This window comes from Pseudomonas sp. WJP1 (assembly GCF_028471945.1).
Classification (GTDB): Bacteria; Pseudomonadota; Gammaproteobacteria; order Pseudomonadales; family Pseudomonadaceae; genus Aquipseudomonas.
The window spans coordinates 5,806,705-5,922,047 of sequence record NZ_CP110128.1 but is presented as its reverse complement, the minus strand read 5'-3'; the positions used below and the strand labels follow the sequence as shown (position 1 = coordinate 5,922,047).

General features: G+C 60.3%; 94 protein-coding genes and 1 pseudogene (1 of these 95 running past the window's edge). 40 read left to right on the top strand and 55 right to left on the bottom strand.

Annotated elements, in window-relative coordinates:
• Window positions 1-149, bottom strand: the start of a protein-coding gene (gene pyrC, locus OH720_RS26560) for a dihydroorotase (protein ID WP_272603487.1). The gene continues 898 nt to the left of window position 1, outside the view; 149 of the gene's 1,047 nt are visible here — the first part of the coding sequence; the start codon lies at window positions 147-149; its stop codon lies off the left edge, out of view.
• Between the two features lie 159 nt (window positions 150-308).
• On the opposite strand from pyrC, the gene OH720_RS26555 reads away from it, so the two are divergent.
• Both OH720_RS26555 and OH720_RS26550 read left to right on the top strand, forming a co-directional pair.
• A complete protein-coding gene (locus OH720_RS26555) occupies window positions 309-1,214 on the top strand; it encodes a flagellar protein MotY (protein ID WP_272603486.1) in 906 nt (301 codons plus the stop codon).
• 129 nt (window positions 1,215-1,343) lie between these two features.
• Window positions 1,344-2,561, top strand: coding sequence for an argininosuccinate synthase (locus OH720_RS26550; RefSeq protein WP_007938916.1), 1,218 nt, complete (start codon window positions 1,344-1,346; stop codon window positions 2,559-2,561).
• 75 nt (window positions 2,562-2,636) lie between these two features.
• Here OH720_RS26550 and OH720_RS26545 read toward each other — a convergent pair whose 3' ends face one another.
• Window positions 2,637-3,398: a hypothetical protein gene (locus OH720_RS26545; RefSeq protein ID WP_272603485.1), complete on the bottom strand. Its 762-nt coding sequence runs from the start codon at window positions 3,396-3,398 to the stop codon at window positions 2,637-2,639.
• A gap of 518 nt (window positions 3,399-3,916) precedes the next feature.
• Between OH720_RS26545 and OH720_RS26540 the strand changes: the two genes are divergently transcribed.
• Window positions 3,917-4,543, top strand: coding sequence for a response regulator transcription factor (locus OH720_RS26540; protein WP_008057539.1), 627 nt, complete (start codon window positions 3,917-3,919; stop codon window positions 4,541-4,543).
• 90 nt (window positions 4,544-4,633) lie between these two features.
• On the opposite strand, the gene OH720_RS26535 is transcribed toward OH720_RS26540, so the two are convergent.
• The 8 genes from OH720_RS26535 to metG form a co-directional block, all read right to left on the bottom strand.
• Window positions 4,634-4,813: a PA3496 family putative envelope integrity protein gene (locus OH720_RS26535; RefSeq protein ID WP_180205311.1), complete on the bottom strand. Its 180-nt coding sequence runs from the start codon at window positions 4,811-4,813 to the stop codon at window positions 4,634-4,636.
• Between the two features lie 106 nt (window positions 4,814-4,919).
• The gene (gene nth / locus OH720_RS26530) at window positions 4,920-5,558 is read right to left on the bottom strand and encodes an endonuclease III (RefSeq protein ID WP_180205310.1); all 639 of its coding nucleotides are present in this window, start codon (window positions 5,556-5,558) and stop codon (window positions 4,920-4,922) included.
• A 25-nt stretch (window positions 5,559-5,583) separates the two neighbouring features.
• Window positions 5,584-6,171: an Rnf-Nqr domain containing protein gene (locus OH720_RS26525; protein ID WP_272603484.1), complete on the bottom strand. Its 588-nt coding sequence runs from the start codon at window positions 6,169-6,171 to the stop codon at window positions 5,584-5,586.
• On the bottom strand, window positions 6,164-6,775 hold the full coding sequence (locus tag OH720_RS26520; RefSeq protein ID WP_272603483.1) for an RnfABCDGE type electron transport complex subunit G: 612 nt from the start codon (window positions 6,773-6,775) through the stop codon (window positions 6,164-6,166). The genes OH720_RS26525 and OH720_RS26520 overlap by 8 nt, the downstream gene beginning before the upstream one ends.
• Window positions 6,772-7,758, bottom strand: a complete 987-nt coding sequence (locus tag OH720_RS26515) for an RnfABCDGE type electron transport complex subunit D (RefSeq protein WP_272603482.1) — start codon at window positions 7,756-7,758, stop codon at window positions 6,772-6,774. The genes OH720_RS26520 and OH720_RS26515 overlap by 4 nt, the downstream gene beginning before the upstream one ends.
• The gene (rsxB, locus tag OH720_RS26510) at window positions 7,745-8,767 is read right to left on the bottom strand and encodes an electron transport complex subunit RsxB (protein WP_272603481.1); all 1,023 of its coding nucleotides are present in this window, start codon (window positions 8,765-8,767) and stop codon (window positions 7,745-7,747) included. The genes OH720_RS26515 and rsxB overlap by 14 nt, the downstream gene beginning before the upstream one ends.
• Window positions 8,764-9,333: an Rnf-Nqr domain containing protein gene (locus OH720_RS26505; protein ID WP_272603480.1), complete on the bottom strand. Its 570-nt coding sequence runs from the start codon at window positions 9,331-9,333 to the stop codon at window positions 8,764-8,766. Before OH720_RS26505 ends, rsxB begins: the two co-directional genes overlap by 4 nt.
• Before the next feature lie 142 nt (window positions 9,334-9,475).
• A complete protein-coding gene (metG, locus tag OH720_RS26500) occupies window positions 9,476-11,527 on the bottom strand; it encodes a methionine--tRNA ligase (protein WP_272603479.1) in 2,052 nt (683 codons plus the stop codon).
• Window positions 11,528-11,679: 152 nt separating this feature from the next.
• Between metG and apbC the strand changes: the two genes are divergently transcribed.
• Entirely contained in the window at window positions 11,680-12,774 is a 1,095-nt protein-coding gene (gene apbC / locus OH720_RS26495; protein ID WP_272603478.1) for an iron-sulfur cluster carrier protein ApbC, read from the top strand.
• Window positions 12,775-12,892: 118 nt separating this feature from the next.
• On the opposite strand, the gene OH720_RS26490 is transcribed toward apbC, so the two are convergent.
• Entirely contained in the window at window positions 12,893-13,651 is a 759-nt protein-coding gene (locus tag OH720_RS26490) for an SDR family oxidoreductase (RefSeq protein WP_272603477.1), read from the bottom strand.
• Between the two features lie 163 nt (window positions 13,652-13,814).
• On the opposite strand from OH720_RS26490, the gene OH720_RS26485 reads away from it, so the two are divergent.
• From OH720_RS26485 to groL, 4 genes are all read left to right on the top strand, one after another.
• Entirely contained in the window at window positions 13,815-14,546 is a 732-nt protein-coding gene (locus OH720_RS26485) for a HugZ family pyridoxamine 5'-phosphate oxidase (RefSeq protein ID WP_272606526.1), read from the top strand.
• A 66-nt stretch (window positions 14,547-14,612) separates the two neighbouring features.
• Window positions 14,613-15,089, top strand: a complete 477-nt coding sequence (locus OH720_RS26480) for an FxsA family protein (protein ID WP_272603476.1) — start codon at window positions 14,613-14,615, stop codon at window positions 15,087-15,089.
• A 248-nt stretch (window positions 15,090-15,337) separates the two neighbouring features.
• Window positions 15,338-15,631: a co-chaperone GroES gene (locus OH720_RS26475; RefSeq protein WP_007985847.1), complete on the top strand. Its 294-nt coding sequence runs from the start codon at window positions 15,338-15,340 to the stop codon at window positions 15,629-15,631.
• A 49-nt stretch (window positions 15,632-15,680) separates the two neighbouring features.
• A complete protein-coding gene (gene groL / locus OH720_RS26470) occupies window positions 15,681-17,327 on the top strand; it encodes a chaperonin GroEL (RefSeq protein WP_008057554.1) in 1,647 nt (548 codons plus the stop codon).
• Window positions 17,328-17,449: 122 nt separating this feature from the next.
• On the opposite strand, the gene OH720_RS26465 is transcribed toward groL, so the two are convergent.
• Complete coding sequence (locus OH720_RS26465; RefSeq protein WP_272603475.1) at window positions 17,450-18,193, bottom strand: phosphatase PAP2 family protein; 744 nt, start codon at window positions 18,191-18,193, stop codon at window positions 17,450-17,452.
• Between the two features lie 219 nt (window positions 18,194-18,412).
• Here OH720_RS26465 and colR point away from each other — a divergent pair, with 219 nt between their 5' ends.
• The 5 genes from colR to OH720_RS26440 all read left to right on the top strand — a co-directional run bounded on the left by colR (window position 18,413) and on the right by OH720_RS26440 (window position 22,135).
• Entirely contained in the window at window positions 18,413-19,096 is a 684-nt protein-coding gene (gene colR / locus OH720_RS26460) for a two-component system response regulator ColR (protein ID WP_272603474.1), read from the top strand.
• On the top strand, window positions 19,086-20,369 hold the full coding sequence (locus OH720_RS26455; RefSeq protein WP_008057557.1) for a sensor histidine kinase: 1,284 nt from the start codon (window positions 19,086-19,088) through the stop codon (window positions 20,367-20,369). The genes colR and OH720_RS26455 overlap by 11 nt, the downstream gene beginning before the upstream one ends.
• Before the next feature lie 150 nt (window positions 20,370-20,519).
• On the top strand, window positions 20,520-21,188 hold the full coding sequence (locus OH720_RS26450; protein WP_272606525.1) for a class I SAM-dependent methyltransferase: 669 nt from the start codon (window positions 20,520-20,522) through the stop codon (window positions 21,186-21,188).
• Window positions 21,189-21,191: 3 nt separating this feature from the next.
• Complete coding sequence (locus tag OH720_RS26445; protein ID WP_272603473.1) at window positions 21,192-21,905, top strand: lipopolysaccharide kinase InaA family protein; 714 nt, start codon at window positions 21,192-21,194, stop codon at window positions 21,903-21,905.
• Between the two features lie 2 nt (window positions 21,906-21,907).
• A complete protein-coding gene (locus tag OH720_RS26440; protein ID WP_081504798.1) occupies window positions 21,908-22,135 on the top strand; it encodes a hypothetical protein in 228 nt (75 codons plus the stop codon).
• A gap of 49 nt (window positions 22,136-22,184) precedes the next feature.
• On the opposite strand, the gene OH720_RS26435 is transcribed toward OH720_RS26440, so the two are convergent.
• From OH720_RS26435 to OH720_RS26395, 9 genes are all read right to left on the bottom strand, one after another.
• Window positions 22,185-25,238, bottom strand: coding sequence for a multidrug efflux RND transporter permease subunit (locus OH720_RS26435; protein ID WP_272603472.1), 3,054 nt, complete (start codon window positions 25,236-25,238; stop codon window positions 22,185-22,187).
• Between the two features lie 14 nt (window positions 25,239-25,252).
• Window positions 25,253-26,401: an efflux RND transporter periplasmic adaptor subunit gene (locus OH720_RS26430; RefSeq protein WP_272603471.1), complete on the bottom strand. Its 1,149-nt coding sequence runs from the start codon at window positions 26,399-26,401 to the stop codon at window positions 25,253-25,255.
• Between the two features lie 205 nt (window positions 26,402-26,606).
• Complete coding sequence (locus OH720_RS26425) at window positions 26,607-27,704, bottom strand: DUF1513 domain-containing protein (protein ID WP_272603470.1); 1,098 nt, start codon at window positions 27,702-27,704, stop codon at window positions 26,607-26,609.
• A 14-nt stretch (window positions 27,705-27,718) separates the two neighbouring features.
• Complete coding sequence (locus OH720_RS26420; protein ID WP_272603469.1) at window positions 27,719-28,783, bottom strand: imelysin family protein; 1,065 nt, start codon at window positions 28,781-28,783, stop codon at window positions 27,719-27,721.
• A 26-nt stretch (window positions 28,784-28,809) separates the two neighbouring features.
• Window positions 28,810-30,237: a di-heme oxidoreductase family protein gene (locus tag OH720_RS26415; RefSeq protein WP_272603468.1), complete on the bottom strand. Its 1,428-nt coding sequence runs from the start codon at window positions 30,235-30,237 to the stop codon at window positions 28,810-28,812.
• Between the two features lie 303 nt (window positions 30,238-30,540).
• Window positions 30,541-31,896 (bottom strand): imelysin family protein, encoded by a 1,356-nt coding sequence (locus OH720_RS26410; RefSeq protein WP_272603467.1) that lies wholly within the window; start codon window positions 31,894-31,896, stop codon window positions 30,541-30,543.
• A 235-nt stretch (window positions 31,897-32,131) separates the two neighbouring features.
• Window positions 32,132-34,183 (bottom strand): putative bifunctional diguanylate cyclase/phosphodiesterase, encoded by a 2,052-nt coding sequence (locus OH720_RS26405; RefSeq protein ID WP_008057566.1) that lies wholly within the window; start codon window positions 34,181-34,183, stop codon window positions 32,132-32,134.
• A 327-nt stretch (window positions 34,184-34,510) separates the two neighbouring features.
• Window positions 34,511-36,919 (bottom strand): glucose/quinate/shikimate family membrane-bound PQQ-dependent dehydrogenase, encoded by a 2,409-nt coding sequence (locus tag OH720_RS26400; protein WP_008057567.1) that lies wholly within the window; start codon window positions 36,917-36,919, stop codon window positions 34,511-34,513.
• 212 nt (window positions 36,920-37,131) lie between these two features.
• Window positions 37,132-38,514, bottom strand: coding sequence for a carbohydrate porin (locus tag OH720_RS26395; RefSeq protein WP_272603466.1), 1,383 nt, complete (start codon window positions 38,512-38,514; stop codon window positions 37,132-37,134).
• 271 nt (window positions 38,515-38,785) lie between these two features.
• Here OH720_RS26395 and OH720_RS26390 point away from each other — a divergent pair, with 271 nt between their 5' ends.
• Window positions 38,786-39,016, top strand: coding sequence for a VF530 family DNA-binding protein (locus tag OH720_RS26390; protein WP_180205287.1), 231 nt, complete (start codon window positions 38,786-38,788; stop codon window positions 39,014-39,016).
• Between the two features lie 2 nt (window positions 39,017-39,018).
• The gene (locus OH720_RS26385; RefSeq protein WP_272603465.1) at window positions 39,019-39,681 is read left to right on the top strand and encodes a Pr6Pr family membrane protein; all 663 of its coding nucleotides are present in this window, start codon (window positions 39,019-39,021) and stop codon (window positions 39,679-39,681) included.
• Here OH720_RS26385 and OH720_RS26380 read toward each other — a convergent pair.
• Together OH720_RS26380 and OH720_RS26375 are read right to left on the bottom strand one after the other, a co-directional pair.
• A complete protein-coding gene (locus OH720_RS26380) occupies window positions 39,648-40,439 on the bottom strand; it encodes a siderophore-interacting protein (protein ID WP_272603464.1) in 792 nt (263 codons plus the stop codon). The genes OH720_RS26385 and OH720_RS26380 overlap by 34 nt on opposite strands.
• On the bottom strand, window positions 40,436-41,011 hold the full coding sequence (locus tag OH720_RS26375) for a PadR family transcriptional regulator (RefSeq protein ID WP_008057572.1): 576 nt from the start codon (window positions 41,009-41,011) through the stop codon (window positions 40,436-40,438). Before OH720_RS26375 ends, OH720_RS26380 begins: the two co-directional genes overlap by 4 nt.
• Before the next feature lie 470 nt (window positions 41,012-41,481).
• Here OH720_RS26375 and OH720_RS26370 point away from each other — a divergent pair, with 470 nt between their 5' ends.
• The 4 genes and pseudogenes from OH720_RS26370 to OH720_RS26355 form a co-directional block, all read left to right on the top strand.
• Window positions 41,482-41,970 carry a CS1 type fimbrial major subunit gene (locus OH720_RS26370; protein WP_272603463.1) on the top strand — a complete coding sequence of 163 codons (489 nt, stop codon included), beginning with the start codon at window positions 41,482-41,484 and terminating at the stop codon, window positions 41,968-41,970.
• 108 nt (window positions 41,971-42,078) lie between these two features.
• The gene (locus tag OH720_RS26365) at window positions 42,079-44,601 is read left to right on the top strand and encodes a TcfC E-set like domain-containing protein (protein ID WP_272603462.1); all 2,523 of its coding nucleotides are present in this window, start codon (window positions 42,079-42,081) and stop codon (window positions 44,599-44,601) included.
• 26 nt (window positions 44,602-44,627) lie between these two features.
• On the top strand, window positions 44,628-45,896 hold the full coding sequence (locus tag OH720_RS26360; RefSeq protein WP_272603461.1) for a hypothetical protein: 1,269 nt from the start codon (window positions 44,628-44,630) through the stop codon (window positions 45,894-45,896).
• Window positions 45,897-45,939: 43 nt separating this feature from the next.
• Window positions 45,940-46,677: pseudogene (locus OH720_RS26355) on the top strand (molecular chaperone); the annotation flags it as partial.
• Here OH720_RS26355 and OH720_RS26350 read toward each other — a convergent pair.
• Window positions 46,631-51,016 (bottom strand): dermonecrotic toxin domain-containing protein, encoded by a 4,386-nt coding sequence (locus OH720_RS26350; RefSeq protein ID WP_336299057.1) that lies wholly within the window; start codon window positions 51,014-51,016, stop codon window positions 46,631-46,633. The pseudogene OH720_RS26355 and the gene OH720_RS26350 sit on opposite strands and share 47 nt — an antisense overlap.
• Window positions 51,017-51,169: 153 nt before the next feature.
• Window positions 51,170-54,295 (bottom strand): transglycosylase domain-containing protein, encoded by a 3,126-nt coding sequence (locus tag OH720_RS26345; protein ID WP_272603459.1) that lies wholly within the window; start codon window positions 54,293-54,295, stop codon window positions 51,170-51,172.
• A 471-nt stretch (window positions 54,296-54,766) separates the two neighbouring features.
• Between OH720_RS26345 and OH720_RS26340 the strand changes: the two genes are divergently transcribed.
• Window positions 54,767-56,188: an amino acid permease gene (locus tag OH720_RS26340; protein WP_272603458.1), complete on the top strand. Its 1,422-nt coding sequence runs from the start codon at window positions 54,767-54,769 to the stop codon at window positions 56,186-56,188.
• Between the two features lie 809 nt (window positions 56,189-56,997).
• On the opposite strand, the gene OH720_RS26335 is transcribed toward OH720_RS26340, so the two are convergent.
• Window positions 56,998-58,125, bottom strand: a complete 1,128-nt coding sequence (locus OH720_RS26335) for an OpgC family protein (protein ID WP_272603457.1) — start codon at window positions 58,123-58,125, stop codon at window positions 56,998-57,000.
• A gap of 248 nt (window positions 58,126-58,373) precedes the next feature.
• Here OH720_RS26335 and OH720_RS26330 point away from each other — a divergent pair, with 248 nt between their 5' ends.
• Genes OH720_RS26330 through OH720_RS26320 form a run of 3 tightly spaced genes read left to right on the top strand, consistent with a single transcriptional unit; the run spans window position 58,374 to window position 61,196 of the window.
• Complete coding sequence (locus OH720_RS26330; protein ID WP_272603456.1) at window positions 58,374-58,748, top strand: GtrA family protein; 375 nt, start codon at window positions 58,374-58,376, stop codon at window positions 58,746-58,748.
• Entirely contained in the window at window positions 58,745-59,686 is a 942-nt protein-coding gene (locus tag OH720_RS26325) for a glycosyltransferase family 2 protein (protein ID WP_272603455.1), read from the top strand. Before OH720_RS26330 ends, OH720_RS26325 begins: the two co-directional genes overlap by 4 nt.
• A gap of 1 nt (window position 59,687) precedes the next feature.
• Entirely contained in the window at window positions 59,688-61,196 is a 1,509-nt protein-coding gene (locus OH720_RS26320; protein WP_272603454.1) for a glucosyltransferase domain-containing protein, read from the top strand.
• 24 nt (window positions 61,197-61,220) lie between these two features.
• Here the strand turns inward: OH720_RS26320 and OH720_RS26315 are convergent, their stop codons facing one another.
• Window positions 61,221-62,840 carry an FMN-binding glutamate synthase family protein gene (locus OH720_RS26315; RefSeq protein ID WP_272603453.1) on the bottom strand — a complete coding sequence of 540 codons (1,620 nt, stop codon included), beginning with the start codon at window positions 62,838-62,840 and terminating at the stop codon, window positions 61,221-61,223.
• A 160-nt stretch (window positions 62,841-63,000) separates the two neighbouring features.
• Window positions 63,001-63,801 carry a helix-turn-helix transcriptional regulator gene (locus OH720_RS26310; protein ID WP_272603452.1) on the bottom strand — a complete coding sequence of 267 codons (801 nt, stop codon included), beginning with the start codon at window positions 63,799-63,801 and terminating at the stop codon, window positions 63,001-63,003.
• A gap of 118 nt (window positions 63,802-63,919) precedes the next feature.
• Here OH720_RS26310 and OH720_RS26305 point away from each other — a divergent pair, with 118 nt between their 5' ends.
• From OH720_RS26305 to OH720_RS26290, 4 genes are all read left to right on the top strand, one after another.
• Window positions 63,920-64,741: a carbon-nitrogen hydrolase family protein gene (locus tag OH720_RS26305; RefSeq protein WP_272603451.1), complete on the top strand. Its 822-nt coding sequence runs from the start codon at window positions 63,920-63,922 to the stop codon at window positions 64,739-64,741.
• 185 nt (window positions 64,742-64,926) lie between these two features.
• Window positions 64,927-65,361, top strand: a complete 435-nt coding sequence (locus tag OH720_RS26300; RefSeq protein ID WP_272603450.1) for an NUDIX hydrolase — start codon at window positions 64,927-64,929, stop codon at window positions 65,359-65,361.
• A gap of 24 nt (window positions 65,362-65,385) precedes the next feature.
• Window positions 65,386-66,024, top strand: coding sequence for a LysE family translocator (locus OH720_RS26295; RefSeq protein WP_272603449.1), 639 nt, complete (start codon window positions 65,386-65,388; stop codon window positions 66,022-66,024).
• Window positions 66,025-66,026: 2 nt separating this feature from the next.
• A complete protein-coding gene (locus tag OH720_RS26290; RefSeq protein WP_272603448.1) occupies window positions 66,027-66,524 on the top strand; it encodes a GNAT family N-acetyltransferase in 498 nt (165 codons plus the stop codon).
• Between the two features lie 119 nt (window positions 66,525-66,643).
• Here OH720_RS26290 and metR read toward each other — a convergent pair whose 3' ends face one another.
• Window positions 66,644-67,561, bottom strand: a complete 918-nt coding sequence (metR, locus tag OH720_RS26285; protein WP_180205265.1) for a transcriptional regulator MetR — start codon at window positions 67,559-67,561, stop codon at window positions 66,644-66,646.
• 109 nt (window positions 67,562-67,670) lie between these two features.
• On the opposite strand from metR, the gene metE reads away from it, so the two are divergent.
• Window positions 67,671-69,983, top strand: a complete 2,313-nt coding sequence (gene metE, locus OH720_RS26280; RefSeq protein ID WP_272603447.1) for a 5-methyltetrahydropteroyltriglutamate--homocysteine S-methyltransferase — start codon at window positions 67,671-67,673, stop codon at window positions 69,981-69,983.
• A gap of 41 nt (window positions 69,984-70,024) precedes the next feature.
• Here metE and OH720_RS26275 read toward each other — a convergent pair whose 3' ends face one another.
• Complete coding sequence (locus tag OH720_RS26275) at window positions 70,025-75,232, bottom strand: dermonecrotic toxin domain-containing protein (RefSeq protein ID WP_272603446.1); 5,208 nt, start codon at window positions 75,230-75,232, stop codon at window positions 70,025-70,027.
• A 206-nt stretch (window positions 75,233-75,438) separates the two neighbouring features.
• Between OH720_RS26275 and OH720_RS26270 the strand changes: the two genes are divergently transcribed.
• Window positions 75,439-76,473, top strand: a complete 1,035-nt coding sequence (locus OH720_RS26270) for an alpha/beta fold hydrolase (RefSeq protein WP_272603445.1) — start codon at window positions 75,439-75,441, stop codon at window positions 76,471-76,473.
• A gap of 25 nt (window positions 76,474-76,498) precedes the next feature.
• On the opposite strand, the gene OH720_RS26265 is transcribed toward OH720_RS26270, so the two are convergent.
• The 11 genes from OH720_RS26265 to OH720_RS26215 all read right to left on the bottom strand — a co-directional run bounded on the left by OH720_RS26265 (window position 76,499) and on the right by OH720_RS26215 (window position 88,978).
• Entirely contained in the window at window positions 76,499-76,828 is a 330-nt protein-coding gene (locus OH720_RS26265) for a GlpM family protein (RefSeq protein ID WP_272606524.1), read from the bottom strand.
• Window positions 76,829-76,836: 8 nt separating this feature from the next.
• On the bottom strand, window positions 76,837-78,117 hold the full coding sequence (locus OH720_RS26260) for a sigma-54-dependent transcriptional regulator (protein ID WP_272606523.1): 1,281 nt from the start codon (window positions 78,115-78,117) through the stop codon (window positions 76,837-76,839).
• 44 nt (window positions 78,118-78,161) lie between these two features.
• Window positions 78,162-80,063, bottom strand: a complete 1,902-nt coding sequence (locus OH720_RS26255; protein WP_272603444.1) for a sensor histidine kinase — start codon at window positions 80,061-80,063, stop codon at window positions 78,162-78,164.
• Between the two features lie 158 nt (window positions 80,064-80,221).
• Window positions 80,222-80,956 (bottom strand): amino acid ABC transporter ATP-binding protein, encoded by a 735-nt coding sequence (locus tag OH720_RS26250; RefSeq protein ID WP_008056645.1) that lies wholly within the window; start codon window positions 80,954-80,956, stop codon window positions 80,222-80,224.
• Window positions 80,953-81,624, bottom strand: coding sequence for an amino acid ABC transporter permease (locus OH720_RS26245; protein WP_272606522.1), 672 nt, complete (start codon window positions 81,622-81,624; stop codon window positions 80,953-80,955). The genes OH720_RS26250 and OH720_RS26245 overlap by 4 nt, the downstream gene beginning before the upstream one ends.
• Window positions 81,624-82,370, bottom strand: a complete 747-nt coding sequence (locus tag OH720_RS26240; RefSeq protein WP_272603443.1) for an amino acid ABC transporter permease — start codon at window positions 82,368-82,370, stop codon at window positions 81,624-81,626. Before OH720_RS26240 ends, OH720_RS26245 begins: the two co-directional genes overlap by 1 nt.
• A 193-nt stretch (window positions 82,371-82,563) precedes the next feature.
• Window positions 82,564-83,478 carry a glutamate/aspartate ABC transporter substrate-binding protein gene (locus OH720_RS26235; RefSeq protein ID WP_008056636.1) on the bottom strand — a complete coding sequence of 305 codons (915 nt, stop codon included), beginning with the start codon at window positions 83,476-83,478 and terminating at the stop codon, window positions 82,564-82,566.
• 382 nt (window positions 83,479-83,860) lie between these two features.
• Window positions 83,861-85,399: a glycerol-3-phosphate dehydrogenase gene (gene glpD / locus OH720_RS26230; RefSeq protein WP_272603442.1), complete on the bottom strand. Its 1,539-nt coding sequence runs from the start codon at window positions 85,397-85,399 to the stop codon at window positions 83,861-83,863.
• A 295-nt stretch (window positions 85,400-85,694) separates the two neighbouring features.
• Entirely contained in the window at window positions 85,695-86,450 is a 756-nt protein-coding gene (locus OH720_RS26225) for a DeoR/GlpR family transcriptional regulator (RefSeq protein WP_008056633.1), read from the bottom strand.
• Window positions 86,451-86,545: 95 nt separating this feature from the next.
• Window positions 86,546-88,051, bottom strand: coding sequence for a glycerol kinase GlpK (glpK, locus tag OH720_RS26220; protein ID WP_272603441.1), 1,506 nt, complete (start codon window positions 88,049-88,051; stop codon window positions 86,546-86,548).
• A 75-nt stretch (window positions 88,052-88,126) separates the two neighbouring features.
• Window positions 88,127-88,978, bottom strand: coding sequence for an MIP/aquaporin family protein (locus OH720_RS26215; RefSeq protein WP_272603440.1), 852 nt, complete (start codon window positions 88,976-88,978; stop codon window positions 88,127-88,129).
• 349 nt (window positions 88,979-89,327) lie between these two features.
• On the opposite strand from OH720_RS26215, the gene ybaK reads away from it, so the two are divergent.
• Complete coding sequence (gene ybaK / locus OH720_RS26210; protein WP_008056627.1) at window positions 89,328-89,798, top strand: Cys-tRNA(Pro) deacylase; 471 nt, start codon at window positions 89,328-89,330, stop codon at window positions 89,796-89,798.
• Window positions 89,799-89,805: 7 nt separating this feature from the next.
• Here the strand turns inward: ybaK and OH720_RS26205 are convergent, their stop codons facing one another.
• On the bottom strand, window positions 89,806-90,915 hold the full coding sequence (locus tag OH720_RS26205; RefSeq protein WP_008056626.1) for an ABC transporter ATP-binding protein: 1,110 nt from the start codon (window positions 90,913-90,915) through the stop codon (window positions 89,806-89,808).
• On the bottom strand, window positions 90,912-91,832 hold the full coding sequence (gene argF, locus OH720_RS26200; RefSeq protein WP_180205252.1) for an ornithine carbamoyltransferase: 921 nt from the start codon (window positions 91,830-91,832) through the stop codon (window positions 90,912-90,914). The genes OH720_RS26205 and argF overlap by 4 nt, the downstream gene beginning before the upstream one ends.
• A 407-nt stretch (window positions 91,833-92,239) precedes the next feature.
• Between argF and OH720_RS26195 the strand changes: the two genes are divergently transcribed.
• From OH720_RS26195 to OH720_RS26175, 5 genes are all read left to right on the top strand, one after another.
• A complete protein-coding gene (locus OH720_RS26195) occupies window positions 92,240-92,530 on the top strand; it encodes a hypothetical protein (protein WP_272603439.1) in 291 nt (96 codons plus the stop codon).
• A 134-nt stretch (window positions 92,531-92,664) separates the two neighbouring features.
• Complete coding sequence (locus OH720_RS26190) at window positions 92,665-94,770, top strand: molybdopterin oxidoreductase family protein (protein ID WP_272603438.1); 2,106 nt, start codon at window positions 92,665-92,667, stop codon at window positions 94,768-94,770.
• Window positions 94,771-94,867: 97 nt separating this feature from the next.
• The gene (gene grxD / locus OH720_RS26185; protein ID WP_007938922.1) at window positions 94,868-95,209 is read left to right on the top strand and encodes a Grx4 family monothiol glutaredoxin; all 342 of its coding nucleotides are present in this window, start codon (window positions 94,868-94,870) and stop codon (window positions 95,207-95,209) included.
• A 248-nt stretch (window positions 95,210-95,457) separates the two neighbouring features.
• Entirely contained in the window at window positions 95,458-96,117 is a 660-nt protein-coding gene (locus OH720_RS26180) for a FadR/GntR family transcriptional regulator (RefSeq protein ID WP_272603437.1), read from the top strand.
• Window positions 96,107-97,414, top strand: a complete 1,308-nt coding sequence (locus OH720_RS26175) for a CynX/NimT family MFS transporter (protein WP_272603436.1) — start codon at window positions 96,107-96,109, stop codon at window positions 97,412-97,414. Before OH720_RS26180 ends, OH720_RS26175 begins: the two co-directional genes overlap by 11 nt.
• 1 nt (window position 97,415) lies before the next feature.
• Here OH720_RS26175 and OH720_RS26170 read toward each other — a convergent pair whose 3' ends face one another.
• The 5 genes from OH720_RS26170 to OH720_RS26150 all read right to left on the bottom strand — a co-directional run bounded on the left by OH720_RS26170 (window position 97,416) and on the right by OH720_RS26150 (window position 103,382).
• The gene (locus tag OH720_RS26170; RefSeq protein ID WP_272603435.1) at window positions 97,416-98,066 is read right to left on the bottom strand and encodes a DUF1120 domain-containing protein; all 651 of its coding nucleotides are present in this window, start codon (window positions 98,064-98,066) and stop codon (window positions 97,416-97,418) included.
• 148 nt (window positions 98,067-98,214) lie between these two features.
• Window positions 98,215-98,838: a DUF1120 domain-containing protein gene (locus OH720_RS26165; RefSeq protein ID WP_272603434.1), complete on the bottom strand. Its 624-nt coding sequence runs from the start codon at window positions 98,836-98,838 to the stop codon at window positions 98,215-98,217.
• 83 nt (window positions 98,839-98,921) lie between these two features.
• Window positions 98,922-100,064: a DUF1120 domain-containing protein gene (locus OH720_RS26160; RefSeq protein ID WP_272603433.1), complete on the bottom strand. Its 1,143-nt coding sequence runs from the start codon at window positions 100,062-100,064 to the stop codon at window positions 98,922-98,924.
• An 11-nt stretch (window positions 100,065-100,075) separates the two neighbouring features.
• Window positions 100,076-102,544, bottom strand: coding sequence for a fimbria/pilus outer membrane usher protein (locus tag OH720_RS26155; RefSeq protein ID WP_272603432.1), 2,469 nt, complete (start codon window positions 102,542-102,544; stop codon window positions 100,076-100,078).
• 133 nt (window positions 102,545-102,677) lie between these two features.
• On the bottom strand, window positions 102,678-103,382 hold the full coding sequence (locus OH720_RS26150; RefSeq protein ID WP_272603431.1) for a fimbria/pilus chaperone family protein: 705 nt from the start codon (window positions 103,380-103,382) through the stop codon (window positions 102,678-102,680).
• 351 nt (window positions 103,383-103,733) lie between these two features.
• On the opposite strand from OH720_RS26150, the gene OH720_RS26145 reads away from it, so the two are divergent.
• The 4 genes from OH720_RS26145 to OH720_RS26130 all read left to right on the top strand — a co-directional run bounded on the left by OH720_RS26145 (window position 103,734) and on the right by OH720_RS26130 (window position 106,300).
• On the top strand, window positions 103,734-104,366 hold the full coding sequence (locus OH720_RS26145) for a response regulator transcription factor (RefSeq protein ID WP_272603430.1): 633 nt from the start codon (window positions 103,734-103,736) through the stop codon (window positions 104,364-104,366).
• Window positions 104,367-104,455: 89 nt separating this feature from the next.
• Window positions 104,456-104,926 (top strand): nuclear transport factor 2 family protein, encoded by a 471-nt coding sequence (locus OH720_RS26140; protein WP_272603429.1) that lies wholly within the window; start codon window positions 104,456-104,458, stop codon window positions 104,924-104,926.
• A gap of 40 nt (window positions 104,927-104,966) precedes the next feature.
• On the top strand, window positions 104,967-105,278 hold the full coding sequence (locus OH720_RS26135; protein ID WP_272603428.1) for a GIY-YIG nuclease family protein: 312 nt from the start codon (window positions 104,967-104,969) through the stop codon (window positions 105,276-105,278).
• 86 nt (window positions 105,279-105,364) lie between these two features.
• Window positions 105,365-106,300, top strand: coding sequence for a glutathione S-transferase family protein (locus OH720_RS26130; protein WP_272603427.1), 936 nt, complete (start codon window positions 105,365-105,367; stop codon window positions 106,298-106,300).
• Between the two features lie 8 nt (window positions 106,301-106,308).
• Here OH720_RS26130 and OH720_RS26125 read toward each other — a convergent pair whose 3' ends face one another.
• Entirely contained in the window at window positions 106,309-106,659 is a 351-nt protein-coding gene (locus OH720_RS26125) for a glutaredoxin family protein (RefSeq protein ID WP_272603426.1), read from the bottom strand.
• Window positions 106,659-107,663 carry a nucleoid-associated protein YejK gene (yejK, locus tag OH720_RS26120; RefSeq protein WP_272603425.1) on the bottom strand — a complete coding sequence of 335 codons (1,005 nt, stop codon included), beginning with the start codon at window positions 107,661-107,663 and terminating at the stop codon, window positions 106,659-106,661. Before yejK ends, OH720_RS26125 begins: the two co-directional genes overlap by 1 nt.
• Before the next feature lie 395 nt (window positions 107,664-108,058).
• Here yejK and OH720_RS26115 point away from each other — a divergent pair, with 395 nt between their 5' ends.
• Window positions 108,059-108,340 (top strand): HU family DNA-binding protein, encoded by a 282-nt coding sequence (locus OH720_RS26115; RefSeq protein ID WP_007905514.1) that lies wholly within the window; start codon window positions 108,059-108,061, stop codon window positions 108,338-108,340.
• A gap of 65 nt (window positions 108,341-108,405) precedes the next feature.
• On the opposite strand, the gene rlmF is transcribed toward OH720_RS26115, so the two are convergent.
• The 5 genes from rlmF to OH720_RS26090 all read right to left on the bottom strand — a co-directional run bounded on the left by rlmF (window position 108,406) and on the right by OH720_RS26090 (window position 115,112).
• On the bottom strand, window positions 108,406-109,434 hold the full coding sequence (gene rlmF, locus OH720_RS26110; RefSeq protein WP_272603424.1) for a 23S rRNA (adenine(1618)-N(6))-methyltransferase RlmF: 1,029 nt from the start codon (window positions 109,432-109,434) through the stop codon (window positions 108,406-108,408).
• Window positions 109,435-109,665: 231 nt separating this feature from the next.
• Complete coding sequence (locus tag OH720_RS26105; RefSeq protein ID WP_272603423.1) at window positions 109,666-112,512, bottom strand: valine--tRNA ligase; 2,847 nt, start codon at window positions 112,510-112,512, stop codon at window positions 109,666-109,668.
• 222 nt (window positions 112,513-112,734) lie between these two features.
• Window positions 112,735-113,124, bottom strand: a complete 390-nt coding sequence (locus OH720_RS26100) for a DNA polymerase III subunit chi (RefSeq protein WP_272603422.1) — start codon at window positions 113,122-113,124, stop codon at window positions 112,735-112,737.
• Between the two features lie 8 nt (window positions 113,125-113,132).
• Entirely contained in the window at window positions 113,133-113,561 is a 429-nt protein-coding gene (locus OH720_RS26095; protein WP_272603421.1) for a DNA polymerase III subunit chi, read from the bottom strand.
• A 60-nt stretch (window positions 113,562-113,621) separates the two neighbouring features.
• Window positions 113,622-115,112 (bottom strand): leucyl aminopeptidase, encoded by a 1,491-nt coding sequence (locus tag OH720_RS26090; RefSeq protein WP_272603420.1) that lies wholly within the window; start codon window positions 115,110-115,112, stop codon window positions 113,622-113,624.
• Window positions 115,113-115,343: the final 231 nt, after the last annotated feature.

Sequence of the window (115,343 nt, the reverse complement as noted above, 5' to 3'; positions counted from 1 at the left end):
GCGTTGCGCACCGGTGGTACCAGGTTGGGCATGATGATGGCGCGGCCAAAGGTGCGCGCAACATCCGCGACGGTATTGGTCAACACGGCACCATCGCGAAGATGAATATGCCAGTCGTCGGGACGCAGCAGGGTCAGGCGGTCGGACATGAGGGGATTCCAGGCGGGTCAAACTCAAGGGAATGCTACCGGAAAAGACTCTTGCAGGCACCCGCTATCAAGTTTTACGGGAAGCTTCCGATATCCAACAGGTATGCCGTAAACATCTGTGTGTCGGTCTTTTTGTTGTAGAAGCCAGTGGAGCCTCCCGTGCGCCAGCGTTATTTAGCCTTGCTCAGTGTGTTTGCCAGCCTTCCCGCCATGGCGCTCACTTTCCAGACTCGCCTGGAGAGCATCGAGTGGACGGTCGAAGGCGACAAATTCGAGTGCCGGCTGATTCAACCGATCACCGATTTCGGCTCGGGTGAATTCGTGCGGCGCGCAGGCGAACAGGCGACGTTTCGTTTGAATGCCTACAACGCAATGCTGGGCGGCGGTTCTGCCACCTTGCTGGCGGCCGCTGCACCCTGGCAGCCGGGGCGCGGTGATATCAACCTGGGCACGGTACGGATCGGTAGCGGCAATGTCCTGTTCAACAGCTCGCAGGCCCAGGCCGGACGCTTGATCAGCGGCCTGATGGACGGACGCAGTCCGGTAGTCCGGCACTCCTCGGGCGATGGCCGGGTGTCGGAGGTGCGCTTGCTGCCGGTCAAGTTCAACAAGGCATTTGCCGACTATCAGGGCTGTGTGGCCAAATTGCTGCCGCAGAACTTCGATCAGGTGAAGCAATCCCAGGTCGGCTTCCCCGGAGGCGGCATCGATCTGGACGGGGCCGCCAAGGCCAGGTTGCAAGTGATGCTGGAATACATGAAGGCCGATCCGACGGTCAATCGCATCGAACTGGACGGCCACTCCGATAACAGCGGCAACCGCCTGACCAACCGTGACCTGTCACGGCGAAGGGCGCTGGCGGTGATGGAGTTCTTCAAGGCCAACGGCATCCAGGAATCGCAGATCACCCTGCGTTTCCATGGCGAACGCTATCCGCTGGCACCCAATACCAGCAACGTTAACCGAGCGAAAAACCGCCGGGTAGCGATACGCCTGGAGCGCGGAGCCCCCGCAGAGCAGGTGGCCCCTCAAGCGACGAAGCCCGCCGCTTCGGCAACCTCCTGACCCTTAGGTCATCGTCGCGCTCTCGACATAATCTGTCGCTTCGTCGTCATAAGCTGTCGCGCCACTGTAAATTATTCTGTATGGGCGGTAGACTTGACGGCTTTCCGTAGAACCCCGTGGAGTGATGGCATGGCGGACGTAAACAAGGTCGTTCTGGCGTATTCCGGCGGCCTGGACACTTCGGTGATCCTCAAGTGGCTGCAGGATACTTATAACTGTGAAGTGGTGACCTTCACCGCTGACCTGGGTCAGGGCGAAGAGGTCGAACCTGCACGTGCCAAGGCTCAAGCCATGGGCGTGAAAGAGATCTACATCGACGACTTGCGCGAAGAGTTCGTGCGCGATTTCGTTTTCCCGATGTTCCGCGCCAACACCGTTTACGAAGGCGAGTACCTGCTGGGTACTTCCATCGCTCGTCCGTTGATCGCCAAACGCCTGATCGAAATCGCCAACGAAACCGGTGCTGACGCCATTTCCCACGGCGCCACCGGCAAGGGTAACGACCAGGTTCGTTTCGAACTGGGCGCCTACGCCTTGAAACCAGGTGTGAAAGTGATCGCTCCGTGGCGTGAATGGGACCTGCTGTCCCGTGAGAAGCTGATGGATTACGCTGAAAAGCACGCCATCCCGATCGAGCGTCACGGCAAGAAAAAATCCCCGTACTCGATGGATGCCAACCTGCTGCACATCTCCTATGAAGGCGGCGTGCTGGAAGACACCTGGACCGAGCACGAAGAAGACATGTGGCGCTGGACCGTCTCCCCGGAGAACGCTCCCGACAAACCGCAGTACCTGGAACTGACCTACCGCAACGGCGACATCGTGGCACTGGACGGCGTCGAAATGACCCCGGCCACCGTGCTGGCGACCCTGAACCGCATCGGTGGCGAACACGGTATCGGCCGCCTGGACATCGTCGAGAACCGTTACGTGGGCATGAAGTCCCGTGGCTGCTACGAAACCCCTGGCGGCACCATCATGCTGCGCGCCCACCGTGCGATCGAATCGATCACCCTGGACCGCGAAGTGGCTCACCTCAAAGACGAGCTGATGCCCAAGTACGCCAGCCTGATCTACACCGGCTACTGGTGGAGCCCTGAGCGTCTGATGCTGCAACAGATGATCGACGCCTCCCAGGCCCATGTGAACGGTGTGGTTCGCCTGAAGCTGTACAAAGGCAACGTGATCGTCACCGGTCGCAAGTCCGACGAGTCTCTGTTCGACGCCAACATTGCCACTTTCGAAGAAGATGGCGGCGCGTACAACCAGGCTGACGCAGCGGGCTTCATCAAGCTCAACGCCTTGCGCATGCGCATCGCGGCGAATAAAGGTCGCAAGCTGTTCTGAGACCTTTGATGTAATGGAATGTGTGGCCCGGTCATCGACGCGGCCACACATTTGAAAAGGGGGATCTTGCCTGTTTCAGCATTCTTCCTGGTTTTTGCCATCACCTCTCTCATCCTTCCCTTCTGATTGATCGTCAAACGCTACGGGCTGCCGTAAGTCGATTGGCAAGTGTTGATCAATGACCGTCAAACCCTGTGAGCTCAAGTTGTAAGCAGCACAGAACGTTGTGCGGCAGCGTTTCCTCGCGTGTTTTGAAGGGGTGGCCGCGCTTTCCTTCAGCTTTGAATCTGACTCGGTACAGGTGAGGAAAACAACTGCACGTGCAGCTTTTCCCGGTTCGTTGTGAAGGCTTTCCATCAAGTGGCTGAACTCGACGTTTCTTGTCATCGCGCGTGCATCAACGACATACAGGTCTCTGAGCCGTTCAGGCAGGCGTACGCGGTGTAGCGCCGAAAGAGCGACGCCATGGAACGATTCTGAAGGTGGGTCTTGTGCTTTGGAGGGACGGTGAATGGATCTGCCACCACTGTCCGATGTCCTGCCGGCGGACTTTCTGCTCTTCCTGTTCTCGGGTTGCTCGACACCGTCCATGACTTTAATGAAGTGTTTCCCCTTTTCGAAGTCGGAGGGGGCGTAAAGCGATCGATAGTTGAAGTTGAGCGTGGCGAAGAACAGTAACAGCAGATAAAAGGGAAAGCTGATCAGGAACCAGATGTAGACGTCTCTATCGTCGTCATCGAGGAAGGGCAGTGAAACCGCCGCTGATGTTTCAGACAGGGTTGCGAATATGGCAATCACTGTCATGGGGTTGCTTATTCTTTTTTTGAGCTTATCCATGTTCAACCTCTTCGTTAGGTAATTCCTGTTTTTTGAATTTAAAGCATCTATCGTATGTTTGGCATCCAGGGGGTTTCTATTTTTCAATTGATTTAATGTCAGGCGGGCGCCCTTTCCGTTTGTGGTTTTTTATGATCAGTGGTGTGTTGGTTTTTACTGTAAGAGTGAGTGGATAAGTTGTGTGTGATATTTCTGGAGTCAGAGGTGATATTGGATAACCTTAGTTACTTTTTGGTTTGTGAATAGGGATGGTATATGTCGGGTCGCTGTCTAAAAATCAAATTCCCCTGGTTTTTTTGTTGCAGATCGATACAAAAAAATAATCTCAATTAGAAAGTCAAGTGCTCAATAAAAGTTTTCTGCCCTGCAATTTCTTGGATTTTTTGTAAGAAAAGTCTCTGTTTTTTGTAGGGAATGTCTCTCGGTGCGAGTGGCCGGGGGGGGCGACATGCCAGGGGGGAAACGACTAGGCTATTGTGCGGGCTCTAAAAATTCGAATAGCGAAATTGGACTTGCCCATGAATAAAGTGCTGATTGTGGATGATCACCCCGTCATTCGTCTTGCGGTACGAATGCTGATGGAGCGTCATGGCTATGAAGTCATTGCAGAAACAGATAATGGTGTGGATGCATTACAACTAGCCCGAGAATACATGCCGGACATTGTCATCCTGGATATTGGAATACCGAAACTGGATGGGCTGGAAGTTATTGCGCGACTGACATCGGCTGCGATGCCGATGAAAGTGCTGATATTGACCTCCCAGTCCCCTGGACATTTTTCCATGCGCTGCATGCAGTCGGGAGCCGCCGGATATGTGTGCAAACAACAGGATCTTACGGAGTTACTCAGTGCAATAAAGGCTGTCTTGTCTGGCTACAGTTACTTTCCCAATCAGGCTTTGCATACAGTGCGTGCCAGTCTTGGCAACGCCAGTGAAGCCGATATGGTGGATCGTCTGTCAGGGCGGGAGATGATGGTGTTGCAACAGTTGGCCCGGGGCAAGACCAATAAAGAGATTGCCGATGGGATGTTTCTCAGCAACAAGACCGTCAGTACCTACAAGACCCGACTGCTGTTGAAACTCAATGCTCGCTCGCTGGTCGATCTGATCGAGCTGGCCCAGCGTAACGGCCTGGCATGATGAGTCCTGGGTTGACGAAGTGCGACAGGGGGGCATTTATCGCGACTCGACACTTGGTAAAAAGCCTCCGTTTCGGGAGGCTTTTAGGTTTTACAAGTCAAAATCGTAATCGGCCAATTGCTTTTGCAGTCGGCGCTCCTCCAGCAGGTTGTCGATGGTCCGGCGCTTGCTCAGGTTGGTTTTCGCCACTTCTGCCACCGGCTCGGCATCATCAGCCTCTGTGGTGGTGAAGTCTTCATCTACGTCCAATTGCTCTTTGCCAGTGCTCATTTAGTTACTCCAGGCGAAGAAGGCCTTTGGGGCTCCTTATATCGACAATCGTGCGACGGGTAAAAAAGATTTTTTCAATCGATAAATCGAAAAACCCAATAGCGGCTCAATCGTCCGAGGTCTTGTGCTTGTATTCGCACAAGTCTTCGATCCGGCAACTGCCGCAGCGAGGCTTGCGGGCCAGGCAAACGTAACGTCCGTGAAGGATCAGCCAGTGATGGGAGTCGAGCAGGTACTCCTTGGGCACGAACTTCATCAATTTATTCTCGACCTCGACCACATTCTTGCCGGGCGCGATGCCGGTGCGGTTGCTGACCCGAAAAATGTGGGTGTCCACGGCCATCGTCAATTGGCGAAATGCAGTGTTGAGCACCACGTTGGCGGTCTTGCGGCCTACGCCGGGCAAGGCTTCCAGTTCCTCGCGGGTCTGCGGCACTTCACCGGCATGACGCTCAACCAGCAGGCGGCAGGTCTCGATCACGTTTTTTGCCTTGCTGTTGTACAGGCCGATGGTCTTGATGTATTCCGACAATCCTTCGACACCCAAGGCATGAATCGCCGCCGGGGTGTTGGCAATCGGAAACAGTTTGGCCGTGGCCTTGTTGACGCCGACATCGGTCGATTGCGCCGATAGAATCACCGCAATCAGCAATTCAAAGGGTGAGGAGTAAGCCAGTTCGGTCTTCGGTTCCGGATTGTCTTCATGCAGCCTGCGGAAAATTTCCAGACGTTTTGCGGCGTTCATGTGCGGTGAGTTTCCTCGAAGGCGTTCAGTGTGAGGGGGGCGGGCGGTGCCAGGCTTGCCAGGCGGCGATCAGCAATCCCAGCAGTATGAAACCGCCAGGGGCCAGCGTGGCCAGGCGCAAGCCACCGTCAGCAGTCAGCACCCAGCCCTGCCAATCGGCGTGCGTCGCAGCAGCCAGCCACGGCAGATGATTACCGAGTGTCCCGTAGCCGATGAGTTCGCGCAGCAGGCCCAGGCCCACCATCGATGCGCCGAACAGGCCGCAGAGGCGCCAGCGTTCGCGCCAGGGGCCCTGGAAGAAATCATTGCGCTCCAGCACGACGCATTGCAAGGCGATCAAGCCGGCATAGATCCCGGCATGCTGATGCCATTGCAGCGACCAGACCTGCGCGCCGAGTTCTGCGCAACTGGTCAGTGTTGCGGCAAGCAGTACGCTGGCCGGCAATTGGGTCGCCGGGAGCAGCCGCGAGCGCAAGGCGTTCATGCAGAGGCCAAAGGCACTGGTCACCACAATGAACATCACCCACAGGCCCAGGGCATTCACCAGTGAGCCGGTGGCGCCAATCAGCGGCACGAGCATCAAGGTGTTCTGTAACTGCAACGATTTATTCATCTGCAGGGCTCCCAAGCAGTGAGGCCCGGTGTTCATCGAAATAGCGCAAGGCGTCATGGGTGGCCTGGATCACGGCTCTTGAGGTGATGGTCGCTCCCGCAATCTGGTCGAACTGCCCCTGGTCCTTTTTCAAGGCCCAACCGTTGTCACCCGGATTAGTTCGTGACTTGCCGAAAAAAGCCTCAAGCCAGGCATTGGGCCAGTCGGAGATGCGTGCGCCGAGCCCCGGGGTTTCCGTTTGCTTGAGGGTTTTGACCCCCAACACTCTGCCGTCGGTATCGATGGCGATCAGCAAATCGATGGTGCCCGCGTAGCCCAGGGTCTGGCTGCGCAGCAGCACGGCACAGGCTCGACCGGCCTTGGTCGCGCGGTAACCCGCCAACAGCGTGCTGTTGCCCAGGGCGGTGCCTTCGAGGCTGAGGGGTTGTTCCAGCGGTTGATTGTCGTAGCTGCCGGGCGATAGCAGGTCCAGCAGGTTGCGACTGTCGATCAGGCGCTGTTCAGCCGCAATTCGTGGCGCGCTGCCCTGCTGCGCGAGATAGGTCAGGCCAGTCCCGAGGGTGGCCAGCAATGCAAGGATGACGGCGCTCGACGCTCGGCTCATGGTGCGTTCTGCTCCTGCCTGGCCGCCACAAGCCGCTCCAGCGCCGGTACACAGAGGTTCATCAACAGCACGGCAAAGGCCACGCCGTCCGGGTAGCCACCCCATGTGCGAATAAGGTAGGTCAGCAACCCCACGCCGGCACCAAACAGCAATCGCGCACCGGGGCTTTTTGCACCGGACACCGGTTCCGTGACGATGAAGAAAGCGCCTAGCATGCTGGCGCCGGTGAGCAGGTGAAACAGCGGCGATCCGTGGGAGTCTGAGCCCGAACCGTTCCAGCACAACAGGCTGATGACGAACAGGCTGGCGAGCATACCGACCGGCGCATGCCAGCTGAACACGCGGCGTTGCAGCAAAAACGCGCCGCCGGCGAGAAAGGCCAGGTTGACCCATTCCACGCCGCGGCCACCGAATTGACCAAAGGCCGGATTCGCCGAGAACAGCTCATCCATGGTCAGGCTTTTGTTGATCCGCAGGCTGTCCAGTGCCGTCGCCCGCACCCAGGCGTCCGGGCCTTGGCCTACGCCGAACACTTGTTGCACACCTCCCCACAGGTCCATGCCATGGGAGGCGGGCCAATGGGTCATCTGCTGTGGAAAGGTCACCATCACCAGGGCGAAACCGAGCATCGCCGGGTTGAACGGGTTGCTGCCGACCCCGCCATACAGGTGCTTGCCGAACACCATGGCAAGCGCGGCAGCACTGACCGTCAGCCACCAGGGGCAGTAGGGCGGCAAGGCCAGGGCCAATAGCGTGGCACTGACCAAGGCGCTGCCGTCGCTCAAGGTCGGCTTGAGCGCGCGCTTGCGCAATCGCAGCACCGCCGCTTCAGCGGCCAACGCACTGGCGCCTGCCAGGATCAGGTTGATCAACACTCCCCAGCCGTAGAACCAGAACAACGCCAATAACCCTGGCAGCGTCGCCAGTAGAACCAGTTTCATCGCCTGCTGCAGGCGTTCGTCGACCGATTCAAGGGGTGGCATGGGCATCCACCAGGCGTTCGGCTTCGTCCAAGGCGCGCTCCAGGACTTCGATCTGCTCGGCGGATGCGGCACTGGCTTGGGCTTTCTTCAGTTCGGCGCGGCGCATGGCCAGCTGGATTTTCGCCCGTTTCAGCTCGGCGTCCTTCGCCGGGCCCGCCACGGGGGCAGGGGTCGGCGGTGCAGCGCGTTCCAGTTGGGCCAAGGCTTGCTCGGCGGCTTCGAACTGCTGTTGCAGGACAATCAACTGCGATTGCTGTTCGAAGGTCGGCGGATGACCGAAGGCTTTGAGCGACTTGTTCAATTGCGCCCGGCTCATCGCCAGATCGACCTTGGCTTTTTTCAAGGCTGCATCGGCATTCGCGGCCTTCTGCGCGCGAACGCGTTCCAGGGCTGCCTGTACCGGGTCGAGCGGCGTCTGTGTGTGTGCCGCGCTGGGTTGGGCGGCACGTTGCGCGCGGGCTTCGCGCTCGGCAGTTTTTTGTTGTTCTTCACGCTGCAAGCGGGCGTTGCGCTGCTCGAAACGGCGCCGAGCATGGTTGCGTTTGGCGGCACGGGCCCGTTGCTCTTCCAGGCTGAAGGCCAGGCCACCGACTATCGGTAGCACGCCGCTCAAGGGCAGTGGATGCATTTCGATGCAGTCTACCGGGCAGGGCGCCACGCACAGGTCACAACCGGTGCACTCGTCGATGATGACCGTGTGCATCAACTTGGCCGCGCCGACGATGGCGTCCACCGGGCAGGCCTGAATGCATTTGGTACAACCAATGCACTCCGCTTCGCGAATATAGGCTATCTGCGCCGGGGCCGAGCCGCGGCTGACGTCCAGTTCCAGCACCGGTAGGTTCAACAGTTCGGCCAGGGCGTTGATGGTTTCACTGCCGCCAGGCGGGCATTTGTTGATCGGCTCACCGCTGGCGATGCCAGCAGCGTACGGCTTGCATCCGGGATGGCCACACTTGCCGCATTGGGTTTGCGGCAAGAGGGCGTCGATGCGTTGAATCAGACTCATGTTTTGATCAGCCCGCTGAATCCGAGAAAGGCCACTGCAATCAGGCCGGCACCAATCAGGTCGATCGGCAGGCCGCGAAAGGGCAGGGGCACATCGTTGTCGAGTGTGCGCTGGCGCAGGTCATGGAACAGACTCAGTACCAGCCAGAACCCCAACCCGGCACCGATGCTCAAGGCTGTGGCGTGAAAAAGTCCTTTGTCCTCGCGAGCGTTGAGCAATGCCACGCCAAGCACCCCGGCATTGCACAGCAGCAACGGCCAGAGGCCTTCGAAAGACAGCGTCGAAAACACCCGTGCAAGCAGCGTCAACAACGGGCGGATCAGCAGCGCACTCAACGGCAGGAACACGAACAGGTGCAGCGCCGTCAACCCCAGCGGTACCAGCAGCCATTGATAGAACGCATAGCCGAGCACCCCGGTGACCAGCATCAGGCAGGTCGTCGCGATGCCCAGGGCATGGACCTGGCGACGTTCGCTGCCCAACAGCGGATCGACACCCAGCGGCCAGTGCAACACGAGGTTGTTGAGCAGGGCGGTGCTGATGAGCGTAAGCAGGGTTTCGGTCATGATCGTGCCGGCAAGAACGGGGCTTTTCAACGCAGCGGTCTAAAAAGCTTAGGCATTATCCGGCAAGGACGGAGGGTGGGCCAGACATGAAAATCCCACAGTCGCGCCAGGCACGACTGTGGGATCGATTTACTGCATTGCCTTACTTGATCCGCTGACCAGGCTTGGCGCCGCTGTCAGGGCTCAGCAGGTAGATTTCTTCACCGCCGGGGCCTGCCGCCATCACCATGCCTTCGGAAATCCCGAACTTCATTTTGCGCGGCTTGAGGTTGGCGATCATCATGGTCAGGCGACCATCGAGCTTGGACGGGTCCGGATAAGCGCTCTTGATCCCGGAGAATACGTTGCGCTGCTCGTCACCGATGTCCAGGGTCAGGCGCAACAGCTTGTCGGCGCCTTCCACGTGCTCGGCCTTGACGATCAGTGCGACGCGCAAATCGACTGCCGCGAAGGTGTCGAACTCGATTTCCGGCGACAACGGATCCTTGGTCAGTTCGCCGTTGCCGGCAGGTGCAACTTCGCCGGTGTCAGTTTGGCTGGCGGTCAGGTCTTCTTTCGAAGCGTCGGTCATGGCCTGCACTTTTACCGGGTCGATACGGGTCATCAGCGGCTTGAACTCGTTCAACTGATGGTTGGCGAGCAAGGTCGCGTGGTCGTTCCAGGTCAGCGGCGCGACGTTGAGGAACGCCTCGGCATCGGCGGCCAGCAGCGGCAGCACCGGCTTGAGGAAGATCACCAGTTGACGGAACAGGTTGACGCCGGTGGCGCAGATGGCCTGGACTTCTTCCTGTTTGCCTTCCTGCTTGTTCAGCGACCATGGCGCCTTGTCGGCGATCCAGGCGTTGGCACGGTCGGCCAGGCCCATGATCTCGCGCATGGCGCGGGCAAAGTCGCGGGCTTCATAGGCGTCGGCGATGCTTGGCGCGGCGGCCAGGAACGCTTCGGTCAGCTCCGGCGCGGCGTTGGTCTCGACCATCACCCCGGCATTGCCCTTGTTGATGAAGCCGGCGCAACGGCTGGCGATGTTGACGACTTTGCCGACCAGGTCGGAGTTGACCTTCTGCACGAAGTCTTCGAGGTTCAGGTCGAGGTCGTCGACGCCACGGCTCAGCTTGGCTGCGTAGTAGTAACGCAGGTATTCCGGCGACAGGTGGTCCAGGTAGGTACGGGCCTTGATGAAGGTGCCGCGGGACTTGGACATTTTCTGGCCGTTGACGGTCAGGTAGCCGTGCACGTTGATGCCGGTCGGCTTGCGGTAGCCCGCGCCTTCGAGCATGGCTGGCCAGAACAGGGCGTGGAAGTTGACGATGTCCTTGCCGATGAAGTGGTACAGCTCGGCGGTGGAATCCTTGCCCCAGAACGCGTCGAAATCCAGCTCCGGCGTGCGATCGCAGAGGTTCTTGAAGCTCGCCATGTAGCCGATCGGTGCGTCCAGCCACACGTAGAAATACTTGCCCGGCTCGTCGGGGATTTCAAAACCGAAGTACGGCGCATCGCGGGAGATATCCCACTGTTGCAGGCCGGCATCCAGCCATTCGGCGATCTTGTTGGCCACGGCGTCCTGCAGGGTGCCGCTGCGGGTCCAGGATTGCAGCATTTCCTGGAAGTCCGGCAACTTGAAGAAGAAGTGCTGGGAATCCTTGAGCACCGGGGTGGCGCCGGAAATAGCCGACTTCGGATCCTTCAGGTCAGTCGGTGCGTAGGTCGCGCCGCATTTTTCGCAGTTGTCGCCGTACTGGTCTTCGGTGCCGCATTTCGGGCAGGTGCCCTTGATGAAGCGGTCGGCCAGGAACATTTTCTTTTCCGGGTCGAAGTACTGGGTGATCGAACGCGTGGCGATGTGCCCAGCGTCGCGCAGCTTCAGGTAGATCTGGCTCGACAGCTCACGGTTTTCTTCGGCGTGAGTGGAGTGGAAATTGTCGAAGTCCACCAGGAACTCGGCAAAGTCGGCGCTGTGTTCAGCCTGGACGTTGGCGATCAGTTGTTCCGGGGTGATGCCTTCCTTTTCCGCGCGCAGCATGATCGCCGAGCCGTGGGCGTCGTCGGCGCAGACATAAATGCATTGGTTGCCGCGGTGCTTCTGGAAGCGCACCCACATATCGGTCTGGATGTATTCCAGCATGTGGCCAAGATGGATCGAACCATTGGCATAGGGCAGGGCGCTGGTGACGAGGATCTTGCGTGGCTCGGACATGGGGCTCGGCTACTTGATGAAACGGAGGTCGGCCACTATAAAGCGCTGGCAAAGATATTTCACCCCTGCAAATCGTTGCCGGGCATGCCGTCCGGAAGACAGAAGGGGTAGGATACCCGCCATCTTTTCCCAGTCTTGTTTCGGAGTTGCCCATGAGCGCCGTCAATCGCGCAGCGGTGGAAGCCGTCCTTCGCCAATACACCGACCCTTATCTGAACCAGGATCCGGTCAGCGCCGGGTGCGTGCGCAACATCGAGATCCAGGGCGAGCGCGTCAGCGTGCAGCTGGAGCTGGGTTATGCCGCCGGTCTGTTCAAGAGCGGTTGGGCGCAGATGCTGCAGATGGCCATTGAAGGCCTTGACGGTGTCAGCATTGCCCGCGTCGACATCACCAGTGTGATCGCCGCGCACAAGGCCCAGGCACAGATCCCGGGCCTGGCCAACGTCAAGAACGTCGTGGCCGTGGCTTCCGGCAAGGGCGGCGTGGGCAAGTCCACCACCGCCGCCAACCTTGCGCTGGCCCTGGCCCGCGAAGGCGCCAAGGTGGGGATTCTCGATGCGGACATCTACGGTCCGAGCCAGGGCATCATGTTCGGCATCGCCGAAGGCACCCGGCCGCAGATCAAGGACCAGAAATGGTTCGTGCCGATCCAGTCCCATGGTGTCGAAGTGATGTCCATGGCGTTCCTCACCGATGACAACACGCCGATGGTCTGGCGCGGGCCGATGGTCTCCGGCGCATTGTTGCAACTGGTGACACAAACCGCGTGGGGCGACCTGGATTACCTGGTCATCGACATGCCGCCAGGCACCGGTGACATCCAGCTGACCCTGGCGCAGAAAGTCCCGGTGGCCGGCGCGGTGATCGTGACCACGCCACAGGACCTGGCGTTGCTGGACGCGCGCAAGGGCGTGGAGATGTTCCGCAAGGTCAACATCCCGGTGCTGGGCGTGGTGGAAAACATGGCCGTGCACATCTGCTCGAACTGCGGGCATGCCGAGCATCTGTTCGGTGAGGGCGGCGGTGTGAAACTGGCCAATCAGTATGGCGTTGAGCTGCTGGCGTCGTTGCCGCTGGCGATGGCAATCCGCGAACAGGCCGATGGCGGCAAGCCAACGGTGATCGCCGAGCCGGACAGCCCGATTGCCCTGGTTTACCAGGAACTGGCCCGCCACGTCGGCGCGCGGATCGTGCTGCAGGAAGCCGCTACGCCGGCGATGCCGAACATCACCATCAGCGACGATTGATGATCTGAAACACAATCCCCTGTAGGAGCGAGCCTGCTCGCGATGGTGTGTCAGTCGACACAGTGGTGCCTGACCCACCATCGCGAGCAGGCTCGCTCCTACAGTTGTTGCGTTATTTTTAGATGCGCAACCCGCCATCCAACTCCAGAATCCGACCGGTGTAGTAGTCGTTTTCGAAGATGTAAACCGCCGATTGGGCGATTTCCTCAGGCTTACCCATGCGCTTGAGCGGAATCCCCGACGTTATCTTCTCCAGCGCCTCAGGTTTCATGCTCAGGGTCATTTCGGTTTCGATGAAGCCCGGCGCAATGCCGGCCACACGAATGCCGTAGCGCGCCAGTTCCTTGGCCCAGGTCACGGTGGCTGCAGCGACACCGGCCTTGGCGGCGGAGTAGTTGGTCTGGCCAACGTTGCCGGCGCGGGAAATCGACGAGATATTGATGATCGCGCCGCTGTTGTCGAGCTCGACCATTTTCGCCGCGACCTCACGGGTGCACAAGAAGACGCCGGTCAGGTTGACGTCGATGACCGACTGCCACTGGGCCAGGCTCATCTTGGTCATTTCACCATCCTTGACCTTGAGCAGCAGGCCGTCACGCAGGATCCCGGCGTTGTTGATCAGGCCATGGATCGCGCCGAAGTCGTCGGCGACCTGGGCGACCATGTGGCTCACCTGTTCTTCATTGGCCACGTTACACAGGTAGGCGCGGGCTTCGACCCCCAAGGCCGTGCAGGCAGCGACGGTGTCGTCGAGCTTTTCCTGATTGAGGTCCACGAGCGCCAGCTTCGCGCCCCTGGCGGCGAAATACTCGGCCATCGAGCGGCCTAAACCCTGGCAACCGCCTGTGATAATGATTACTTTGTCAGTGAGTTTCATTCGTATGCCCCCGGTAGCGGATCTGGTGGATTCCTTTTAGAGAGTCTCTCGATCTGCGCCTGAAATGGCCTGGCTGCACATGAGAACTGCCCCGATCGCGTACCGGGACTTTCCCGGGTCGCCCGTCCGTTTTTTAGACGGAATCTCTATAAGGAGTCATAAATTGAGCGTTGAAGCGGCCAAGAATGCCCGAGAATTGCTTCTCAAGGAATACCGTGGAGTGCTCTCGACGCATTCCAAGTCTATGCCAGGTTTTCCGTTTGGTTCTGTGGTGCCTTATTGCCTGGATGACGAGGGTCGACCGCTGATTTTGATCAGCCGCATCGCCCAACACACCCATAATCTGCAAAAAGACCCGAAATGCTCACTTTTTGTAGGGGAGCGTGGGGCCGAAGACGTGCAAGCCGTTGGTCGGCTGACCTACCTGGCCGAGGCAGAACAGCTTCAGGATGGGGCGGCCATCGAAGCGGCTGCTGAGCGTTATTACCGGTACTTCCCTGATTCGCAAAACTATCACCAGGCCCACGATTTCGATTTTTGGGTGCTCAAGCCTGTACGCCATCGGTACATCGGCGGTTTTGGTGCGATTCACTGGGTCAATGACCTGATCCTGGCCAACCCCTTTGCGGGCAAGGCCGAGGCGAGCATGGTCGAACACATGAACGCCGATCACGCCAAGGCCATTGCCCATTACGTCGACCTGGCCGGCCTGCCGAAAACCTCGCCGGCGCAGCTGGTCGGTATCGACAGCGAAGGTATGCACCTGCGCATCGGTCAAAGTCTCTACTGGCTGCGATTCCAGGCGCCATGTAATACGCCGACACAAGTTCGCGAAGCCTTGGTTTTCCTGGCTCACGCCGAACATTGGCCGAAAAATGCAGTGGCCGACGCTTGAATTCACGCAATGGCGACGTCATCTAGGGAAGACTGGCAAGGCATTCTTGCGTTGAGGAACCATTTGATGCGCCCTTTTTTGTTGCTCTTTCTGCTGTTCCCGGTGTTGGAGCTGTTCGTATTCGTCAAGGTGGCAGGGGCGATCGGGTTTTTCCCGGCCCTGCTGCTGATCATTCTCGGCTCGATGTTCGGTGTATTCGTGTTGCGCGTCGCCGGGCTGGCCACGGCGCTGCGTGCCCGTGAAAGCCTGAACCGTGGCGAGCTGCCGGCCCAGACCATGCTCGAGGGCCTGATGCTGGCGTTGGCCGGCGGCCTGTTGATCCTACCGGGCTTCATCAGCGATGTGCTCGGCCTGATCCTGCTACTGCCGATCAGCCGCCGCCTGCTGGCCAATAAAATGCGCCAGCGTGCCGAGGAGCAAGCGATCCGCCAGCGTGCGTTCGCCGATGACCTCCAGCCCCGTGGCGGTCCTGTGCCACGCGAGCCACTGAGCCGCGAGCCCGATGTGATCGAAGGCGAGTTCGAACACCGCGACACCAAGTAACACCCCTATCGACACGGCACCTTCGGGTGCCGTGTTCGTTTTCGGCAGATCGTCTTAAAAATTTTTCGATCTCCGCCCTTGTAATAAGCTTATGCGCCCTTATGTATCGGTCACCGCAAGGTTTCTGGTGATCACGCCAGACAGACTTCCGCGGTTCGCTCGACGAACCGCACCCGGCACCGCCGGACTTTGTTAAACCCGCCGGGACTACACCGGCCGATGAAAACCACAATTAGGAGAGATCGACAATGAAGCTTCGTCCTCTGCATGACCGCGTCGTCATCCGTCGCAGCGAAGAAGAAAAGAAAACCGCTGGCGGTATCGTCCTGCCAGGTTCGGCTGCTGAAAAAGCCAACAGCGGCGAAATCCTCGCTGTCGGCACCGGCCGCGTATTGGAAAACGGTGAAGTGCGTGCACTGTCCGTGAAAGTGGGCGACAAGGTTGTGTTCGGTCCTTACTCCGGCAGCAACACTGTGAAAGTCGACGGCGAAGACCTGCTGGTAATGAGCGAGAACGAAATCCTCGCTGTTATCGAAGGCTGATTCCCCGCTCATTTTCCCGTTACTACAAAGTATTTAAGGAATATCGATCATGGCTGCTAAAGAAGTTCTGTTTGGCGATTCCGCCCGCAAGAAAATGCTCAAAGGCGTCAACGTCCTGGCTGACGCGGTAAAAGCGACCCTGGGCCCGAAAGGCCGTAACGTGATCATCGAGAAGAGCTTCGGCGCTCCGACCATCACCAAGGACGGCGTTTCCGTAGCCAAGGAAATCGAACTCGAAGACCGTTTCGAAAACATGGGCGCGCAGCTGGTCAAAGACGTTGCCTCCCGTGCCAACGATGACGCAGGCGACGGCACCACCACCGCTACCGTTCTGGCTCAGTCTATCGTCAACGAAGGCCTGAAAGCCGTCGCTGCCGGCATGAACCCGATGGACCTGAAGCGCGGCATCGACAAGGCGACCATCGCCATCGTCAAAGAGCTGAAAAACCTGTCCAAGCCATGCGCTGACACCAAGGCAATCGCTCAGGTTGGCACCATCTCGGCCAACTCCGACAACTCCATCGGTGACATCATTGCCGAAGCCATGGAAAAAGTCGGTAAAGAAGGCGTGATCACCGTTGAAGAAGGCACTGGCCTGGAAAACGAACTGTCGGTTGTAGAAGGCATGCAGTTCGACCGTGGCTACCTGTCCCCGTACTTCGTCAACAAGCCGGAAACCATGGTTGCCGAGCTGGACAACCCGCTGGTTCTGCTGGTCGACAAAAAGATCTCGAACATCCGCGAAATGCTGCCAGTGCTGGAAGCCGTTGCCAAAGCCGGCCGTCCACTGCTGATCGTTTCCGAAGACGTTGAAGGCGAAGCCCTGGCGACTCTGGTCGTGAACAACATGCGTGGCATCGTTAAAGTCGCAGCCGTCAAGGCGCCAGGCTTCGGCGACCGCCGCAAGGCCATGCTGCAGGACATCGCCGTTCTGACCGGCGGTACCGTTATCTCCGAAGAGATCGGCCTGAGCCTGGAAGCAGCCACCCTGGATAACCTGGGCAGCGCCAAGCGTGTGACCATCTCCAAGGAAAACACCATCATCGTTGACGGTGCTGGCGTAGCAGGCGACATCGAGTCCCGCATTGCTCAGATCCGTGCTCAGGTTGCCGAAACTTCCTCGGACTACGACCGTGAGAAACTGCAAGAGCGTCTGGCCAAGCTGTCCGGCGGCGTTGCAGTGATCAAGGTTGGTGCTGGTTCCGAAGTAGAAATGAAAGAGAAGAAAGCCCGCGTTGAAGACGCCCTGCACGCTACCCGTGCAGCCGTTGAAGAAGGCGTGGTACCTGGCGGTGGCGTTGCGCTGATCCGCGCTCTGCAAACCCTGAACGATCTGAAAGGCGACAACGCTGATCAGGACGTAGGTATCGCCGTTCTGCGCCGTGCCGTTGAAGCACCGCTGCGTCAGATCGCTGCCAACAGCGGTGACGAGCCAAGCGTTGTGGTCAACGAAGTCAAGAACGGCAAAGGTAACTTCGGTTACAACGCTGCGACTGGCGAATACGGCGACATGATCGAAATGGGCATCCTGGACCCAACCAAGGTCACCCGTTCCGCGCTGCAAGCTGCATCGTCGATCGGCGGTCTGATCCTGACCACCGAAGCTGCTGTTGCTGAAGCGCCGAAGAAAGAAGGCGCAGCTGGCGGCGGCATGCCAGACATGGGCGGTATGGGCGGCATGGGCGGCATGATGTAAGCCAGCCTTACCCCTGTACTAAAAACCCCGTCTGCGAAAGCAGGCGGGGTTTTTTATTGCCTCCATTTTGAGAATCACACCAATCCCTTGTAGGAGCGAGGCTTGCCCGCGAAGGCGTCAGTTCAGGCGCCGACCGGCTCCGTTTTGCCTACGTGCTCAACCTTCACCGCTGGCTGGTACAAAATCCAATAATAAGACCCCAGGCAAATCAGCCAGCAGAACACCGCCGTCCACACGTTATGCGAGAAAAAATGCGCCCCCTGCAGCATGCGGCCAATGGAAAACACCGAGCCCAGGGCGAAAGCGAAAACCAGCGCCGCACGCGCCATGCGTGGGCGACGATCACGCAACACGAAGAACAGCGCAAACAGGGTGAAACCGGTCGCGGCATGACCGCCAGGCCAGCAACGCCCCGGTTTTTCCGTGGCCGGACGCGGGCTCAACAATTCGCTGTAGGTCTCGTGACCGCCGAATTGCTCAAGGCTCCACGGGCATTGCACCGCCGTCACCGCCTTCATCGGCGTGACGAAAGAAGTCGCCAGCCCCAAAGACAGCACCAGGCAGCCCAGTTCCCGCTTGAACGGTTTGAGCCGGGTCATGAAGAACGAACCGGCAAAACCGAGGATCGCCAGCACCGAGAAGGCGATGACCACTTGCTTGGCCCGATCGTGCAGGATGGTTTCCAGGAAGTAACTGTGCCGCCCGATGAAATTCCCGGCGACCGGGTCGTAGAACAGCCTGGCCAGGTCCATGTCCAGGGTCGTCAGTTCGAGCAATACCAAAATGATTGCTGTAAAGGCAGGAACACCCAGGCACACCCAGAAGTTGAGCGGTCGGGAAGCGGGGCGTGCAGAGATCGAAACCATGGCGAATCCTTGGTCAGTAAAATGTTCTTGAATACGCAGCCGCGCGGAGTCTGAGCTCTATCCTGTCGTCAGGCTGTGAACCGATAGTGAAAAAAACGTTGAGGCCTGGGCCGGACATTTCGCTTAACAGACGACTGCACACAACCCTGGCCCTGAGCCACACTTGGCCTTAAGCTGCGCGGGCCAAGACGGCCGTTACTGTGTACGGAGAAGGTGCCCATGCGAATTTTATTGGTTGAAGACAACCGCGATATCCTGGCCAATCTGGCTGATTACCTGGGACTCAAAGGCTATACCGTGGATTGTGCACAGGACGGTTTGTCGGGCCTGCATCTGGCGGCCACCGAGCATTACGACTTGATCGTGCTCGATATCATGCTGCCCGGCATCGACGGTTATACCCTGTGCAAGCGCCTGCGCGAAGACGCCCGGCGCGACACGCCGGTGATCATGCTCACCGCGCGCGATCAACTGGACGACCGCCTGCAGGGCTTCAAATCCGGTGCCGACGATTACCTGATCAAACCCTTCGCCTTGTCTGAACTGGCGGCGCGGGTCGAAGCCGTGATGCGGCGCACCCAGGGCGGCGGTCGCCGGACCTTGCAGGTCGGCGACCTGAGTTATGACCTCGACACGCTGGAAGTCTCCCGCGAAGGCCGATTGCTCAAGCTCAATCCGGTAGGCCTGAAGTTGCTGGCGGTGCTGATGCAAAAAAGCCCGCATGTACTGCGCCGCGAAATTCTCGAAGAGGCCCTGTGGGGCGATGACTGCCCGGACAGCGACAGCCTGCGCAGCCACGTCCATCAATTGCGCCAGGTGATCGACAAGCCGTTCGCAAAACCGCTGCTGCACACCGTTCATGGTGTGGGTTACCGCCTGGCCGAGGGGCGTGATGGAGTTTAGACAGAGCCTTGCTCAACGGATCATCATTGCCTTTGCGCTGATGAGCGCACTGGTGGCGGGTGCCTTTGCCATGGGCATCGTCGCCACTGTTCACCTGGTGGAAGAAAAACTGATCTCGGCGGGCCTGGGCGGCGATTTGCAGCGCCTGTTGCTGATGGACAACGTCTCGGACTGGAGCCATCGCCCGGAACCGGACCAGTTGTTCTATTTCAGCGGCGGGCCGGGTGATTTCGAGTTGCCCAAGGACTTGCGGCACCTGGACTCGGGGTTTCACGAAGTCTTTCGCGAGCAGCTGTCGTACCACGCGATGGTCGAGATCGTCGATGGCCGGCGGTATGTGCTGTTGCAGGACCAGAGTGACTTCGAAGAACGCGAGCGGGTGCTGTTTGCCGTAGTGCTGGTGGGCTTCGTGCTGAGTCTGGCGCTGGCGGTGTTCCTCGGCTGGGTGCTGGCCCGCAAGGTAATGGCGCCGGTGGTAAGGCTGGCGCGCCAGGTACGTCATCGCGATCAGTTGCTGGGGCTGGCACCGCCACTGGCGCCGGATTATGCGGCCGATGAAGTGGGCGAGCTGGCCGTGGCCTTCGACGCTACCCTTGGCCGTTTGCGCCAGGCGTTGACCCGCGAACGCATGTTCACCAGTGACGTCAGCCATGAACTGCGTACGCCCTTGATGGTGCTAGCCAGTTCCTGCGAGTTGTTGTTGGAAAACCCCGGTATCGATCAGCGCGGCCGTGCCCAGGTAGAGCGAATTGCCCGCGCCAGTGAGGAAATGCGCGAGTTGGTACAAACCTTCCTGATGCTCGCCCGCACCCAGCGCGAAGACGCCGGCATGTCTGCGCAGCAGACGCTGGGCGAAGTGGCCGATGGCTTGATCAACCTGTGGCGCGAACCGATCGAGGCCAAAGGTCTCAAGTTGATCGTGGACCAGGGAACCCCCAACAAAACTCGTTACAACGCAACGCTCCTGCATGCGGTCATGGGCAACCTGCTGCGTAACGCTCTGCATTACACCGACCGGGGGTTTATCCGCCTGAGCCTGATGCCCATGGGGTTCATGGTCGAGGACAGTGGCGTAGGCATTCCCGAGGAAAAACGCGAAGCGATGTTCGAGCCTTTCGTGCGAGGCAGCGAGAAACGCGGAGAGGGTCTCGGGCTTGGGCTATCGTTAGTACAACGGATTTGTGAAAACCAGGGCTGGAGTGTCAGCCTGACGACCATGGAACCCAATGGCTGTCGTTTTCAGGTCCAGTTCAATGCATCGACCGTGAGTTGATGGCCGCTGAAAGGTTGATTGAAATCGCTGCCTTGTAATACCTCGAAATGATTCGAGGTACTCATGACAAATTTTTCACAATCGCATGACCTGAACCTCACACATCGCTACCTAAGGTGGTCGGTATCAGAGCTCAGGAGATTGATGATGGTGGATGGCCCGATCAAACTGGATTTTTCCAACAAATACGACGATCAACACGCCCAACGTTACTTGCGCAAGCACAAGGATGGCGTGGGTCGCCGCTTGTCTCACTGGCGCGATGAGCAGATGGCGCGCAAGGCGTTGACGTTGGTCGGCGAACCGGGCCTGGTCCTGGATCTGCCCTGTGGCGCGGGGCGCTTCTGGCCGTTGCTGGCGGAAAAACCCAACCGCGTGATCATCGGTGCCGACAATTCCGAGTCCATGATCAAGATCGCTACACAGTCGCAACCGGCTGAAGTGGTGAAACGGGTACAACCCTTGCAGACGTCTGCGTTCGACATCGCCTTGCCGGATAACGCCGTCGACAGTATTTTCTGCATGCGTTTGCTCCACCACATCGGTGAAGCCGAGCATCGACTGGCGATTTTGCGCGAATTCGAGCGCGTCAGCCGTGACAGCGTCATCCTCTCGCTGTGGGTCGACGGCAACTTCAAAGCCTGGAAACGCAAGCGCGCGGAGAAAACCCGTGGGCAGGAAGGTTACCAGAATCGATTTGTGTTACCGGTGGCTACCGTAGAAAAAGAGTTTGAGCAGGCAGGTTTCCGTATTCAGGAACGTATCGACTTTTTGCCGCTCTATGCCATGTGGCGAGTTTATGTATTGCGCAAGAGGTAACAGATGGCAGAGCAGTGTGCAGCAGGATCGGACGTCGCTTCCCAGGACCCATTCGATTACTACTGGAATCAGCGCGGTGAATGGGTGGAAGAACCCAATGTTCGGCGCGGTGGTGAGAGTGGCGTGCAGCGCCTCATGGGCAGTGACGGACAACTGCTTTACGTAAAACGCCAGACCGGCCATATCCATCGCGGTCTTTTGCACCCTTTCGGACGGCCGACGGTGTTGCGCGAGCGTGATGCACTCACCGGCCTGCGTCTGCTCGATGTGCGGGTTCCGGAAATCGTTTTCTGTGGTGCGCAACGCGATCCCGTGCACAAATGGCGCGCATTGCTGGTGACCAAGTCCCTGGACGGCTTCGAGGAAATCGAGCATTGGTATGCCGGTGGTGGACGCGAGCGCCATGGCGAGGCTGTGCACGATCGTGTGCTCAAGGACCTGGCCGAGAACCTGGCGCGGATGCACAAGGGGCGTTGGCAGCACAGCTGCATCTATATCAAGCACGTATTCGTTCGCGTCACCGGTGAGGGCGAGGCTGCTAAAGTCGAGGTTGCCTTGATCGATCTGGAGAAGTGCCGGCAGCGATTGAGCGCTCGGCAGGCGGCCGCGCATGACATGAAACAGCTGCGCCGCCACTCGTCATTCAGCGCGACGGACTGGAAGAAACTCGTCTATTTTTATGAGACGGCGTTTGGCAGCGCTATCAAAGGTTTATAGAAATGAAACTTGAAGTTGCGCGAGGTTTGTTTCTGGTAGGAGCCTTGGCAGTTGCTTCACTCGCGGTGGCCGCATGGGAGCAGCCCCGCACGCAAGTCCTCAGTTCAGTACACAGTGACGCGCACTGTCCGTTGCCACGGGTTGCCAAGGCATCCGTCGCGACTCAACCCGATCATGATTTGTTGCTGTTCATGTTCGGGCTTTCTCAAGGACTGAGGCCGCAAAGTTGAACAGATTGAAGCCCAAATAAAAGGCCTCGCTGATGCGAGGCCTTTTTTGTTACAGAGCGTGGGAACGATCTTGGCGTGAGGGTTTATCGGGTTTTGCCAGTAGGGTATACACACACGGCAGCACAAACAGGGTAAACAACGTCCCAATCGACATCCCCGTGGCGATAACCGTACCTATATCGAACCGGCTCACCGCCCCCGCCCCCGTGGCGATGATCAAGGGCACCATGCCGAACACCATTGCCGCCGTAGTCATCAACACCGGACGCAGACGAATGGCCGCGGCTTCCTCCACCGCCTCGCGGGGCGTCAGGCCCTTGTCCTTGCGCAGCTGGTTGGCGAATTCGACGATCAGGATCCCGTGCTTGCTGATCAGGCCGATCAACGTCACCAACCCGACCTGGGTATAGATGTTCATGCTCGACCAGCCGAGGAACAGCGGCAGCAAGGCGCCGCAGATCGACAGCGGGACGGTCACCAGGATCACCAACGGGTCGCGGAAGCTTTCGAACTGGGCAGCCAGTACCAGGAAAATGATCGCCAGTGCCAGGCCGAAGGTCACCCATAGCGCACTGCCTTCCTGAACGTACTGCCGCGATGCACCGGCATAGTCGAAGGCAAAGCCCGCCGGCGCTTCTTCCCGGGCGATCTGCCGCACCGCGTCGATGGCTTCACCCATGCTGACCAGCGGCACCCCGGAAAGGATCGCCGAGTTGAGTTGCTGGAACTGGTTCAGTTGCCGAGGGCGCGCCCGGTCGGTCACGGTGATCAGGGTCGAGAGGGCGAGCAGTTCGCCCTGGGTGTTCTTGACGTAGTAGTTGTTCAGCCAGTCAGGGTTGTCCCGGAAGGGCCGCTCGACCTGGGCGATGACTTTGTAACTGCGGCCATCAACGGTGAAACGGTTGATTTCCGCCTCCCCCAGCAAGGTCGCGAGTGTCCCGCCCAGATCCTGCATCGACACGCCCATCTGGGCAGCCTTGGCACGGTCGATATCCACCACCACTTCGGGCTTGTCGAAGGCCAGGTCGACGTCGACGAAGGCGAATTTGCCCGACTCCATCGCGCGCTTTTTCACCCGATCAACCACTTGCAGCAGCAACTCGTAGTCGTTGGCGGTGTTGATCACGAACTGGAACGGCAGACCCTCGCCCGTGCCCGGCAGGGAAGGCAGGTTGAAGCCGAAAACCTGCAAGCCTGAAATGCTCTCCAGCTTGGCCTGAACCTCGGGCAGGATCTCCATCTGAGTTCGGCTGCGCTCGTTCCAGGGCTTGAGCAGGAAACCGCCGATCCCCGATTGCACACCGTTGAAGCCGTTGATCTGGAACGACGAGTAGTACTCGGGAAACGCCTTGAAGATCGCGATGAATTCGTCGGTGTAGGTGTTCAAGTAGTCGAGATTGGTCGGTTGCGGGGCGTTGGCCAGCATGAAAATGATGCCCTGGTCCTCCTCCGGCGCCAGTTCCGACTTGGTGAACTTGAGCAGCACGGGAATCAGGCACAGCACGATCACCGCGAACACCAGCACCACCGGCCGGGTGTTGAGGGTGCCGTGCAGCATTGTCTGGTAACGGCGCTTCAGGCCTTCGAAAATCAGGTCCAGGCGATGGGCCAGGCCCGTGGGGTTTTCATCGTGACGCAACAGCAGGGCGCACATCATCGGCGACAGGGTCAGGGCGACGATGCCGGAGATCACCACCGCACCGGCCAGGGTCAGGGCGAACTCCTTGAACAACGCCCCGGTAAGGCCCGTCAGGAAGCCGATGGGCGCATACACCGCCGCCAGGGTGATGGTCATCGAGACAACCGGCATGGCGATTTCCCGGGCGCCTTCTATGGCGGCGTCCAGCGGTGTCTTGCCTTCCTCGATGTGGCGGTGGATGTTTTCCACCACCACGATGGCGTCGTCCACCACCAGGCCGATGGCCAGCACCATCGCCAGCAGGGTCAGCAGGTTCAGGGAGTAACCCATCATCTGCATGAAGAACATCACGCCGATCATGGACAGCGGAATGGTGACTACCGGGATCACCACCGAGCGCAACGCACCGAGGAACAGGAACACCACCACAATCACGATCAGCACCGCTTCGAACAGGGTCTTCACCACCTCATCGATCGATGCCTGGATGAACAGCGTCGCGTCGTAGGCGATTTCCCCCTTGAGATTCGGCGGCAACTGGGCCTCCAGCTCCGGCATGATCTTGCGCACTTCCTTGATCACGTCCAGCGGGTTGGCCGCTGGCGTGGCCTTGATGCCGATGTACACCGAGGGCGTACCGCCGAACGAGCTGATGGAGTCGTAGTTTTCCGCCCCCATCTCGACCCGCGCGACATCGCGCAGCAGCACGCGACTGTCACCCTCAACCTTGAGCGGGATCGCGGCGAAGGCTTCGGCTGATTTGAGTTCAGTGTTGGCGTTGATGCTGGTGACCACGTACTCGCCCTTCAATTCACCAGCGGCGGAAAGGAAGTTGTACTGGCGCACCGCGTTGGTCACGTCGCTGGCGCTCAGGCCGAAGCCGGCCAGCTTCGCCGGGTCCAGCCACAGGCGCATGGCGAATACCTGGTTGCCGAGAATCTCGGCTTCGGCCATGCCCGGCAGGGTCGCCAGTTTCGGCTGGATGACCCGCGACAGGTAGTCGGTAATCTGCGGGTTGCTCAGTTCCTTGCTGAAGAAACTGATGTACATCAGCGCCGAGGCATCGGCGGCTTCCTTGCTCAGCACCGGGTCTTCGGCATCCTGGGGCAGCTGGTTCTTGACCTCGTTGGCCTTGGCCAGCAGCTCGGTGAACAAACGGTCGGTGTTGGAGCCAATGCGCGCATAGATCGAGATCACCGAGAAATTCTGGCGACTGACCGAGGTCATGTAGTCGATACCCTCGGCGCTGGCGAGGCTCTGCTGCAACGGTTGCGTGATGTAGCCCTGGATGGTTTCGGCGTTGGCCCCGGGGTACGCGGTGGTGACCGTGATCAGGGCATTTTCCATTTGCGGGTATTGACGCAGAGGCAACTTGCTCCAGGCCTGGAAACCCAGTAGCACAATCAACAGGCTGACCACGGTGGCGAGCACCGGGCGACGGATGAACGGGTCGGTAAAAGCCATTGGGGGTTCCTTGATCAGTCCGCGCGTGGCTGACTGTTCTTATCGGCCAGGGTCTTGTCGTCGCTGATGGCGATGTGCGCTCCGTTGTCCAGTTTGATCTGGCCGGCCGTGACCACTTTTTCGCCGTTGCGCACGCCTTTGCTGATCACCACCTGACCGTCGCGGCGTTCACCGGTTTCAATGAACCGCCGTTCGGCGATCAGTACCGGTTGGCCCTTGTCGTCTTTTTCCAGGCTGCCGTCTTCGGCCTTTTTCTCTGCAACGACATACAGGGAGTTGCCGTAGAGCGTGTAGGTGATCGCGCTTTCCGGCACGACGATGCTCGGTCGTGGGTTGGGCAACATCACCTGCAGGCTGGCGAACATGCCGGGAAGCAATTTGCCATCGGGGTTGGCCAGGGTCGCGCGGACCTGCATGTTGCGCGTGCTGTTTTCCAGTTTCGGATTGATTGCACTGATGGTGCCCGGGAAGGTCTGGGACGGGTAGGCCGCGACGATGATTTCAACCGGCTGGCCGAGGGCGATCTTCGGCACCGATTGCTCGGGCACGAAAAAGTCGACGTAGAGGCTGCTGAGGTCTTGCAGGGTGGCGATCATGGTGCCACTGGCCAGGTAGTCGCCAACGTCCACCTGACGAATGCCGATGGTCCCGCTGAAGGGGGCGGCGATGCTTTTTTTGCCGAGCGCTGCCTTGAGTTGATTGACCGTGGCCTTGCTCTTCTTCAGTACCGCCGACAGTCGATCGAACTCGCCTTTGGAAATGGCCTGGCTGCCCACCAGCTGGCTACCGCGACCGTAATCGAGTTGGGCCAGCCCGAGGTCAGCCAGGGCGGTTTCGAGCAAGGCGCTTTCCACGGCGCTGTCCAGGCGCAGCAGTGGTTGGCCGGCCTTGACCTTCTGCCCGGACTCGAACTGCAAATCGACGACCGTGCCGTCGGTCTCCAGGCTCAGGTCTACGCCTTGCAGTGCCTTGAGGGTGCCTACGGTAGGCAGGCGCGCTTGCCATGGCTGTTCGGTGGCGGTGGCCACGGCGACGCTGATCGGCGGTTTGGGCGCAGAGAAGCCTTGGATCATCGTGTAGATGGAGAAGGCTTTATACCCGGCCAGCACCAGCACGATCAGCAGAACAACCCCCAACATGATCAGCATGCGGCGACGCAGCATATTTCCAGTTCCTTGGAGAAAATCAGGTGAGACAGTAGGGCACATTACCGCGAGTGGAAGCGTGAATCCAACTGGCACTTGTTACAGGCAGGCGCAAACCCTGTAGGAGCGAAGCTTGCTCGCGAAGGCAGTATGTCAGTCAACACGATGTTGAATGTGCGGCCGTCTTCGCGAGCAAGCTTCGCTCCTACAGGGAGTGAGGTGTTCAGATCAGGTGCAGGTGGTTGTCCCAGAGCCCTGCCGGCAGCTCCAGCGGTTTTGCAACCAGGTTTGTCTGACGGCAATCGTAGTACCGGCAACGCCCCTGGCCGGAGGTCACGACGAATCCATCGGCTACCGCGCCCACCCCGGCGCAATCGGGCAATGGCGCGTCCAGGCGCACTTCGCCGCTGTCCAGGTCCCAGATGAAAAAGCGGTTGCCCCGAGGCGCGGTCAACGCGACCAGGCGCAGGTCGCTGTGCACCGCAACGCTGGCGGTATAGTGCCCCATGGCCTGCAATTGATGCTCGGGCACCGGGAACGCCACGAACGGCTGGCCGGGACGCTTGATCGCCAGCAGCTCCGAATGCTCGTGAGCCGCCCCCATGAATTGCTGGCCGGCGACGATGGTGCCATCGCTGGCAATGCCCAGGTGCCGCACGCTGTTCATCTGCTGGCCGAGGGTTTCCTTGCTCAGCAGGGTGCCGTCGCGCTGCATCAGGACCAGGCTTGGCTCCATGGCGTTGAGGTTCATCTCGACCCGGCTTTCGGCTTCGGTGCGGATGCCGCCGTTGGCCACCACCAGGGTTTCGCCGTCGGGCATCCACGACACTTGATGCGGGCCGATGCCGTGGGTGGAAATCTCGCCGCTATGGACCAGGCGTTCGCCTTCGAACTTGTACACACCGAGCAGGCCGCGACCCGGATCGGTGGTGTCGTTTTCGGTGGCGTACAGCCAGTCGCCGCTGTGGTGGATCACCGCGTGACCGTAGAAGTGCCGGTTGGGCCGCGAGGTCACCGTTTGCAGCAACGTGCCGTCACGCAGGTCGATCAGGTAGCTCTCGGTGCCCGGACGCCGGGCAACGAACAGCGCGATCGGCAATGCCGGGTGGTTGATGATGTCATGGCAGCGCTGGCCGACCTGGGTGGCAAACACGCGGGTGCCGTCCAGCCGGTAACCGACGGCGTAGTGCTTGCCGTCGGTATCGTCCCGCGCCGAGAGCAGCAGCGGGCTTTGATCCTTGCGCTTGAACAGCGTCCAGCCGCCCAGTGTCACTGCTCCTAGCAGCAAACTCCCTAATGTCAGAGCCTGGCGTCGCAGCATGTCACTTGCCCTCATCAGTCACCGTCGTTGGCATTGAAGCCCAGTTGGATGCCCAGCGCCTTGGCCAGCTCGCCTTCGTGCAGGCGGTGAACGACGTTGAGGCTGTCGTAGAGATCGTTGAGTTGCTGGCGACCGGCGTCGTCGTTGAGCATTTCGGTCAACGAGCGCTGGTTGCTGGCGAACAATTTCAACGAGGCGGCATAGGCCGCGTCGATCTTGTCGGCCAATGGCTTCTGCTCGCTCGGCAACAGGCCGCGCAGGCCTTTGTTGTCGACACCTTCCCACACGGTTTTGGCGGCGGCCAGGCTGGCCTCCAGGGCGGTCAGGGACGACTGGCTGCGCCAGGCATCGGCCTGGAACGGTTGCGGCACGCCTTTGCTCTGGCGGCCCATCGGCGTACCGAGCTTCTTCTTCAAGGTATCGAGGGCGGTGACCTGCACGCGCAGCAGATCGGCGATCGCTTCGTGGGAGTCGGCGTAACGCTGGTTCGGGAACTTGCTCATCTGCGCGAGCATGCCGTCGGTGTTGTTCCAGCTTTTGAGAATTTCTTCAGCCAGTTCTTTCTGGCGCTCGCCAATGGCGATCAGCAGTGGGCAGTACTTGGTTTTTTGCTCGGCATTGGCCACATCAGGCTTGCTGTCGAACAGGATGTATTCGTAGGCCGACAGGCCTTGAACCACCACGCTGGACTTGGCCAGGGCGGCGGCATCGATCTGCGGTTGAGCGCTGACCAGTTGCTCGACCTGGCGGCCGACCAGGTTCTTCTTGTCCGGCCAGAATTGCACCTGCCAGGCACGGTTACCCTCGGCCAGTGGACCGATCAGCAGCGGTTGCAGCTCGGCCCAGGCTTTTTGCGCGTGCAGGAAGTCGGCGCGGGCGGTTTCCAGGTTGGCCTTGCCTTCGCAGTAGGCGAGGGCGCTGACGGCCAACTGGCGGTCTGCTTCAACCCAGCGGGTGTAGGTCGGCAGAATCACTGACTTGGCGATCGCCGCCGAGGTGACGGCTTGTGGGTCCTGCGGCGAGCAGGCGCCCAGGGCTAGCGCGGCAAGGCTGGTGAACAACAATTTGGGACGGAACATGTCGGGCTCCCGCGGGAAGATGCGTATTAAAGGGAATTCAAGAAGGCCAGCAACGCAGCGCGCTGCTCGGCATTGAAAGACAAAACCTGTTGCTGCGCCGCTTTTGCCTCGCCGCCATGCCAGAGCACGGCTTCGAGCAGATTGCGGGCGCGGCCGTCATGCAGGAACTGGGTGTGGCCACTGACGGCTTCAGTCAAACCGATGCCCCATAACGGCGGGGTACGCCAGTCGCGGCCACCGGCCTGGAATTCAGTGCGGTTGTCGGCCAGGCCGTCGCCCATGTCATGCAGCAGCAGATCGCTGTACGGGCGAATCACTTGATTGGCCAGTTCAGGTTCGGCGGCGTTGGCGGCGGTGGTGTACTTGGGTGTGTGACAGGATTGGCAGCCGGCCCGGTAGAACAGGTTCTTGCCGGCCAGCACTTGAGGCGTGCCGACATCGCGGCGCGCCGGTACGGCGAGGTTGCGGGTGTAGAACAGCACCAGGCGCAGGATGTTGTCGCTGACTTCCGGCTCGCCATCGGGGCCGTTGCCACTTGGTGCCTGCTTGCAGGCCGCTTGCGCCTCGGTGCAGTCGTCAAAGGGTCTCAGGCCGGTGGTGAGGCCCATATCACCGGAAAACGCGTGCACATTTTGTTGATTTAGGTTCGGCTGCCCGGCTTTCCAGCCAAATCGCCCGAGCACGGTTTTCTGCTGCACGTCATCCCAGACCCGGTTCGGGCGTCCGGCGATGCCGTTTTTCGCTTTAGCCTGCGCGTGCGCATTCGCCAGGATGGCCTCTTCAGGAATGGCCTCCAGCAAGCCCAGGCCAATCATCGGCGGTGCCACACGTGCCGAGAATCGCGTGTCGGGGTGCATCGGGCCGTAGTTCAGCTGGGTGATGTTCAGGCTTGGTTTGCGCAGTTCGACCTCGGTGCCGTCCTTGAAGCGAACCATTACCGGTGTGTAATCGACCCGCACTTTGCCTTCCGGCGTGACGCCGGGCACGGCCATGTCCTGGAACTGCCCGCCATAGACGGGTTCCGGTACGACACCCTGTTGCTCGATGACCTTGGCGTAGGCCGGGGTGTCGGGAATCGACAGGCGTACCAGCATCGACACGGCATTTTGCGCATCGGGCGCCGGCGGGTGACCGCGGCCGTCCTTGATATGGCAGCCCTGGCAGGCATTGGTGTTGAACAGCGGGCCGAGGCCGTCGCGGGCGGTGGTGGTCGAGGGAGCGATCACCCAGGGGTTGCGAAAGAAACTGTTGCCGACGCTGAAGTCCACGCGCCGCGACGGCGGCAGGTTGGCGGAGGGCAGCGAAAAGGCGTTCTGATCGGTCTTGCGCACGGTCGTGCCACCGCCGGAGCGGGCTTCACCGGGTTCGGCCTGGGTGAACTTCGGGGCGTCATCGCAGGCACTCAGGCCCAGGGCCAGCAACAGTGCGGACAAGCGAAGAGGCAGCGAGGGCATCAGACATCCTGCAAGACGAGCAAAACAAGGGCGCAAAGTCTAACAGGGGATGGGAATTTGAATAAGAGGAATTATCGTTTGCTTGATTTGGAGCAGGGTTAACCTGCAATCCTCGATCCCCTGTAGGAGCGAGCCTGTCGAATCGTCGCACCGTCGCAATGGTCGTTAACGATGACGCTGGAAGCCTGACACCCTGAGTCGCTCTCAGGTTCATCGCGAGCAGGCTCGCTCCTACAGGGGGGCGGTGTTGGGCAGGCATGAAAAAGGCGACCCGAAGGTCGCCTTTTTCTTAGCCAGCGTTGATCAGAACTCGTGATCAGCGTTGTCCGGGTTCAGGTCGCTGATACCCAGTTTGCCAGCGGCGGCTTCGATCGAACCGGTCTGCTTGACCAGGGATGCGATGGCGTCACGGACGATCTGGTTACCGGCGGTGTTGCCGGCAGCGATCAGCTGGTCGTAGTGCTCACCCTTGTTGGCGTGGTCGACGATGACCTGCATCTTGGCTTCGGTCGCAGCCAGATCGGCTTTCAGGGCGGTGTCTGCCGCCGGATCGACCTTGGCCACCAGGGACGACAGGCTGGCGCCGGTCATTTTGGTGCCGTCGACACGGGTGTATTCGCCCAGGTACACGTTACGCACGCCTTTGGCATCGTAGAACTGCGAGTTGTGGGTGTTGTCGCTGAAGCAGTCGTGTTCGTCTTCCGGGGAGTTGGCTTCCAGGGAAACCTTCATGCGCTCGCCCGCCAGTTCGCCCAGGGACAGGCTGCCCATGCCGAACAGCATTTTGCGCAGGCCGCTTTCAGCCGGTTCCGCTTCCAGGGTGGCGCGGTAGTTGTCGGCCACGTTCGGCTTCCAGTTACCGACCATTTCTTCCAGGTCGCTGACCAGCAATTGAGTCACGGACTTCAGGTAGGCACGGCGGCGATCGTTGTGACCGCCGGTGGCGCCTTTGCCTTCCAGGTAGTCGGAAGCTGGACGGTTGCCGGCGCCAGGGCCGGTGCCGTTCAGGTCCTGGCCCCAGAGCAGGAATTCGATGGCGTGGTAGCCGGTGGCGACGTTGGCCTCGGAACCGCCCAGCTCGTTCAGGCTGGCGAGTTTTTCCGGGGTGATGTCCTTCACGTCGACCTTGTCTTCGCCGACCTGGATTTGAGTATTGGCGATGATGTTGGCCGTGGCGCCAGGGTTACCCAGTGCGTGCTCGTAGGATTTGTCGACGTAGTCGATCAGGCCTTCGTCCAGTGGCCAGGCGTTCACCTGACCTTCCCAGTCGTCGATGATGGTGTTGCCGAAGCGGAACACTTCGCTCTGCAGGTAAGGAACGCGAGCAGCGATCCAGGCGGCCTTGGCGGCTTTCAAGGTGTCGGCGTTCGGCTTGGCGAGGAAGGCGTCGACGGCGCTTTGCAGGGTTTTCGCGGTGGATTCGGCATCGCTGTAAACAGCGAAAACCATGTCGGCATAATGCGCGACAACGGCTTTGGCAGCCGCTTCGTCGACCTTGCTGGCAGCGGCAGGTGCAGCGGCTGGAGCGGCCGGGGCTGCGGCAGTGCTGGCCGCTGGCGCAGGAGCGGCCGCTTTTTCTTTGTCTTTGCCTTCACCGCAACCGGCGAGGGAAATTGCGATGGCCAACAGACTGGCGGTAGCCAGAGGCATACGAATCATGGCGAACATCCTGCTTCGAGAGGGGGTGGTATAACGCGTCCGGCGCGCAAAACTGCCACATAATGCAAATCTTTCGCATTATGTGTAAAGGGTTGTGGTTGGAAATATTTCTTATTCACGGAACGATCGCGGCATCGTTGCATTCTTTGTAGGAGCCAGGCTTGCCGGCGAACCAGGCGATGCGGTGTGTCAGTCAGGCCGCCTTCGCCGGCAAGCCTGGCTCCTACAAGGGGGTTTACAAGATAGCGGCGTTACTGCGCTGGGCCTGCTTCAGGTAAGCCACCAGCTCCCGGGCCGGCAGGGGCTTGCTGTAGAAGTAGCCCTGACCCTCGTGGCAGCCTTCGGAGATGATGTAGGCCTCCTGCTCCAGGGTTTCCACGCCTTCGGCGATCACCTGCATGCCCAGGCTCTTGCCCAATTGGATGATGGCGCGAACGATGGTTGCGTCGTCATCGTCATCGAGCAGGTCCTGGACGAAACTCTTGTCGATCTTGATCTTGTCCAGCGGCAGGCTTTTCAGATAGCTCAGTGACGAATAACCCGTACCGAAGTCGTCGATCGCGATCAGCGCACCGGAGCGGCGCAGGCTGAGCAAATGCTGGGCGGCGGTGCTGATGTCTTCCATCAGGCCGGTTTCGGTGACTTCCAGCTCCAGGCTGCGCGGAGGCAAGCGATACATCTGCATCAGGTTGTTGATCACCCGTGGCAGCTCGGCGTGGTGCAGCTGCACGGTGGAAAGATTCACGGCCATGCGCATGTCGCTGAAGCCCTGGTCGTGCCAGTCGCGCAACTGCTTGCAGGCCTGGTCCAGCACCCATTCACCGATGGCGATGATGGTGCCGTTCTGCTCGGCCAGCGGGATGAACAGGTCTGGTGGTACCAGCCCATGGTCGGGATGCTGCCAGCGGATCAACGCTTCGACGCCGACCACCCGGTGATCGCGATAGCTGATCTGCGGTTGGTAGACCAGGTAGAACTGGTCGCGGGCCAGTGCATCGCGCAAGTCTTTTTCCAACTCGCGGCGGCGGCGCATTTCGGTGTCGACGCTGGCGATATAGAACTGATAGCGGTTGCGCGAGCGTGTCTTGGCCAGGGTCATGGTCTGCTCGGCTTTTTGCAGCAACTTCTCGGTACTGTCGCCATCCTCGGGGAACAAGGTAATGCCGATGGTGGCGCGCAGGCGGATCTGTTGATGATCGAGGGCAAACGCCGCTTCCAGGTCATCGAGAATGCTCTGGGCCAGTTCGGCGGCTTCGTAGGGTTGCTCGATATCGGCCTGCACCAGGGCGAACTGGTCGCCTCCCAGGCGGGCGAGGGCGCCAAGGCGTCCGCTGTGCGCGCGCAGGCGATCGGCCAGGGCCAGCAGCAACTGGTCGCCGGTCTGGTAGCTGAACTGTTCGTTGATGCCCTTGAAGTCATCGAGCCCGACACACAACACCGCGACCCGGCGTTGCAGCTTGCCGGCATCGACGAGGATCCTGTCCAGCTGTGTTTGCAATTGCTGGCGGTTCGGCAGGCCGGTAAGGAAATCGTACTGGGCCATGCGCAACAGGCTGTTTTCCGCTTCGTGGCGCAGGTGGGTGTTGCGCTCGATGGATTCGAGCAACTGGTTGGCGGTGTTGATCCACAGCCCCAGTTCGTTCTTCTCATGGCCCTTGAGCAATGGAATCTTATGCTCGCTGGGGCGGTCGGGGTTGATTTCGGTCAGGTGTTCGATGATCCGCGACAGGGGTTTGGTCAATAGCCAGTGATAGACCAGGTACAGCACCAGGCCCATTGCCATGGCACGCAGTACCCCGGAAATGAAGATGATCACCGAACTGACGATGAAGCCCTTGCCGTAGGTGGCGGTGTCGAGGGTGATGCTCAGGTCGCCGTAATACTCGCTGTAAGGCCCGCGTCCCACCAACTGGGTGGTGAAGGTGCGTTCCTTGCCGAGGATCAGGTCGGTCAGCCAGCGACTGCTGGAGTGCTGCAGCTCACGGGATTTCTGCGCCAGCATGGCCTCGTTGGGATGGCCAATGGACGCCTGACGAACCGCATCATCCTGAAACAGGCCTTCGATCACCTGCATGCCCATTTCCCGGTCCAGGCTGTAGACGGCCTGGGTCGAGGGGTCGCGGAACATGTCGAGGATGCGTTCGGCATCACCGGCGACGGCCTGGCGGGTTTTATAGGCATCGAACACGATCTGTGCGCAGCTCAAGACCACGCCGACGATCAATGCCGACAGGAGCACGACCCGGAGCAACTTCACCGACAAGCTGTTCTTGAGTTCCAGCTTCAAAGGGTAATTCCTTGTTCCGTGCGGGTAGCATCAAGTTGCCATGAGTATTGGCAATCCCGTGATGGCAGTCAAAGGGACAATCCATCCTGCGGAATTTTGCCTGCAGCTTGGCCGATTTGCTGTGTCTGGGGCAATTGCCCGATCAGTAATGTGTCGGTAGTCGAGTCCTTCAACTTGAGGGGAATTGGGACAAAATTTCCTTTCGTTAGATGTTAGACGGCTGTGGCGTTGAGGCAAGGTGCCGGGCGCTGCTTTTGGACTGGTCGCTCGCCCACAAAAAAGGCGACCCCCTGCGGGAGTCGCCTTGGCTTCAACTACGGTTGTCGCCTATTCCGACAGTTTGTAGGCAATCACATAGTCACCCTGTTTGGTGCCCAGCGAACCGTGACCGCCAGCCACGACCAGCACGTATTGCTTGCCGTCCTTGCCGGTGTAGGTCATCGGCGTGGTTTGCGCGCCTGCCGGCAGGCGACCTTCCCACAGTTGCTTGCCGTTTTTCACGTCGTAGGCACGCAGGTACTGGTCGAGGGTGCCGCTGAGGAAACCGACGCCGCCAGCGGTGGTGAAGGTGCCGCCCAGGCTCGGGACGCCCATGCTCAGAGGGATCGGAACCGGCGAGCTGTCACGCACGGTACCGTTCTTGTGCATCCAGATTTTTTCATGGGTGGTCAGGTCGATCGCGGCCACGTAGCCCCACGCTGGCGCCTGGCACGGCAGGCCCATTGGCGACAGCAAGGCTTCGAGCACCACGCCGTACGGCGCGCCCTTGTTTGGTTGCACGCCTTCGGTTTCGCTCTTGCGCGGTCCTTGGGCGGCGATTTCGGCGGCCGGGATCATTTTCGATTTGAACGCCATGTAGCTCGGGTTCACGAATGCGATCTGACGCACCGGGTCAACGGAGATACCGCCCCAGTCGAACACACCGAAGTTGCCTGGATACACGATCGAACCCTGCAGCGACGGCGGGGTGAACGGGCCGTCGTAGCGCATGGATTTGAAGTCGATCCGGCAGATCAGTTGGTCGAACGGCGTGACGCCCCACATGTCGCGCTCTTGCAGCGGCGGCGGCATCAGGTTCAGGTCGGATTTCGGCTGCGTCGGCGAGGTGTGGTCGCCTTCCACCGCGCCTTGCGGCACTGGCACTTCGTTGATCGGCACGATGGCCTGGCCGGTGCTGCGGTCCAGCACGTAGATGCTGCCTTGCTTGGTCGACGCCAGGACGGCCTGTTTCACGCCATCAGCGGTTTTCAGGTCCATCAGGGTCGGCTGGCCGCCGACGTCCATGTCCCACAGGTCATGGTGGGTGAACTGGAAGTGCCAGCGCACTTTACCGGTGGCGATGTCCAGGGCGGTCAGGCCGGCCGCGTGCAGTTCCGATTCAGGGGTACGCGCGCCACCGAACTGGTCCGGGGTCTGGTTGCCCATCGGCAGGTACAGCATGCCGAGTTTTTCATCGACCGCGAACATGGACCACATGTTCGGCGAGTTGCGGGTGTAGGTCTTGCCCTCGGCAATCGGCGTCGTATCGTCCGGGTTGCCGCTGTCCCAGTTCCACACCAGCTTGCCGGTGTGCACGTCGAACGCGCGGATCACGCCGCTTGGCTCGTCGGTGGAGACGTTGTCGGTGACATGGCCGCCAATCACCACCAGGTCCTTGGTGACCGCGGGTGGCGAGGTGGAGTAGTAACCGCCGGCCGTGAAGCCGCCGATGTTGGCGCGCAGGTCGACCTGGCCCTTGTCGCCGAAGTCTTCGCACATCTTGCCGGTGTCGGCATTCAGCGCGATCAGGCGGGTGTCGGCGGTCGGCAGGAAGATCTTGCGCGGGCAAGCGCTGGCCGGGGCCGGGCTGGCCGAACCGGTCGGGCTCTGTTCGGAGGCATACACCGCGTCATCGTGATAGGTCACGCCACGGCAGGTCATGTGCGCCCAACCCTTGAAGTTCGCCGCATTCTGCGTCGAGAGCTTCGGATCGAAACGCCAGATTTCCTTGCCGGTGTCCGGGTCCAGCGCGATCACCTGGCTGTGCGGCGTGCACACGTAGAGCATGCCGTTGACTTTCAGCGGGGTGTTTTCGGCGGTGGTTTCGCCCGGGTCGTTCGGCCCTGGCAGGTCACCGGTGCGGTAGGTCCAGGCCGGTACCAGCTTGTTGACGTTTTGCGGGGTGATCTGCGCCAGCGGCGAGTAACGGTCACCGTGGGCGCTGCGGCCGTAGGAGTTCCAGTCACCGTCGGGCATGGCCGGGGCGGTGTTGGTCATGCCCGGCACGCTGTCGCGGTCCAGTTGACCCTTGATTTCACCCGGGTTGGTGAACTGGCTGGCCAGGGCCGTTGCGCCCGCGATCACCACGGCCACGCTCAGGGCGCCGGTGCCCAGGGGGGCGGCGCCATCACGCAGCAGTGGACGACGAAACCACGGCAGCAACATGACCAGGCCCAGCGCGAACAGCATCGCCAGGCGCGGCACCAGCTGCCACCAGTCGAGGCCGACTTCCCACAGTGCCCAGACGGTGCTGGCGAACAGCACCAGTGCGTACAGGCCCAGCGCGGCACGGCGCGCGGCGATCAGCAGGAGGCCGGTCAGCGCCAGGCCGATACCGGCCAGCAGGTAGTACAGCGAGCCGCCGAGCATGCTCAGCTTGATCCCGCCGGCCAGCATGGCCAGGCCCATTAGCAGAAGCAGAATGCCGAGCAGGGTCGGCAATAGACGGCTTCGACTCAAAGCACCGTCAGTGCTCATAGTGTGGTTCTCCGTGACGTTTCAAGTGGTCCCGCGCAGGTTCACTGTAGATGACGATCCTGCGGGGGCGTGGTTCATATAAAACTGGTTGGGGCGCCGCATTCCCTTGTGGGAGCGGGCTTGCTCGCGAAAGCGGTGTGTCAGCCGACTGTAATGTTGGGTCTGATGGCCTCTTCGCGAGCAAGCCCGCTCCCACAGGTTTTGCGTAATTCTCAGAAGGACGACTGGATCTTGATCCCGCCAATCAGCGCGTCATCGACCTCGTTCACGCCACCGGGGTGGCGGATGTATTGCAGGTTCGGGCGCACTGTCAGCCAGTTCGTGACGTGCACGCCGTAATAGAGTTCGGCGCTGTATTCGGTGTCCTGAGGTGGCAGGAAGGCCGGGTTGTCGTAGTCAAAGACTGCCTTGGCTTGATTGCTCGCCTGGGCATTCTTGCGATACGCCGGGTTGACGTGCACGCGGGCCATGGCAAAGCCGATGTCATCCCTGGCACGGGCGTCGAACAGGCCTTTGTAGACGAGGCCAGCCTGGACATAGTTGTCGATGGCGTTGGTCTTCTTGTCGTGCATCGTGCCGTTGGCGAACAGGCTCAGGCCACGGGAATGGTCGCTGGCGATGCTGGTGACTTGCTGCTGCAGGCCGAGCCACACACCGTGCTTGCTCGATGCGCTGCGGTAAGCCTCGCCACTCAGGGCGGCAGGCTGGCCGTTGCTGTCCTTGTAGACATCCTTGGCGTCGGCGTTGCTGTAGTAATAGCCGGCACGGTATTCACCCGGCAGACCGTTGAGCTTTGGCGTCCACACCAGTTCCACCGGCAGGATTGCCCCTTGGGTGCCGCTGCCGCTGAGCTTGAAGCCGTTGTCGCGGTCGAGGTTCGACGGGTTTTGCTCATAGGCGCCGACCTGCGCGTACAGCTCCGGAGTCAGGTGATACTTGACCCGCAGCGCCCACTGGCTGACGGGCCAGTTGTACCAGATGTCGCCCACCCAGTTGCCGACCTGGGAGCCGCAGAACGCCAGGTTCTGGAAGTCACAGGGAAAGCTGTTGAAGTCTTCGCCTTCGCCGAAGCGGCCGACCTTGATGTCGAGTGTCTGGTCGAAGAATTTCTGCTGGTACCACATCTGCGTCAGGCGCGTGGTCTGGCCACGGCCCCAGACTTCCTGCGCCGAGGTGAATCCGCCGACCCGCGGGTCGTTGATCCGGTCGTTGCTGATGTTGTTGCCGCTGCGTTTGGTGATGGTCAGCTGGAACTCGGCGTCGTCCCAGCCGAGGATTTTCTGCAGGTCCAGGTGAGTGCCAAGCGCGAACTGATCGCTGTAGCGAGCGGTGCGATCGTGGTCGTAGCCGCCATGCAGATTGCTGCCCATTTCGCCGGTGTAGTCGATCTTGAAGTCGTAGCCCTTTGCCAACAGCTCGCTGCGGGTGCCGTTCCAGTCACCGAGCATCCACGGTGAGTCGCTGTCGAAGGCGGGCGCCGCCTGGCTAGCAATGGCGAGGCTCAAAACGCTAAGCCCGGCGAACAGGCTCAAAGCTTTTTGGCGAGTGAAAGACGTAAAGACAGCGCTGTCTTTCGAAAACTGTAAATCAGGCATAGGGAAGAAATTCTTGATCTTTTTCTGGGGAATGAACTGAAAGCAGCAGGGTGACGCGGGCAGCGGAAGCGTTTCAGCTGGGACGGGCGTAAGGATAATGTTCTGTTACAAATAGAGAAAGGGCTTTTACTGACAAGCTGCCTTTCGAAATCGGTAACAGTAGGCGCAGATCACCTACATTAAACACACAGCACACAGAGCGCTTCCCCCGAGCGAAGCCCTCGGCTAAGGTGCGCGCCTTCTGCATTTCCACTTCGCCCAAAGGCCTGGCATGAACGAACACAACCCCGATCCGCTGCACGGCGTGACCCTGGAACAGATCCTCAATGCACTGGTGACCCATTACCAATGGTCGGGGTTGGCCGAGCGCATCGATATCCGTTGCTTCAAGAGCGATCCGAGCATCAAGTCGAGCCTGGCATTCCTGCGCAAGACGCCGTGGGCGCGGGAGAAGGTCGAGCGCCTGTACGTGAAACTGATGCGCACCAAGCGCCCGGTCTGAGCATGGGGCAGCCGACTGCCGCACGGCGGCGTTTTGTGGCGGGTGCCGCGATCCTCGGTTGGGCGGGATTGAGTATTCAGCTGTACCTGATCCTCTATTCACGCTGGAGCATCGACGCCAGCCTGATGGGCGGGTTGCTGAGTTTTTTCAGCTTTTTCACGGTGTTGAGCAACACCCTGGTGGCGACCGTCCTGACCTGCGAATGGACCTCCCGGGAATCGTCGTTGCGGCGCTGGTTTCTACAGCCATGGGTGAGCAGCGCGGTGGCGGTGAGCATCGCCGTGGTCGGCCTTGGCTACAGCGTATTGCTGCGCCATTTGTGGCACCCCGAAGGCTGGCAGTGGCTGGCCGATGAGCTATTGCATGACGTCATGCCACTGCTCTTCCTGGGCTATTGGTGGTGGTGCGTCCCCAAAGGCACGTTGCGCGTCTGGCACATCGGCCTCTGGGTGATTTACCCGCTGCTGTACTTCGCCTACTCGTTACTGCGCGGGCATGTACTGGCGGTGTATCCGTATCCATTCATCGATGTGGACAAACTGGGTTATCCACAGGTGTTCGCTAACGCCGGCGGGCTGCTGGCGGGTTTTGTGCTGATTGCGCTGATCGTGATCGGGCTGGATCGCCGCGCTCACTCGTCGTCGCTGTCGTCCAGGCGCCAGTAGCCGACCGCCTTGACGAACTGTTCGTCCAGCCCATGCTGGTCCAGCAGCACCCGGCGAATCTGCCGTGACATTTTGCTCTCGGTCGCCACCCACGCATACAGGCTGCCACCGGGCACCGTCAGTTGTTTCACGGTGCTCAACAAGTGGTCCTTGCCACCTTCGCGCAGCACCCAGATCACATCGACCTGCGCCGCACTTTCCAGCTTTTGCTGCTCGGCGCCGTTTTCCACTTCAATGACCACCAGTGCCCGCCGATTCGCCGCCAGGCCTTCGAGGCGTCGGGCGATGGCGGGCAGGGCGGTCTCGTCGCCGATCAGCAGGTAGCTGTCGAAGATATCCGGCACGATCATCGAGCCCCGGGGCCCGCCGATGTGCAGGAACTGCCCGGGTTGAGCCTGTTCAGCCCAGGTCGAGGCAGGGCCGTCGCCGTGCAGCACGAAATCGATATCCAGCTCCAGGGTTTCCAGGTCGTACCGGCGCGGGGTGTAGTCGCGCATGGCCGGCATCGGGCCGTTGTCTTTGCCGGCGCCGAGCACCAGGGTCTGCAGCGCCGCCTGTTGCTCCGCGTTTTGCGGGAACAGCAGTTTGACGTGGTCGTCGGTGCCGAGGCTGACGAAGCCGGCGAGCTCAGGGCCACCCAGGGTAATGCGGCGCATGCGCGGGGTCAGGTCGACGACGCGCAGCACCTCCAGACGACGGCGTTTTATTTCATGCATGACGCGGTGAATGGTTTGGGAAGGCACGATTACTTCAGTCATACGGCGGGCTCCTGGGCAGATTGAACGGCGGGGCCGTCGACAATGGCTTTGGCGGTGTTGTTGAGCAGGGTGGCGACGCGCTGGATTTCTTCGGCGCTCCAGCGGCCGTGGTGCAGTTGCAAGGCATGGCGCAGGTTATGCACAGCCTCGTGGATTTGTGGCGGGCGATCATGGCCGCGCAATGAACGCTTGCTGACGTCGATGCGTGTGCGCACGCCTTCCAGGGCAATCGCTTGCTCGCTTAAAGACAGACGTCCGGCGTCGGTCACGCTATAGCGTTTTTTTCCGCCTTCGGCATCGCCCTGGATCATTTCACTTTCTTCCAGAAAGGTCAGGGTGGGGTAGATCACCCCGGGGCTGGGGCTGTAGGCGCCGTCGAACATGCCTTCGATCTGGCGGATCAGGTCATAGCCGTGGCAAGGCTGCTCGGCAATCAGCGCCAGTAGCAGCAATTTCAGGTCACCAGGGGCGAACACCCGTGGGCCGCGGCCGCCGCGTTCGCGGCCGGGACGTTTTTCGAAGCCGTCACGGCCGTCGCCGTGTTCGCGGTGGGGGGAATGATGGTCTCTCATCTGCGTCCTCTCTCGTCGTGTTTAGATACAACGTAAGATATATCTTAAGAGAAAGCAAACACGATGGATCGGTGGTCAAGGGGGTGGTTTGTAGGAAAGCCCGGGCACGTTGCGGAAATCCGCTCAAGGAGATTTAGAGCTATTAATCTAATCGGGCATTTGGTATTTATATATAAGTGTCGACACGCCCGGAAATAAAGGACTTTATTCCTGTATGTTTTTTTAGTTAAAACTGTATGTAGTATGGTTCTTACGGTCAAATAGTTTAAAACTAATATTGTGAGGTTTTTTCTTTCTGGTTGTAGTTCACTTTTACTACGTGTCGTGTGGAATTTACGTACTTACTTTCTTAGGAAATTGGTTGATTATTCCCTTCGTCGAAAGTTGAGCCAAATCGCCACTATTTGAGGCGATAAAAATAAAATGCCGACTTTCACATACCAATTACTCGAAAAAACAGGTACTCCACAATGTTCAAGAAGTTCGCAATCGCCGTCCCGATGACCCTCCTGGCCCTGAACGCTTCAATGGCCTTCGCTGCGGAAGAATCGCGCACCTCCATCAACATCAGCGCCACCATTCCTACCCAGGTCTTCCATGCTCAACCTGTCAACCCTGACTTCGGTAAAGATGAAACAATGGCCTACCGCCTGGCCGATGGCACCTTGGAGCCGCTGCGTGCGACTTACGATGTTCGACACACCAACGGTTCGGTCGGTGCTTATGTGGAAGGCGGCCCGCAACCGCTGTTCAACGGTAGCAGCAACATCGCGCTGACCTATAGCTTCAACGGCGTCACCTTGACCGGCGCTTCTCAGGAAGTGGTTGGCGATACCGAGTCCAACGGCGGCATGCGGGCGGATCTGGTGATCGCCGCAGCCAAACCCACTGCCGCACAAACGGGCCTGTTCACGGCCACTCCAGTCGTGATCTTCGATGCTATTCCGCGCATCAACTAAGACTGCATGACTTAAGGCTCGGCCTTATTCGTTAACACTTGCCGGTCGATGGGCAGTTACTGCCTGTCGATCGGGTTTTAACGCACTTATCCTCAGAGTATTTCGTTCATGTTCCCGATGACTTCCATCGCGACGGCGCTTGCCCTTTTTTTCTGTGCAACGGCCTTGGCCGAACCAGCGGATAACGCTAATACGCCTCGAAGTTTGCTGGCGCAGGCCAAGGGTCTGCCCAGTGAGTTCGAAGAGCATTTTTTTGATGTGCCCCTGGCTGTGCGCGTGGAGCTCGACCAACAATTTCTCGGTGAGGCGATGGTGGTGTTAACACGCGACGATCGCATCACCCTCGTTGACTTCGCGGATGTCAGCGACAGCAGGCTCAAATCCAGTGAGCGCGACACCTGGTCAAATTATTTGAAGCAAGGTGTGGCGCTGGGTGGCTGCCAGGCCAACTGCCCGGAGCAACTGATGGCGGTGCACTACAGCCTGGAAAATTCACTGGTCTCGATCCTCACGGAAAACGCCGAGCGCGATGACCAGCCACCGCTTTATTACAGTCAACCTGAAGGCGGCAGTACCGGACTGATCGTGCGCAACCAGCTCAACCTCAACGGCGGCCAGAATCAGGACCTGGGTGGGCGTTATGGCCTTGAAGCCAGCAGCAGCCTGGGCAACTGGACTCAAGCGGTCAACATCCAACTGTCACGACTGGGTGGCCTGGATGATCAGACATATCACTCGGTAAACGAGCTCTACACCCAGCGCGAACTGGCGGGCAGTTTTCTACGCTTGGGTTTGTTCACACCCTCGTCCGAAGGGCTGACCCGGCAACCGCGTACGTTCGGCACCAGCCCCGACACGGCGCTGGGCGTGATGTATGGCAGCTCCGACAGCCTGGCCATCAATAACCCGAAGCCGGCGGTCTATCCGATTTATGTCACCGCCAACCGCCAGGGTTCGGTGGAAATCTACCGCGACGGTTTGCTGATCAATACCCAGGCGATGCCCGCCGGGTTGCAGACCCTCGATACCCGCCCGCTACCGGGTGGCATCTATGAAGTGGAAGTACGCCTGATCGAGGACGGTCAGATCACCTCCAGCACCCAGGAACTGGTCTACAAACCGAACAACTGGCGCAATCACGAAGAACGCTGGCGCTACAACCTGTTTGCCGGTCGTGAGTCCAAAGTACTCAGCAACTGGGATGAGCAGGACGATGGCGACATGACCGCGGGCGCGGCGTTCAACTTCCTGCTGCACCCACGGGTGATCCTGGGGTTGAGCGGGCGACAGGTGCGCGACGCGTTGCAGTACGGCACTTCGGTGGATTGGGCGATCGTCAACAATGCCAGTGTCTATGCCAACGTCTACCAGACCGAAGACTACGGCACCGGCCTGGATGTGCAGGGGCTGTATTCCTACGGCAGCGGCAGCATCGTCGCCAGCCACAACCGCAGCTGGCTCGACACCACTCGCCTCTACGACACCCTGCCCGACGGCACGCGGGTGCGCCAACGCAATGTGTTTGTCGGTCAGACCAGTAACTCGTCGCTTTCGGTGAATCACCGAATAACCGGCAAAAGCTCGGTCAATGCCAGGGTCTCCCACAGCGAAGGCAACACCGAAGGCACCGGCGTGGATCTGGGCTGGACCCAGCGCACCCGGCTGTTCGGCAGCGACGCCAACTGGCGGCTGTCATTGTTCGACCGGCCGGGCAGCTTCAGTTCGGGTGACGATCGCAACCGTGGCATCGACCTGAGCATCAACATTGCCTTGGGCGGCCCGGGTGAGCAGATCTCCGGCAGCATTGGCACTCGCACAGCCCGAGAGGGCGGGCGGGATAACAACGCCTCGGTCACCTACCGCAAAGACCTGCAGGATCACCTGCTGCAAAGCGTTTCGGCCACGGCCATCACCGACACCTATGGCGTCGGCATGAATGCGATGGCGACGATGCAAACGGACGTCCTCAACGCTGACGGTTTCATCCAGCGTTCGTCCTACAACAATGATTTCACCGGCGGCCTGAACCTGGACAGCACCGTGGCGGTGGGTGGCCAGAAGATGGTCATGACCAGCCAGTACAGCCGCAACGGCGCCGGCATGATCATCGATGTGGAATCCGACATCGACGGCATCGCCCTGCGCGCCGACGACTTGAGCGGTGGCAGCGCGCTGCTCAAGCCCGGGCGCAATTTCGTGCCGGTCACCGCGTACAAGAGCAGTTCGGTCAGCTTCGACTTCGAAGGCAATCACGTGCCGGCCGCGACCATCCAGCCGGCACGCTCCAGCTATCACCTGAACAAGGGCGGCGTCGAATATCGCCAGGTTCGCGTGATGAAAACCCTCACCGTGCTCGGTCGTCTGGTCGACCCCCAGGGCAACCCGCTCAAGGGCCACCACATCATCAACCATGCCAGTCGCGGGGTCAGTGAAGTGGACGGCTTCTTCTCCATGGAAATGAATGCCGGCTCGCCGACCCTGGAGGTTCGCCACGGCAGCCAGTTGCTGTGCCAGTTCCGCCTGGACCCGAGCCAAGGCCGCACGGAAAACAATGTGCTGATGATCGGCGACCTGCGGTGCACGCCGGATACGTTGGCGGATGTGGCCGATGCCATGCAGAGGGCGGGTTGATGGACTCAATGCCTGGATTTTTCAGAATGCTGAACCTTCTTGCGGCCCTCCAATGGACTGCTGCAAGAGGGTTGCTCATTGGCGCCTGCCTGGTGGTGTCGAGTCAACAGATCGAGGCGAAAGTGCTGCCGATCACGGCCACCTTCAACCCGGACCCGAATAACCCGCAGAAAAACGAGTTCAAGAACACGACGCCCAGTATGGGCTTCTGTCGGGACAATCCGGTCATCTGCCAGTATTACGGCATCTTCAGCCTCCGGTCTCATGTGACGAGCGAGCTCTTTGGTCCCATCGAGGCCAACCATTCGGATGTGCGCAAGGGGGCGATGATCAAGGCTCCGGCAAACTGGCGGCACTTGACGGTAAGAGAGCGCACCACTGGCGAAGAGGCCACGGTGGAGGTTCGTATCGCCGGGGTAGGGGGGACTTATCACCTGAGCGATGACGTGCGTCTGATCACCGGTGTTCCCGACATATTTAACGCCCATAGTGCTTTATGGCAAGGAGGAAACTGGGCCCGCCCGCCGGGCTCCTGTATTGGCATCGGCAACAATAGCGTCAGTATTACCAGTTTCAATTTCTTCTGGTTGACCCCCAATGAAGGGATTTGCAGCAAGCAGGCCAATTTCCTGATTCCCGGTTTTGGCTTCCAGTATCTGGATTTCACCTACCAGCTACGCACCCCTGATCCATTGAAAATGTCCACGGGCGTCTACGAAGGGACGCAGGTATATACGATTGGCCCTGGCGGCGACTTCGATCTGGGCGACACCGTGTTGCTCGCGGACAACATCATCCAGCTCGACTTCACCCTGACGGTTGAACACGCCCTCAAGGTCGAGATCCCGCCGGGCGGCACTCGCGTTGAGCTGGTGCCCCAGGGCGGCTGGCAGGCCTGGCTGCAGCAGGGCCGTAAACCCACGCGCCTGTTCCGCGACCAGACGTTCAATATCTCGGCCAGTTCGCGCTTCAAGATGAATCTGGAATGTGAATACACACAGGACGGCAAAACCTGCTCGTTACGCGAGCCGGTGTCCGGCAACTTCGTGCCTCTGAACGTCAGCGTCAGCCTTCCTCGAGGCTTGAGCGATGCAAGCGGAAAATCCGTCGAGCGACGGCCCTTGCTTCGCGATGGCAGCGGCACCGAACTGTTCCAGCCGGCGTTTTATGTAGAGCGCAGACCCGGCACCCTGCATTTCGAGATCCCTCCCCACGAAGTGGCGTCAATGCTGCGCCCGGGGCATCAACGCCAGTATTCCGGGAATGTCACGGTGATCTGGGATTCGGAAATCTAGCGGTTCGCCCTTTGCTCTCATTCAATTAACGAGGTTCGCAACGATGAAACCCCTGTTGGCTCTGTTCGGCTTTTGCCTGTTCGCGCAAACGGCCCATGCCGGCCCCAATATCAATATCGGCACGGTGTACGACTACATGGACGGTGATAAAAGCACCTACCTGAAACGCGTTTTCAACGGCGGCGACAGCACCGCCTTCGTCAAGGTCAACATCCTGGAAATCCTCTACGACGCCGACGGCAAGTCCCGGGAAGTGCCGCTCCAGGCCAGTCCTGACGGCGCCGCCCGGGATGGCCTGATGGCCAGCCCGGCGCGCTTGATCGTGCCCGCCAACGGCATGCAGGGCACGCGCCTGTTGTACATGGGCGAGCGTGAACACGAGCGATATTTCCGTGTGCGCTTTGTGCCGGTGGTGCCCGAGAAGGAAGACGAGTTCGCGGTGTCCGTGGAGGAGCGTGAGGCGTACCGCGAGGCCCTGTCCGCCGGAGTCACGGTACTGGCCGGTTACGGCGCGGTGTTCTTCGTGCGGCCCAAGGACGCGCGTTTCGCCAGCGTGATCGAAAACGACAAGGCCAACTACCGTATCCGCAACAACGGCAACACCGTGGTGGTGATCGATGAGTTCAAGGATTGTTCGGTCAGCGACGAGCAGGACTGTATGCCGACCACCAAGCATCACATTCTGGCGGGCCGCAGTTTTCAATTCGAGAAACAGGCCGGTCGCGAGTACCGCTTTACGCTGATTGAAGGCGAGAGCAGCAAGAAACTCGATGTGAAGGGCTGGCCATTTCGAACAGGTCCTTGCGCAGGTCTTTGTCCAGGTCCATGGCTTCGATCATGCGCCACACCCGATCGCTGAGCTGCTGGCGCAACTGGCCGCCGGCGCGGTAGTCGGCCGAGTGGGTCTGCTTGTCGATCAGGGTAAAAAAGCCCCGGGAGTTCGGCTCGGTCATCAGGTCGTCCCAGGCCTCTTCGCGGAAGGTCCCCAGGCCCGGCGCCCGGTTACTCCACCAGGTCGAGTCGTTGCTCATCGGCCACTGCTCCATGGCGCGGGGGGCATAGAGTGCGTACACCTGCTCGGCGGCGAGGCCGACCGAGCGACGATATTCCTGGTAGAGCAGCCGGTTGCGTTCCGACAGGGGGGCTTGATGTACCAGGGTGCGCGCCACGATAAAGGCATCGTCGGAACCTGGCACAACGTTCGGCAGTTCGCTGATCGGGTTGTTCAGCATGTCCAGGAAGAACCCCCGCGGACGGCGCTTGCTGAACGGCCCGAACAGGCCCTCGGGCCATTTTGTGGCACCGGTGGTGCTCAAGCCGAGGATCCTCAGTTTGGGCATGCGCGAGACATCCGGAAGAAGCCTGAGTCGTGGGTTGTCATCAAGCCTGAGGGTTTCCAGGTGGGTCAGGTTGCGCAGTTGCTCGACGGCCGGCGGCGTCAGGGTGATGTCGTTGTTCATCAGACGCAAGGTGCGCAGGAAATGCATCTTGCCGATACCTTCCGGCAGCTGCGTCAAGCCGCAACTCCTGGCGCTCAGTTGGCGCAGGTGCGGGAAGCTTTCGAGCAGGCCGGAGGAGGTGGTGGTAAAGGTCGTGCGGTCCAGGTTCAGGGTGTCGATCTGCTCCAGGTAGGGCTTGATCTCCGGCATCTTCTGCCACCAGAGCTCGAGATCGATCACATCCATCTCGGTGGACAAGTCCAGCACGTAGCGGCCATTGGCAGTGCTGTTGCGTTCGCCCAGCACCGTGGGCTTTCTCTCGAAGCACTCGATGAGCCGTTCAGAAATGTGCAGCCCGCCACCGTTCACGAATCCTTCTCGATTCGGCCCCCAGGCCTCACCTTGTTCGTAGCGCCAGCGATTCAACAGCACCTTCAGGTCATCGAGCTCCCGGTCCAGTCTGTTGAGCATTTGATGCCCCTGCTCTTGCGAGCCCAGGGACTGCACAAAATGACTGACCTCCCGTTCGTTGAAATGGGGATACAGGTCTTCGACCCGCTCGGTCAGTGTGGTGGCGGAGCGCGAGAGCGTGGGGCCGCGCAACAGCGTCATGTCCTGATGGTTGGCCGTGGACAGAATCGGCGGTTCGGCGAGGGCGGTGCGGCGTTCGGCAGGGGTGTCGGTCTTGGCCATGACCCATTGCCTGAAGTGCTCGCCCTGGCCTGGTTGATAGCCAAGCTGTGCGCGTTTTTCGCTTGGCATGGCATTGAGGACGGCTTCGTAGAAATCAGTGGCGTCATGCAGTTTGCCGTTGGCGTCGTCCCATACTCCGAACTGGTTCGGCTCGTTTCGGACCAGCAGCCGAACGGTCGATGCGTCCGGGTTCCCTACGCTCGTGCGCACGGTGCCATCAGTGGCGCCTTCGCGAACCTCGATGCGCAGCTGCGCGAAGGTGTCGGTATGAATCCTCAAGGCGTTCAGCGCCAGGCTTTCGGTTTGCACCGACCACTGCGCGCCGTCGTGGAAACCCTCGTAGGCATGGTTCGTCCGGGCTTCGAACGCGGCTTCACGGGCGCGGGTCTTGAGGCTCAGGGGTAGCCGTTGCTCCTGGGTCAGGCGAGTGCGCTCGCCCGGCTCGGCAGTGTCCAGCAGGATACTGGCTGCACTGGATGGCAGCTCGGGGTAAGTCTGCCGGATCAGGCTCACCTGCGCATCGTCGCAGGCTTGCGCACCCTGATACAGCTGATTGACGATGTCGGTGTTCAGCCGGGTGGCTTCATCCGCGAGGCGATCGCGCATCGTCTGCACTTGCGCACTTTTGTCCTCCGGGCTGCCTAACACGGCCCGCAGTTCTTCTTCGCTGAGAAACTCGACCAGGTCAGGGGCGAACTCGGCGCTTGTGAGCTGTGCCAGGCTAGTGGATAGCGTCTGCTCGTTCGTTGCCTCGGCATTGCCATACTGACGGAACGGGCCGGTCCTATCGGTTTTTTCATAGACCTTCAGGGCTTTGTCCTCCGGCCAGCCGTCCAGGTAAGTCGCCAGCGGCTCAAACCAGTACGCGTCAGCATCGAGTGCCTGGCCCGTGCGAATGTTCTCCACGTTTTGCCGGGCCTGGCGCTGGATGCGCAAGCGAGTGAGGCTGTCTTCAAGCAAGGGCGGCGGGGCAGTGTTGTCGGCATACAGGCGGCGCAACGCACCTTCGTCGGTGCCGCTGGCGATGCGTACCTGTTCGAGGTCGGCGTCGGTAAAGGCCTCTACCGAGTGGCCGAGGCGGCGCATCAGGGTCGGGCGTTCCCAGGTGCGCGGGTTTTCCGCTTCATGGGTCCAGGCGCCACGACCGTTGTGTTTCACTTCCGGTTGATAGGCATTGTCGCGTTCGGGGTGCTTGACTCGCCAGGTGCCGGTTTGCGCATCCTGTTGCAGGGCGTAGTGCTGATTCTCCAGCGGCAGGATTTTTTCGCCCTCGTGGGTATGCAGCCCCAGCGCGTCAGGACGCGAGTCCGTCGGCAGCTGCACATCGGGCCGTTGATAGGGGGTGAGGTCGGGGTTCCAAAGGCGGGGTTCGCCATTGGGCAGGGTCACCGGTTTCATGCCTTCGATCAGCGGCGACAGTTTCAGGCGCGCCACCTCACCGATCTGGCCGCCGGCGGCAAACGCCACCAGTGACAGGAAGTCGGTGACCGCAGCGGTAATATGCTCGCCCGCTTCGATCCGCAAGCCCATGGTGAGGTCGAGGATGCCTTCGACGACGTCGCTGGTCATCTGGTACGCGGAGTAAACCAACATCATCTCACCCAGCCCGGGAACGAAAGGCGTGACGACCATCAGGGCGATGTTGAAGAGGTCCGAGACTATTTTCCTGAAGTTCTCCCACCAGGCCCAGCGAGCGTTGGAGTCGGCCTCGGCGGTGGACACGGCGATGTACCTGGCGTCGTTGAGGACTTTGCTGAGTTTTAGTTCGAAGCGGTACTGCCAGAGTTCGCCGGTGAACGGGGTCGTCCCGAAGTGCAGGTTGGGGGTGGTGACGGGCACTTCGCGCCAGCTCGGCCCCGGGTCCAGCGGTGCTTTTTCATGCCATTTCACTTCGAACAGACGCTGTTGCAGCCCGCCGAAAAAATGCCCACGGTCCGCCTGATCGACGAACCGGCTGAAGTATTGCTGGTAGGTCATGCCGGTGGATGACACGACAAGGTTGGCGCGCAGTTGGCGGGTCAGTTCATCCAGCAAGGCGACGCCCGATGCGTATTCCTTGAGCGGGTGCTCTGGGTCTTGCGGGACATAGGCAATCACCGGCGTGACGGCGCGCGGGTCTTGCTCCGCCCGGGCGGTGAGCAACACGATGCCGGTCAGCCGGCTGTCGAGAATGGACAACTCGCTGAACTCCATCACCCAGCCTTTGCGGGTGAGGTTGCGCTGGCCATCGAGCATGCTCAGGATCAGGTCTCGGGCTTGCGCGTCGATGTCCCCGGTCAGGACCGCCAGTTGCGCGGCGGCCTTGAACGCGGCCTTGTCGCTCTCGATGAGCTTGCGTTTCAAGACGCCTTGGGCGAGACCGTCCTTGGGCTTTAGCTGTTCTTCCAGGTACTTGTTGTAGCGTGCGCCGATGTCCAGCTCACGGCACAGGCCCTGGAACTGGGCGATGCTCATCTTGCGTTTGATCGGCAAGATATCGAAGTGCCCGCGCGCATCGGGCTGGCTGATGAAGTCCGAGTCCGCTTCGCAGGTTTCCTTGCTCGAAAAGTTGTGCAGGGCCGCGTCCAGCAACGAGACGGTGCGGGTGACCACGCCACCCAGGTCGCTGGCGTACCAGGGCAGGGTTTTCGGTAGGTAGAGGTACAGGCAGGTTTGGGTTACATCGACATCAACCCTGTACTGTTTCAGCAGGGCATCGGTGAGTAACGGTTCGGCGAACTCGTAGACGCCCTGGACTTTCTCCAGAGTGCGGTCGACGCTGTTTTGGGCTGACCAGAGTTCGAGGTTGGCCTGTTGCAACGGCGTGTGGTCGAAAACCCTGGAGATCGTTGTCCACTGCTCAGACGTGCTTTTGGTTTGGCTCAGTTCGCGAATGCGTTGGCGCGAGGCGCCCTTGAACGTGGGGTGGATCCGGCTCTGGATGAAGTCGTAGTGGCGACCTTTTTCTTCGCCGGTGTCAGCAGATATACGTCCATGTATGTGCGGCATGTTTTGCATAAACCTCAAGCGTTAAGTGGCGTTCCAGCCTAACGCTCGGGGCTTAAAGTAAAAGTCGGTTTTATCGTTGCCGAATCGGTGTCTGTCCGCTTAAACCATTTGAATTATCCATGCCGAAAATAACTATGTACCACCCGGCGTTCTTCAGCGCCGTGCCACCTCGACCGGCAGGCACTGACTGTTGCTCCCCGGTTGCAGATACGGCGTGAGAATCGGTGCCATGCCCTTGAGTACTTGTACCGGCAAGGCCGAGGTGAACTTGAAGGCTTCGGCCGTGCGCCCCGGCACGAACGCGGTCAGGGTGCCGAAATGGGTGTCGCCGATGTAAAACACGAAGGTCGCAGTGCGGTTGATCGACTTCGAGCTGAGGATGCGACCGCCTGAACCGATGGCCTCGATGCGGTTGTCACCGGTACCGGTCTTGCCACCCATGGCCAGGGCTTTGCCATCCGGGGTGGTGAAGCTGCCGGCAACGCGTTTGGCCGTACCGGCGTCCACCACCTGCGACAAGGCTTCGCGCATGGCCGTGGCAACCTCGGACGGCATCACCCGCTTGCCGACATCCGGGTCATTGATCAGCTTGGTTTCATAGGGTGTGTTCGCCGCGAAGTGCAGGCTGTCGATGCGCAGCGTCGGCATGCGTACGCCGTCGTTGAGGATGGTACCGATCAGCTCGGCCAAAGCAGCCGGACGGTCGCCGGAACTGCCGATGGCGGTGGCCAGCGATGGCACCAGATGATCGAACGGGTAGCCGACTTGCTGCCAGCGCTGGTGAATGTCGAGGAAGGCTTCGATCTCCAGGATGGTGCGGATCCGGTTGTCCCGCGCGCCCTTGTGACGGCTCTTGAACAGCCAGCTGTAGACTTCCTGGCGCTCGAATTGGCTGGCTTTGACGATGTCCTTGAATGTGGCGTCCGGGTGGCTCAGCAAGTAGCCCATCATCCACAGGTCCAGTGGGTGGACCTTGGCGATGAAACCCTGGTCGGGCAAGTCGTAGGTGCCGGGTCCATAGGCGAGGTACAGGCGTTCGAGGCGCTCGTCGGTGAGTTTCTCCTTGTCGATGCTGGCCTTTTCGCCGGTGAGGTGCGAACGCACAAAGGTGTTGAAGCTTTGCTGGCTGGCCTGCGGCAACAGGTAACGGTGCACGGCGGCCAGGCGAATCGGTGTCGGGCGCATGCTGTCGAGGAAGGTCTCGAGGCGCGCCTGGGTGTCCTTGTTGCGGTATTTTTTCCAGAACTTGAGCAGGAACGACGTGCCTTCGCGGTCGGCAAAGGAAGCCAGGTACTCCTGGCGCCGGGGGTCGCGGTCGTCCTTGAGCAATTCGGCCCTGTTGTTAGGGCCCGAATACGTGGTGTAGCGCACGATGTCGCGCATCAGGCGAATGAACGGCAGGTTGATCGATTCCCGCAGGGCATCGCGCAGGGTCGGGTTGCGGCCGTTGTCTTCCTTGCGGAAGTTATTGAACGTGTGCAAGCCGCCACCAGTGAAAAACGCTTCGCCGGGGCTGGCGGAGTACTTGCGATCCAGCGCGGCGCCGAGCATGGGTTGCAGGCTGTGGTCCTTGTTCTGGATCAGGTAGTCGACCACCCAGCGGCTCAGGCGATCCTGTTCCGGCACCTCAAGTTTCTTCAGATCCGGGACGGACATTTCGCCATATTTGTCGTGCAACTCGGCAATGATCTGCAGGTAAGTGGTCAGCACGCGCATTTTGGCGGTGGAGCCCAGTTCCAGTTTGCTGCCTTCATTGATATCGAAGGGTTGATCGGTGCTGTCGGTTTGTACCCGCACTCGTGAGCCATCCGGTGTCAGCTCGAACAGCGTGAAGCTGTAGCGCACCTGGGTGGTGCTGGTGGGGGTCAGCAAGCGTTCGCCCATCAGGCCGATTTCGGCGGCATAGGCCGGGTCGGCCAGGCGCTTGAGGTAGGCGGTGGCCTGGGTTTGCAGCTCGCCTTGCAGGGTGCTGGTGGCCGAGAGGTCGAGCCGGTCCAGATCGTACAGCGGACGATTGAGCAACCCGGCCAGGCGGCTGCGCGCCACGCTGATGCCCTTGTTGGTTTCGATCGGTTGAATGGTCGGTTGGGTCGCCCAGTCGCGGTACGTGACTTTGCTGGCCAATGCCGCCGCGGCAAAAGGTGCATCGATTACGCCGTTTTGAGCCAGCAGGCGAATGTGGCTGTTGGTAAGGTCGGCCAGTTCATCGTGGCCCTTGGTCAGGTAATGGGAGGGGCGGCGCTGGGCAATCATCAACGACAGCATCTCGCGCAGGGCCAGGCCTTTTTCCGCCATGCTTTGCGGATCGGTGGCATTACTCGCCAGGGTTTCGTTGGCCTTGTTGAAGTCGGCGCCGTACCACACGCGCAAACCCTCGGCCATGCCATGCACTTCACCGTGGCCCGGCACCGCCGACAGCGGCACGCTATTGAGGTAATCGCGCACCACGTTTTGCCGCGCCTTGAGCGTTTGCGGCCCATCCTGATAGGCGCGCACGGTGGCGGAAATCATCTGGCGTATTTTTTCCCCGCCCGACACGGTCAAGCCATCGGGTGAGTGCCGATACTTCTCCAGTTGCGTAGCCAGGGTACTGCCACCCGCCGATTGACCGGGCAGGTGCAACATCTTGGCGACCTGGGTATACGCCGCCATGCCGAAGCGCGGCCAGTCCACCGCGGGGTTGGCGAGGGGTTGGCGCGGGTCGAGCAAAAAGCGGTTTTCGATAAACAGCAGGCTATTGACCACCACCGGCGGGATCGCCTCGAAGCTGTCGTAGAGCTGTTGCGGATACTTGTACTGATACAAGGGGTTTGCGCGGCAATCGGTGATGGACAATCCCGCCTGGATTTTCTCCGCATAAGGCACGAACAGGCCCTTGTCCGTGTAGTCCATCAAGGCCTGGGAAAACCGGGTCTGGGCGGAAATGACGTAATCACGCTTGAGCAGGCGCGGCAGGAATTCATCCAGCGAGCTGTAACCCAGGCGCAGGTCGAATGGCCCGGCGCCAGGGTAATGAATCGCGTCGCTGGGACCGGGTTTGAGTTCATAGCTCAGGGTTTTGGCAAACTTGCTGACTTCCCTGGCTTGAAACCTCGAGGTGCGCATCTCCTTGGACGCCGCCAGGCCTACGACAATCGCAATGATTACCAACAACAACCAAAACGCTTTCCAGCCGTGCTTGACGCGGCTGCGAGGAGGTTTTTCAGGTATCGGCGCTTCATCCACAGGTTCAGTCTGGACCACGGTTGTACTCGAATCGTTTTGCTGTAAAGCGCCCATAGTCGATTGATCCATTCACGCAGATTGATCTGACTTGTCTGAAGCTTAGTAGGCGCTGCCGAAGGCTGCGATCTTTTGATCTTGTCTTTTAAAAGCAAATCAAAAGATCGCAGCCTGCGGCAGCTCCTACAGGTCTGATCTAGAGCCCTCGAGAGGATTGCCGGGACATGACGACGCACCAATACCGTGCAATACTCGCCGCCGTTTCAAAAAGCGAAAATTCCTACAAGACCCAGATAATCCATCTCCGTGGATAGCGCTTTCACCGAGATTTACACCTGATTTTTGTGGTTTATAGAGTGAAAATCTCTGTCGCGAGCTTTTTATACTGCACCCCCGCTGATCTCGCAGGTTTCGGCCTGCAAGACGGTTCTGCCCACGAAGCAGGGTCGGTCAAGGGAGGCGATGGCTTATCGGTCAACGCTTCGCCACTCGGTGGATATATCCAATAACAATACGAGGTTGTACCCCATGCCCGTAGGCAATCACCTGCCCCACGGCGAGACCGCCCAGGGCGGCCCGCTCAAACGTGAACTCGGCGAACGGCATATCCGCTTGATGGCACTCGGTGCCTGTATCGGCGTCGGTCTGTTTCTCGGTTCGGCCAAGGCCATTGAAATGGCTGGCCCGGCCATCATGCTGTCCTACATCATCGGCGGCCTGGCCATCCTGGTGATCATGCGCGCGCTCGGCGAAATGGCCGTGCACAACCCGGTCGCCGGCTCGTTCAGCCGTTACGCCCAAGACTACCTCGGCCCGCTGGCGGGCTTCCTGACCGGTTGGAACTACTGGTTCCTGTGGCTGGTGACCTGTGTTGCGGAAATCACCGCCGTGGCGGTGTACATGGGCGTCTGGTTCCCCGATGTGCCGCGCTGGATCTGGGCGCTGGCGGCATTGGTCAGCATGGGTTCGATCAACCTGATCGCGGTGAAGGCCTTCGGTGAATTCGAATTCTGGTTCGCCCTGATCAAGATCGTCACCATCATTGCGATGGTGCTCGGTGGTATCGGCATCATCGCATTCGGTTTCGGCAACGACGGTGTGGCCTTGGGGATTTCCAACCTCTGGACCCATGGCGGTTTCATGCCAAACGGCGTGCAGGGCGTGTTGATGTCCCTGCAAATGGTCATGTTCGCCTACCTCGGCGTGGAGATGATCGGCCTGACCGCTGGTGAAGCGAAAAACCCGCAAAAGACCATTCCCAGCGCAATCGGCTCGGTGTTCTGGCGGATCCTGCTGTTCTACGTCGGTGCGCTGTTCGTGATCCTGTCGATCTACCCGTGGAACGAAATCGGTACCCAGGGCAGCCCGTTCGTGATGACCTTCGAGCGCCTGGGCATCAAGACCGCCGCCGGCATCATCAATTTCGTGGTGATCACGGCCGCGCTGTCGTCCTGCAACGGCGGCATCTTCAGCACCGGGCGCATGCTCTACAGCCTGGCGCAGAACGGCCAGGCCCCGGCCGGTTTCGCCAAGACCTCCAGCAACGGCGTGCCGCGTCGCGCCTTGCTGCTGTCGATTGGCGCCCTGCTGCTGGGCGTACTGCTCAACTACCTGGTGCCTGAGAAGGTGTTTGTCTGGGTGACGGCGATTGCCACCTTCGGCGCAATCTGGACCTGGGTGATGATCCTGCTGGCCCAGCTCAAGTTCCGCAAAGGCCTGAGCGCCAGCGAGCGTGCCGGCCTCAAATACCGCATGTGGTTGTACCCGATCAGCTCTTACCTGGCGCTGGCATTCCTGGTGCTGGTGGTCGGCCTGATGGCGTACTTCCCGGACACGCGCGTGGCGCTGTATGTAGGGCCTGCGTTCCTGGTGCTGCTGACGGTGTTGTTCTATATGTTCAAGCTGCAACCGACCAATGTGGCGCAGGGTGCGGTGCGTTCGGCTTCGTAACGTTTAGCGCACGCGGGGGGAGGTGCATATTTGGATTGGGTGTATATCCATTTCTGCGGTAACGGCCACTTATGGTTTCGCCCTTACGGCGAGTCACTTGGAAGAGCCCCAAGTAACCAAGGGCTCTTGCCCCTGACGTTCGGTGGCTCGCTAAGGCTCGCCATGCCCTCGCTCCGGTCCTGCTCCGTGGGTCGCCGCGATGGGCCATCCTTGGCCCAGCGCGGCTAAACCGGCATCCATGCCGTTTTACCCACTGCGCAGAACCTCCACTCGGCCTCTCGATGGGGCAAGAAAATCAAAAGCCAAAGCAAAAGCGAGGCGGCCTGACAGCCGACCTGATCGGGAGCCGTACGCATTCCCCTTGTAGGAGCCAGGCTTGCCGGCGAAGAACGATAACGCGGTACAACAGACACACCGCAGCGCCTGGTTCGCCGGCAAGCCTGGCTCCTACAGGGAGTCAAGTGCAGCCGTAAAAGTCAGGTCGGCTGTCAGGCCGCCTCGCTTTTGTTTTTGATCTGGGTGCCCCGTTAACCACGATGGCCGAACGCAGGCATTGCGCAGTGGGTAAACCGGCAGGACGCCGGTTTAGCCGCGCTGGGCCAGGGATGGCCCATCGCGGCGACCCACGGAGCAATGCCGGAGAGAGGGCATGCCGAGCCTAGGCGAGGCACCGAGTGGTGGGGCAAGAGCCTTTTGGTTACTTTTGGGCTCTTTTTTCAAAAGTGACCCGCCGTAAGGGCGGAACCAATAGCGGCCGTTACCGCAGCAACGGATATCCCCCCAATCCAGTTCTTAAACACGGCTTTTTTTTACAAGGCGGTGACCGCCGGAACGGGTCGGTTCAAACGCTTGTTGAACTCAAGCCACGCCCCCAGCAACGCCATCAACCCAGCCCCAACCAATGCCGTGAAGATCTGCATGGCGAACGCATCGTCGGTCAGCGCGTTGAGCATGTCCGCCAGGGGGGCCAGCAGTACGCCCAGGCAAAAAATCTCCAGGGAAAAACGCCCCATGCGACAGCTTTGCTGTGCCAGCCAGTTTTGTGTCCAGCCGGTATCGGGCAGCAGTTTCGCGGTGACGTAGGCCAGCGCCAGGAAGTGCAGCAGGCGCACCGGCGACAGGTTGGTCTTGCTGATCGGATACAGCAGGTTGCCCAGGCTGGCAGGCATCAGGGCGTCGTGGATCTGTGGCCAGCGCCAGGCGATGGTCAGCACTGCGGCGAGTACGGAATACACCGCCGCGGTCATGAACAACGGCTGGCGCACCAGCGGCCGGGTGTCGGGCAAACGTGGGCGTTGAGCCTGTATCGCCGCCGCGCCGCCAAGGACAAACAACAGTTGCCAGGCGACGGGGTTGAAGTACCAGACGCCATCCTTGATCGCGGCCAGGTTCCAGCCGAACAACGGCACGGTCAGGTATAGCGCAAAGGACACCGCTACCACCGGCCAGACCTTGCGCACCAGTATCGGCAGCACCAGCGGCAAGCCCGCCAGCAGCACGATGTACAGCGGCAGCGGGTCCATCAGGTTCGGTTTGAAACGCAGCAACAGCTCATCGATCAAGGCCTGCTGAGGGTCGCTGATGAAATGGCGCATGCCCATTTCTTCCACCAGGTCGCGGGTTTCCACATGGCTGTTGGCGAAGAACACGATGCCCATCAGCATCGCCAGCAGGAAGATGTGCACCACATAGAGCACCCAGGCGCGGCGCAGGATTTTCACGCAGGCGATCAAAAAGCCCTCGCGCGCCAGGACTTTGCCGTAGGCCAGGACGGCCGCGTAACCGGCCAGGAACACGAAGACTTCTGCGGCATCGCTGAAGCCGAAGTTGCGCAGCGTGATTTGTCCCAAAGGGTTGTGCGGCACGTGATCCCAGAAAATGAAGATCAGTGCCAGGCCGCGAAAAAAATCGATCCGGTGATCGCGCGCTAACGTCATGACGGCAGGCTCGTAGACAGGTATTGAATAAAGGATTGGCCGAAGGCGCAAAAAGTTGCAGGCCGAATATGGGCGGCGCGCAGGGTGGACTGATTCGCCGACAATTGCAAAGGCGGGATATTTCGGAATGTCTCCCGGGGTGATCGCAGACCCTGACCGCTGGTCTGAAAGGTCGCCTTACCTGCGATTTATGACAGCAGACAAGCTCAAATACTTGTGTGGTCAGCGTTCTATCGCAGGAGCGTCACGTGAGACTTTCATGCAAGGGCTTGTCCAGCTACACCGTAATTGGCGTCGCGAACACGCTGATTCACTGGCAGATCTTTTTTCTCTTGAGCGTGGCCGCCGGCTTCAGCCAGGCGCTCAGCAACCTGGCAGCCTTCTGCGTGGCCGCCTCGTTTTCCTTTTATATGAACGCGCTCTATACCTTTGATGCCAAGGCGTCAGTTGGCGGATACCTGTCGTTCATGCTGGCGATGGGCGCGCTCAGTCTCGGCGTCGGCCATGCGGGCGATGTCTGGCGCTTGCATGGCTTGCTCACCGTGGCACTGTTTTCTGCATTGAGCCTGGTGTTCGGCTTCCTGTTTTCCAAGTACGTGGTGTTTCGTGAGCGTGATTCATGAAGGTTTCGCTTATCGTCCCGGTGTTCAACGAAGAACAGGCGATCAATCTGTTTTACCAGGCGGTTCGACGTGAGTTGAAACTCGACGGGGCCGAGGTCGAGATCGTGTTCATCAATGACGGCAGCTCCGATGGCACGGCCGCACAGGCATCGGCCCTGGCGCAGGCGGACGAACAGGTGATGCTGATCAATTTCTCGCGCAATTTCGGCAAGGAGCCGGCGCTGTTTGCCGGGCTGGAATATGCCAGCGGCGATGCGGTCATCCCGATGGACGTCGACCTGCAGGACCCGATCAGCGTCATCCCGCGGTTGATCGAAAAATGGCAAAAAGGCGCGGATGTGGTTCTGGCCAAGCGCCGCGACCGCACCGCCGACAGTTATATGAAGCGTCACAGCGCTGCGCTGTTCTATCACCTGTTGAATCGGATTTCCTACACCCGCATCGAAGAGAACGTCGGTGACTTCCGGCTTATGGATCGCAAGGTGGTGGACGTGATCCGCACCTTGCCCGAGCATCAGTTGTTCATGAAAGGCGTGCTGTCCTGGGCCGGGTTCAATACCGTGGTGGTGGAATACGAACGGGCCGAACGCGTCGCCGGCAGCAGCAAGTTCAATGTGTGGAAACTGTGGAACCTGGCACTGGAGGGCGTGACGTCGTTCAGCACCGTACCGTTGCGACTGTGGACCTACGTTGGCGGCGGTATTTCGATTTTTGCGGTGCTGTACGCGGTGTACATGGTGCTGGACAAGATTTTCTTCGGTAACAGCGTGCCCGGTTACCCTTCGTTGATGACCGCCATTCTGTTTCTCGGCGGCGTGCAACTGATCGGCATCGGCATCCTTGGCGAATACGTCGGCCGCATCTACATCGAAGCCAAGCACCGGCCGCGCTATGTGGTCAAGGACATCATCGGCGGCAAAAACAGGCGCGAACCCTAGCATGGGCCGGTTCAGCGATTTCTTCATCAAGGAACTCACTCGACGCCAGGCCTGGCTGTTTTTTTTGCCTGCGACCTTCGCGTACGTCCTGCCGTTGATCCTCGCGGATTTTCCCTACATCGATGACAACTGGCGCTCGCTGTCGGCCGGCATGGCCTGGGCACAGGAAGGGCGGTTGTTCGCCGAGTTGTTCTACAACGCGCTGACCTTCAGCACTGGCGCGCCGAACATCTTTCCATTGCCGCTGTTGATCGCCACCCTGGCCATGTCCTGGGCACTGACCAGCCTGACTTTTCATCACTTCCGCGCGCCGACCATCAGCTGCTGCCTGGTGCTGTTGCCACTCTGGTACAACCCGTTCTTCCTGCAAAACCTGACCTATCAATACGACGGCCCGGTCATGACCCTGAGTGTGGTGGCGGTGATCTTCGCCATCACCTTCCGTCACCCTTCGCGCATTCTGCAATGGCTGGTGCCTTCCTTCCTGATTGCACTGGCGCTGGGCCTGTATCAAATCAGCGTCAATGTGTTTCTCGGCCTGTGCTGTCTTGAAGTATTCAGGGCGGTCAATGACCAAGTGGCCTGGTCGCGGTGGGGCGCTTTGATCGGCTGGCGGATCGCCCAGCTGTTTCTCGGGTGGCTGATCTACTGGGTCAGTGCATTTCCTTTTATGGGACAAGGTCGCACGGTGTTGCTTAACTGGTCGGCGCAGCCTTTGCTGCAAATCCACATCAACATCGCGCGAGTCCTGGAGAAAGTCGTGCTGTTGTTCCATGGCGGATTTGCCTGGGTGTGCGCCGGGTTGTTGCTCTGCGCCATCGCCGGTGCTGTTTGCCTGGGCTTGAAGATTCTCGAGCGCAAGGACAGCGGGTCGAAGAAGCTGCTGATCGGTCTGCTGTGTCTGTTAACCGTGCCGGTCGTGGTGGTGTTGGTGTCCGGTGTCGCGCTGTTTTTCCGCGACTTCAACGAAGGCGCCAGGACCTTGATGGGGTTCGCGGTGTTGCTGGTGCTGCTGTTTTATTTGAGTCATCTGGCGCTGGCAACGCTTCACGAACGTTTGCCCCTGCTGTTGCTGGTGCCACTGCTGGCCATGTTGTCGTTGTGTTTTGCCTATGGCCGGGTCCTGACGGTGCAGAAAGCCTTCGCCAGCAGTGCGCTGAACAGTCTTGAGCGCGACATCGCCAGCCATCAATCCTTGCGTGACGCCAAGCGCATCTACATGTCGGTGACCTATTCCGATCACTGGTTAATGGCGGCGGCGGGTTCGTTCAAGCAACTGCCCGTGCTGCATTATCTGCTTAACGTCGACTTCTACATACTGGCTGAAAACCTGCCGAAAGTCGGCATCACCAACGTGGTCGCGGAGAAGGAGCGACGCAACGCGACACGGGTGGGTTATCTAAACTACCCGCCGCTGGTGGAGACCCAGTTCTACCGGATTTACCTGATTGGCGATTACGGATTCATCGTCATGAAAGAACCGGCCCCGATCAAATCGCTGCGTTGGTGACGCGCAATGTCGGGGCCGTGACGGTCAGGCTGCCGCCACCTCATTGGGCTCGAAACTGTCCGCCCGCGCCATCTGCCACATCCGCGAGTAGAACTCGCCATTGATTTCACCGGTCAGCAATTCCCCCGGTTTGAGGAACACATGCAGCTGTGAGAAGAGTTTGATCTCGGTCGCCGACATGCGCCGTACCAAGTGCTTGGCCGACAGTTGCGATGGGTGTTCAAGGCCCGCGGCGGCAAGCATCTCGGCCAGACCCTTGAGGGTGTTGCGATGGAAGTTGTAGACACGCTGGGCCTTGTCCGGCACTACCAGCGCGCGCTGGCGCAGGGTGTCCTGGGTGGCGACGCCGGTCGGGCATTTGTTGGTGTGGCAGCTTTGCGACTGGATGCAACCGATGGCGAACATGAAACCGCGCGCCGAGTTGGCCCAGTCGGCGCCGATGGCCAGCACGCTGGCGATATCGAACGCGCTGACGATTTTGCCGCTGGCGCCGAGCTTGATTTTGTCCCGCAAGTTCAAGCCCACCAGGGTGTTGTGCACGAATAACAGGCCTTCGCGCATCGGCACGCCGATGTGGTCGGTGAATTCCACGGGCGCGGCACCGGTGCCACCTTCCTTGCCGTCGACGACGATGAAGTCCGGGAGAATGCCGGTTTCCAGCATGGCCTTGGCGATACCCATGAATTCCCACGGGTGACCCAGGCAAAATTTGAAACCCACCGGTTTGCCGCCGGACAGTTCGCGCAATTGCTGGATGAAATGCATCAGCTCGATCGGCGTGGAGAAGGCGCTATGGCGTGACGGCGAGATGCAGTCTTCGCCCATGCTGATGCCGCGGGTGTCGGCGATTTCCTGGGTGACCTTGTGCTTGGGCAGGATCCCGCCGTGGCCCGGCTTGGCGCCCTGGCTCATCTTGATTTCGATCATGCGCACTTGCGGTGTCTGTGCTTGCGCGGCGAAGCGTTGCGGGTCGAAGCGTCCGTCGGCGGTGCGGCAACCGAAGTAGCCGCTGCCCAGTTCCCAGGTCAGGTCGCCGCCGTGTTCGCGGTGATAGGGGCTGATGCTGCCTTCGCCGGTGTCATGGGCGAAGTTGCCGAGCTTGGCGCCCTGGTTCAACGCGCGGATGGCGTTGGCGCTGAGCGAGCCGAAGCTCATGGCCGAGATGTTGAACACCGACGCCGAATACGGCTGGGTGCACTGCGGGCCGCCGACGGTGACGCGAAAAGCGCTCGGGTCGCTCAAGGGGGCCGGGCGCATCGAGTGGCCGATGAATTCGAAGCCGGACTGGTACACGTCGATCAAGGTACCGAAGGGTTTGTCGGCGCTCTCATTCTTGGCCCGGGAATAGACCAGCGAACGCTGGGCGCGGGAGAAGGGCAGGGCGTCGCTGTCGGATTCGAGCAGGTACTGGCGGATTTCCGGGCGGATGGCTTCGACCAGGTAGCGGATGTTGCCCAGGATCGGGTAATTGCGCCGCACCGCGTGGGGGCTTTGCAGCAAGTCGCCGATGCCGATCAGGCTGAGGATGCCGGTGACGGCGGTGAATGGCCACAGCCAGTCGTGCTCGAGGAAGGGCAGGCTGGCGAGGGTGAAGATCACGCACGCGGCAAAGAAGGCGTAGCGGCTCAGGAGTGACAGGCTCATACGGTTTCCTTGGGTTCGGACGGGCTAAAGGCACAACACTGTAGGAGCGAGCCTGCTCGCGATGGTCTTCAACGATAACGCGTGCTATCTGAATGCTCGCGTTGTCTTGGCGTTTTTCGCGAGCAGGCTCGCTCCTACAGAAAGGCATTTCAGCGCTATGTCAGGCGTTTTGTGCCTGGAGAAAAATCGAAAACAGCTCGGACTGGGACTTGATCCCCAGCTTGCTGTACATGTGTTTCTTGTGGACTTTCACGGTCTCGATCGAGATTTCCAGTTTGCGGGCGATTTCCTTGCTGGAGCAGCCGCTGAGCATCAAGCGCCCGACATCCAGCTCCCGCGCGGTCAATTGTGCGCCCTTGAGTTGTTGCACCGAAGCTTCCAGTTGCACTCGCCAGTCACCTTGTACCGGCACTGGGGCAACGGCCACCCCTTCATTGATCTCGTAGGGCAGGCGCTGGCGCAACAATCCGAGCACCCACGGCTGGATCAGCGACAGCAGGGCAATCTGCCCGGCGCTGAAGCGTTGCTGGCTGCCCAGTGACAGGCACAACGTGCGGTCGCCCTCCAGTTGGCAATTAAACTGTATTTCGTCGGCCACGACATTTACACGAAAGTATCGTTGATAGTACTCGGTGAGTTCGAAATGCTCCGGCGCCACTTCCGCCAGGCGATACAAACCGCTGCGCGACTGCTCGCGGCAGGCGATGTAGAACGGATCGAGCAGGTACAGGCCGCGCAGGTAATCCTGGAACAGCGGGTCGGGGCCGCCGTCAATGCCTGGGCATTCGGCGAATACTTGCGGGTGCTGATCGGCGCTGAACAGCAAGGCCACCCAGCTGTCGCAGGGCACGTATTGATCCAGCAGGCGCACCAGCTGCGTCCAGAAATTGGGCTTGTCCAGGGCATCGATCAATTGCCCGACCGAACGGTGCCAGGCGATGTCGTCCAGCGAGAGTGTCATGCCTCTACCCCTATCGTGTTACCCCAGCGGCGTGATTTCAGGCCGCGTGCTTGCTGCGCATACTGGCGCACACACAACGACCGGGCAATCTTTCCGGTGTGCAGAACAAGGACTCCCCATGAAAGTCGAACTCGCCCAACTGGCGGGCCGTGACAACGACACGGCTTACAACCTCGGACGCGCCCTGGCGGCGATCAATGCCTGCGCCGCCGACACGCGACTGATCATGTTCCCGGAAAGCCACCTGATGGGCTTCCCGTCCGCCGAGTCCGTGGCCGAGGTCGCCGAGCCGCTGGACGGTCCGACCGTCAGCGCGATTGTCGTCGCCGCCCGTGAACGCAAGATCGCCGTGGTCATCGGCACCAGCGAGAACGACAACGGCCGCTTCTACAACACGACGTTGCTGATCACCCCCGAGGGTATCGCGCTCAAATACCGCAAGACGCACCTGTGGGCGTCGGATCGTGGTGTGTATGAAGCCGGTGATCGCTACGCCACCTGTCTGTGGAACGGGGTGCGCGTCGGCCTGCTGATCTGCTACGACATCGAGTTCCCGGAAACCGCCCGCGCCCTCGCGCAACTGGGTGCCGAGTTGCTGTTGGTGACCAACGGCAACATGGACCCCTACGGTCCGACGCACCGCACCGCGATCATGGCCCGCGCCCAGGAAAACCAGGCGTTTGCGCTGATGGTCAACCGCGTGCAAGAGGGGGATGGCGGGTTGTTGTTCGCCGGTGGCAGTGCGCTGGTCGATCCTCTGGGCACGCTGTTGTTCGAGGCCGGGCGTGACGAGGGGCAGTTTGCGGTGGAACTGGACCGGAAACGGTTGACGGCGGCGCGTCAGGATTATCGATACCTGGAAGATCGGCGGCTGAAGTTGCCGGGGGAGTTGGTTGAGCATGCGAGCGGACTTCGGGAGTTGCTGATTCCCGTGCGCTGACTGATCGTTCCCACGCTCTGCGTGGGAATGCAGCCAGGGACGCTCCGCGTCCCAAATCAAAAGCCGAACGCAGAGCGTCCGTTGATGCATTCCTACGCGGAGCGTGGGAACGATCAAACTCGGCTCCTACACAATCGGTGGCGGACATGTGATCCTTGCCACTTTTGAGTCAAAGGCCTTTGTTCATGTCGACGTTTACAGCCCAACCCACCGGACTTATCCACATCGCCGCCGCTTTGTTGATCGGCCCAGACGGCCGTACCCTGCTGGTGCGCAAGCGCGGCACCCAGGCGTTCATGCAGCCGGGGGGAAAGATCGAAGCCTTTGAAAAACCGGTCCATGCTTTGGTCCGGGAGCTGGAAGAAGAGTTGGGGCTGGTCATCGATTCGGCGCATGCCACTTTCCTCGGCCAGTTCTCGGCGCCGGCCGCCAATGAGCCGGGTCATGTGGTGAAAGCCGAGATTTTTCTGCTGGGCATTGATTCAGACGTCACCCCCGCGGCCGAGATCGAAGAGGTGCTCTGGATCGATCCGCGCACCGACGGTGGTGTCGTTCTGGCGCCATTGACACGGGACCTGATCCTGCCGTTTTATCGGGCTTCGCTGACCGCGACCGCCTGATCATTCACGCAAAGGACTTCGCCCATGATCCCGCTTCAGGACCTGCTGATTTTCGCCGCTGCTGCATTGTTGATGGTGCTGACGCCGGGGCCGAACATGATCTACCTGATCTCCCGTTCGATCTGCCAGGGGCGCAAGGCCGGGGTGACATCGTTGCTCGGCGTGGTCGCGGGGTTCTTCGTGCATCTATTCGCCGCGGCGGCCGGTTTGAGCGCTGTGTTCCTGGCGGTGCCGATGGCCTATGAAGTGTTGAAGTGGGCCGGTGCACTGTACCTGTTGTGGTTGGCCTGGCAGGCGGTCAAGCCGGGTGCGCGATCGCCATTCGAAGCCCAGCAGTTGCCACCGGACTCGTCGCGCAAGCTGATCACCATGGGTTTTCTCACCAGCGCCCTGAACCCGAAGATTGCGGTGTTTTACCTGTCGGTGTTTCCGCAATTCATCACACCCGAGCACGGTTCGGTGTTCACGCAAAGTATCGTGCTGGGCCTGACCCAGATCAGCGTCAGTTTCTGCGTGAACCTGATGATCGCCCTGTTCGCGGCGGGCATCGCGTCATGGTTTGTCAGCAATCCGACCTGGCTGGCGATGCAGCGTTATTTCATGGGCTTCGTGTTGTCGGCACTGGCGCTGCGCCTGATGCTTGAGCAAAAACGGATGGCCTGAACATGTGGATTCAGCGACTGGATGCCAGCCATGCGCTGGACTATCGGGCGATGACGCTGGAAGCCTGTGAGCGGCACCCCCAGGCGTTCACCTCCAGCGTGCGCGAGCGCTCGGCAATGCCTTTGAGCTGGTGGGAGTCGCGCCTGACCGGCAAGCTCGATGTGGTGTTCGGGGGGTTCGACGACGGCCGGCTGGCGGGCATCGCTGGGCTGGCCTTCGAGCCCCGGGAAAAGGCCCGGCACAAGGCGACGCTGTTCGGCATGTACGTATCTGCCGACGTGCGCCAGCGCGGGCTTGGCTATCAATTGGTGCAAGCGGTGCTGGCGGAGGCGCAGACCCACCCGCATCTGCGGCTGGTCAAATTGACCGTCACCGCCGGTAACGATGCGGCATTCAACCTTTATCGGCGCTGCGGCTTCATCCAGTTCGGCCGGGAGCCGATGGCGGTGCGGGTGGGGGAGCAATACTTCGACAAGATCCACATGTGGCGCGAAATCTAAAGATCACTGGGTTACTTGTGGGAGCGGGCTTGCCCGCGATGGCGGCGGTAGATTCAACATTGATGTATCAGTTATACCGCTATCGCGGGCGAGCCCGCTCCCACAGGGGATGTGTTCTCCTAACGAACGGCGCTGACCCCATCCAACGTCGAAAACGACGTGTCCTTGGCTGTCAGCAAAAAGTCCCGCATGTACGGCGCATCGAGCATGTCGGCCCGAATGGCCGCGTACAGCGTCGCGAACAGACCTTTCTCGCCCAGGCGCTTGGCTTTCACGTAACCCCGTGAGCTGTATTCATGCAACGCCCAATGGGGCATGCCACACACACCGCGTCCACTGGCCACCAGTTGCATCATCATCACCGTCAGTTCCGAGGTGCGGACCTGGGCCGGTTCGACGTCGGCCGGCTCCAGGAACCGCGTGAAGATATCCAGCCGGTCGCGTTCCACCGGGTAGGTGATCAAGGTCTCGGTGAGCAAGTCCTGCGGGACGATGTAGGCCTTGCTGGCCAGGCGGTGCTGGTTTGCCACCGCGAGCATCGCTTCATAGGTAAACAGCGGCACGTAGGTGATCCCTACCAGGTCCACCGGGTCGGACGTCACCACCAGGTCCAGGTCGCCACGGGCCAGGGCGGGCAGTGGGGCGAAGGAGAAGCCCGAAGCCAGGTCCAGCTCGACTTCCGGCCAGGCGTCGCGGAACTGGTCGATGGTCGGCATCAGCCACTGGAAGCAACTGTGGCACTCGATGGCCATGTGCAGGCGCCCGGCGGTGCCACCGGCCAGCCGCGCGATGTCGCGCTCGGCGGCGCGCAGCAGGGGCAAGGTGGCATCGGCCAGTTGCAGCAGGCGCAAGCCGGCGCTGGTGAAACGCACCGGCTTGGTCTTGCGCACGAACAACGGCATGCCCATGCGTTCCTCAAGCTCCTTGAACTGATGGGACAGCGCCGACTGGGTCAGGTGCAGGCGGTCGGCCGCGTCCACCAGGCTATCGGCTTCGCGCAAGGCGTGCAGGGTCTTCAGGTGACGGATTTCAAGCACCGGTGGGCTCCATGAGGAAAACTTGTGATCAACACGAAAAGGTTGAGTTTGTCTCATGATGGGTCGGATGTCGACAATAGCGCCATCTTTTACCCAGGAGCAATTCGACATGGCCGTAGCCCACACCCTTGGTTTTCCCCGCATCGGTGCCGACCGCGAACTGAAAAAAGCCCTCGAATCCTACTGGAAAGGCGATCTCGACCAGCAGGCGCTGAAAAGCGTCGGTCGCCAATTGCGCGCCACCCACTGGCAATTGCAGAAAGACGCCGGCATCGACCTGCTGCCGGTCGGCGACTTCGCCTGGTACGACCAGGTACTGACCCATTCCCTGGCCTTTGGCGTGATACCCGAGCGTTTCGACAGCACCCGGGACGAACGTGGCCTGCCGACCCTCGACACGCTGTTCGGCATGGCCCGTGGCGCCACGGCTAGCTGCTGCGATGTTGAACATGGCCAGGCGCAATACGCCCAGGAACTGACCAAGTGGTTCGACACCAATTACCACTACCTGGTCCCGGAATTCACGGCTGATCAACAGTTCAAGCTGAGCTGGGAACAGCTGTTCGATGAAGTCGACGAAGCCCAGGCCCTGGGGCACACCGTCAAGCCGGTGATCATCGGCCCGCTGACCTACCTGTGGCTGGGCAAAATCAAAGGCGCAGACTTCGACAAACTCGGCCTGTTGGAGCGCCTGCTGCCGGTCTATAACGAAATCCTCGTGCGCCTCGCTGATCAAGGGGTGGAATGGGTACAGATCGATGAACCGATCCTGACCCTCGATTTGCCGCAGGAATGGAAAAACGCCTTTGAGCGCGCCTACCACATCCTGCAGTACTCGCCACTGAAAAAGCTCCTGGCCACCTACTTCAGCGGCCTGCAGGACAACCTCGGCCTGGCCGTCGGCCTGCCGGTGCAAGGCTTGCACATCGATGCGGTGCGTGCGCCGGATCAACTGCTGCACGTGCTCGATCGCCTGCCAACCTACAAGATCCTCTCGGTGGGACTGGTCAACGGCCGCAACGTCTGGCGCTGTGAGCTGGAACCGGTGCTGGCGCAACTGCAATTTGCCCAGGAGCGTTTTGGCGACAACCTGTGGGTCAGCAGCTCCTGCTCGCTGCTGCACAGCCCGGTGGACCTGGAGCGCGAAGACAAGCTCGATCCGGAGCTGAAAAGCTGGCTGGCGTTTGCGGTGCAAAAGTGTGGCGAAATCGCCGTGCTGCGCGATGCCCTGAACGACCCGCAAGCGCCCAAGGTGCAAGCCGCGCTGGCCGAAAGCCGTGCCATTGCCGCCAGTCGCGCCGAATCGCCGCGTATCCATAAAACCGAGGTGCAAGCGCGCATCGATGCCATTGGCGCAGCCGACAGCCAGCGTCATTCGCCGTTCGCCAAACGCATCGGGCAGCAACGTGCGCGCTTGAAGTTGCCCGCGTTCCCGACCACCACCATCGGCTCGTTTCCGCAGACCGGTTCGATTCGTCTGGCGCGCCAGGCCTTCAAGCAAGGCAAGCTGTCGGCCAACGATTACACTGATGCCATGCACCACGAAATCCGCCACGCCGTGCAGATTCAGGAGCGCCTGGGGCTGGACGTGCTGGTGCACGGCGAAGCCGAACGCAACGACATGGTCGAGTACTTCGCCGAGCAGCTCGACGGGTATGCCTTCACCCGCTTCGGCTGGGTGCAGAGCTACGGTTCGCGCTGTGTAAAACCGGCGATCATCTACGGCGACCTGAGCCGTCCCAAAGCCATGACGGTCGACTGGATCCGCTATGCGCAGAGCCAGACCGACAAGGTCATGAAAGGCATGCTCACCGGTCCCGTGACCATGTTGATGTGGTCCTTCCCCCGCGAAGACGTGTCGCGCAAAGTGCAGGCGCAGCAACTGGCTCTGGCCCTGCGTGACGAGGTGCTGGACCTGGAAGCCGCCGGCATCAAGATCGTGCAAATCGACGAAGCGGCGTTCCGCGAAGGCCTGCCGCTGCGTCGGGCGCAATGGCAGGAATACCTGGACTGGGCGGTAGAGGCGTTCCGCTTGAGCGCCAGCGGTGTGCGCGACGAAACCCAGATCCACACCCACATGTGCTACAGCGAGTTCAACGATGTGATCGAGGCCATCGCAAAGATGGATGCCGATGTGATCACCATCGAAACCTCGCGTTCGGACATGGAGTTGCTGCAAGCCTTCGAAGCCTTCGATTACCCGAACGACATCGGCCCGGGCGTCTACGACATCCACTCGCCACGGGTGCCGGACACCGCCGAGATGGTCAAGTTGATCAGCAAAGCCGTGAAACGGATCCCGGCCGAGCGGCTGTGGATCAACCCCGATTGCGGTTTGAAGACCCGGGCGTGGCCGGAAACCGAGGCCGCCCTGGTGAACATGGTTGCCGCGGCACGACAACTGCGCAGCCAACTGGCTTGAGATTGAAAACGGGAGCGGGTCAACCGCTCCTGTCTTGCCTGTCAAAGTTGCTCGAAATGGCGCAATGCCGGTGACCTTTTGCCGATGTCGGCATAGGGAAGGGCGGCATCATCGGCGTGGGTCAGATAGCGGTACTGCGGCAGCTTCAGGTGGGCCTTTTCGAACTCGGCGAAGGCAGGCGCCGCCTTGGTGTAATGAAAATGGGCGTACCACAACACCTTGGGTGGGACCTCGGTCTGGTCCCAGATTTCGTATTCCTGCAGGTAATCGGTTCGTCCGTCAGAACGTTTATTCAGACGTTTGATCGGGCTGGTTTTCCGTATCTCCACGGCGTTTTGGCTGATCAGATCGTCAAGCATTCCATCCGTAGGGTTTTTGCTGCGCAGTGACTGCTGCGTGCGCATCTGCCGTCCGATGGCAATCAGTTCCGTGGCCTTGTTGCGCAGTTGCTCGATGACAGTGCTCTGCGGGGCAACGACTTCGATATCGAGCGCCCGGCGCGTCAGTTCGCTGGCCTCGGTGACCATCATGTGCTCCAGGTCGACCGGGAGCATGTCCTGTGCTGCATAGGCTTGTATCTTCGACTGGTAGGCGGGCTGCGCCTGCAATCGGTCACGCGCGTCTGCAATCATGGCAGTCGGGTCCCTTTGCGCGGGGCGAGCGCTCGGTGCCGGTGAATTGAGCAAGCGAAACTTGCCATTTGCACCCTGTTCCCATATTTCCTCGACGCCACCGCGACCGGTCAGGATGTATTGGTGCTTCTGCGTCGTCGGTTCCCAGCGTTCCACCCCGATCAGTAATTGGTCGTCTTCAGTGGTGAAGACTTTCTTGCTGCGTTGCCCGCCTGGCATGGCTGGGGCTGGCAGGTCGATGGTCTTGCGGGCCCGTTCGGCCATTTTCTCGATACCCTCCAGCAAGGGCGCCACGGCGTCGAGATGAAAGTGCTGGGGATAGCTGGCGGTCCAGGCATTCATGCCACGACGGAATTGCCGGTAGTGCTCAAGGCACTCCTGAAGAATCTGATTGCGCTGGGCTCGGGTGGCGGTCGCATCCGGCAGGCTGTATTGGACGAGCAATGCGCGGTAGACCTCGGTGCGCAGGTTATGGGCTTGGGCCTGCAGATCGAACCAGGAGAGATCCTTTGTCGTGTCGAAGCGTTTGACGCTTTCCAGCAGTTGACCGGTTTTCAGGAAAAGCAGTTTGGTGTCGCTGAGGCGTCCGTTCAACATCGTTACTTCGGGTGCCAGTTGTGCCCTTTCTGCCCTGACCGTAATGCGTTCGTACCATAGGTTGAGGTCGCGCATTGCGGTTTCTATCTGCTCCACTTGGCCGATGAGTTCCTCGCGCAGCTTTCGGATGTCGTGCAAGGTCTGAATGCGTTCGGCGACCGCATCATCCGGTAGTCTGTCCACTACGTCGACTAAAGCGTCGATTCTATCCACGAGCGGCTCAGCACGGTGGTTGGCAAAAAACACCCGGTGCTTTTGCCTGTCGGTGATAATGAGCGCGTCATGACTTTGCAGTTCCATGATTGTGCGCCGTTTGTTGCCATGGGTCAGCGGCGCCAGTTCGGCCAGCGTCTGATACTTCGTGCTGGCCAGTTCGATGTCGCCCATGCAGGCTGCTTCAGTGGCCGGTAGCAGGGCCGGACGGGCTTCGATGGAGCTGTTGTTGTATGTTTCCAGGGCCGCGTTGGTGCGCTGGATCCGGGCATCGAGTTGCGGCGCAAAGTTGTCGGCGGCTTCAGTCAATGCCTGCTGATGGCGAAACACCCGATCGCCCCACCACCGTGGCAATCGTTCGCGAATGGCGACCGGCCAGATCGGGTCGAGGGTGTCCGCCAGATGCCCGAGCACGCCACCACCCCCCAGCCCGCCGCCTTCGAAAGTCGATCCGTAGACACCGAACCAAGTGTCCCAGCGACCTGCTTCATCGAGAGCAATGGGTTGTTTGTAGGTTTTTTTATGGGTGCCGCTCAGTCGCCAGCCACGTGAGTCCGTGCTCGGTTCAACCTGGAAGATGCGGCCCTGGCGGGTGATGAAATCACCATCGGCATGCCGGTAGACATTGCGATAGACACCGTGCTCGACCGGTTGCAACAAGGCGAGGGAGATCGGTTTTTCATATTCGTAACCGGCGAAACGTTCGGCGATGTGCCGTGCCTGGTATTTAGAGGTCGGTGGCAAGGCCATGGCGCCTTTGCCGAGCGTCCGCAGCTGACGAGCACGGGTCAACGCGCGGGCGCCCGTGGCCGATTTACTGCCCACGGCAGCGGGAAGAAGATCCATGGCGGCATCGATCAGGGACAATAGCACCGACTCGATCTCTGTCAGGCCTTCACCCACGTCAGCGCGTAACAGCGCTGCGACGGCCCGATTGGCACTGCTCCAGGCATCGTGCAGGGCAATGCCTGCGCCAACGAAGGGCACAAGACCCATGGCCATTTTTATGTAGTTCAACGCCTTCGGTCCGCTGAGCGCATTGCGCTCCAGGAATAACGCGGCGTTGGAGCGCGATGTGCCGCGATGGGCTTCGATGAGGCGTCCCATCTGGGTATTGAGCAGGTGCGCGGCCAGCGAAGTGACGGCCGGCCAGCGTCCCCCCACACCGATCATGGCGTCGAAGTGTTTGAGTACTGCCTGGTTGATCCGGTTTTCATGAGCCCGCACCTTTCCCTGCAAGGCGCGACCGGCCAGGTAGCTGACCATCTCGCTGCGCAGGCACAGGTTGAACAGGGCCATGCGCGCTTCTTCGAGGCTGTCGTAGCGGCGCAGGGACTGACCATCGGGACTGTCCGGCAGGTACAACAACGTCATGCCGCTGACCTGTTCCTGAATGAACGTCACGCCGGACAAGGTCACCGGGCCTTCGTTGGGAGTATCCGTGCCGCCCGCGCTCAGGTAGGCCGGCAGTAGCTCGATGCGCTTGCCGTCCGCTTGCCAGGCTTGCGGTGTAACTGCATCAATGGCGGTGTTCAGCACTTGCAGGTCGTCGAGGCTGATCTGCCTTTGCAAACGCGCGCACTCACCTTGCAGTTGGAGGGTCAGGCGCCAGGGCTCGATCAGGCATTCCCGGCGATGCTCCCGTACAAACAGCGGTTCGCCTTGATCGCCCATGAAGGTGTCGTAGATGAGCTTTTCGTAGGCCTTGGGCAGATCCAGCTGTGGCAGCGTCTTGCGCAGGTAGGCAGGGGTGATGCCGGATGTCAGGGCCTGGCGTTCGCGGTCGTCCGCCGTTGTGACTTCCACGCGCATGAAGCCAAGGCGCAGGGACAAGGGCTCAAGCTGCATCGACGGCGTGTTGTCGATATTGAGTTGGGCCAGCTCCTGGAGTGACATCTTGCTTCTGGCGGTACTGGGCACTGCCACCAGTTTTTGCGGGGTGCCGGGAGCCGCACCGTCGGAGAGTTGTTTTTGCAGCGTGACGGAGTCGGGCAGGTCCAACTGGATGTCAAAGTCGCCTTTGAGTGAGAAGTCTTCGCGAAGCTGGGCTTGAAGGTGTCGACGGGTGAACACATCGCGGGGCACCAGGGTTGTTTGCAGTTGCTCATGGCTGCGCTGCATGGCCTGGATGTAGGCGCTGGTCAGGCTTTTGAGCCTGGCCCCATCGGGCGCTGCCAAGGTGCCCAGCCAGGTGGGAAGACGGCCAACCATCGAGGCACTCAGGCGTTGTTCCTGTAAGTGCATGAGAGCCAGGCTTCTCGCTGGGTTCACCGGAACCTGCAGCAACGCCTTGGTTTGTCTGCGCAGTTTTTCCAGTTGCTGCGCACGTTGTGACGCCTGGGTGTCGTCAGGATAGCGCTGGCGTATTTGCGCGGCCTGTTCTTCGAAAAGGCTGGTCTGTTGATTGAGGCTGTACAGCAACGGATCAGTCGTGATGGGCTGCAGTTGCAGGATCAGCACGGGATCCTGTCCCTGGATTTTCAACAGCTGCTGTTCCAGGTCTTTGCGGTTGGCGAATCGCTGCAAGCCGCCGCCGATGCCGGGCCAGTAGAGCAGCAGACTGTCGGGCGATTCTGTATCGGACAGCACTTGCGGTCGGGCGATGACCAACACCCCGTTGAGCTCTTGGCGCAAGGGTTCGCCAGTGTCTGTTTTCATGCTCAACGACAGGCTGGCGAATGCAACGTCAGGTTCGTGATCGTTGGCGTCAGGCGGGTCCAGCAAGACCTCGAGCAAATCAAGTTCCGTGCTATCGAGCTGGTTGAGCGTGCGTTGCAGTTCAACCTCGGCCTTCAAGCCGTCCTTGTGTGCCTGGTAAAGGGCGTTGAAAGCACGATTGAACGTTTCCAGGTCCAGCGTACGCGATCGGTAAAGCAGGGTGGAGGCGGCCGAGTCTGCAGCGAGCTCTGCGGTTTCCAGCGCCTTGAGTGTGTCGTCGAGCGCCTTTTGATGGTCACTGTCCAGCGCCTCACCGAGCAGTGTTTCCAGCGCCGCGCGCTGTTTGCCAAGCGAGGCCCGGCGCAACGCCAGTGGAATATCGGCAGCCAGGCTATCGAATAGGGATGATTGATCTTCATCGGTAAAGTCTGCGGTCAGCTCCAGGTCCTCAAGGGTGGGCGCCTGGACAAACACCTCGGCAAGGCGGGCTTGCGGTGCGGGCGAAAACAGCTCCTCAATACCTGTTGTCAACGGCCCGGTCCTGGCCGTGTATTCAAAATTGTAAAGGCTGGGTAACGCTGGCGGAGCGAGCAATTGCGTGGACAACCAATGCTCCATGTCGCGACGTTCTTTGAAGGCCTGGATGGCTACCGGTCGAGAGGGCAAGTACAGCAATTGCGCAACCGGTTGCTGGTTGCCCACGCTGATCACCCAGGCCGCCGGGAGTTTCAGGATGCTGTTGTCACTCAACTTCAGCGCCAGGTGTTCGCAGTGGATCGGCCGATCGTCCAGACGTACTCCCACAGTCCCGGAATCCAGAACCAACCACAGCGGTTTCAATTGTTCGGCGTTCAGGGTTCCCAGGGCGAATGCCACTTGAGCCGTCGCTTCGATATGCCCGCGGTACAACTGCGTGGCCCGATCACGCCGCGACAGCGGTGTGCCGGGGGCGCGGGCATCCCAATAGGCATTGGTGTCTTCGTTTAGTGGCACGCCGGCGAATAGCGCCTGCATACCTTCCTGGCAGGCTTGCCAACGGTTCAAGGCGCTTTGCAGCAGGCTCTGATCGATGTTGTTCGGCAGCGTTGAAAACTCGGGCATGTCGATTAGCGAGGGAGAGGGGAGGGTCGGGAGCAGTCTTTCGGTCATGGTGATGGGGCTCATCCAGGGGGAGCGGCGAGTCCACTCCTGATCAAGCGCCATTTAAAAAAAATTCCCCGGGCCCTTGGCACTACATAGTTATCGCATCGACCACTGAGCGGCATTCATGAAACTGTCATGCAACTGTGGCAGCGCGCTTGAACAAACTTCATCAGACTCGCGCTCTACTGGGGTTCTGCGTTTCGGTGTTTTTCATGTGTGCACGATTTGTATCGACAGCGGCTTTTTTGACCGCGCTGTTTTTGAGTTTTCCCTCTTTTTCGGCGTCTCGCTGTGACGTCAACGTGGCGACCGAACGGGTCGACCTGGATCAGGTAAGCCTGGCGTACCAGAGCATCGGTCGTGCCTCGGACCCGGCGTTGCTGCTGGTGATGGGCCTGGGTGGGCAGTTGATTCACTGGCCTGACGAAGTGGTGGTCGCGCTCTGCCAGCAAGGTTTCCGGGTGATTCGCTATGACAATCGCGATGTCGGCCTGTCGACCTGGCGCCAAATCCCGGTGGAGGCCAATCTGACGTTTGAGGTGTTGCGCTACAAGCTGGGTCTGCCGGTCTCGGCCCCCTACTCATTGACCGATATGGCGGACGACGGGCTGAGCCTGATGGACGCACTGCACATCGAGCAATTCCATGTGCTGGGCGCCAGCATGGGTGGAATGATCGCCCAACACATGGCGGCGATGGCGCCACAACGGGTCGAGAGCCTGACCCTGATCATGAGCACTTCCGGCGCCGAAGGTTTGCCCGCGCCGAGTGCGGCGCTGCTGCAGTTGCTGGCGCGTCGAGGTGCACCCAATCGTGAAGTCGCACTGGAACAGCAGGCGGACCTGCTGGCGGCACTGGGCAGTCCGGCGGTGACTGACGATCGACAGGCACTGCTGCAGCAGGCGGCACTGGCGTATGACCGGGCATTCAATCCCGAGGGGGCCAAGCGCCAGATCCTGGCGATCCTGGCCGAGCCGAGCCGGGTGGCATTGCTCAACCAACTGCGGGTGCCGGCGCTGGTGGTGCATGGCACGGCCGATCCGTTGTTGCCGGTGATGCACGGCGTGCACTTGGCGGCGCACCTGCGTGGCAGCCAGTTGAAGTTGATACCGGGCTTGGCCCATCGTTTCCAGGAAGCGTTCAAGGCGCCGTTGCTGGCGGCCGTATTGCCGTACCTGCGAGCCCATCGAGAGGACACTTCGCATTGGGCGCAGATTGAGCCCGTGGCTGAACACAACCTTCTTTAACGCACGGGCATTCAGGGGATTTTGCTCAGCCGTGCAGGCGAACCCAGACACTGACCAGCGCCGTCGCCGCGATCAACCACGCCACCGCCGCCACGGCCAGCGATGCCTCGAGGCGCATGCGATCGACCATCACATAGAGGGTCGCCAGGTAGATGAAGTACGGAATGATCGACCACATGCCAAACACGATGGTGGTCTTGAGGTCATCCAGTGAACGCCCCTTGCCGACGATGTAGTGGGCGATGAGTGCAAAGGTTGGAAACAGCGGCACCAATCCGGCGATGTAGTAGTTCTTCGTCTTGGCCAGGGCGGCGAGGACCACCACCACCGCCGCGCCCAGGATTGCTTTGAAAATCAGATCCATCAGTGGCTCAGCCCGTACTTTTTCACTTTGTCGAACAGTGTGGTCTTGGCCATGCCCAGTTCCTGGCTGGCCTGGGTCAGGTTGCCGCCGCTGCGTTGCAAGGCATCGCTCAACAGATTGCGCTCGAAAGCCTCCACCGCTTCTGCGAACGCCAAGCCCTGAGTGCTGCCGCCGGCCCCCGGTTTCTTGAACGCGGGCAGGCCGAGAGCAAAGCGCTCGGCGACGTTGCGCAGTTCGCGCACGTTTCCTGGCCAGTCGTGGCTCATCAGGTTGGACAGGGTCTGGTTATCCAGTTCCGGTGCGGTGCGGTCGAAACGCAAGGACGACTGCTGCAAGAAATACTCGAACAATTGCAGGATGTCTTCGCGGCGCTCGCGCAGGGGCGGCAGTTCCAGGGTCACCACGTTGAGGCGGTAATACAGGTCGCTGCGAAATTCACCCGCCTTGCTCGACTCGTCGAGATCGGATTTGGTGGCCGCGATCACCCGGCAGTCCACCGCCACGCTCTGGTTCGAACCGAGGCGTTCGAGGGTGCGTTCCTGCAACACCCGCAGCAGTTTGATCTGCAGGGGCAGGGGCATGCTTTCCACTTCGTCGAGGAACAGCGTGCCGCCATCGGCGTGCTCGATCTTGCCGATCCGCCGTTTGCCTGCACCGGTGAAGGCGTTGGCTTCATGGCCGAAGATCTCGCTTTCGAACAGGTTTTCCGGCAGGCCACCGCAATTGAGCGCCACGAATTGCCGGGTGTGCCGACGACTGAAGTCGTGCAGGCAGCGCGCGACCAGTTCCTTGCCGGTGCCGGTTTCGCCTTCGATCAGCACGTTGGCCGAAGTATCGGCGACATTGGCGATCAGCTCGCGCAGGTTCTGCATGGCCGGCGAGCGGCCGATGATCCGGCCTTCAAGGGAATCGCGCTCGGCCAGTTGCCGGCGCAACGACGAGACTTCCCGTGCCAGGCTGCGCTGCTCCAGGGCACGGCGGGCTACATCCACCAGGCGTTCGGGCGAGAAGGGTTTCTCCATGAAGTCGTAGGCGCCTTTCTGCATGGCGCCGACGGCCATGGAAATGTCGCCGTGGCCGGTGATCAGCACCACCGGCAGGCTGCGATCGCGGGCCTTGAGCCGGTTCAGCAGTTCCAGGCCATCGATGCCCGGCAGGCGAATGTCGCTGATGACGATGCCGGCGAAGTTCTCGCCCACCCGTTCCAGGGCTTCCTCGGCACTGCCGACACCGATGCAGGGAATGTCTTCCAGGGTCAGCGCCTGTTGGCAGCCGAGCAACACATGGGGGTCGTCTTCGACGATCAAAACACTAAGGTCGTTGTTCATATTGGCTCAGCGGAAGTGGGGCTTACCAACGGTAAACTGAGGACGAAAGCGGTACCACCGCTGGCCGGGTGCTCGACACCCAGGTGACCGCCAGTGGCGGCGGCCAGGCTCGCGGAGAGGGTCAGGCCCAAGCCCAGGCCTTGTTCGCCGGGTTTGGTGGTGAAAAACGGTTCGAACAGGTGCTTGCGCGCTTCGACGTCGATGCCGTGACCATTGTCCCGAACACGCAGTCGATACTTGCCATCGTCCGTTTCACCTTCGAGCCACAACTCCGGCTGCGGCTGCGCCTGCATGGCGTCGAGGGCGTTGCCGATGAGGTTGACCAGAATCTGTTCCAGGCGGGTCTGGTCTATCTGCACCTGGACATCCTTGAAGTGGCGGTGCAGTTGCAGATGCGCGGTTTCCACCCGGGTGCCGAGCAATTGCAAGGCCGCCTCCACGGCTTTACCGAGACAGGCCTGGCCCTTGTCGTCACCGCGCCGGGCGAAGGAGCGCAGGCTGGCGGTGATCCGGCCCATGCGGTCGATCAATTCGTTGATGGTCTTGAGGTTGGTGCTGGCCACGTCCAGCTGACCGCGCTCGAGAAAGCGCACGGTGTTGCCGGACAGGGTGCGCAGCGCCGCCAACGGCTGGTTCAATTCGTGAGCGATGCTGGTGGACATCTGGCCAATCGCCGCGAGTTTTCCGGCCTGCACCAGTTCATCCTGGGCACGGCGCAGCGTCTCTTCGGCGTGCCGGCGTTCGCGGATCTGCCCCTTGAGGCGCTCGTTGCTGGCGCGCAGGTCGGTGGTGCGTTCGGTAATCCGACGCTCCAATTGGTTGTTGGCTTCCTGCAAGGCTTCGCGGGCGGCGAGGCGGGTGGCGATCACTTTGCGCCGCTCGTTCCAGGCGATCAGCAGGAACGCCACGAGGGCAAAGGCCACGGCGACCAGGATCCCCTGGTTGATCGCTTCGCGGCGCAGATCCTGCAGTGGCGTGAGCAGGGTGAAGTTCCACGGGGTATCGCTCAAGGGGCGGGTTTGCGACAGGTAGCTGATGTTTTCGTCATCGGAAACCAGTTCGCTATTGGCGGGGAAGGTGAGTTTTTCCACGCCCTCGGACAGGGTTTCCCGAGCCAGCGGTTGCAGTTCGTTCAGCGGGAACCAGTAGTACTGGAGACTGCGGGCGAGTTTTTCCTTGGTTTCGTCGCTCAGCGGTACTACCGATTTCAGGCGTCGAGCGGGGTCACTGGAAAGGATGATGATGCCGTTCTCGTCGCTGACGAAGGCTTCCAGGCGCGCGCGCTGCCAGCGTTCCTCCATGGCTTCGAGGCGCACCTTGACCACCGCGACGCCGATGATCTTGCCGTGTTCTTCCAGGCCGTGGGCCAGGTAGTAACCGGGTTCGCCGTTGGTGCTGCCAATGCCGTAGAAACGTCCGGGTTGGCCGCGCACGGCATTCTGGAAATAGGCACGGAAGGACAGGTCTTCACCCAGGTAACTGTCGACATCGCGCCAGTTACTGGTGGCCATGACACGGCCGGTGGTGTCCATCACGTAGATGGCCCGGCTGCGGCTACGCCGGTTCAGGCCTTCGAGGTAATCATTGACGGTCTGCCGGTGCTCCGGCGTCGGGTCGGCCAGCAGTGTCGAAACACTGGTTTCGAGTTCCAGCAGGCTGGGCAGATAGGTGTACTTGCTGATCTCGCTTTCGACGGCACGAGCGTGCAGTTCCAGCTGACGCTGGCCATTTTCGCCGAGGCTGCGGATCCCATAGTGCTCACTGGTCCAGAAGCCGATGTAACCCAGTCCGATCATCAGCGCGATGATCAGCGGCGGCAGGAACAGATGGCGAATCAGGCGAGGTTTCACGGCGAGTGATGGCGACGTGGCGCGATAGAGAGTGGGGTCGCATTTCATCACAGATGCCTTGGGTCAACCAGCGTCCGCCTGCCTCCTGTAGGAGCGAGCATGCTCGCGATGGTCGTCAACGATGACGCGTTCATCCTGGATGAACGCGGTGTCTTTGAAATCATCGCGAGCATGCTCGCTCCTACAGAGGGGCGGCCGTGTTGCTGTTAGTGCTGCAGAATCTTGTTGAGGAAGTGCTGCGTACGCTCGGCGCGGTGGCTGATGTCGCCGAAGAACTCCTCTTTCTTGCAGTCTTCGATGATCTTGCCCGCATCCATGAAGATCACCCGATCGGCCACTTTACGGGCGAAGCCCATTTCGTGGGTCACGCACATCATGGTCATGCCTTCGTGGGCCAGTTGCACCATCACGTCCAGCACTTCGTTGACCATTTCCGGGTCCAGCGCCGAGGTTGGTTCGTCGAACAGCATGACGATCGGGTCCATCGCCAGTGCACGGGCAATCGCCACACGCTGCTGCTGGCCACCGGACAATTGGCCCGGGTGCTTGTGGGCGTGGGCCGAGAGGCCGACACGTTCCAGCAATTGCAGGCCTTTCTTGGTGGCCTCTTCCTTGCTGCGGCCCAGCACCTTGATCTGCGCGATGGTCAGGTTTTCGGTGATGGTCAGGTGCGGAAACAGTTCGAAATGCTGGAACACCATGCCCACCCGCGAACGCAGTTTCGGCAGATTGGTCTTCGGGTCGGCGATGGACGTACCGTCGACCACGATGTCGCCTTTCTGGAACGGTTCGAGGGCGTTGACGCATTTGATCAGGGTCGATTTGCCGGAACCGGACGGCCCGCACACCACGATCACTTCGCCTTTTTTGACCTCGGTGCTGCAATCAGTCAGCACCTGGAAGTCCCCATACCACTTGTTGATGTTTTTGATAGAGATCATACGGCGAACCTTTTTTGCAGACGCTTGACCAGCTGCGAGGCGGCAAAGCTGATGATGAAGTACACGAGACCTGCGAAGATCAGGAACTCATTGGAGCGACCGATGATGTCGCCACTGGCGCGCGAAGCGTTGAGGAAGTCCACCAGGCCGACGGCGTAGACCAGCGAGGTGTCCTGGAACAGGATGATGCTCTGCTGCAGCAACAGCGGCGTCATCTTGCGGAACGCTTGCGGCAGGATGATCAGGCGCATCATCTGGCCATAGTTCATGCCCAGTGCTTGCGCGGCACCCATTTGGCCCTTGGGAATCGACTGCACGCCGGCGCGGACGATTTCACAGAAGTACGCCGCTTCGAACATCATGAAGGCCACGATGCACGAGGTGAACGCGCCGATCGGGGTGTCTTCGCCAGTGATCCAGCGCAGCACGAACGGCACCGCCAGGTAGAACCAGGTGATCACCAGCAGCAGCGGGATCGAGCGGAAATAGTTGACGTAAGCGCCGGCCAGGTTCGACAGCAGTTTGTTGTGCGACAGGCGGCACAGCGCCAGGATGGTGCCGAGGATTATCCCGCCGATCACGCCCATGGCCATCAGCTTGAGGGTCATGATCATGCCGTTCCACAGGCCCGGCAGGGACGGGATGATGCCCGAGAAGTCGAATTCCATCATTTACCCCCTACGGAAATCAGGCCCGGTACGGCGACTTTCTTCTCGACCATGCGCATCAGCAGCATCAGGCTCATGTTCAGGGTGAAGTAGATCAGCGTGGCCAGGGTGAACGCTTCGAACAGGTTGGCGGAGAACTCAGCGGTCTGTTTGGTCTGCGCGAGCAGCTCCATCAGGCCGATCAGCGAAGCCACGGACGAGTTCTTGAAGACGTTGAGGAATTCCGAGGTGAGCGGCGGAATGATGATCCGGTAGGCCTGGGGCAGCAGCACGTTCCAGTAGATCTGCGGCAGCTTGAAGCCCATGGCGCGGGCTGCGGACTCCTGACCTTTTGGCAGCGCCTGGATACCGGTGCGCACCTGTTCGCAAACACGCGCGGCGGTGAACAGGCCCAGGCACACGACGACGCTGAGGAAGGCCGAGGTGGTGGGGTTCAGGTCCTGCTTGTACCACTCCTGCAAATCCGGCGGCAGCAGGTCGGGCACCAGGAAGTACCAGATGAACAGCTGGACCAGCAGCGGTACGTTACGGAAGAGTTCGACGTAGCAGGTGGCGATGCCCGATACGATGCGGTTCGGCACAGTGCGCATGACGCCCAGGATCGAACCCAGTATCAGCGCGATGATCCAGGCTACGACGGCGATACCAATGGTCCAGCCCAATCCGGAGATGAACCAGTCGAGATAGGTCTCGCTGCCAACGCCAGTGGACTTGAAGAACACGCCCCAGTCCCAGTTGTAATTCATTAGGGTCTCCCCTCAGATCGATCGATGTACAAGTACCCGCTTGGGGGAAGCTCCGTTCCCGCCTGACCATGACGATCAGGCACACGCGATCGGCTCGACAGCCACCGGTCCGAGTGTTTCCAAAAATGCCAGCAGGGAGTGACAACCTCCCGAGAGGGCATGGGCCCTCTCAGGAGATAAGGTTAGTCAGAAATCAGGATTTCTTGTCGTCAGCCGCTTTATCGGTCGGATTGGCGATCAGGGCCTTGAGCTCGTCGCTCATCGGGAAATTCAGGTTCAGGTTTTTTGGCGGGATTGGCTGCATGAACCATTTTTCGTAGATCTTGTTGATCTCGCCCGATGCGTAGGTGGCCTTGATGGCGTCATCCACGGCCTTTTTGAACGGCTCGTCGCCTTTGCGCACCATGCAGCCGTAGATTTCGTAGGACTGTGGGGTACCGGTCACGGCCCAGTCACTGGCTTTCTTGGCCTTGGCCGCTTCACCGGCCAGCAGGGCGTCGTCCATCATGAACGCAACGGCGCGGCCGGTTTCCAGCATCTGGAAGGATTCGCCGTGGTCTTTGGCGGAGATCACGTTCATGCCCATCTGCTTGTCGGCGTTCATCGCCTTGAGGATGCGCTCGGAGGTGGTGCCGGCGGTGGTCACGACGTTCTTGCCGGCCAGGTCCGGGAAATCCTTGTACTTGGAGTCTGCCTTGGACAGCAGGCGCGTACCGATTTCGAAGATGCCAACGGAGAAGTCAACTTGCTGCTGACGCTCGACGTTGTTGGTGGTGGAGCCGCACTCCAGGTCCACGGTGCCGTTCTGCACCAGCGGGATACGGGTTTGCGAGGTGACGAGGTTGTACTTGACCTGCAGGTTCGGCAGGTCCAGGTCTTTTTTCAGGGCTTCGACGACTTTCAACTGGATGTCGTGGGAGTAGCCGACCGGCTTGCCGGAAGCGTCCGCGATGTAGGAGAAAGGAATGGAAGCGTCACGATGCCCGAGGGTGATGACACCGGACTCTTTGATCTTCTTCAGGGTGCCGGTGAGTTCGGCGGCGAACACTGGCGTGCTGATCAGAGCGGCAGCAATGGCTGCGCCCAGGATATGGGGAACGATGCGCATCAAATTTTCCTCGACATTGTTTTTTTTATGGAGCCAGTTCATCGGCCCTTTTGTGCTTCGAATGCCCTGACGGCTCCTGAAGTGTCGTGCAACAGGCATTCGTCCAAGAGTGTAGAGCATGACTCGTGCCAGGCCAGGCTTAACGACTTAATGCATTGATTTATAAGGATATTAAATATTTATTGAGGTTTTTTTTGGTAGAAGAAATCCGGTTTACCGAATCGACCGCCAAGTCGCGTTCGGAAAACCGAATGCATCGGATGCGTGTGATGCGTGTGATGCGTGTGATTCGTGCGATGCGTAGGAGCCAGGCTTGCCGGCGAAGGCGATCTCTCGGACGCCTTCGCCGACAAGCCTGGCTCCTACAGTCGGAGGGGGGAGATCAGGCCGCTTCGATCTTGCTGCGGTTCTGCTCGACCTTGCTCAAGTAGTCGGCGAGCCGTTGCTGTTGCTCGGGGGTGGTGAACAAGCCGAGTTTGCTGCGACGCCACAAAATGTCGTGGGCACTGGTGGCCCACTCTTCGCTGCACAGGTAATCGACCTCACGGGTGTAGAGGCCGCCGCCGATGTGTTCGCCCATGTCGTTGAGGTTCTGTACGCCTTCGAGCATGCGCCAGGTGCGACTGCCGTAGGTGGTGGCCCAGCGGCGCGAGATTTCGCTGGGGATCCAGTCGAACTTGTCGCGGATCAGCGAGCTCAGCGCCTGCGGTGTGCTCATGTCTTCGCCGCCCGGCAGGGTGGCGTTGGCGGTCCAGCTTGGCTTGATATGCGGGAAGTGCGACGCCAGTTGCGCCAGTGCCGATTCGGCCAGCTTGCGGTAGGTGGTCAGCTTGCCGCCGAACACCGACAGCAGGGGCGCTTCCTCGCCGCAGCCCGACAACGCCAGTGTGTAGTCGCGGGTGACGGCCGACGGGTTGTCGGACTCGTCGTTGCACAGCGGGCGTACGCCGGAATAGCTGTGCAGGATATCGTTACGGCCGATCTGTTTTTTGAAGTGGGCGTTGACCACTTGCAGCAGGTAATCGGTTTCGGCCTCGGTGATCGCCACTTTTGCCGGATCGCCTGTGTACTCGCGGTCGGTGGTGCCGATCAGGGTGAATTGATTGAGGTACGGAATGGTGAACACAATGCGCTGGTCTTCATTTTGCAGGATGTGCGCATGATCGCCTTCGTACAGCTTGGGTACGATCAGGTGGCTGCCCTGGATCAGGCGGATACCGTAGGGCGACTCCATCTTCAGGTCGTCACGAATGAACTTGGCGACCCAGGGGCCGGCCGCGTTCACCAGCGCCTTGGCGCGGATCGAAAACAGGCTGCCATCGGCGCGCTCCAGGTGCAGGTGCCACAGGCCTTTGGCGCGACGCGCGCTGACGCAGCGGGTCTGGGTGTGGACGTGGGCGCCTTTTTCCCGGGCCGCCATGGCGTTCAATACCACCAGGCGCGCATCGTCGACCCAGCAGTCGGAATATTCGAAACCCTTGGTGATTTCGCTTTTCAGCGCGCTGTCGGGGCCGAACTTGAGGCTTTTGGAACCGGCCAGTTTTTCCCGTTTGCCCAGGTTGTCATAAAGGAACAGGCCAGCGCGGATCATCCAGGCCGGACGCAGGTGTGGGCGATGCGGTAACACGAAGCGCATGGGCTTGACGATGTGCGGGGCCTTGGCCAGCAGCACTTCGCGCTCGGCCAGGGCTTCGCGCACCAGACGGAATTCGTAATGTTCGAGATAGCGCAGGCCGCCGTGGATCAGCTTGCTGCTGGCCGATGAGGTGTGGCTGGCCAGGTCATCCTTTTCGCAAAGGAACACCGAGAGGCCGCGACCGGCGGCATCTGCCGCGATCCCTGCGCCATTGATGCCGCCACCGATGACGGCGATATCGTAGACCTCGGCGAGAGGTGGCGTAGGTGAAGTAGAAGTGGGCATCGGCTAAGGCCTCGGAATTCTTTGATTTTCTGTATTTGAATTCGAACATTAATGTTCACTTGCGAAAATCTTAGCCCATAAAGACGCGCACAGCCAGTCGACTTCGATTGAAAAAACTCATCGAAGGGCGGTTAAAGGAAAATATTCGAACATTTAGAGGCGCGGTACGGCGGCGCAGGTGTGTTGCACTGACGACCACCATCGCGAGCAGGCTCACTCCCACAAGGATTGCACGCAACCTGTAGGAGCGAGCCTGCTCGCGATGGCGTCGGTATGAACGACGTAGATAGGAAGGTTAAACGACTTCCAAACGAATCTTGTGCTGATTCAGCAGCTGCGTCAGCGCCGGCACCGGCTGCTGGTCGGTGACCAGGCAATCGATCAGGCTGATCGGTCCCAGGCGGATCATGGCGTTGCGTCCGAACTTGCTGGAGTCGGCGGCAAGAATCACCTTGCGTGCGTTGGCAATGATCGCCTGGGATACCCGCACTTCCTGATAATCGAAATCCAGCAGGCTGCCGTCTTCATCGATGCCGCTAATGCCGACCAGGGCAAAGTCGACCTTGAACTGGTTGATGAAATCGACGCTGGCCTGGCCGACCACGCCACCGTCACGCCGCACATTGCCTCCGGTCAGCAGGACGTCGAAGTCGTCCTTGGCGCTGAGCATCGAGGCCACATGCAGGTTGTTGGTGATGATCTTCAGGTGATTGTGGTTGAGCAGGGCGCGGGCAATGGACTCGGTGGTCGTACCGATATTGATGAACAGCGAGGCGTGGTCGGGGATCTGCGCGGCAATGGCTTCGCCGATGCGCTGTTTCTCATCGCGCATCTGATCGGCGCGCATGGCGTAGGCGGTGTTTTCAACACTGGAATCGTAAGCCGCGCCACCGTGGTAGCGGCGCAACAGATTGGCTTCCGCCAGTTGATTGATATCGCGGCGGATGGTCTGCGGGGTAACAACGAACAGCGTGGCCATTTCCTCGATGCTGACATAACCGCGTTCGCGGACCAGTTCGAGGATTTGCTGCTGACGGGGAGGCAGATTCATGGGGCGTCCTTTGGGCTGCCGTGCAAAATTTGCCCATGATGCCGCAGGAATCTGCTCCCTACCAGTTACATACAGATACGAGCTCGTATCCCGGTTTATTCGGCCTCGTCTTCAGCCGCCCAATCGCGCGTGCGGCTGACGGCTTTTTTCCAGCCGGCGTAGAGTTTTTCCTTCGCCGTTTCGTCGAGTGTCGGCTCGAACTGGCGCTCGATCACGGCCTTGCCGCGCAACTCATCCAGGCTGCCCCAGAAACCGCAGGCCAGACCCGCCAGGTAAGCGGCGCCCAATGCCGTGGTTTCACGCATCTGCGGACGCTCGACCTGGGTGCCGAGAATGTCGGCCTGGAACTGCATCAGGAAGTTGTTCGCCACTGCACCGCCGTCGACGCGCAGGGCTTTGAGGCGTTCGCCGGAGTCCTGCTGCATGGCGTCGAGCACATCGCGGGTCTGGTAGGCAATCGATTCCAGCGCAGCGCGAATGATGTGGTCGACACGCACGCCGCGGGTCAGGCCGAACAGCGCGCCACGGGCGTACGGGTCCCAGTACGGCGCGCCCAGGCCGGTGAAGGCCGGTACCAGGTACACGCCGTTGCTGTCCTTGACCTTGTTGGCGAAGTATTCGGTGTCGTGGGCATCGTTGATGATCTTCAGCTCGTCGCGCAGCCACTGGACGGTGGAGCCGCCGTTAAACACCGCTCCTTCCAGCGCGTAGGCGACTTCACCATGTGGGCCGCAAGCGATGGTCGTGAGCATGCCGTGATTGGATTTCACTGCTTTGTCACCGGTGTTCATCAGCAGGAAGCAACCGGTGCCGTAGGTGTTTTTCGCTTGACCGGCTTCGACGCACATCTGACCGAACAGGGCGGCCTGCTGGTCGCCGGCGATACCGCCGATGGCGATGCCGCTTTTGGTGTGGCCGTAGATTTCCGAGGAGGATTTAACCGGCGGCAGCATTTCCCGCGGGATATCCAGCAGCTCCAGCATCTTCGCGTCCCACTCCAGGGTGTGGATGTTGAAGAGCATCGTGCGCGAGGCGTTGGTGTAGTCGGTAACGTGCACCTTGCCGCCGGTAAATTTCCAGATCAGCCAGCTGTCGACGGTGCCGAACAGTAGCTCACCGTTGCGTGCGCGTTCGCGGCTGCCTTCGACGTTGTCGAGGATCCATTTGAGCTTGGTGCCGGAGAAGTACGGGTCGGTGACCAGCCCCGTGGTTTCGCTGATGTATTGCTCATGGCCATCGCGCTTGAGCTGTTGGCAGATCTCGGTGCTGCGTCGGCACTGCCAGACGATCGCGTTGTAGATCGGGCGGCCGGTGTTCTTGTCCCAGACCACGGTGGTCTCACGCTGGTTGGTGATGCCGATGGCCGCGACCTGGTCGTGATGCAGGCCAGCTTGCGCCAGGGCCTCGACCATCACCGCGCTCTGGGTGGCGAAGATTTCCATCGGGTCATGTTCGACCCAGCCGGCTTGCGGATAATGCTGCGCGAACTCGCGCTGTGCGGTGCAGACCACGTTGGCGTCGCGGTCGAAAATGATCGCGCGGGAGCTGGTCGTACCCTGATCGAGGGCAATGATGTAGTTCTTGTTCTGTGTGTCGGTCATGTCGATTGCCTTGGACGAAAAAGGGAAGTGAGGTCTGGTGCGTGAGCAAACGGGCAGGGTCGCGCACCAACGCTATCAAGAAATTCTGGGCTTGCCGTCAATGGCCACTGTTGCATCCTTTGTAGCAGGTGCGGCGCCAGGCAGGTGACGGGCAATCAAGCCGCGGTAGGCGGTAGCACCCAGGCAGGCACCGACAATCGGTGCGAAAACCGGAACCAGGAAGTACGGAATATCGCGACCGCCAGTGAAGGAAATTTCACCCCAGCCAGCGAAGAAAGTCATCAGTTTGGGGCCGAAGTCCCGTGCCGGGTTCATCGCGAAGCCGGTCAGCGGTCCCATCGAGCTGCCAATCACCGCAATCAGCAGGCCGATCAAGATGGGCGCCAGCGGGCCGTTGGGCAGGCCATTGTTATCATCGGTCAGCGACATGATCACGCCCATCAGGATGGCGGTGATGATCACTTCGACCAGGAACGCCTGGCCCGTGGACAGGCTTGGGTTGGGGAAGGTGGAGAACACCGACGCCAATTCAAGGCTGGCTGTGCTGCCGCGAACCATATGGTGAGTTTGTTCGAAATCGAAGAATAGATTGCTGTAAAGCGTGTAAACCAACAAGGCACCGCAAAAGGCACCCGCCACCTGGGCGATGATGTAGAAAGGCAGTTTGCGCTTTTCGAAGTCGGCAAAAATGCTCAGCGCAATACTCACGGCAGGGTTCAGGTGGGCGCCGGAAACCCCGGCGGTCAAGTAGATCGCCATGCTCACGCCGACACCCCAGATAATGCTGATTTCCCAGAGGCCAAAGCTGGCACCCGCGACCTTGAGGGCGGCAACGCAGCCCGTACCAAAGAAAATCAGCAGTGCAGTACCCAGGAACTCGGCCATGCATTGGCTCGACAGCGACGGTTGTTGTAAAGCAGTTGTCATTGAAACCTCATTGTTTTTCTTGTTTGACGCTTCCATTCCATCATGGTCAAAGCGCGTTTCTCATTGAACCAGGATCCCCATCCTGTTCCCGTTTTACAGCAGGGCACTGCGGTAAGACATTTCATACAGTTTCAGAAACGAAAAAATATAGACAAGAAACGCTGCTGTCAAAGGTCGAAAGTGAACCGTTGGTCACAAATAAACTATTAGTCACGTGAATGATCGCGCGTCTCAGGTGGGAGTCGGAAACTGGGTGCCTTTTGAAACGGCGCCGCGATAGAGCCTTTTGTGGATCAATGTCCTAGAATCCGGCGCAGGATTTTCTACTGCCACCCAGTCTGGAGCTGTCATGACCCCCGCATTGGATTTGCTGAAAAAGGTTCGAGCCGAACACCGTGTGCACAGTTATGAACATGACCCGAAGGCGGCATCCTATGGGCTGGAAGCTGCGGAGAAGCTCGGACTGGACCCGGCGCAGGTGTTCAAGACCTTGCTGGCGGCCAGTGAAAAAGGCGAGTTGCTGGTGGCGGTGGTGCCGGTTGGCGGCAGCCTGGATCTGAAAGCCTTGGCCCAAGCGGCCAAGGTGAAGAAAGTCGAAATGGCCGATCCTGCGGCGGCCCAGCGTTCCACCGGGTATCTATTGGGTGGTATCAGCCCGCTGGGGCAGAAGAAGCGCTTGCGGACGTTTATCGACAATTCGGCTCAGCCGTTTGCGAGTATTTTTGTCAGCGCGGGACGGCGGGGCCTTGAAGTCGAATTGGCCCCCGCCGTGCTGGCTGAACATACCCAGGCGACATTCGCCGATATCGGCCGTCCGTAGGGGTTGATCAATGCGCGCTGCTGTAGCGCCGAACACCTGATTCAACCACTGGAATCTGCGCCGCCATGCTGCCGGATGCCTGGAACAGCACCAGGTGTTCCGCCGCGACACGAATGCCGACTTCTGCGCCGATCAGATGATCGACATGGCTGGGGAAGATCGCTTCCAGTTGTGCGCCCGTCAGCATTTGCAGGCGATAAAGCGTCGAGGCGCCCTGGAAAGACTTGCCGACGATCCGCGCCTTCAATGCACTGTCTGGTGCGTAAACGATATCGTCCGGACGCAGCAAGACATCCACCGCACCGCCGACCGGCCAGGTGTAGGCGCGGTTGCCGCGCAGTTCACCGAGTTCCGTCTGCACCGACTCCGGGCTGCTCAGCTGGCCGCGAATGAAGTAACCCTGGCCGATGAAGCTGGCCACATAGGGTGTCAGGGGTTCGTGATAGAGGTTGTAGGGCGTATCCCATTGCTCAAGCCGGCCTTCCTTGAACACGCCGACGTGATCGCTGACCGCGAAGGCTTCTTCCTGATCGTGGGTCACCAGGATCGCGCTGGTGCCACGGGCCTTGAGAATGTCGCGCACCTCGTGGCTGAGTTTGCGGCGCAATTCACCGTCGAGGTTGGAGAACGGTTCGTCCAGCAGCAGCAATTGCGGTTCCGGCGCCAGGGCGCGAGCCAGGGCGACCCGTTGCTGCTGGCCGCCGGAAAGCTCGTGGGGGTAACGCTTGCCGAGGTTTTTCAGGTTGACCAGTTCGAGCAATTCTTCGGTGACGCGATCCTTGTCCGGATGTTTGCGGATGCCGAAGGCGATGTTGTCGGCCACGCTCAAATGCGGAAACAGGGCGTAGTCCTGGAACACCATGCCGATGCGACGCTTCTCCGGCGCGAGGGTGAAGCCGGCGCTGGAGATGGTCTCGCCAGCCAGCTGGATGTCACCTTCGTGCACCGGTTCGAAGCCGGCAATGGCGCGCAGGGTGGTGGTCTTGCCGCAACCTGAAGAGCCCAGCAGGCAACCGATGTCACCGGCGTTCAAGTGCAGGTTGAGGTTTTGCACCACGCGCTGGTCTTGATAGCCGCAGGCGAGGTTGCGCAGGTTAAGCAGTAATGGCTGGCTCATGCGTGATGGTACGAAGGCGGGACGAGAAACTCGAGCAGGGCCTTTTGTGCGTGAAGCCGGTTTTCAGCCTGGTCCCATGCCACCGAGCGCGGGTCGTCGAGCAGGTCGACGCTGATCTCTTCACCGCGGTGAGCCGGCAGGCAATGCATGAACAGAACGTCCGGGGCGGCCAGGTCGAGCAGGGCGCGGTTGACCTGGTACGGGGCAAACAGCTGCAGGCGCTTGGCGGTTTCTTCTTCCTGGCCCATGGAGGTCCAGACGTCAGTGCTCACCAGATGCGCACCGCGCACAGCGTCCTGTGGATCACGAACGATGGTCACCCGATCGCCGGCCTTGGCCACGAATTCAGGATTGGGTTCGTAACCTTCCGGGCAGGCGATGCGCAACTGGAAGTCGAACTGGATCGCCGCTTCTATATAGCTGTTGCACATGTTGTTGCCGTCGCCGATCCAGGCCACGGTCTTGCCCTGGATGGAGCCACGGTGTTCGAGGAACGTCTGCATGTCGGCCAGCAACTGGCACGGGTGCAGGTCGTCGGACAGGCCGTTGATCACCGGCACGCGCGAGTTGGCGGCAAATTCGGTCAGGTTGCTGTGGGCAAAGGTGCGGATCATCACGGCGTCGAGCATGCTTGACATGACGATCGCGCAGTCGCCGATCGGCTCGCCACGGCCCAGCTGGGTATCGCGGGGCGACAGGAAGATCGCCTGGCCACCGAGCTGGATCATGCCGGCTTCGAAGGAAATTCGGGTGCGGGTCGAGGACTTTTCGAAAATCATCCCGAGCACGCGGTTTTTCAAAGGCTCGAACAGTACGCCGCGGTTACGCAGGTCTTTGAGCTCAACGCCTCGACGGATCACGCTGACCAGCTCTTGGGGCGTGCAATCCATCAGGGAGAGAAAGTGCCTTGCGCTCATCATTGACTACCTTTTTGCTACAAACCGCAGATGCTCAAAGCCTTGTTTAACGGAACAACGGGCGAGACCTGCGGCGTAAGCCGCACGGGGCGACGAAATAGGGGAAGGCGCGATCTTATAATTAAATGTCGCGTCTTACCAATAGGGCTACGGTTATTAGGGGATTTCAGAGAGGCTATCGGATGACTGCGATAACGCTTTTTGAAGCCTGTTTCCTGACAGCAGCCAGGCATTTGTACACCGGCGCCGTGGAACTTGGCAATCCAGCGGGGCGGGGATGGCGAGCAGACAGTCGGTTTTCGACCTGTCGTTCGGGGCCTTCGGGCCGGGCGCAGGCGATCTGAAATACTTGCGAATGCAAAGTGCTGGGTTATAACTAATTCACGAGTGACGCAGGAAGCTCAGCGATGGAATCGAAAGAACAGCAGCTTATGGAATTGCTCGGCCTCACGGCCCGCTCCCTGACTCACCTGACCGCCTCCATGACATCGATGTCTTTCGAACTGCTGCGCAGTGACGATCAGGTCACGCGGGACGCAGGACGGCGCATGATCGACCGCATGGTCACTATCAGTGCCGGGCTCGACGACCACTGGCGCCTGATCGGCGAGCTGACCGGTGTGCACCCCGCCCATGGGCCGGTCGAACCCCTCCAGGAAATCCAGTTGCACACGCCGCCGCGGTTGCCTTCGAGCTGATCGTGCGCGGTTATCGGCAGGCCTGATGGCCACCGATTCACAAGACGAACGTCGCTGGCGCGGCGCCAGGTCCGGCGCCATAGTTTTGTTCCCGCGGTCGCTAATGCCCGCCCAGAACAAGACAGAGACTGGCCATGACCAAGACTCTCCATCACCGTGCGTGCCATTTGTGTGAGGCCATTTGCGGCCTGACCATCGAAACCACCGAGCTCGAAGGCAACCTGCAGATCACCTCGATCAAGGGCGATCCCCAGGACACTTTCAGTCGCGGGCACATCTGCCCCAAGGCGGTTGCCCTCCAAGATATCCAGAACGATCCGGATCGCCTGCATCAGCCGATGCGGCGGGTGGGCGGCGAATGGCAACCCATCGAGTGGGAAGACGCCTTCAACCTGGTCGCCGAACGCCTGGCCGCGATTCAGGAGCGCCACGGGCAGAACGCGGTGGCGGTCTATCAAGGCAATCCCAGCGTGCACAACTATGGGCTGATGACCCACAGCAATTATTTTCTCGGCCTGCTGAAAACCCGTAACCGGTTTTCCGCGACGTCGGTCGACCAGTTGCCCCATCACCTGACCAGTCACTTGATGTACGGCCACGGCTTGCTGCTGCCGATTCCGGACATCGACCACACCGACTTCATGTTGATCCTAGGCGGCAATCCGCTGGCCTCCAATGGCAGCATCATGACCGTGCCGGATGTGGAAAAACGCTTGAAGGCGATCCAGGCCCGGGGCGGCAAAGTCGTGGTGGTCGACCCGCGCCGCAGCGAAACGGCGGCGATCGCCGACCAGCATCTGTTCGTGCGCCCCGGTGGCGATGCGGCGCTGCTGTTCGGTCTGCTCAATACCCTGTTCGCCGAAGGCCTGACCCGCGACAGTCATTTGCCAGTGGACGGCCTGGATCAGGTGCGCGAAGCCGTGGCCGATTTCACCGCCGAAACCATGAGCCCATTGTGTGCGGTGCCGGCGGAACAAATTCGTCAATTGGCGCGGGATTTTGCCGCCGCACCCACCGCGGTTTGCTACGGCCGCATGGGTGTCTCGACCCAGGCATTCGGCACGCTGTGCCATTGGCTGGTGCAGTTGATCAACCTGGTCAGCGGCAACCTCGACCGCGTCGGCGGCGCGTTGTGCACAGAGCCTGCAGTTGACCTGGTGGCTTCGACGTCGGGCGGTCATTTCAATTTGTGGCAGAGCCGGGTGTCCGGGCGTCCCGAGTACGGCGGCGAATTGCCGGTGTCGGCGCTGGCCGAAGAGATGCTCACCGAAGGCGACGGGCAGGTCCGTGCGCTGATCACCGTGGCGGGCAACCCGGTGTTGTCCACGCCCAATGGTCGTCAGCTGGAGCAGGCGCTGGACGGCCTGGAGTTCATGGTCAGTGTCGACCTGTACATCAATGAAACCACGCGCTATGCCGACCTGATCCTGCCGTCTACCTCGGCGCTGGAAAACGATCATTACGACACCACCTTCAATATGTTTGCGGTGCGCAACGTCAGCCGCTTCAACCGCGCCATCCTGCCCAAGCCTGAAGGCGCCTTGCACGACTGGGAGATTTTCGTCGGGCTGGCCAAGGCGTTTGCGGCGAAGACCGGCAAGGAGCTGAAGCCCACCATCGCTCCGGCGCAGATGATCGACCGCGGCTTGCGCATGGGACTGTACGGCGACGCGTCGCCGCACAAGCTGTCACTGGCAACCCTGTTCGATCATCCCCATGGGGTTGATCTGGGAGCGCTGAAACCCAACCTGGCGCCGCGCCTGAAAACCGCCAATCAGCGAGTCCAGGCTGCCCCCGCCGCGATCCTCGCCGACCTGGCGCGCTTCGCGGCGTTGCGGGCGCCTGCCAGCGATGAGTTGTTGATGATCGGCCGGCGCCATGTGCGCAGCAACAACTCGTGGATGCATAACTATCACCGCCTGGTGAAGGGCAAGCCGCGTCATCAGTTGTTGATGCACCCGGATGATCTGGCCAGTCGCGCGTTAAGCGACGGGCAGAAGGTGCGGGTCCGTTCGCGGGTCGGGGTGATCGAAGTGGAAGTGCTGGCCAGCCCGGATATGATGAAAGGTGTGGTCAGCCTTCCGCACGGTTGGGGCCATGCCCGGCCGGGTGTGCAAATGAGCATCGCCAGTGGTCAGCCAGGCTCGAGCGCCAATGACCTGACCGACGAGTGTCAGCTCGATGAGTTGTCGGGTAACGCGGCGTTGAACGGTGTGCCGGTGACCGTGGTAGCGGCCTGATCGCATCTGACGGAGAGACCGAGCAGGGCGCTCGGCTTTCCGTTACAATGCGCCACCGTGCCGACCCATGAGTCGGAAAGTTCAGCCGAGGTGCTCCATGGATATCATCGAAACGATTAAAGAGCAGATTGCCAACAACACCATTCTGCTTTACATGAAAGGCTCGCCGAATGCCCCGCAGTGCGGCTTCTCCGCGAAAGCCGCGCAGGCCGTGATGGCGTGTGGCGAAAAATTTGCGTACGTGGATATCCTGCAGAACCCGGAAATCCGCGCCAACCTGCCAAAATACGCCAACTGGCCAACCTTCCCGCAACTGTGGGTAGCTGGCGAGCTGGTTGGCGGTAGCGACATCATGACTGAAATGTCCGCTGATGGTTCGTTGCAGGCGCTGATCAAGGACGCCGCGGCCAAGGCTGCAGCAGCCAAGACCGAAGCCTGATACTCGGGCAACAAAAAAGGCCCTTCACGGCAAACCGTGAAGGGCCTTTTTTTTGCCTGAACATTGTAGGAGCGAGCCTGCTCGCGATGAACTTGAGAACTCCGCGGGGTGTCAGGCTACCCGCGTCATCGTTAACGTCCATCGCGAGCAGGCTCGCTCCTACAGGTTACGGGGAGGTTGTCCTTTGGCGTGAAGCTGACTAAGATGTCAGAAAATTCATCCTATGATTGGATGAAAGGACGAATCCCATGTCAGACACTTCTCCGCTAATCAAACGCTCCCTGGTCGATCAGGCCCTGGAACAATTACGCCTGCGCATCACACAGGGCGCCTGGACAGTCGGTCAACGATTGCCCACCGAGCCTGAGTTGTCCGCCGAGCTGGGCATCAGCCGCAACACGGTGCGCGAAGCCATGCGCGTGTTGGCGTTTTCCGGGTTGATCGAGATTCGGCAGGGCGACGGCAGTTATCTGCGTGCCGTGGTCGATCCGCTGGACACCATGAAGGCCTTGACTCGTTGCTCCCAGGAGCAGGCCCGCGAGACCCGGCACATCCTCGAAGTCGAGGCCATCGGCCTGGCCGCCATGCGCCGCACCGATGAAGACCTGGTGGCCTTGCGTGAGGCACTGGGCGTCAGCGGCAGCCATTATCACGGTGATCTCGACACCTACATCGCCTGTGACCTGGTGTTCCACCGACGCCTGGTGGACGCCGCGCACAACCCGACCCTCAGTGAGCTGTATCGCTACTTCTCCAGTGTTGTCGGCGAACAATTGCGCCACTGCCTGAACATCACCCCCCGACGCCAGGAGGTCTTCGACCTGCACGTCGAGCTGCTCGATGCCGTCGAGCAACGCGACCCGGAGCGGGCCAAAGCCCTGTCGAGGCAGTTGATCAATGAACCTTGAAACCGAGAACACCATGTCCAGCCCGCACACCGATGTCACTTCCCCCAAGCGCACGGCAGAGCTGGAAGAGCTGCTGATCGACGCCGAGGCCGATGACGAACAGGTCCAGCAAACCCAGCCGATTCTACGGCGCCCATGGTTGCTGCTGCTGGGCCTGATTCTGGTGGCGCTGAACCTGCGTCCGGCGCTGTCGAGCATGGCGCCGATGCTGAGCGAGGTGTCGAAAAACCTCGGGTTGTCGGCGTCGCAGGCCGGGTTGCTGACCACGTTGCCGGTGTTGTGCCTGGGCCTGTTCGCCCCGCTGGCACCGGTGCTGGCGCGCCGCTTCGGCGCCGAACGCGTGGTGTTGGGCATTCTCCTGACACTGGCGGGCGGGATCATCCTGCGCAGTTCCTTTGGCGAGATCGGCCTGTTTGCCGGCAGTGTGCTGGCAGGTGCCAGCATCGGCGTGATCGGCGTGTTGCTGCCAGGCATCGTCAAGCGCGACTTCGCCAAACAGGCCGGGACCATGACCGGTGTCTACACCATGGCCCTGTGCCTGGGCGCGGCCATGGCGGCGGGCGCCACGGTGCCGCTGAGCGAACACTTCGACAACAGCTGGAGCCTGGGCCTCGGGTTCTGGGTGATTCCAGCCTTGATCGCGGCGATGTTCTGGCTGCCGCAAACCGGACAGAAACACGGCGCGCACAACGTTGCCTATCGCGTGCGGGGGTTGCTGCGCGATCCGTTGGCCTGGCAAGTCACCTTGTACATGGGCCTGCAATCGTCCCTGGCCTACATCGTGTTCGGCTGGTTGCCGTCGATCCTGATCGGGCGTGGCCTGAGCGCAACCCAGGCCGGCCTGGTGTTGTCGGGTTCGGTGATCGTTCAATTGATCAGCTCCCTCGCCGCACCCTGGCTGGCGACGCGCGGCAAGGATCAGCGCCTGGCGATCGTGATCGTCATGGCGCTGACCCTGGGTGGTTTGTTCGGTTGTCTGTACGCCCCGATCGAAGGCTTGTGGGGTTGGGCGATTGTACTGGGGCTGGGGCAGGGCGCGACCTTCAGCCTGGCATTGACCCTGATCGTATTGCGCTCGCGCGATTCCCACGTGGCGGCGAACCTGTCGAGCATGGCCCAGGGTTTTGGTTACACCCTGGCCTCCATGGGGCCGTTCGCGGTCGGCATCGTGCACGACTGGACCGGCGGCTGGAGTGCTGTGGGCTGGATCTTTGGCGTGATTGGCCTCGGCGCGATCATTGCCGGCCTTGGTGCGGGACGTTCGCTCTACGTTCAGGTGGTCAGCGAGAAGGTTTGAACTACAAATAGACAACTTCCAGCGTCGCCGCGCCATCGAGTTGCACCTCGGCGCTGAGGTCCAGCTCGGAGGTGGGCGAGATGACGGTTTGGATGGTCACACGGCTCGTCAGGTTGTGGATCGCAATCGGGCCGGCGCTGCTGCCGGCCACGTCGGTAAACCCCAGGTAGCTTCTGGCGCCAATTGGAATGGGGCGGCTGTTCGACGAACTCCAGGCTTTGCCGCCGGTGGTGGAGTCGGTGCGATAGACCTGCGTCAGATCGTCCACCACCGTGTTGGCCGGATCGAAGTGCAGCGAATACAGGCCGATTTTATTGTTGCTGCCGTCGTGGTTCAGGCCGTAATAAATCTCGCTGTTGACGATGGCCGAGCCGTCGCGGTTGTCGCGCATCTGCAGGGCAAAACGCGCGGGCGCATTGCATTGAATATTGAGGTCCAGCGTCTGGTCGGGCAGTTGTGTGCGTTTGTCGACGTTAAGGTCCTGCCGGGAGATTTTTTCGTAGTCGACGAGGCCGTTGTTGGACAGCGTTGGCGTGCAGGCCAGTGGGGTTAGGGTGCCTGTGACCGTGAGGTCAACCGACGATGTGGCAAGAGCGGTGGGTGTGGTGCTGATCAGTAAGGTTACGCAGAGGGCTGCGAGATAGTTGTTCATTCATGACGGTCCTTTTCGTGGGTTTGCCGTGTCCCTGCGGTGTATTAGCGTTGCCGGTCATACGGCGGCTTGATGTGTAGGTCGTTCGTCTCAAACGGTGTGCAGTCCTTGCCCGAAGCGTGACTTCGGGCAAGGTCGAGCTATAGGGTTAGTAGAGGATTTCCAGGGTTACCGAGCCGTCGAGAGCGACTTCATTGCTCAGGTCAAGCGAGTCCGCTCGGGCGATGTAAGTATTCACCTGAAGATCGGTTACCAGATCCTTGATGGCTATCGGAGCGGGTGGGGTAGTAGGTGAACCGAATGCAGATAGAGTTTTAGGGCGCAAATAGCTTGAGACATGCCACGTGGCGCCATTGTCGCGGGAGACCAAGGGGCGTACAGCCACGCCGTCTGCTTCTGAGGCTAAGAGCACACCTTCAAAATTGCCAAGCCTTTGATCGCCATTGATCTTGCCCAAGCCGAAGCTTTCACCGGCGTCGGAGTCCGAATCAGGTCTGTTATCAATCGATTTCAGTCTGAATACTGTTGCTGACTCGCAGTTCACGGATAACTTCAACGTCTGAGAAGGCAGGGGCGTTTCCGAGGTCTGTTTCAGATCCTTGGCTGAAAACTTGCCGTGATCGACGATCCCGCTACCGGAAAGCGTCGGCGTGCAAGCGCTCGGGGTGATAAGGCCAGTCACCGTCAAATCAGTGCTCGAAGCCGCCAGTGCATAAGGCGCAACGCCAATCAACGCGGTGGTGGAGAGTGCTGCTAAATACTTTTTAATCATTTTTTACTCACTTCTATGGTAATTGTCCTGACGGCCCCGAGACGCTCAGGTGCGCCCCGGATCCAGCAGGATCGGGTTGGGTGTTACAGGTAAATAATCTCGATCGTCCCAGCGCCATCGAGGTCGATGGCGCTGCTCAATTCCAGGTGGTTGGTGGGGCCGATGACGACATCGACGGTCAGGGTGGTGCTGAGGTTCTGGATCAGCACCGGGCCGGCGTTGCTGCCAGGGCTGTCGGTGAAACCCAGGTAACTGGTTTTACCGAGGGGTAACGGATTGGCGCTGGCGCTGCTCCAGGCCACGCCACTGGTAGTGGAGTCGGTTCGATAGAGGCGGGCGAAGCCATCGGCACTCGTTTCGGCCGGGTCGACGTTGAGTGAATACAGGCCGATCTTGTTCTGGCGGCTGTCGGTTCCCAGGCCGTAGTAAATGTCGCTGGTGACCGTGGCCGAGCCTGAGCGGTTGTCTTGCATGATCAGGGCGAATGAAGTGGGCGCGTCGCAAGCCACTCTCAAGGTCAGGGACTTGGGCGGCAGCGGCGTGCTCTTATCGGCATTGAGTTGGTTTTTGGACAGGGTGCCGAAGTCGGCCACGCCGCCGTTGGACAGCATGGGTTCGCAGGCGGCCGGGGCGAATCGGGCACGCAGGATTGCCTCTCGGGTGCGCCCGGCAGCGACGGCATCGAACACACCTGAAGCCTCCCAGGTGACCGCGTCACGCACCTGCATGCCTTGCTCCTGAACCCAGGCGCTCAGCTCGAGCAGTACCGAGAAATGGCGGCCCTGTAACGACGCGCCGGCGTGTATGGGAGCAACGCCATGCCCCGGTCGCCAGATCAGGTTGGCCGCCGTTTCCTTGGGTGGCTGGCCGGCAGCGGCAATCAATCCGATATCGACGGATTTGCCATCGAGTACCGCGTCACGGACACGCACCTGATAACTGCCGCGTTCGGCAAAGCGAAAACGTTCAGCCGTCGCCGCCGTGGCGCGGTAAAACAGGCTCATGTCGATGGGCTGTGGACAACTCAGGTTCAGGCTCAGCTGACGTTGTCCCAGGTTGCGTTCTGGTACGGAATCGGGACGGATCGCCCGGTTCATCAACCCGTAATCCAGCACGGGCTGGCTCAGGTTTAGCTGACAGTCATCAACCGACGCTTCGGCCAGCGCGGGAAGCGCGCTCAGGGCCATGGGCACGAGGGGCAGCAGCCAATTTCGAATCAAGTTCATTGCTTTCATGGTCAGAGGGCTCGGCACTTGGCGGGGGCGGTTTCGTAGTACGCGTTGGTGTCCGCGTCGGCGGGCAGTTCGAAGCGCAGTTCGCAGCGCTCCAGCCCCGGTGCGCTGACCCACAGCGCGCGGCGGTCGAGGACGTTGGGCAAAAACACCAGGCCGCCATCCTGCACCAGGGTCACGAACTCGCCATCCCCGTTGTTCACGGTGGCACCGCGCGGCAGCGGCGCGCCGTTGACGGTGGTGGCCTTGAGCAAGGCTCGACGGGTCATGGTGATGCCGAATTCAACGGTGTCGACGGCACCGCGTCCGGCGGAAATCACCGCCAGCCCGTTGTGAATGTCGGCGTTGCGCGGCAGGGTCTTGGTGTCGACCTCCACCGGGCTACGGCCGTACGCCGCCACTTGTGGGATCACCGCCTGACCTTGCCAGTCGGTCCACACCGGACCGCTGGGCGTCGACACTTTGATCGAACCCATGTCGCCCACCGACAGCAGCGCGAAGGTGTCGCTCACCGCGTAAGGCGACAGCGTCAAGCCACCGCCGTGGAGCACGGCGCCGCCGCGAGCGCTGGCCTGATAGCTGGAGCGATCGGCGTCGGCGCGGGTGTAGTTGAGATCGAGTTGGGTGTAGCGCGGCAGCAGCGAAACGCCGGCGCTGGACTGCACCTGTTTGTTGCGCGTGTCGTGTTCGACGCCCACCCGGTAACCCAGTTGATCGTTGACCCGTTCACTCAAGCCCACGCCGCTACGGTATTCGCCGGCGGAACTGCGCACCCAGGTGCGTGCCCGACGGTTTTCGCCCAGCGGAATGCTGAGGTTCAGGTAGACGCTGTCGTCGTTACGGTTCGCGCCACTGACCTGCCACTCGGCGGTCGCCGAGACCGACACGCCACCGAAGTGGGTACCCCAGGACGCGAGGGCGCGGCTGCTGCTTTGGCCGTCGAACGAGCTGGATCGGCTGAAGCCGCTGCTGAAGGCGCCGAGCCATGGGTGTGACCACGACAGGCCCGCGCTTTGCTGATCGCGGTAACGGGATTGGCTGTTGTCCGAAATGTTGTCGAACACCGCCTCTTCCAGTTCACGGTAACCAACGGTTCGGTAAGAGTTGCCAGCAGTGAACGCCCACTGCTCGCTCAACCGATGCGAGATGTTCAGGTCAGCCTGCAGCCCCTGACTGGCTTGCTTGCCAGCCGCGTCTGTGCCGGTCAGCGTGGCTTGCATCTGGGTGGCGGGCGAGGGCAACAGGCCGAGGCTGGCGCCCGCCGCGCGATAGTCGGCGGCACCGGTCAGGCCGGCGCTGAGCAGCACTTGCGGGGTGAGCGCCCCGCTCCAGCCACCGCTGATCACCCAAGGATCGCCACCCTGCGCGTCACCGACACGCCGCACCTGACCGGCCCCCAGCGAGTAACCGGGCGCGGGTAAACCGACCCCCAGCATCGCGGCGGGCACGTTAAAGCTGCGCTCGCTGCCATCGGCCTCCTTGACCGTGACTTCCACGTCGGAACGCGTGTTGAGCCGCTGCACATTGGTGAGCGCGAATGGGCCGGCCGGCACCACTGTGGAATGGATCAACGAACCGTTCTGCCGAACCTCGACCTGAGCCTGGCTGTTGGCGATACCTTCGATGACGGCATTCTGTCTTTCGATCTGCAGTGCTTGCTCATTGAGCACCTGCACGCCGGTGATCTGCGCACCGGCGAGCACCGGGTTGTAGAGGTTGATCTGACCCGCCTGCAGCACCGCTTCCTGACTGGCGAAGGTGCGCTGGGCGTAGGCTGCAATGTGCGTGGTGCGGGAAATATCGTCCTGCCACGTCTGTACCTGACGGCTGCGCACGATCCAGTCGCCGGCATTGAAGCCCAGTTCAGTGTTGGCCGAGGCATAGCGACTCGACTGGTCGCCAAAGCGGCTGTGCAGGCCGGTGACGTCGTAGTTGAGCAGGCCGGCGACACCACCGGTTTGATAGCCGGTGAAATCCCGAACCGCAGCACGTATTGCATCGGTAGGCACGACCAGTGCCAGGGCAAGGCTCGCCGGATCCGTTTCGATCACGGTCTGCGGCGAGGTGCCGAGGAAGTCGTGGCACGGCCCATCGTCCAGCATTCGGCTGGGCAGATTCAGGTTGGCCGCATCGAGTAACGGGCGATCGAAGCACAGTGCGCCTTCGCGATCGAACGTGACGTCGACCCGGCCACGGCGCTGGCCGTTGACCGTGAGGGTGACCGAGTGCCTTCCGGCGGTGAATCGCGGCGCTTGCATCAGCGACGTCACGAGTGCCGGATCGATACCGCGCTGACGCAACGTGTCTTTGTCGAACGCCGCCGGTAGCAAAACGTCAGCAAAGACCTCGGGCACTATCAGCGCGTTGGTCAGCAGCAACGCCACCGTGGTTCGCCGCCGCAACAGGTGAGGGCGAGCGCTGGCGCGATCAACGGGCACGGCTTCGCCATCACGGTAAATCGATACTGTGTTCATCGGGTTCACTTGGGTTATGACGGTGTGCCGGCCTATGCGCTATGGCTCGGGCACGCAGGTGGACGACGAGTGGAATGCCGTCGCCTTGATTCAGGCGCTCACTGCTCTGTTGTGGGCGCTTTCAGGGAGGGTTTCAGGATTTGATGGGCGCCTCGTAATGCGGTACGGCGAAACCGTAGACAGTCGCCGGCTGAAAGCGCACCTGAGTGGCGGCCCCGACAGGCGCCTTGATGCTGATGTGCTCACCGGGCAACACATAGGTTTTGGGCAGCATCGCAACGCCCGCTGATGGCAATAATTGCACTTCCTGCCCCAGGCGCACGACGTAAGGCGTGTCGTTGCGCACGTTCAATTGACCGTCCTGCAGCGACCATTGCAGGTCGGTCCAGGGGGTGCGATTGGGCGCCAGGCCTTTGGGATGAAGGATCACTGGCAGGTTCTGGCGCACGGTCACGCCGACCCGTGCCTGCCCGGCCTCGGCCGCAGGTTTGCCTTGGGGGATACCTTCGAATATCACCCGCTTCAAGCGTTGAGTGACCAAGGGCTTGTCCGTCTGGAGAATGAACCGCACCAATTGCGTTTTCGACGCTTCTACCCGCGCCAGCGGTGGCGTCACGAACACCAGGGGCTCGCGGTCCTCTTCGATGTCTACGAGGGTGACGTGCATCAAGGCCAGGCTGGCATCGGTGTTGGTGACGGAAACGGCGACTTCACCATCGGCTTCGTTGAGGATCACCACTGAGGTATCCGGCACCATGCCGGCAGCACGGACTGTGCTGGTTGTCAGCAGTGATAGCAGTGCCAGCAGCTTCAGGCCGATGGCGAGTTGTTTGTTCATGTGCTGGCTCTATTCCTTTAAAAATTATTCGTCGTCGTCCTGTTCGGACAGGGCGTAATCTATCGGTCGACATAGCCGTGTGAAATGCAACTAATACGAAAACGGACCGCCCAGTCATGAAAGAGTGTTACGGGCTTCACAGTGCCTGCTCTCTCGTAGCCTTTTACGTATCCTTCCTGTGGGCGAAGTTACTTCGAAACGTAGGGCAGTTCTGTTTGTTGTGTAGGAGAAATATCGAAACCCCGAGTGCGTGGAGGGAAGCAATTTTGCGATCGAGAGGGGTCATTGCGGTGGGAGCAGGACAGCGCTACTTTTCGCGCATTCCAGCCACAAAACAGGAAAAATCCGACAATGCGCGTAATTATTGCTGACGATCATGCGGTCGTTCGCATCGGGTTGCGAATGCTCATCGATCTGTGCAGGACATGTGTGGTCGTGGGTGAGTGCGATGGCCCGGACAGTCTGCTGGAGCAGCTTTCGATCACGCCATGCGATCTGTTGATCACGGACTTTTCCATGCCGGGCAACCAGCAGGCCGATGGGCTGAAAATGCTTAGCAAGATTCGTCGTCGTTACCCGTCAATGCCAATCATTCTGCTCACCATGTTTGCCAACGTCGCGACGTTGCGCACAGCATTCGCGCAAGGCGTGATGGCGATCGTTGCCAAAGGCGCGTCGGCGACGGAGCTGCCCAGTGCGATCAGTTCAGTGCGCGAAGGCCGGCGCTTTATCAGCGAGTCCTTGCGCGATGCCCTGACCCAGGCCGGCCCTCGTCATTCGACAGCGCAACCTTCGCTGTCAGCCAAAGAACATGAAGTCGTAAGAATGTTGGCCAGTGGCATGACGGTCAGTGAAATCGCCGGTTACTTTCAACGTAGCGTTTCAACGATTAGTAAACAGAAAAACATGGCCATGCAGCGGTTGGGCATTTCCTCGGATGTGGATCTTTTTGCCTATGCCCGTGAGAGTGGCATGGTGCAGTAGTCCCGGTATTCCTGTCACGAATGCCCATGGTCTTCAACGCATTCGCAGACTATCGTGCAGGCAATCCTGTGAAAATTCGGAGCCTGCCCATGAGTGATGCCCACAACGCATTGATCACCCAGTTCTATCAAGCCTTCCAGCGGCTGGATGCCGAGGCCATGAGCGCCTGCTATACCGATGACGTGGTATTCAGTGATCCGGCTTTTGGCGAGTTGCGTGGTCGAGAGGCTGGCGACATGTGGCGCATGCTCACCACCCGGGCCAAGGATTTTTCCCTGATATTCGACAATGTGCGCAGCGATGAACGCACCGGCGGCGCCCATTGGGTGGCGACCTATTTGTTCAGCCAGACGGGCAACACCGTGGTCAACGATATCCAGGCGCGTTTTGTCTTCCGTGACGGCAAGATCTGCGAGCATCACGACAGCTTCGATCTATGGACCTGGTCACGTCAGGCACTGGGTTTCAAAGGCCTGTTGTTGGGCTGGACGCCACTGGTGAAGAACGCTGTTCGCGCTCAAGCGTTGAAGGGCCTGAAGGCTTTCCAGGCCAGTCGCTGATAAGATCGCCGCTTGTTTCCTTTCAAGTCTTGATTGTGACGTGAGCACCCTCAACGAAAAACCTGTCGACGCCGAATCACCGGTGAGCAAACCGTGGTTCGTCTATCTGGTTCGCGCGGCCAATGGTTCGCTCTACTGCGGAATCAGCGATGATCCTGTGCGTCGCTTTGCCACTCATCAAAGTGGCAAAGGGGCGCGGTTCTTTCTTTCCAGTCCGGCCGTGGCGCTGGTCTATACCGAACTCTGTCGCGATAAAGGCGAAGCGCTACGCCAGGAACGGTTGATCAAAAAACTCAGGAAAAGCGCCAAGGAATGCCTGGTGGCGAGCGCGGCTGCCGGCTTATCAATCTGACTGATCAGTTCCCATCAGGCAGACCTGTAGGCTGCCTGCCGATTGCGCGCTAAGCTGGGGTTCCTATTCGTGCGGCGGAGCCGAGCATGTCCGAGTTGATCCTGCATCATTACCCGACGTCCCCTTTCGCCGAAAAAGCCCGTTTGCTCCTGGGTTTCAAAGGGTTGTCCTGGCGTTCGGTGAAAATCTCGCCGGTGATGCCAAAGCCTGATCTGACGGCGTTGACCGGCGGCTATCGCAAGACTCCGGTGCTGCAGATCGGTGCGGATATCTATTGCGATACGGCATTGATTGCCCGGCGTCTGGAACAGGAAAAAGCCCTGCCGGCGTTCTTTCCCGAAGGCCAGGAAATGGTCGCCGCGACCTTCGCTGCCTGGGCCGATTCGGTGGTGTTCCAGCATGCGGTCAGCCTGGTGTTCCAGCCGGAATCGGTAGCGGTGCGATTTGCCAATTTGCCCCCCGAGGCGATCAAGGCGTTTATCGCCGACCGGGCGGCCTTGTTCAGTGGCGGCAGTGCAACCCGCTTGTCCGCCGAGCAGGCCAGGCACCAATGGCCGACGATCATGGCGCGCCTGGAGCAACAACTGCAGCGCGAGGAGGGCGATTTCCTGTTCGGCGAACCGTCGATTGCCGACTTCGCCCTGGCTCACCCGCTGTGGTTCCTCAAGGCGACGCCGGTCACCGCACCGCTGATCGATGCTTATCCGGCAGTTGCCGCGTGGCACGCGCGGGTATTGGGCTTCGGTCACGGTGCCTTCAGCGAGATGACGTCCGAGGAAGCGTTGGAGGTTGCGCGCAATGCCACGCCCGCAGCTTTGCCGGATGAGCAGTTCGTCGACCCGAACGGCTTCAAGGCCGGTCAGCAAGTGCTGATCGCGGCCACGGACTATGGCGTTGATCCGGTGGCAGGGGAGTTGCTGTTTGCCGGAGTCGAAGAATTGATCGTGCGCCGTGAACACGAGCGCGGCGGAGTGGTGCATGTGCACGTTCCGCGATTCGGTTTCCGCATCGAAGCGCAGTAGCTTTCAGATTATTTCAGGGCAGCCAGAATCGCATCCGGGTCATACCCGCGAATCAGCGTCCCGTTCACATCGATGATCGGAATCCCGCCGCCGCCCAAGGCCTCATAGGCTTTGCGCGCCACGGCATCCTTCTCGATATCGAATTCCTTGTACGGGATGCCTTTCTGATCGAGAAAGCGCCGGGTCAGCTTGCAGTAGCCACACCACTCGGTGGCGTACAGCACGACGTTGGCCTTGGCCTGGGTCTGCTCCGACACCACCTGCGAGGGGTTGAACACCCGCTCGATCTTGCCCCAGTGCTGATAGACCACGACCACCAGCAGGATCAGCAGGCACTTCTTCAATACGCTACCAAGCATCAGTTGCGACGCTTGAGCTGGTCGGTGAGCGAAGTGGGCAGGCCTTTGATGATCAAGGTGCCGGCGTCTTCGTCGTACTCGATCTTCGAGCCCAGCAGGTGCGCTTCGAAGCTGATGGACAGGCCTTCGGCGCGGCCGGTGAAGCGGCGGAACTGGTTCAGGGTACGTTTATCTGCCGGGATTTCCGGCGACAGGCCGTAGTCCTTGTTGCGGATATGATCGTAGAAGGCTTTCGGACGGTCTTCGTCGATCAGTTCCGACAACTCTTCCAGGCCCATCGGTTCGCCGAGCTTGGCCTGACTGCTGGCGTAATCCACCAGGGTCTTGGTTTTCTCGCGGGCGTCCTCTTCGGGCAGGTCTTCGCTTTCGACGAAGTCACTGAAGGCCTTGAGCAGGGTGCGTGTTTCGCCCGGGCCGTCGACGCCTTCCTGGCAGCCGATGAAGTCGCGGAAATACTCCGAAACCTTTTTCCCGTTCTTGCCTTTGATGAACGAAATGTACTGCTTGGATTGCTTGTTGTTCTGCCACTCCGACACGTTGATCCGCGCCGCCAGGTGCAACTGGCCCAAGTCCAGGTGACGGGATGGGGTCACGTCGAGCTGCTCGGTCACCGCGACGCCTTCGCTGTGGTGCAGCAGGGCGATGGCCAGGTAATCGGTCATGCCTTGTTGATAGTGGGCGAACAGGACGTGACCGCCGACCGAGAGGTTGGACTCTTCCATCAGCTTCTGCAGGTGTTCGACCGCCACGCGGCTGAAGGCGGTGAAGTCCTGACCGCCATCGAGGTATTCCTTCAGCCAGCCGCTGAATGGAAAGGCGCCGGACTCCGGATGAAACAGACCCCAGGCTTTGCCTTGTTTGGCGTTGTAGTTTTCGTTGAGGTCGGCAAGCATGTTCTCGATGGCTGCAGACTCGGCCAGTTCAGAGTCGCGAGCGTGGAGAACCGCTGGAGTGCCGTCGGGTTTTTTGTCGATCAGGTGGACGATGCAATGACGGATCGGCATGGGCTTCTCGGCTGGTTGGAGAGAGCAGGGCGAGCTCCCCGAAAAAGCGCCCAGTGTACCGCAACCACTGGTTTTGGCGCGGGGCGAACGGCATTTGCGGGGCGACCGGGGGTGCTTATGCGTTTTTTTCCCGATTTAGAGCAATAAAGCTGACCAATTGGGTAGCTAGAGGCGGATATTTCCCCGCCTCTGTGCTAGTTTTGCCCGGTCTTACGCGTAGTCACTGCGTTAAGCGTGCATTCAGCATTTGTCAGGTCGAACCAAACCCTGATTTCGGAATCTATAACCCCGATCCCGTGGTTATTTGGCCGAGGGTGCCGGATCCAAAAGATCGGGCTCGATGGCTGACACTGCACTCTGCAATCCATATGAATTTGATAGGGAAGGAACACTACATGGCTCTTACTAAAGACCAACTGATCGCCGACATCGCTGAAGCTATCGACGCGCCGAAAACCACCGCGCGTAACGCTCTGGACCAACTGGGCCAAATCGTTGCCGATCAGCTGGAAAACGGCGGCGAAATCACTCTGCCAGGTATCGGCAAACTGAAAGTGACTGAGCGTCCTGCCCGTACTGGCCGTAACCCTTCGACTGGCGCTGCCATCGAAATCGCTGCCAAGAAAGTGATCAAGCTGGTTGTGGCTAAAGGCCTGACCGACGCTGTTAACAAGTAAGATTTGTTAAAAAAAAACCGTGCGCCGGAGTGATCCGGGCACGGTTTTTTTGTGTCCGCAGTTTATTACGCTGAAGGTTTCACCCAGCGCGCCTGACGCCAGGCCTGTTGTTGCGCTGGGGTCTGGAACGTCCACGCCACGAAGCGACTCTGTTTCTGGCCCTGGGACATTTCCACCACCTGGCTTTGCAGTGCCCCGGCTTTTTTCAGCGCGGTCTGGATTGCTGGCAGGTTCGAAGCTTTCGATACCAGTGTGCTGAACCACAGCACCTGTTGCCCCACCTGCGCGCTTTCGCTGATCAGTTGGGTGACGAATCGCGCTTCACCGCCCTCACACCACAATTCCGCGGCCTGACCGCCAAAATTCAGCACCGGCAGTTTGCGTTTCGGATCGGCCTTGCCCAACGCGCGCCACTTGCGTGTGCTGCCGCGCGTAGCTTCGTCCAGCGAGGCGTGGAACGGTGGGTTGCACATCGTCAGGTCAAAGCGCTCGGCGCTCTCCAGCAGCCCCAGCAAAATCTGCTTGGGATTGCTCTGCTGGCGAATCTGAATGGCTTTGTTCAGGCCATTGGCTTGAATGATGGCTTTGGCCGCAGCGATGGCGGTCGAATCAATCTCTGAGCCGAGGAACTGCCAGCGGTAGTCGCTATGGCCGATCAGCGGATATACACAGTTGGCGCCCATGCCGATGTCCAGCACCTTGACCGCGGCGCCGCGCGGAATCACACCTTCATTGGCGCTGGCCAGCAGGTCCGCCAGGAAGTGCACGTAATCCGCACGACCCGGAACCGGCGGGCACAGGTAGTCGGCCGGAATGTCCCAATGGGCGATGCCGTAGAACGACTTGAGCAGTGCCCGGTTGAATACCCTGACCGCATCCGGGCTGGCGAAGTCGATGCTTTCCTTGCCGTACGGGTTGATGATCACGAACTTCGCCAGTTCCGGCGTGGTCTTGATCAGCGCCGGGAAGTCGTAACGACCCTGATGGCGATTGCGCGGATGCAGGCTGGCCTTCTCACGCGGTTCCACGGCTTTGGCCGGGGTCGCGGATACGGGCTTTTTACGCGCAGGTTTGGGTGTGCGGGGGGCGGTCATGGGCGTGTCGATTCGGGTATGGCTAAAAGTGGCGGGCATTGTCCCACATCTGTGGGGCAACACCGACCAATTGTAGGAGTGAGCCTGCTCGCGATAGCGGTGGTTCAGTCGATGACGATCGCGATTGGCATACCGCTATCGCGAGCAGGCTCACTCCTACAATGGATGTTGGTGTTTCTGGAATAAAAAAGGGAGGCCACTTGGGCCTCCCTTTCTTATTGCGATCTGCCGTTACAGGCTGGCAATCCGCGCATGCTGCTCGGCCAACTTGCCCAGAGCCTGTTCGGCTTCGGCCAGTTTGGCGCGTTCCTTGTCGATGACTTCGGCAGGTGCCTTGTCAACGAACCCGGCGTTGGACAGCTTGCCGCCGACGCGCTGCACTTCGCCTTGCAGGCGCTGGATTTCCTTGTCCAGACGCGCAAGCTCGGCGCCTTTGTCGATCAAGCCGGCCATTGGCACCAGCACTTCCATCTCGCCGACCAGTGCGGTGGCGGACAGCGGTGCCTCTTCGCCAGCGGCCAGTACGGTGATCGATTCCAGGCGTGCCAGTTTCTTGAGCAACGCTTCGTTCTCGCTCAGGCGACGCTGATCTTCTGCACTGACGTTCTTGAGGTACAGCGGCAGCGGTTTGCCCGGGCCGATGTTCATCTCGCCACGGATGTTACGCGTGCCGAGCATCAGGCCCTTGAGCCATTCGATGTCGTCTTCGGCGGCCTGGTCGATGCGTGCTTCATTGGCCACTGGCCAAGGTTGCAGCATGATCGTCTTGCCTTCGATACCGGCCAGCGGCGCAAGGCGCTGCCAGATTTCTTCGGTGATGAACGGCATGAACGGGTGCGCCAGGCGCAGGGCGACTTCGAGCACGCGAACCAGGGTGCGACGGGTGCCGCGCTGGCGTTCGACCGGCGCGTTTTCGTCCCACAGCACAGGTTTGGACAGTTCCAGGTACCAGTCGCAATACTGGTTCCAGATGAACTCGTACAAGGCTTGCGCGGCCAGGTCGAAACGGAACTGGTCGAGCTGGCGGGTCACTTCGGCTTCGGTGCGTTGCAGCTGCGAAATGATCCAGCGGTCAGCCAGCGAGAGCTCGTAGGCTTCGCCGTTCTGGCCGCAGTCTTCGCCCTTGTCCAGCACGTAGCGCGCAGCGTTCCAGATCTTGTTGCAGAAGTTGCGATAGCCTTCGACGCGGCCCATGTCGAACTTGATGTCGCGACCGGTGGAGGCCAGCGAGCAGAACGTGAAGCGCAGGGCGTCGGTGCCGTAGCTGGCGATGCCCTCGGCGAACTCGTCGCGGGTCTGCTTCTCGATCTTCTTCGCCAGTTTCGGCTGCATCAGGCCGGAGGTGCGTTTCTGCACCAGCTCTTCCAGTTCGATACCGTCGATGATGTCCAGCGGGTCAAGGACGTTGCCCTTGGACTTGGACATCTTCTGGCCCTGGCCATCACGCACCAGGCCGTGCACGTAGACGGTCTTGAACGGCACCTGCGGCGTACCATCCTCGTTCTTGATCAGGTGCATCGTCAGCATGATCATCCGGGCAACCCAGAAGAAAATGATGTCGAAGCCGGTGACCAGCACGTCGGTGGAGTGGAATTTCTTCAGGAACTCGGTCTGTTCCGGCCAGCCCAGGGTGGAGAAGGTCCACAGGCCCGAGCTGAACCAGGTGTCGAGTACGTCGTTGTCCTGTTGCAGCGCAACATCCGGGCCGAGGTTGTGCTTGGCGCGTACTTCGGCTTCGTCGCGACCGACGTAGACTTTGCCCGACTCGTCGTACCAGGCCGGAATCCGGTGGCCCCACCACAGCTGACGGCTGATGCACCAGTCCTGAATGTCACGCATCCACGAGAAGTACATGTTTTCGTACTGTTTCGGCACGAACTGGATGCGACCGTCTTCAACGGCGGCAATCGCAGGCTCGGCCAACGGCTTGGTGGACACGTACCATTGGTCGGTCAGCCACGGCTCGATGATGGTGCCGGAACGGTCGCCTTTCGGCACTTTCAGGGCGTGATCGTCGACGCTGACCAGCAGGCCCGCGGCCTCGAACGCCGCGACGATCTGCTTGCGCGCTTCGAAGCGGTCCAGGCCGGCATATTCAGCCGGGATCTTGCCGTCGATCGATTCGTTCAAGGTGCCATCGAGGTTGAACGCCTGAACCGCAGGCAGGACATTGGCGTTCTTGTCGAAGATGTTCAGCAGCGGCAGGTTGTGGCGCTTGCCGACTTCGTAGTCGTTGAAATCGTGGGCCGGGGTGATTTTCACGCAGCCGGTGCCGAATTCAGGATCGCAGTAATCGTCGGCGATGATCGGGATGCGGCGGCCGACCAGCGGCAGCTCGACAAATTTGCCGATCAGGGCTTTGTAGCGCTCATCGTTCGGGTTAACCGCGACGGCGGAGTCGCCGAGCATGGTTTCCGGACGGGTGGTCGCGACGATCAGGAATGCGTTGCCTTCAGCGGTCTTGGCGCCATCGGCCAGCGGGTACTTCAGGTTCCACAGGAAACCTTTCTCGTCGTGGTTTTCCACTTCAAGGTCGGAAATCGCCGTGTGCAGCTTGGTGTCCCAGTTGACCAGGCGCTTGCCGCGGTAGATCAGGCCATCTTCGTGCAGGCGCACGAACGCTTCCTTCACGGCTTCCGAGAGGCCGTCGTCCATGGTGAAGCGCTCGCGGCTCCAGTCCACGGACGAGCCGAGACGACGGATCTGACGGCTGATATTGCCGCCGGACTGATCCTTCCATTCCCAGACTTTCTCCAGGAACTTGTCGCGGCCCAGGTCGTGGCGATTCTGGCCCTGGGCTTCGAGTTGACGCTCCACCAGCATCTGCGTGGCGATACCGGCGTGGTCGGTACCCGGTTGCCACAGGGTGTTGCGACCCTGCATGCGGCGGAAACGGATCAGGGCGTCCATGATCGCGTTGTTGAAGCCATGCCCCATGTGCAGGCTGCCGGTGACGTTCGGCGGCGGGATCATGATGGTGTAGGACTCGCCCGCGCCTTGCGGGGCGAAGTAATTCTCTGACTCCCAGGTGTTGTACCAGGAAGTTTCAATGGCGTGCGGCTGGTAGGTCTTATCCATGCGCGGCGGGACCCTATTGGCATTTGTTCAGGAAAAGCCGGCAAGTATAGCGGGGCATGGGGCGCAGGGCGAGCGAGTGCGGACGGCGCGCCATATTAACGGCGCGGCAGATCCCTTGTAGGAGTGAGCCTGCTCGCGATGGCGGTGTGTCAGTCGACTTGAATGGTGACTGGCACACCGCCATCGCGAGCAGGCTCACTCCTACAGGGGGCGGTGTTTGGTTCAGTCGTTGTACTGGCTCAGTAACCGCTCCATCCGCGCACTGAGGCGGCGTTTGATTTCGGTTTCGATGTGCGGCGCGAAGTCGTCGATCACGTCTTGCATGATCAATTGCGCGGCGGCGCGCAGTTCGCTGTCCAGGTAAAGCAACGCGTCGGCGTTCTGGTTGTTGCTCGGCGCGGGTTCGGCGGCGGGCTTGGGCGGTGTCGGTGCGACGGCCGGCGTGGGTTCGCTGACGGTGTCGAACAGCATCGGAATCTGTTCCTGGTCACCTTCTTCAACGGTGTCGGTCAGAAGAGGCGGTTGCAGGTTGTCATCGCCGAGCAATTGGCGGATCGATTCGAGGTCGTCCAACAAGTGCGCGGATTGTTGCAGCGGTTTTGGAGTGTCCATCGGAATGCTCAGAGTCGCTGTAAACGGTGATCTTGCAGAGGATAGCCCTGTTCGCGGTAGAAACGGAAACTCTCCCGCGCAGCTGTACGTATGACCGGATCTTCGACCACCACTTCCGCCACGCGGGCGAAACGCTGGGCAAAGGCCGGCACTTTCAGGTCGAGATTGACCAGCAGGTCCTGATGCTGACCGCAGTCATCGCCAAAGCCCAGTACGATCAGGCTGTCCGGTTCGCTTTCGGCGGGGCCGTGGGGCACGAAGCTTTCGCCCTTGAAGGCCCACAGGCGCGCATCGAGATCGTCACGCTGGGCCGCATCGCTGCAATGCAGATAGACGCGATGGCCCATGCGCCAGGCTTTTTCGGTGAGCTTGCAGGCGAAATCCAGCCGCGCCGAAGGATCGGCACTGGGCAGGATATAGAAGTCGACTTTGGTCATTGCGGTTCCTGACCCTTGTGCGGCGTCACTCGAAAGTGACGCCGCCCGGGATCATTGGTTTCAGGCTTTGGCGCGGTCCAGCAGGTATTGGGTCAGCAGCGGAACCGGACGGCCAGTGGCGCCCTTGTCCTTGCCGCCACTGGTCCATGCGGTGCCGGCGATGTCCAGGTGCGCCCAGTTCAGGTTCTTGGTGAAGCGCGACAGGAAGCAGGCCGCCGTGATGGTGCCGGCTTTCGGACCACCGATGTTGGCGATGTCGGCAAACGGGCTGTCCAGCTGTTCCTGGTACTCATCGAACAGCGGCAATTGCCAGGCGCGGTCGTCGGCCGCCTTGCCGGCGCTCAGCAGTTGGTCGATCAATTGCTCGTTGTTGCCCAGCAGGCCCGAGGTGTGCGAGCCCAGTGCAACCACGCAGGCGCCGGTCAGGGTGGCGATGTCGATCACTGCTTGCGGCTTGAAACGCTCGGAGTAGGTCAGGGCGTCGCACAGCACCAGACGGCCTTCGGCGTCGGTGTTGAGGATTTCCACGGTCTGGCCACTCATGGTGGTGACGATGTCGCCTGGGCGCGATGCATTGCCGCTTGGCATGTTCTCGGCGCAAGCCAGGATGCACACCAGGTTGATCGGCAGCTTCAGTTCGAGCACGGCACGCACGGTGCCGAACACGCTGGCAGCGCCACCCATGTCGTACTTCATTTCATCCATGCCGGCGCCCGGCTTGAGGCTGATGCCGCCGGTGTCGAAGGTGATGCCCTTGCCGACCAGGGCGTAGGGCTTCTCGGACTTCTTGCCACCGTTGTATTGCATGACGATCAGGCGTGGCGGCTGGGCGCTGCCCTGGCCGACGGCGTAGAACGAGCCCATGCCCAGGGCCTTGATTTTTTTCTCATCGAGGACTTCGACTTTCAGGTCCTTGAATTGCTTGCCCAGGTCTTTGGCTTGCTCGCCAAGGAAAGTCGGGTGGCAGATGTTCGGCGGCAGGTTGCCCAGGTCACGGGTCAAGGCCATGCCGTTGGCAATGGCGGTGGCGTGGTTCACGGCGCGTTGCACTTCAGCCTCGGCGGCCTTGATGGTCACCAGGGTGATTTTCTTCAGGGCGCGCGGCTCGGCTTTCTGGCTCTTGAACTGGTCGAACTGGTATTCGCCGTCCACCAGGGTTTCGGCCAGCAGGCGTGTCTTGCCGTAGCTGTCGCGGCCCTTGACGACGATTTCGTCCAGGGCCAGCACGGCGTCGCTGCCGCCCAGGCCTTTGAGCGTGCTGAGGATGCCGGCAATGATTTTGCGGAACGGGCGGTCACCCAGTTCTTCATCCTTGCCCACGCCGACCAGCAATACGCGCTCGGCTTTCAGGTTCGGCAGGCTGTGCAGCAACAGGCTCTGGCCAACCTTACCGGCCAGGTCGCCGCGCTTGAGTACGGCACTGATGGCGCCAGCGCTGAGTTCGTCGAGCTGTTTGGCCACAGCGCCGAGCTTGCGGCCTTCGCCGACGGCAACCACCAGCGTGGCGGTTTTCAACGTTTGCGGGTTGACGCTTTTTACAACCAGTTCCATGTCCGGGTCCCTGAATTGATGGTCAATAGACAAGCGCTCGACAAGGTGCGGGCAGCGCTTGCTTATAAATAGAAAGGCGCCAGGATCGATTGGCGACGAAGGCGGCAGTTTGAACCTCGCCAGCGGCGCCTGACAACCCTCGGTTGTACGATCTTCGCGGTTTTGTCGGCCAATGCAGGAGCGAGCCTGCTCGCGAAAAACCTGAGGCCGCCGCGGGGCCTCAGACTTCCC

Excerpts from the sequence above, each read along its gene's own strand:
- OH720_RS26550 (WP_007938916.1), top strand. The coding sequence starts at position 1,344 with ATGGCGGACGTAAACAAGGTCGTTCTGGCGTATTCCGGCGGCCTGGAC.
- OH720_RS26545 (WP_272603485.1), bottom strand. The coding sequence starts at position 3,398 with ATGGATAAGCTCAAAAAAAGAATAAGCAACCCCATGACAGTGATTGCC.
- OH720_RS26540 (WP_008057539.1), top strand. The coding sequence starts at position 3,917 with ATGAATAAAGTGCTGATTGTGGATGATCACCCCGTCATTCGTCTTGCG.
- OH720_RS26535 (WP_180205311.1), bottom strand. The coding sequence starts at position 4,813 with ATGAGCACTGGCAAAGAGCAATTGGACGTAGATGAAGACTTCACCACC.
- nth (WP_180205310.1), bottom strand. The coding sequence starts at position 5,558 with ATGAACGCCGCAAAACGTCTGGAAATTTTCCGCAGGCTGCATGAAGAC.
- OH720_RS26525 (WP_272603484.1), bottom strand. The coding sequence starts at position 6,171 with ATGAATAAATCGTTGCAGTTACAGAACACCTTGATGCTCGTGCCGCTG.
- OH720_RS26520 (WP_272603483.1), bottom strand. The coding sequence starts at position 6,775 with ATGAGCCGAGCGTCGAGCGCCGTCATCCTTGCATTGCTGGCCACCCTC.
- OH720_RS26515 (WP_272603482.1), bottom strand. The coding sequence starts at position 7,758 with ATGCCACCCCTTGAATCGGTCGACGAACGCCTGCAGCAGGCGATGAAA.
- rsxB (WP_272603481.1), bottom strand. The coding sequence starts at position 8,767 with ATGAGTCTGATTCAACGCATCGACGCCCTCTTGCCGCAAACCCAATGC.
- OH720_RS26505 (WP_272603480.1), bottom strand. The coding sequence starts at position 9,333 with ATGACCGAAACCCTGCTTACGCTCATCAGCACCGCCCTGCTCAACAAC.
- metG (WP_272603479.1), bottom strand. The coding sequence starts at position 11,527 with ATGTCCGAGCCACGCAAGATCCTCGTCACCAGCGCCCTGCCCTATGCC.
- apbC (WP_272603478.1), top strand. The coding sequence starts at position 11,680 with ATGAGCGCCGTCAATCGCGCAGCGGTGGAAGCCGTCCTTCGCCAATAC.
- OH720_RS26490 (WP_272603477.1), bottom strand. The coding sequence starts at position 13,651 with ATGAAACTCACTGACAAAGTAATCATTATCACAGGCGGTTGCCAGGGT.
- OH720_RS26480 (WP_272603476.1), top strand. The coding sequence starts at position 14,613 with ATGCGCCCTTTTTTGTTGCTCTTTCTGCTGTTCCCGGTGTTGGAGCTG.
- OH720_RS26475 (WP_007985847.1), top strand. The coding sequence starts at position 15,338 with ATGAAGCTTCGTCCTCTGCATGACCGCGTCGTCATCCGTCGCAGCGAA.
- groL (WP_008057554.1), top strand. The coding sequence starts at position 15,681 with ATGGCTGCTAAAGAAGTTCTGTTTGGCGATTCCGCCCGCAAGAAAATG.
- OH720_RS26465 (WP_272603475.1), bottom strand. The coding sequence starts at position 18,193 with ATGGTTTCGATCTCTGCACGCCCCGCTTCCCGACCGCTCAACTTCTGG.
- colR (WP_272603474.1), top strand. The coding sequence starts at position 18,413 with ATGCGAATTTTATTGGTTGAAGACAACCGCGATATCCTGGCCAATCTG.
- OH720_RS26455 (WP_008057557.1), top strand. The coding sequence starts at position 19,086 with ATGGAGTTTAGACAGAGCCTTGCTCAACGGATCATCATTGCCTTTGCG.
- OH720_RS26445 (WP_272603473.1), top strand. The coding sequence starts at position 21,192 with ATGGCAGAGCAGTGTGCAGCAGGATCGGACGTCGCTTCCCAGGACCCA.
- OH720_RS26440 (WP_081504798.1), top strand. The coding sequence starts at position 21,908 with ATGAAACTTGAAGTTGCGCGAGGTTTGTTTCTGGTAGGAGCCTTGGCA.
- OH720_RS26435 (WP_272603472.1), bottom strand. The coding sequence starts at position 25,238 with ATGGCTTTTACCGACCCGTTCATCCGTCGCCCGGTGCTCGCCACCGTG.
- OH720_RS26430 (WP_272603471.1), bottom strand. The coding sequence starts at position 26,401 with ATGCTGCGTCGCCGCATGCTGATCATGTTGGGGGTTGTTCTGCTGATC.
- OH720_RS26425 (WP_272603470.1), bottom strand. The coding sequence starts at position 27,704 with ATGCTGCGACGCCAGGCTCTGACATTAGGGAGTTTGCTGCTAGGAGCA.
- OH720_RS26420 (WP_272603469.1), bottom strand. The coding sequence starts at position 28,783 with ATGTTCCGTCCCAAATTGTTGTTCACCAGCCTTGCCGCGCTAGCCCTG.
- OH720_RS26415 (WP_272603468.1), bottom strand. The coding sequence starts at position 30,237 with ATGCCCTCGCTGCCTCTTCGCTTGTCCGCACTGTTGCTGGCCCTGGGC.
- OH720_RS26410 (WP_272603467.1), bottom strand. The coding sequence starts at position 31,896 with ATGATTCGTATGCCTCTGGCTACCGCCAGTCTGTTGGCCATCGCAATT.
- OH720_RS26400 (WP_008057567.1), bottom strand. The coding sequence starts at position 36,919 with ATGAGCACTGACGGTGCTTTGAGTCGAAGCCGTCTATTGCCGACCCTG.
- OH720_RS26395 (WP_272603466.1), bottom strand. The coding sequence starts at position 38,514 with ATGCCTGATTTACAGTTTTCGAAAGACAGCGCTGTCTTTACGTCTTTC.
- OH720_RS26390 (WP_180205287.1), top strand. The coding sequence starts at position 38,786 with ATGAACGAACACAACCCCGATCCGCTGCACGGCGTGACCCTGGAACAG.
- OH720_RS26385 (WP_272603465.1), top strand. The coding sequence starts at position 39,019 with ATGGGGCAGCCGACTGCCGCACGGCGGCGTTTTGTGGCGGGTGCCGCG.
- OH720_RS26380 (WP_272603464.1), bottom strand. The coding sequence starts at position 40,439 with ATGACTGAAGTAATCGTGCCTTCCCAAACCATTCACCGCGTCATGCAT.
- OH720_RS26375 (WP_008057572.1), bottom strand. The coding sequence starts at position 41,011 with ATGAGAGACCATCATTCCCCCCACCGCGAACACGGCGACGGCCGTGAC.
- OH720_RS26370 (WP_272603463.1), top strand. The coding sequence starts at position 41,482 with ATGTTCAAGAAGTTCGCAATCGCCGTCCCGATGACCCTCCTGGCCCTG.
- OH720_RS26365 (WP_272603462.1), top strand. The coding sequence starts at position 42,079 with ATGTTCCCGATGACTTCCATCGCGACGGCGCTTGCCCTTTTTTTCTGT.
- OH720_RS26360 (WP_272603461.1), top strand. The coding sequence starts at position 44,628 with ATGCTGAACCTTCTTGCGGCCCTCCAATGGACTGCTGCAAGAGGGTTG.
- OH720_RS26350 (WP_336299057.1), bottom strand. The coding sequence starts at position 51,016 with ATGCCGCACATACATGGACGTATATCTGCTGACACCGGCGAAGAAAAA.
- OH720_RS26345 (WP_272603459.1), bottom strand. The coding sequence starts at position 54,295 with ATGGGCGCTTTACAGCAAAACGATTCGAGTACAACCGTGGTCCAGACT.
- OH720_RS26340 (WP_272603458.1), top strand. The coding sequence starts at position 54,767 with ATGCCCGTAGGCAATCACCTGCCCCACGGCGAGACCGCCCAGGGCGGC.
- OH720_RS26335 (WP_272603457.1), bottom strand. The coding sequence starts at position 58,125 with ATGACGTTAGCGCGCGATCACCGGATCGATTTTTTTCGCGGCCTGGCA.
- OH720_RS26325 (WP_272603455.1), top strand. The coding sequence starts at position 58,745 with ATGAAGGTTTCGCTTATCGTCCCGGTGTTCAACGAAGAACAGGCGATC.
- OH720_RS26320 (WP_272603454.1), top strand. The coding sequence starts at position 59,688 with ATGGGCCGGTTCAGCGATTTCTTCATCAAGGAACTCACTCGACGCCAG.
- OH720_RS26315 (WP_272603453.1), bottom strand. The coding sequence starts at position 62,840 with ATGAGCCTGTCACTCCTGAGCCGCTACGCCTTCTTTGCCGCGTGCGTG.
- OH720_RS26310 (WP_272603452.1), bottom strand. The coding sequence starts at position 63,801 with ATGACACTCTCGCTGGACGACATCGCCTGGCACCGTTCGGTCGGGCAA.
- OH720_RS26305 (WP_272603451.1), top strand. The coding sequence starts at position 63,920 with ATGAAAGTCGAACTCGCCCAACTGGCGGGCCGTGACAACGACACGGCT.
- OH720_RS26300 (WP_272603450.1), top strand. The coding sequence starts at position 64,927 with ATGTCGACGTTTACAGCCCAACCCACCGGACTTATCCACATCGCCGCC.
- OH720_RS26295 (WP_272603449.1), top strand. The coding sequence starts at position 65,386 with ATGATCCCGCTTCAGGACCTGCTGATTTTCGCCGCTGCTGCATTGTTG.
- OH720_RS26290 (WP_272603448.1), top strand. The coding sequence starts at position 66,027 with ATGTGGATTCAGCGACTGGATGCCAGCCATGCGCTGGACTATCGGGCG.
- metE (WP_272603447.1), top strand. The coding sequence starts at position 67,671 with ATGGCCGTAGCCCACACCCTTGGTTTTCCCCGCATCGGTGCCGACCGC.
- OH720_RS26275 (WP_272603446.1), bottom strand. The coding sequence starts at position 75,232 with ATGACCGAAAGACTGCTCCCGACCCTCCCCTCTCCCTCGCTAATCGAC.
- OH720_RS26270 (WP_272603445.1), top strand. The coding sequence starts at position 75,439 with ATGTGTGCACGATTTGTATCGACAGCGGCTTTTTTGACCGCGCTGTTT.
- OH720_RS26255 (WP_272603444.1), bottom strand. The coding sequence starts at position 80,063 with ATGAAATGCGACCCCACTCTCTATCGCGCCACGTCGCCATCACTCGCC.
- OH720_RS26250 (WP_008056645.1), bottom strand. The coding sequence starts at position 80,956 with ATGATCTCTATCAAAAACATCAACAAGTGGTATGGGGACTTCCAGGTG.
- OH720_RS26245 (WP_272606522.1), bottom strand. The coding sequence starts at position 81,624 with ATGGAATTCGACTTCTCGGGCATCATCCCGTCCCTGCCGGGCCTGTGG.
- OH720_RS26240 (WP_272603443.1), bottom strand. The coding sequence starts at position 82,370 with ATGAATTACAACTGGGACTGGGGCGTGTTCTTCAAGTCCACTGGCGTT.
- OH720_RS26235 (WP_008056636.1), bottom strand. The coding sequence starts at position 83,478 with ATGCGCATCGTTCCCCATATCCTGGGCGCAGCCATTGCTGCCGCTCTG.
- glpD (WP_272603442.1), bottom strand. The coding sequence starts at position 85,399 with ATGCCCACTTCTACTTCACCTACGCCACCTCTCGCCGAGGTCTACGAT.
- OH720_RS26225 (WP_008056633.1), bottom strand. The coding sequence starts at position 86,450 with ATGAATCTGCCTCCCCGTCAGCAGCAAATCCTCGAACTGGTCCGCGAA.
- glpK (WP_272603441.1), bottom strand. The coding sequence starts at position 88,051 with ATGACCGACACACAGAACAAGAACTACATCATTGCCCTCGATCAGGGT.
- OH720_RS26215 (WP_272603440.1), bottom strand. The coding sequence starts at position 88,978 with ATGACAACTGCTTTACAACAACCGTCGCTGTCGAGCCAATGCATGGCC.
- ybaK (WP_008056627.1), top strand. The coding sequence starts at position 89,328 with ATGACCCCCGCATTGGATTTGCTGAAAAAGGTTCGAGCCGAACACCGT.
- OH720_RS26205 (WP_008056626.1), bottom strand. The coding sequence starts at position 90,915 with ATGAGCCAGCCATTACTGCTTAACCTGCGCAACCTCGCCTGCGGCTAT.
- argF (WP_180205252.1), bottom strand. The coding sequence starts at position 91,832 with ATGAGCGCAAGGCACTTTCTCTCCCTGATGGATTGCACGCCCCAAGAG.
- OH720_RS26195 (WP_272603439.1), top strand. The coding sequence starts at position 92,240 with ATGGAATCGAAAGAACAGCAGCTTATGGAATTGCTCGGCCTCACGGCC.
- OH720_RS26190 (WP_272603438.1), top strand. The coding sequence starts at position 92,665 with ATGACCAAGACTCTCCATCACCGTGCGTGCCATTTGTGTGAGGCCATT.
- grxD (WP_007938922.1), top strand. The coding sequence starts at position 94,868 with ATGGATATCATCGAAACGATTAAAGAGCAGATTGCCAACAACACCATT.
- OH720_RS26180 (WP_272603437.1), top strand. The coding sequence starts at position 95,458 with ATGTCAGACACTTCTCCGCTAATCAAACGCTCCCTGGTCGATCAGGCC.
- OH720_RS26175 (WP_272603436.1), top strand. The coding sequence starts at position 96,107 with ATGAACCTTGAAACCGAGAACACCATGTCCAGCCCGCACACCGATGTC.
- OH720_RS26170 (WP_272603435.1), bottom strand. The coding sequence starts at position 98,066 with ATGAACAACTATCTCGCAGCCCTCTGCGTAACCTTACTGATCAGCACC.
- OH720_RS26165 (WP_272603434.1), bottom strand. The coding sequence starts at position 98,838 with ATGATTAAAAAGTATTTAGCAGCACTCTCCACCACCGCGTTGATTGGC.
- OH720_RS26160 (WP_272603433.1), bottom strand. The coding sequence starts at position 100,064 with ATGAACTTGATTCGAAATTGGCTGCTGCCCCTCGTGCCCATGGCCCTG.
- OH720_RS26155 (WP_272603432.1), bottom strand. The coding sequence starts at position 102,544 with ATGAACACAGTATCGATTTACCGTGATGGCGAAGCCGTGCCCGTTGAT.
- OH720_RS26150 (WP_272603431.1), bottom strand. The coding sequence starts at position 103,382 with ATGAACAAACAACTCGCCATCGGCCTGAAGCTGCTGGCACTGCTATCA.
- OH720_RS26145 (WP_272603430.1), top strand. The coding sequence starts at position 103,734 with ATGCGCGTAATTATTGCTGACGATCATGCGGTCGTTCGCATCGGGTTG.
- OH720_RS26140 (WP_272603429.1), top strand. The coding sequence starts at position 104,456 with ATGAGTGATGCCCACAACGCATTGATCACCCAGTTCTATCAAGCCTTC.
- OH720_RS26130 (WP_272603427.1), top strand. The coding sequence starts at position 105,365 with ATGTCCGAGTTGATCCTGCATCATTACCCGACGTCCCCTTTCGCCGAA.
- OH720_RS26125 (WP_272603426.1), bottom strand. The coding sequence starts at position 106,659 with ATGCTTGGTAGCGTATTGAAGAAGTGCCTGCTGATCCTGCTGGTGGTC.
- yejK (WP_272603425.1), bottom strand. The coding sequence starts at position 107,663 with ATGCCGATCCGTCATTGCATCGTCCACCTGATCGACAAAAAACCCGAC.
- OH720_RS26115 (WP_007905514.1), top strand. The coding sequence starts at position 108,059 with ATGGCTCTTACTAAAGACCAACTGATCGCCGACATCGCTGAAGCTATC.
- rlmF (WP_272603424.1), bottom strand. The coding sequence starts at position 109,434 with ATGACCGCCCCCCGCACACCCAAACCTGCGCGTAAAAAGCCCGTATCC.
- OH720_RS26105 (WP_272603423.1), bottom strand. The coding sequence starts at position 112,512 with ATGGATAAGACCTACCAGCCGCACGCCATTGAAACTTCCTGGTACAAC.
- OH720_RS26100 (WP_272603422.1), bottom strand. The coding sequence starts at position 113,124 with ATGGACACTCCAAAACCGCTGCAACAATCCGCGCACTTGTTGGACGAC.
- OH720_RS26095 (WP_272603421.1), bottom strand. The coding sequence starts at position 113,561 with ATGACCAAAGTCGACTTCTATATCCTGCCCAGTGCCGATCCTTCGGCG.
- OH720_RS26090 (WP_272603420.1), bottom strand. The coding sequence starts at position 115,112 with ATGGAACTGGTTGTAAAAAGCGTCAACCCGCAAACGTTGAAAACCGCC.